The 112,829-nt window shown below is 65.2% G+C and carries 119 protein-coding genes and 2 pseudogenes (2 of these 121 only partly in view); 76 read left to right on the top strand and 45 right to left on the bottom strand.

The annotated features are described in order from the left end of the window. From rplS to FHR82_RS33685, 10 genes and pseudogenes are all read left to right on the top strand, one after another. Positions 1 to 149: the 3' portion of a 50S ribosomal protein L19 gene (gene rplS / locus FHR82_RS33730; protein ID WP_184814634.1), read on the top strand. The gene continues 211 nt to the left of window position 1, outside the view; only the last 149 of its 360 coding nucleotides appear in the window; the start codon falls outside the window, past its left edge; the stop codon is at positions 147 to 149. 36 nt (positions 150 to 185) lie between these two features. Further along, entirely contained in the window at positions 186 to 1,130 is a 945-nt protein-coding gene (lepB, locus tag FHR82_RS33725; RefSeq protein WP_376706461.1) for a signal peptidase I, read from the top strand. Positions 1,131 to 1,327: 197 nt separating this feature from the next. Beyond that, positions 1,328 to 2,239, top strand: a complete 912-nt coding sequence (lepB, locus tag FHR82_RS33720) for a signal peptidase I (protein WP_184814633.1) — start codon at positions 1,328 to 1,330, stop codon at positions 2,237 to 2,239. 29 nt (positions 2,240 to 2,268) lie between these two features. Beyond that, positions 2,269 to 3,051 (top strand): ribonuclease HII, encoded by a 783-nt coding sequence (locus FHR82_RS33715; RefSeq protein WP_221464640.1) that lies wholly within the window; start codon positions 2,269 to 2,271, stop codon positions 3,049 to 3,051. After that, on the top strand, positions 3,048 to 3,371 hold the full coding sequence (locus FHR82_RS33710) for a DUF2469 domain-containing protein (protein ID WP_133908662.1): 324 nt from the start codon (positions 3,048 to 3,050) through the stop codon (positions 3,369 to 3,371). The genes FHR82_RS33715 and FHR82_RS33710 overlap by 4 nt, the downstream gene beginning before the upstream one ends. 128 nt (positions 3,372 to 3,499) lie before the next feature. Further along, positions 3,500 to 3,880, top strand: coding sequence for a YraN family protein (locus FHR82_RS33705; protein ID WP_184814632.1), 381 nt, complete (start codon positions 3,500 to 3,502; stop codon positions 3,878 to 3,880). Further along, positions 3,880 to 4,806: pseudogene (locus FHR82_RS33700) on the top strand (ATP-binding protein); the annotation flags it as partial. The gene FHR82_RS33705 and the pseudogene FHR82_RS33700, both read left to right, overlap by 1 nt. Positions 4,807 to 5,100: 294 nt before the next feature. Next, positions 5,101 to 6,489, top strand: a complete 1,389-nt coding sequence (locus tag FHR82_RS33695; RefSeq protein WP_311771394.1) for a 3'-5' exonuclease — start codon at positions 5,101 to 5,103, stop codon at positions 6,487 to 6,489. After that, the gene (locus tag FHR82_RS33690) at positions 6,486 to 7,181 is read left to right on the top strand and encodes a DarT ssDNA thymidine ADP-ribosyltransferase family protein (protein WP_184814629.1); all 696 of its coding nucleotides are present in this window, start codon (positions 6,486 to 6,488) and stop codon (positions 7,179 to 7,181) included. Before FHR82_RS33695 ends, FHR82_RS33690 begins: the two co-directional genes overlap by 4 nt. Beyond that, on the top strand, positions 7,178 to 8,902 hold the full coding sequence (locus FHR82_RS33685) for an ADP-ribosylglycohydrolase family protein (protein ID WP_184814628.1): 1,725 nt from the start codon (positions 7,178 to 7,180) through the stop codon (positions 8,900 to 8,902). Before FHR82_RS33690 ends, FHR82_RS33685 begins: the two co-directional genes overlap by 4 nt. 555 nt (positions 8,903 to 9,457) lie before the next feature. Here FHR82_RS33685 and FHR82_RS33680 read toward each other — a convergent pair. Then, positions 9,458 to 10,771: a TetR/AcrR family transcriptional regulator gene (locus FHR82_RS33680; protein ID WP_184814627.1), complete on the bottom strand. Its 1,314-nt coding sequence runs from the start codon at positions 10,769 to 10,771 to the stop codon at positions 9,458 to 9,460. 274 nt (positions 10,772 to 11,045) lie between these two features. Between FHR82_RS33680 and FHR82_RS33675 the strand changes: the two genes are divergently transcribed. The 11 genes from FHR82_RS33675 to FHR82_RS33625 all read left to right on the top strand — a co-directional run bounded on the left by FHR82_RS33675 (position 11,046) and on the right by FHR82_RS33625 (position 18,363). Further along, on the top strand, positions 11,046 to 11,303 hold the full coding sequence (locus tag FHR82_RS33675; RefSeq protein ID WP_184814626.1) for a hypothetical protein: 258 nt from the start codon (positions 11,046 to 11,048) through the stop codon (positions 11,301 to 11,303). 14 nt (positions 11,304 to 11,317) lie between these two features. After that, on the top strand, positions 11,318 to 11,836 hold the full coding sequence (locus FHR82_RS33670) for a hypothetical protein (RefSeq protein ID WP_184814625.1): 519 nt from the start codon (positions 11,318 to 11,320) through the stop codon (positions 11,834 to 11,836). Further along, entirely contained in the window at positions 11,826 to 12,122 is a 297-nt protein-coding gene (locus FHR82_RS33665) for a hypothetical protein (protein WP_184814624.1), read from the top strand. The genes FHR82_RS33670 and FHR82_RS33665 overlap by 11 nt, the downstream gene beginning before the upstream one ends. A 129-nt stretch (positions 12,123 to 12,251) precedes the next feature. Next, positions 12,252 to 12,602, top strand: a complete 351-nt coding sequence (locus FHR82_RS33660) for a hypothetical protein (protein ID WP_184814623.1) — start codon at positions 12,252 to 12,254, stop codon at positions 12,600 to 12,602. Further along, positions 12,602 to 14,788 (top strand): type IV secretory system conjugative DNA transfer family protein, encoded by a 2,187-nt coding sequence (locus FHR82_RS33655; protein ID WP_184814622.1) that lies wholly within the window; start codon positions 12,602 to 12,604, stop codon positions 14,786 to 14,788. The genes FHR82_RS33660 and FHR82_RS33655 overlap by 1 nt, the downstream gene beginning before the upstream one ends. Position 14,789: 1 nt before the next feature. Beyond that, positions 14,790 to 15,053: a hypothetical protein gene (locus tag FHR82_RS33650; protein WP_184814621.1), complete on the top strand. Its 264-nt coding sequence runs from the start codon at positions 14,790 to 14,792 to the stop codon at positions 15,051 to 15,053. A 51-nt stretch (positions 15,054 to 15,104) separates the two neighbouring features. After that, the gene (locus tag FHR82_RS33645; protein WP_184814620.1) at positions 15,105 to 15,833 is read left to right on the top strand and encodes a replication-relaxation family protein; all 729 of its coding nucleotides are present in this window, start codon (positions 15,105 to 15,107) and stop codon (positions 15,831 to 15,833) included. Positions 15,834 to 15,880: 47 nt separating this feature from the next. Next, positions 15,881 to 16,549, top strand: coding sequence for a matrixin family metalloprotease (locus tag FHR82_RS33640; protein ID WP_184814619.1), 669 nt, complete (start codon positions 15,881 to 15,883; stop codon positions 16,547 to 16,549). Further along, complete coding sequence (locus tag FHR82_RS33635; protein ID WP_184814618.1) at positions 16,546 to 17,130, top strand: hypothetical protein; 585 nt, start codon at positions 16,546 to 16,548, stop codon at positions 17,128 to 17,130. The genes FHR82_RS33640 and FHR82_RS33635 overlap by 4 nt, the downstream gene beginning before the upstream one ends. Before the next feature lie 283 nt (positions 17,131 to 17,413). Next, positions 17,414 to 17,581, top strand: a complete 168-nt coding sequence (locus tag FHR82_RS33630; RefSeq protein WP_184814617.1) for a hypothetical protein — start codon at positions 17,414 to 17,416, stop codon at positions 17,579 to 17,581. Positions 17,582 to 17,583: 2 nt separating this feature from the next. Continuing rightward, positions 17,584 to 18,363: a DUF6338 family protein gene (locus FHR82_RS33625; RefSeq protein WP_184814616.1), complete on the top strand. Its 780-nt coding sequence runs from the start codon at positions 17,584 to 17,586 to the stop codon at positions 18,361 to 18,363. On the opposite strand, the gene FHR82_RS33620 is transcribed toward FHR82_RS33625, so the two are convergent. Continuing rightward, complete coding sequence (locus FHR82_RS33620) at positions 18,337 to 19,083, bottom strand: HAD family hydrolase (protein WP_184814615.1); 747 nt, start codon at positions 19,081 to 19,083, stop codon at positions 18,337 to 18,339. The two genes, FHR82_RS33625 and FHR82_RS33620, sit on opposite strands and share 27 nt — an antisense overlap. An 83-nt stretch (positions 19,084 to 19,166) precedes the next feature. Here FHR82_RS33620 and FHR82_RS33615 point away from each other — a divergent pair, with 83 nt between their 5' ends. From FHR82_RS33615 to FHR82_RS33570, 10 genes are all read left to right on the top strand, one after another. Continuing rightward, entirely contained in the window at positions 19,167 to 20,372 is a 1,206-nt protein-coding gene (locus FHR82_RS33615; protein WP_184814614.1) for a helix-turn-helix domain-containing protein, read from the top strand. Between the two features lie 115 nt (positions 20,373 to 20,487). Beyond that, positions 20,488 to 21,489 (top strand): IS481 family transposase, encoded by a 1,002-nt coding sequence (locus FHR82_RS33610; RefSeq protein ID WP_184814613.1) that lies wholly within the window; start codon positions 20,488 to 20,490, stop codon positions 21,487 to 21,489. Positions 21,490 to 22,629: 1,140 nt separating this feature from the next. Continuing rightward, the gene (locus tag FHR82_RS33605) at positions 22,630 to 22,839 is read left to right on the top strand and encodes a hypothetical protein (RefSeq protein WP_184814612.1); all 210 of its coding nucleotides are present in this window, start codon (positions 22,630 to 22,632) and stop codon (positions 22,837 to 22,839) included. A 1-nt stretch (position 22,840) separates the two neighbouring features. Then, on the top strand, positions 22,841 to 23,236 hold the full coding sequence (locus FHR82_RS33600) for a serine integrase family protein (protein WP_184814611.1): 396 nt from the start codon (positions 22,841 to 22,843) through the stop codon (positions 23,234 to 23,236). Next, positions 23,233 to 23,526 (top strand): hypothetical protein, encoded by a 294-nt coding sequence (locus tag FHR82_RS33595; RefSeq protein ID WP_184814610.1) that lies wholly within the window; start codon positions 23,233 to 23,235, stop codon positions 23,524 to 23,526. Before FHR82_RS33600 ends, FHR82_RS33595 begins: the two co-directional genes overlap by 4 nt. Before the next feature lie 95 nt (positions 23,527 to 23,621). Next, the gene (locus FHR82_RS33590) at positions 23,622 to 23,795 is read left to right on the top strand and encodes a hypothetical protein (protein ID WP_184814609.1); all 174 of its coding nucleotides are present in this window, start codon (positions 23,622 to 23,624) and stop codon (positions 23,793 to 23,795) included. Positions 23,796 to 23,812: 17 nt separating this feature from the next. Then, positions 23,813 to 25,024 (top strand): JmjC domain-containing protein, encoded by a 1,212-nt coding sequence (locus FHR82_RS33585; protein ID WP_184814608.1) that lies wholly within the window; start codon positions 23,813 to 23,815, stop codon positions 25,022 to 25,024. Continuing rightward, positions 24,958 to 25,821 carry an aldo/keto reductase gene (locus tag FHR82_RS33580; RefSeq protein WP_184814607.1) on the top strand — a complete coding sequence of 288 codons (864 nt, stop codon included), beginning with the start codon at positions 24,958 to 24,960 and terminating at the stop codon, positions 25,819 to 25,821. Before FHR82_RS33585 ends, FHR82_RS33580 begins: the two co-directional genes overlap by 67 nt. 109 nt (positions 25,822 to 25,930) lie before the next feature. Next, complete coding sequence (locus tag FHR82_RS33575) at positions 25,931 to 26,740, top strand: hypothetical protein (protein WP_221464557.1); 810 nt, start codon at positions 25,931 to 25,933, stop codon at positions 26,738 to 26,740. A gap of 512 nt (positions 26,741 to 27,252) precedes the next feature. Further along, entirely contained in the window at positions 27,253 to 27,882 is a 630-nt protein-coding gene (locus FHR82_RS33570; protein ID WP_184814606.1) for a hypothetical protein, read from the top strand. Between the two features lie 24 nt (positions 27,883 to 27,906). On the opposite strand, the gene FHR82_RS33565 is transcribed toward FHR82_RS33570, so the two are convergent. Beyond that, on the bottom strand, positions 27,907 to 28,122 hold the full coding sequence (locus tag FHR82_RS33565) for a helix-turn-helix domain-containing protein (protein ID WP_184814695.1): 216 nt from the start codon (positions 28,120 to 28,122) through the stop codon (positions 27,907 to 27,909). A gap of 271 nt (positions 28,123 to 28,393) precedes the next feature. On the opposite strand from FHR82_RS33565, the gene FHR82_RS33560 reads away from it, so the two are divergent. Then, positions 28,394 to 29,500: a hypothetical protein gene (locus FHR82_RS33560; protein ID WP_184814605.1), complete on the top strand. Its 1,107-nt coding sequence runs from the start codon at positions 28,394 to 28,396 to the stop codon at positions 29,498 to 29,500. A 1,111-nt stretch (positions 29,501 to 30,611) separates the two neighbouring features. On the opposite strand, the gene FHR82_RS33550 is transcribed toward FHR82_RS33560, so the two are convergent. Further along, positions 30,612 to 31,226, bottom strand: coding sequence for a M23 family metallopeptidase (locus FHR82_RS33550; protein WP_184814603.1), 615 nt, complete (start codon positions 31,224 to 31,226; stop codon positions 30,612 to 30,614). Between the two features lie 244 nt (positions 31,227 to 31,470). Between FHR82_RS33550 and FHR82_RS33545 the strand changes: the two genes are divergently transcribed. Beyond that, positions 31,471 to 32,259 carry a hypothetical protein gene (locus FHR82_RS33545; protein WP_184814602.1) on the top strand — a complete coding sequence of 263 codons (789 nt, stop codon included), beginning with the start codon at positions 31,471 to 31,473 and terminating at the stop codon, positions 32,257 to 32,259. Positions 32,260 to 32,378: 119 nt separating this feature from the next. On the opposite strand, the gene FHR82_RS33540 is transcribed toward FHR82_RS33545, so the two are convergent. Next, entirely contained in the window at positions 32,379 to 32,546 is a 168-nt protein-coding gene (locus tag FHR82_RS33540; protein WP_184814601.1) for a hypothetical protein, read from the bottom strand. An 866-nt stretch (positions 32,547 to 33,412) separates the two neighbouring features. On the opposite strand from FHR82_RS33540, the gene FHR82_RS33535 reads away from it, so the two are divergent. The 3 genes from FHR82_RS33535 (at position 33,413) to FHR82_RS33525 (ending at position 35,618) form a co-directional block, all read left to right on the top strand. Next, positions 33,413 to 33,622, top strand: coding sequence for a DUF397 domain-containing protein (locus FHR82_RS33535; RefSeq protein ID WP_311771393.1), 210 nt, complete (start codon positions 33,413 to 33,415; stop codon positions 33,620 to 33,622). Positions 33,623 to 33,766: 144 nt separating this feature from the next. Next, complete coding sequence (locus FHR82_RS33530; RefSeq protein WP_184814600.1) at positions 33,767 to 34,615, top strand: helix-turn-helix domain-containing protein; 849 nt, start codon at positions 33,767 to 33,769, stop codon at positions 34,613 to 34,615. A gap of 160 nt (positions 34,616 to 34,775) precedes the next feature. Further along, positions 34,776 to 35,618 carry an SAM-dependent methyltransferase gene (locus FHR82_RS33525; RefSeq protein ID WP_221464556.1) on the top strand — a complete coding sequence of 281 codons (843 nt, stop codon included), beginning with the start codon at positions 34,776 to 34,778 and terminating at the stop codon, positions 35,616 to 35,618. A gap of 382 nt (positions 35,619 to 36,000) precedes the next feature. Here FHR82_RS33525 and FHR82_RS33520 read toward each other — a convergent pair whose 3' ends face one another. The 5 genes from FHR82_RS33520 to FHR82_RS46670 form a co-directional block, all read right to left on the bottom strand. Next, positions 36,001 to 36,474 (bottom strand): hypothetical protein, encoded by a 474-nt coding sequence (locus FHR82_RS33520; protein ID WP_184814598.1) that lies wholly within the window; start codon positions 36,472 to 36,474, stop codon positions 36,001 to 36,003. Positions 36,475 to 36,497: 23 nt separating this feature from the next. Continuing rightward, positions 36,498 to 37,850 (bottom strand): hypothetical protein, encoded by a 1,353-nt coding sequence (locus tag FHR82_RS33515; protein ID WP_184814597.1) that lies wholly within the window; start codon positions 37,848 to 37,850, stop codon positions 36,498 to 36,500. 97 nt (positions 37,851 to 37,947) lie between these two features. Beyond that, positions 37,948 to 38,979: a VCBS repeat-containing protein gene (locus tag FHR82_RS33510; RefSeq protein ID WP_184814596.1), complete on the bottom strand. Its 1,032-nt coding sequence runs from the start codon at positions 38,977 to 38,979 to the stop codon at positions 37,948 to 37,950. 324 nt (positions 38,980 to 39,303) lie between these two features. Next, positions 39,304 to 39,552, bottom strand: coding sequence for a hypothetical protein (locus FHR82_RS33505; RefSeq protein ID WP_184814595.1), 249 nt, complete (start codon positions 39,550 to 39,552; stop codon positions 39,304 to 39,306). Continuing rightward, positions 39,543 to 39,677, bottom strand: a complete 135-nt coding sequence (locus FHR82_RS46670; RefSeq protein WP_260418137.1) for a hypothetical protein — start codon at positions 39,675 to 39,677, stop codon at positions 39,543 to 39,545. The genes FHR82_RS33505 and FHR82_RS46670 overlap by 10 nt, the downstream gene beginning before the upstream one ends. 226 nt (positions 39,678 to 39,903) lie before the next feature. Here FHR82_RS46670 and FHR82_RS33500 point away from each other — a divergent pair, with 226 nt between their 5' ends. Next, entirely contained in the window at positions 39,904 to 40,158 is a 255-nt protein-coding gene (locus FHR82_RS33500; RefSeq protein WP_184814594.1) for a hypothetical protein, read from the top strand. 143 nt (positions 40,159 to 40,301) lie between these two features. Then, a complete protein-coding gene (locus tag FHR82_RS33495) occupies positions 40,302 to 40,691 on the top strand; it encodes a histone-like nucleoid-structuring protein Lsr2 (protein ID WP_184814593.1) in 390 nt (129 codons plus the stop codon). Here FHR82_RS33495 and FHR82_RS33490 read toward each other — a convergent pair. The 4 genes from FHR82_RS33490 to FHR82_RS33475 all read right to left on the bottom strand — a co-directional run bounded on the left by FHR82_RS33490 (position 40,688) and on the right by FHR82_RS33475 (position 43,737). After that, positions 40,688 to 41,164, bottom strand: coding sequence for a pyridoxamine 5'-phosphate oxidase family protein (locus FHR82_RS33490; protein WP_184814592.1), 477 nt, complete (start codon positions 41,162 to 41,164; stop codon positions 40,688 to 40,690). The genes FHR82_RS33495 and FHR82_RS33490 overlap by 4 nt on opposite strands. Before the next feature lie 74 nt (positions 41,165 to 41,238). Beyond that, positions 41,239 to 41,730, bottom strand: a complete 492-nt coding sequence (locus tag FHR82_RS33485) for a hypothetical protein (protein ID WP_184814591.1) — start codon at positions 41,728 to 41,730, stop codon at positions 41,239 to 41,241. A 187-nt stretch (positions 41,731 to 41,917) separates the two neighbouring features. Continuing rightward, positions 41,918 to 42,433 (bottom strand): hypothetical protein, encoded by a 516-nt coding sequence (locus tag FHR82_RS33480; RefSeq protein ID WP_184814590.1) that lies wholly within the window; start codon positions 42,431 to 42,433, stop codon positions 41,918 to 41,920. A gap of 35 nt (positions 42,434 to 42,468) precedes the next feature. Next, positions 42,469 to 43,737, bottom strand: coding sequence for a NucA/NucB deoxyribonuclease domain-containing protein (locus tag FHR82_RS33475; protein ID WP_184814589.1), 1,269 nt, complete (start codon positions 43,735 to 43,737; stop codon positions 42,469 to 42,471). Positions 43,738 to 43,925: 188 nt separating this feature from the next. Between FHR82_RS33475 and FHR82_RS45350 the strand changes: the two genes are divergently transcribed. Then, the gene (locus tag FHR82_RS45350; protein ID WP_311771392.1) at positions 43,926 to 44,462 is read left to right on the top strand and encodes a DUF1883 domain-containing protein; all 537 of its coding nucleotides are present in this window, start codon (positions 43,926 to 43,928) and stop codon (positions 44,460 to 44,462) included. Between the two features lie 423 nt (positions 44,463 to 44,885). On the opposite strand, the gene FHR82_RS33465 is transcribed toward FHR82_RS45350, so the two are convergent. Beyond that, positions 44,886 to 45,860 carry a lamin tail domain-containing protein gene (locus tag FHR82_RS33465; RefSeq protein WP_184814588.1) on the bottom strand — a complete coding sequence of 325 codons (975 nt, stop codon included), beginning with the start codon at positions 45,858 to 45,860 and terminating at the stop codon, positions 44,886 to 44,888. Positions 45,861 to 46,339: 479 nt separating this feature from the next. Between FHR82_RS33465 and FHR82_RS33460 the strand changes: the two genes are divergently transcribed. Beyond that, positions 46,340 to 46,843 (top strand): hypothetical protein, encoded by a 504-nt coding sequence (locus FHR82_RS33460; RefSeq protein WP_184814587.1) that lies wholly within the window; start codon positions 46,340 to 46,342, stop codon positions 46,841 to 46,843. Positions 46,844 to 48,071: 1,228 nt separating this feature from the next. Then, positions 48,072 to 49,103, top strand: coding sequence for a hypothetical protein (locus tag FHR82_RS33455; protein ID WP_184814586.1), 1,032 nt, complete (start codon positions 48,072 to 48,074; stop codon positions 49,101 to 49,103). A gap of 6 nt (positions 49,104 to 49,109) precedes the next feature. On the opposite strand, the gene FHR82_RS33450 is transcribed toward FHR82_RS33455, so the two are convergent. From FHR82_RS33450 to FHR82_RS33425, 6 genes are all read right to left on the bottom strand, one after another. Then, the gene (locus FHR82_RS33450) at positions 49,110 to 49,661 is read right to left on the bottom strand and encodes a hypothetical protein (protein WP_184814585.1); all 552 of its coding nucleotides are present in this window, start codon (positions 49,659 to 49,661) and stop codon (positions 49,110 to 49,112) included. Next, positions 49,648 to 50,319, bottom strand: a complete 672-nt coding sequence (locus FHR82_RS33445) for an AbiV family abortive infection protein (protein WP_184814584.1) — start codon at positions 50,317 to 50,319, stop codon at positions 49,648 to 49,650. The genes FHR82_RS33450 and FHR82_RS33445 overlap by 14 nt, the downstream gene beginning before the upstream one ends. 43 nt (positions 50,320 to 50,362) lie before the next feature. Then, a complete protein-coding gene (locus FHR82_RS33440) occupies positions 50,363 to 51,109 on the bottom strand; it encodes a DUF1889 family protein (RefSeq protein ID WP_184814583.1) in 747 nt (248 codons plus the stop codon). Between the two features lie 445 nt (positions 51,110 to 51,554). Beyond that, positions 51,555 to 51,974 (bottom strand): effector-associated constant component EACC1, encoded by a 420-nt coding sequence (locus tag FHR82_RS33435; protein ID WP_184814582.1) that lies wholly within the window; start codon positions 51,972 to 51,974, stop codon positions 51,555 to 51,557. Positions 51,975 to 52,040: 66 nt separating this feature from the next. Next, positions 52,041 to 52,955 carry an FRG domain-containing protein gene (locus tag FHR82_RS33430; protein WP_184814581.1) on the bottom strand — a complete coding sequence of 305 codons (915 nt, stop codon included), beginning with the start codon at positions 52,953 to 52,955 and terminating at the stop codon, positions 52,041 to 52,043. Between the two features lie 108 nt (positions 52,956 to 53,063). Next, positions 53,064 to 55,013 carry an ATP-binding protein gene (locus FHR82_RS33425; protein WP_184814580.1) on the bottom strand — a complete coding sequence of 650 codons (1,950 nt, stop codon included), beginning with the start codon at positions 55,011 to 55,013 and terminating at the stop codon, positions 53,064 to 53,066. 360 nt (positions 55,014 to 55,373) lie between these two features. On the opposite strand from FHR82_RS33425, the gene FHR82_RS33420 reads away from it, so the two are divergent. After that, complete coding sequence (locus FHR82_RS33420) at positions 55,374 to 56,003, top strand: hypothetical protein (protein ID WP_184814579.1); 630 nt, start codon at positions 55,374 to 55,376, stop codon at positions 56,001 to 56,003. Between the two features lie 384 nt (positions 56,004 to 56,387). Here FHR82_RS33420 and FHR82_RS33415 read toward each other — a convergent pair whose 3' ends face one another. Then, positions 56,388 to 57,725: a hypothetical protein gene (locus tag FHR82_RS33415; RefSeq protein ID WP_184814578.1), complete on the bottom strand. Its 1,338-nt coding sequence runs from the start codon at positions 57,723 to 57,725 to the stop codon at positions 56,388 to 56,390. Between the two features lie 271 nt (positions 57,726 to 57,996). Between FHR82_RS33415 and FHR82_RS33410 the strand changes: the two genes are divergently transcribed. The 3 genes from FHR82_RS33410 (at position 57,997) to FHR82_RS33400 (ending at position 59,974) form a co-directional block, all read left to right on the top strand. Then, the gene (locus tag FHR82_RS33410) at positions 57,997 to 59,262 is read left to right on the top strand and encodes an AlbA family DNA-binding domain-containing protein (protein WP_184814577.1); all 1,266 of its coding nucleotides are present in this window, start codon (positions 57,997 to 57,999) and stop codon (positions 59,260 to 59,262) included. A 42-nt stretch (positions 59,263 to 59,304) separates the two neighbouring features. Continuing rightward, entirely contained in the window at positions 59,305 to 59,511 is a 207-nt protein-coding gene (locus tag FHR82_RS33405) for a M48 metallopeptidase family protein (protein ID WP_184814576.1), read from the top strand. A gap of 73 nt (positions 59,512 to 59,584) precedes the next feature. Continuing rightward, positions 59,585 to 59,974 carry a hypothetical protein gene (locus FHR82_RS33400; protein ID WP_184814575.1) on the top strand — a complete coding sequence of 130 codons (390 nt, stop codon included), beginning with the start codon at positions 59,585 to 59,587 and terminating at the stop codon, positions 59,972 to 59,974. On the opposite strand, the gene FHR82_RS33395 is transcribed toward FHR82_RS33400, so the two are convergent. Together FHR82_RS33395 and FHR82_RS47710 are read right to left on the bottom strand one after the other, a co-directional pair. Continuing rightward, positions 59,948 to 61,189 (bottom strand): McrC family protein, encoded by a 1,242-nt coding sequence (locus FHR82_RS33395; protein WP_184814574.1) that lies wholly within the window; start codon positions 61,187 to 61,189, stop codon positions 59,948 to 59,950. The two genes, FHR82_RS33400 and FHR82_RS33395, sit on opposite strands and share 27 nt — an antisense overlap. Beyond that, positions 61,173 to 63,524, bottom strand: coding sequence for an McrB family protein (locus tag FHR82_RS47710; protein ID WP_184814573.1), 2,352 nt, complete (start codon positions 63,522 to 63,524; stop codon positions 61,173 to 61,175). Before FHR82_RS47710 ends, FHR82_RS33395 begins: the two co-directional genes overlap by 17 nt. A gap of 291 nt (positions 63,525 to 63,815) precedes the next feature. On the opposite strand from FHR82_RS47710, the gene FHR82_RS33385 reads away from it, so the two are divergent. Continuing rightward, positions 63,816 to 64,070, top strand: a complete 255-nt coding sequence (locus tag FHR82_RS33385) for a hypothetical protein (RefSeq protein ID WP_184814572.1) — start codon at positions 63,816 to 63,818, stop codon at positions 64,068 to 64,070. A 478-nt stretch (positions 64,071 to 64,548) separates the two neighbouring features. Beyond that, entirely contained in the window at positions 64,549 to 65,538 is a 990-nt protein-coding gene (locus tag FHR82_RS33380) for a hypothetical protein (RefSeq protein WP_184814571.1), read from the top strand. Between the two features lie 657 nt (positions 65,539 to 66,195). Here the strand turns inward: FHR82_RS33380 and FHR82_RS33375 are convergent. Next, on the bottom strand, positions 66,196 to 67,056 hold the full coding sequence (locus FHR82_RS33375; protein ID WP_184814570.1) for a DUF3846 domain-containing protein: 861 nt from the start codon (positions 67,054 to 67,056) through the stop codon (positions 66,196 to 66,198). A gap of 227 nt (positions 67,057 to 67,283) precedes the next feature. On the opposite strand from FHR82_RS33375, the gene FHR82_RS33370 reads away from it, so the two are divergent. Then, the gene (locus FHR82_RS33370; protein WP_184814569.1) at positions 67,284 to 68,048 is read left to right on the top strand and encodes a hypothetical protein; all 765 of its coding nucleotides are present in this window, start codon (positions 67,284 to 67,286) and stop codon (positions 68,046 to 68,048) included. A 94-nt stretch (positions 68,049 to 68,142) separates the two neighbouring features. On the opposite strand, the gene FHR82_RS33365 is transcribed toward FHR82_RS33370, so the two are convergent. From FHR82_RS33365 to FHR82_RS33330, 8 genes are all read right to left on the bottom strand, one after another. Further along, positions 68,143 to 69,570, bottom strand: coding sequence for a tyrosine-type recombinase/integrase (locus FHR82_RS33365; protein ID WP_184814568.1), 1,428 nt, complete (start codon positions 69,568 to 69,570; stop codon positions 68,143 to 68,145). After that, positions 69,571 to 69,801, bottom strand: coding sequence for a helix-turn-helix domain-containing protein (locus FHR82_RS48085; RefSeq protein ID WP_184814567.1), 231 nt, complete (start codon positions 69,799 to 69,801; stop codon positions 69,571 to 69,573). Between the two features lie 118 nt (positions 69,802 to 69,919). Beyond that, entirely contained in the window at positions 69,920 to 70,237 is a 318-nt protein-coding gene (locus tag FHR82_RS33355) for a hypothetical protein (protein ID WP_184814566.1), read from the bottom strand. A 106-nt stretch (positions 70,238 to 70,343) separates the two neighbouring features. Then, positions 70,344 to 71,414, bottom strand: coding sequence for an antirestriction protein ArdA (locus FHR82_RS33350; protein ID WP_184814565.1), 1,071 nt, complete (start codon positions 71,412 to 71,414; stop codon positions 70,344 to 70,346). Between the two features lie 20 nt (positions 71,415 to 71,434). Further along, positions 71,435 to 72,481 (bottom strand): DNA-methyltransferase, encoded by a 1,047-nt coding sequence (locus FHR82_RS33345; RefSeq protein ID WP_184814564.1) that lies wholly within the window; start codon positions 72,479 to 72,481, stop codon positions 71,435 to 71,437. Then, entirely contained in the window at positions 72,478 to 73,299 is an 822-nt protein-coding gene (locus FHR82_RS33340) for a replication-relaxation family protein (RefSeq protein WP_225944107.1), read from the bottom strand. The genes FHR82_RS33345 and FHR82_RS33340 overlap by 4 nt, the downstream gene beginning before the upstream one ends. Before the next feature lie 130 nt (positions 73,300 to 73,429). Further along, complete coding sequence (locus FHR82_RS33335) at positions 73,430 to 75,430, bottom strand: type IV secretory system conjugative DNA transfer family protein (RefSeq protein ID WP_184814563.1); 2,001 nt, start codon at positions 75,428 to 75,430, stop codon at positions 73,430 to 73,432. Positions 75,431 to 76,329: 899 nt separating this feature from the next. Next, a complete protein-coding gene (locus FHR82_RS33330; RefSeq protein ID WP_225944108.1) occupies positions 76,330 to 77,865 on the bottom strand; it encodes a recombinase family protein in 1,536 nt (511 codons plus the stop codon). Positions 77,866 to 77,902: 37 nt separating this feature from the next. Here FHR82_RS33330 and FHR82_RS33325 point away from each other — a divergent pair. From FHR82_RS33325 to FHR82_RS33315, 3 genes and pseudogenes are all read left to right on the top strand, one after another. Then, positions 77,903 to 78,526, top strand: a pseudogene (locus FHR82_RS33325) (ATP-binding protein); the annotation flags it as partial. Positions 78,527 to 78,735: 209 nt separating this feature from the next. Then, the gene (dprA, locus tag FHR82_RS33320; protein ID WP_311771391.1) at positions 78,736 to 79,893 is read left to right on the top strand and encodes a DNA-processing protein DprA; all 1,158 of its coding nucleotides are present in this window, start codon (positions 78,736 to 78,738) and stop codon (positions 79,891 to 79,893) included. Between the two features lie 51 nt (positions 79,894 to 79,944). Further along, complete coding sequence (locus FHR82_RS33315; RefSeq protein ID WP_311771390.1) at positions 79,945 to 80,943, top strand: tyrosine recombinase XerC; 999 nt, start codon at positions 79,945 to 79,947, stop codon at positions 80,941 to 80,943. 246 nt (positions 80,944 to 81,189) lie between these two features. Here the strand turns inward: FHR82_RS33315 and FHR82_RS33310 are convergent, their stop codons facing one another. Continuing rightward, the gene (locus FHR82_RS33310) at positions 81,190 to 81,357 is read right to left on the bottom strand and encodes a hypothetical protein (RefSeq protein WP_184814561.1); all 168 of its coding nucleotides are present in this window, start codon (positions 81,355 to 81,357) and stop codon (positions 81,190 to 81,192) included. A gap of 265 nt (positions 81,358 to 81,622) precedes the next feature. Between FHR82_RS33310 and FHR82_RS33305 the strand changes: the two genes are divergently transcribed. Next, positions 81,623 to 82,459, top strand: a complete 837-nt coding sequence (locus FHR82_RS33305; RefSeq protein WP_376706463.1) for a FliA/WhiG family RNA polymerase sigma factor — start codon at positions 81,623 to 81,625, stop codon at positions 82,457 to 82,459. A gap of 122 nt (positions 82,460 to 82,581) precedes the next feature. Here the strand turns inward: FHR82_RS33305 and FHR82_RS33300 are convergent, their stop codons facing one another. Next, positions 82,582 to 83,145 (bottom strand): murein hydrolase activator EnvC family protein, encoded by a 564-nt coding sequence (locus FHR82_RS33300; protein ID WP_221464555.1) that lies wholly within the window; start codon positions 83,143 to 83,145, stop codon positions 82,582 to 82,584. Between the two features lie 352 nt (positions 83,146 to 83,497). Here FHR82_RS33300 and rpsB point away from each other — a divergent pair, with 352 nt between their 5' ends. From rpsB to FHR82_RS33270, 6 genes are all read left to right on the top strand, one after another. Continuing rightward, positions 83,498 to 84,358: a 30S ribosomal protein S2 gene (rpsB, locus tag FHR82_RS33295; protein ID WP_184814558.1), complete on the top strand. Its 861-nt coding sequence runs from the start codon at positions 83,498 to 83,500 to the stop codon at positions 84,356 to 84,358. Between the two features lie 35 nt (positions 84,359 to 84,393). Beyond that, positions 84,394 to 85,209 (top strand): translation elongation factor Ts, encoded by an 816-nt coding sequence (gene tsf, locus FHR82_RS33290; protein WP_184814557.1) that lies wholly within the window; start codon positions 84,394 to 84,396, stop codon positions 85,207 to 85,209. Between the two features lie 96 nt (positions 85,210 to 85,305). Then, the gene (gene pyrH, locus FHR82_RS33285) at positions 85,306 to 86,028 is read left to right on the top strand and encodes a UMP kinase (protein WP_221464554.1); all 723 of its coding nucleotides are present in this window, start codon (positions 85,306 to 85,308) and stop codon (positions 86,026 to 86,028) included. A 39-nt stretch (positions 86,029 to 86,067) separates the two neighbouring features. Beyond that, positions 86,068 to 86,625 (top strand): ribosome recycling factor, encoded by a 558-nt coding sequence (frr, locus tag FHR82_RS33280; RefSeq protein WP_184814556.1) that lies wholly within the window; start codon positions 86,068 to 86,070, stop codon positions 86,623 to 86,625. A 14-nt stretch (positions 86,626 to 86,639) separates the two neighbouring features. Then, positions 86,640 to 87,533, top strand: a complete 894-nt coding sequence (locus FHR82_RS33275) for a phosphatidate cytidylyltransferase (protein WP_184814555.1) — start codon at positions 86,640 to 86,642, stop codon at positions 87,531 to 87,533. A 21-nt stretch (positions 87,534 to 87,554) separates the two neighbouring features. Continuing rightward, positions 87,555 to 88,307, top strand: a complete 753-nt coding sequence (locus FHR82_RS33270; RefSeq protein WP_184814688.1) for a class I SAM-dependent methyltransferase — start codon at positions 87,555 to 87,557, stop codon at positions 88,305 to 88,307. On the opposite strand, the gene FHR82_RS33265 is transcribed toward FHR82_RS33270, so the two are convergent. Continuing rightward, entirely contained in the window at positions 88,304 to 89,017 is a 714-nt protein-coding gene (locus tag FHR82_RS33265) for a PadR family transcriptional regulator (protein WP_221464553.1), read from the bottom strand. The two genes, FHR82_RS33270 and FHR82_RS33265, sit on opposite strands and share 4 nt — an antisense overlap. 142 nt (positions 89,018 to 89,159) lie before the next feature. On the opposite strand from FHR82_RS33265, the gene rlmN reads away from it, so the two are divergent. From rlmN to FHR82_RS33225, 8 genes are all read left to right on the top strand, one after another. After that, positions 89,160 to 90,263 (top strand): dual-specificity RNA methyltransferase RlmN, encoded by a 1,104-nt coding sequence (gene rlmN / locus FHR82_RS33260; protein WP_184814554.1) that lies wholly within the window; start codon positions 89,160 to 89,162, stop codon positions 90,261 to 90,263. 265 nt (positions 90,264 to 90,528) lie between these two features. Beyond that, entirely contained in the window at positions 90,529 to 91,569 is a 1,041-nt protein-coding gene (locus FHR82_RS33255) for an extracellular solute-binding protein (protein ID WP_184814553.1), read from the top strand. Next, complete coding sequence (locus FHR82_RS33250) at positions 91,566 to 92,393, top strand: ABC transporter permease (RefSeq protein ID WP_184814552.1); 828 nt, start codon at positions 91,566 to 91,568, stop codon at positions 92,391 to 92,393. The genes FHR82_RS33255 and FHR82_RS33250 overlap by 4 nt, the downstream gene beginning before the upstream one ends. A 222-nt stretch (positions 92,394 to 92,615) precedes the next feature. Then, a complete protein-coding gene (locus tag FHR82_RS33245; protein WP_311771387.1) occupies positions 92,616 to 93,194 on the top strand; it encodes an ABC transporter permease in 579 nt (192 codons plus the stop codon). After that, positions 93,191 to 94,258 carry an ABC transporter ATP-binding protein gene (locus tag FHR82_RS33240; protein WP_184814550.1) on the top strand — a complete coding sequence of 356 codons (1,068 nt, stop codon included), beginning with the start codon at positions 93,191 to 93,193 and terminating at the stop codon, positions 94,256 to 94,258. Before FHR82_RS33245 ends, FHR82_RS33240 begins: the two co-directional genes overlap by 4 nt. After that, positions 94,251 to 95,297: an NAD(P)/FAD-dependent oxidoreductase gene (locus tag FHR82_RS33235; protein WP_184814549.1), complete on the top strand. Its 1,047-nt coding sequence runs from the start codon at positions 94,251 to 94,253 to the stop codon at positions 95,295 to 95,297. The genes FHR82_RS33240 and FHR82_RS33235 overlap by 8 nt, the downstream gene beginning before the upstream one ends. Further along, positions 95,297 to 96,640: an amidohydrolase family protein gene (locus tag FHR82_RS33230; protein ID WP_184814548.1), complete on the top strand. Its 1,344-nt coding sequence runs from the start codon at positions 95,297 to 95,299 to the stop codon at positions 96,638 to 96,640. Before FHR82_RS33235 ends, FHR82_RS33230 begins: the two co-directional genes overlap by 1 nt. Before the next feature lie 9 nt (positions 96,641 to 96,649). Beyond that, entirely contained in the window at positions 96,650 to 97,615 is a 966-nt protein-coding gene (locus FHR82_RS33225) for a LacI family DNA-binding transcriptional regulator (protein ID WP_184814547.1), read from the top strand. On the opposite strand, the gene lepB (FHR82_RS33220) is transcribed toward FHR82_RS33225, so the two are convergent. The 5 genes from lepB (FHR82_RS33220) to FHR82_RS33200 form a co-directional block, all read right to left on the bottom strand. Then, positions 97,612 to 98,232, bottom strand: coding sequence for a signal peptidase I (gene lepB / locus FHR82_RS33220; RefSeq protein WP_184814546.1), 621 nt, complete (start codon positions 98,230 to 98,232; stop codon positions 97,612 to 97,614). The genes FHR82_RS33225 and lepB (FHR82_RS33220) overlap by 4 nt on opposite strands. A gap of 88 nt (positions 98,233 to 98,320) precedes the next feature. Then, a complete protein-coding gene (locus tag FHR82_RS33215) occupies positions 98,321 to 98,854 on the bottom strand; it encodes a GNAT family N-acetyltransferase (protein WP_221464552.1) in 534 nt (177 codons plus the stop codon). Positions 98,855 to 98,864: 10 nt separating this feature from the next. Further along, entirely contained in the window at positions 98,865 to 99,143 is a 279-nt protein-coding gene (locus FHR82_RS33210; protein ID WP_184814544.1) for a DUF6510 family protein, read from the bottom strand. Between the two features lies 1 nt (position 99,144). Further along, a complete protein-coding gene (locus FHR82_RS33205; RefSeq protein ID WP_184814543.1) occupies positions 99,145 to 99,861 on the bottom strand; it encodes a ferredoxin reductase in 717 nt (238 codons plus the stop codon). Then, on the bottom strand, positions 99,854 to 100,453 hold the full coding sequence (locus FHR82_RS33200; RefSeq protein ID WP_184814542.1) for a sulfite oxidase-like oxidoreductase: 600 nt from the start codon (positions 100,451 to 100,453) through the stop codon (positions 99,854 to 99,856). Before FHR82_RS33200 ends, FHR82_RS33205 begins: the two co-directional genes overlap by 8 nt. Before the next feature lie 157 nt (positions 100,454 to 100,610). Between FHR82_RS33200 and FHR82_RS33195 the strand changes: the two genes are divergently transcribed. The 4 genes from FHR82_RS33195 to FHR82_RS33180 are packed head-to-tail and all read left to right on the top strand — an operon-like array spanning position 100,611 to position 103,082. Continuing rightward, on the top strand, positions 100,611 to 100,967 hold the full coding sequence (locus FHR82_RS33195) for an arsenate reductase family protein (protein WP_184814541.1): 357 nt from the start codon (positions 100,611 to 100,613) through the stop codon (positions 100,965 to 100,967). Positions 100,968 to 100,983: 16 nt separating this feature from the next. Continuing rightward, a complete protein-coding gene (locus tag FHR82_RS33190; RefSeq protein WP_184814540.1) occupies positions 100,984 to 101,583 on the top strand; it encodes a TetR/AcrR family transcriptional regulator in 600 nt (199 codons plus the stop codon). A gap of 30 nt (positions 101,584 to 101,613) precedes the next feature. Beyond that, positions 101,614 to 102,315 carry a serine/threonine-protein kinase gene (locus FHR82_RS33185; RefSeq protein WP_184814539.1) on the top strand — a complete coding sequence of 234 codons (702 nt, stop codon included), beginning with the start codon at positions 101,614 to 101,616 and terminating at the stop codon, positions 102,313 to 102,315. Then, positions 102,276 to 103,082 carry a serine/threonine kinase C-terminal domain-containing protein gene (locus FHR82_RS33180; protein ID WP_184814538.1) on the top strand — a complete coding sequence of 269 codons (807 nt, stop codon included), beginning with the start codon at positions 102,276 to 102,278 and terminating at the stop codon, positions 103,080 to 103,082. The genes FHR82_RS33185 and FHR82_RS33180 overlap by 40 nt, the downstream gene beginning before the upstream one ends. A gap of 7 nt (positions 103,083 to 103,089) precedes the next feature. Here the strand turns inward: FHR82_RS33180 and FHR82_RS33175 are convergent, their stop codons facing one another. From FHR82_RS33175 to FHR82_RS33165, 3 genes are all read right to left on the bottom strand, one after another. Further along, entirely contained in the window at positions 103,090 to 104,199 is a 1,110-nt protein-coding gene (locus FHR82_RS33175; RefSeq protein WP_184814537.1) for a Gfo/Idh/MocA family protein, read from the bottom strand. After that, a complete protein-coding gene (locus FHR82_RS33170; RefSeq protein ID WP_184814536.1) occupies positions 104,196 to 104,930 on the bottom strand; it encodes a sugar phosphate isomerase/epimerase family protein in 735 nt (244 codons plus the stop codon). Before FHR82_RS33170 ends, FHR82_RS33175 begins: the two co-directional genes overlap by 4 nt. A 149-nt stretch (positions 104,931 to 105,079) precedes the next feature. Further along, entirely contained in the window at positions 105,080 to 105,343 is a 264-nt protein-coding gene (locus FHR82_RS33165; RefSeq protein ID WP_184814535.1) for a DUF2631 domain-containing protein, read from the bottom strand. 90 nt (positions 105,344 to 105,433) lie between these two features. Here FHR82_RS33165 and dxr point away from each other — a divergent pair, with 90 nt between their 5' ends. From dxr to ispG, 3 genes are read left to right on the top strand one after another with little or no spacing between them, the layout of a single operon-like run. Continuing rightward, positions 105,434 to 106,648, top strand: a complete 1,215-nt coding sequence (gene dxr, locus FHR82_RS33160) for a 1-deoxy-D-xylulose-5-phosphate reductoisomerase (RefSeq protein WP_184814534.1) — start codon at positions 105,434 to 105,436, stop codon at positions 106,646 to 106,648. A 6-nt stretch (positions 106,649 to 106,654) separates the two neighbouring features. Next, positions 106,655 to 107,881, top strand: a complete 1,227-nt coding sequence (locus FHR82_RS33155) for a M50 family metallopeptidase (protein ID WP_184814533.1) — start codon at positions 106,655 to 106,657, stop codon at positions 107,879 to 107,881. Positions 107,882 to 107,890: 9 nt separating this feature from the next. Beyond that, entirely contained in the window at positions 107,891 to 109,048 is a 1,158-nt protein-coding gene (gene ispG, locus FHR82_RS33150; protein ID WP_184814532.1) for a flavodoxin-dependent (E)-4-hydroxy-3-methylbut-2-enyl-diphosphate synthase, read from the top strand. A 3-nt stretch (positions 109,049 to 109,051) separates the two neighbouring features. On the opposite strand, the gene FHR82_RS33145 is transcribed toward ispG, so the two are convergent. Beyond that, positions 109,052 to 109,615 carry a dihydrofolate reductase family protein gene (locus FHR82_RS33145; protein ID WP_184814531.1) on the bottom strand — a complete coding sequence of 188 codons (564 nt, stop codon included), beginning with the start codon at positions 109,613 to 109,615 and terminating at the stop codon, positions 109,052 to 109,054. Positions 109,616 to 109,707: 92 nt separating this feature from the next. On the opposite strand from FHR82_RS33145, the gene FHR82_RS33140 reads away from it, so the two are divergent. The 3 genes in view from FHR82_RS33140 to map are tightly spaced (at most 21 nt apart) and all read left to right on the top strand, a layout consistent with a single transcriptional unit that may run on beyond the window. Next, on the top strand, positions 109,708 to 110,562 hold the full coding sequence (locus FHR82_RS33140) for a GNAT family N-acetyltransferase (RefSeq protein WP_184814530.1): 855 nt from the start codon (positions 109,708 to 109,710) through the stop codon (positions 110,560 to 110,562). Positions 110,563 to 110,583: 21 nt separating this feature from the next. Then, on the top strand, positions 110,584 to 112,368 hold the full coding sequence (locus tag FHR82_RS33135; RefSeq protein WP_311771386.1) for a penicillin-binding transpeptidase domain-containing protein: 1,785 nt from the start codon (positions 110,584 to 110,586) through the stop codon (positions 112,366 to 112,368). Between the two features lie 9 nt (positions 112,369 to 112,377). After that, on the top strand, positions 112,378 to 112,829 hold the 5' portion of the coding sequence (gene map, locus FHR82_RS33130; protein WP_184814529.1) for a type I methionyl aminopeptidase. 406 nt of this gene lie beyond the right edge of the window; 452 of the gene's 858 nt are visible here — the first part of the coding sequence; its start codon is at positions 112,378 to 112,380; the stop codon falls past the right edge of the window.

Below are 112,829 nucleotides of genomic sequence, written 5' to 3'. Positions count from 1 at the left end.
GCACCTTCCCGGTGCACTCCCCGAACATCGCCAAGGTCGAGGTCGACCGCCGAGGTGACGTGCGCCGCGCCAAGCTGTACTACCTCCGTGAGCTGCGCGGCAAGGCCGCCAAGATCAAGGAGAAGCGCGAGCCGGCCCCCACGGCCTGACCTGCGTTTTCCGCGCGGCCCGGTAGCCTGGGTTGTGTGGCCAACCCCGTGCATGCTCCGACTCCAGAGGATGATCCGGAGCACACAGATCTGATCCCCAAGGTCCGCGACACCGGGTCGATCCCGGTGTCGCGGCCTGGGGGCGGCACGGAGGACAGGCACTCCGACAAGCAGGGCAAGCACCGCAGGCCACCCAAGAAGCAGCCGCTGTGGCGTGAGCTGCTCACGTTGATGGCCGTCGCGCTCCTGCTCACGTTCCTGATCCAGCAGTTCCTGGGTCGCGTGTACTCGATCCCGTCCGGCTCGATGGAGCAGACCCTGCACGGCTGCCCCGGCTGCACGGGCGACCGCGTGCTGGTCGACAAGCTCGTCTACGACTTCTCCGACCCGGAACCCGGCGACGTGATCGTCTTCCAGGGCCCGGACACGTGGACCGAGAACGACATCCAGACGCCCAAGTCCGGCAACTTCCTCGTCCGCGGCGTCCAGTACGTGGGTTCGTTGATCGGCCTCGCCCCACCCGACGAACGCGACTTCGTGAAGCGCGTCATCGCCGTGGGCGGCCAGACCGTCCAGTGCTGCGACGAGGACTGGCACGTCCTGGTGGACGGCAAGCCACTCGACGAGCCCTACATCTACTGGCAGAACGGCACCCCGGACGCCCGCCAGCGCTTCGACCCGGTGACCGTCCCCGAAGGCACGCTGTGGGTGATGGGCGACAACCGCAGCGACTCGTCCGACTCCCGCTTCCAGGGCGGCGGCGGCCTGCGCGGCGTGGTCCCGGTCGACAAGGTGATCGGCAAGGCCCGCTACATCGTCCTGCCCCCGTCCCGCTGGCGCGGCATCGGGGACCACGACCCCCAGGCGCCCGAAGCGGTCGCGCTGGGCGCCCCCGCGTGGCAGCAGAGCGCCCCACTGGGCCTCGGCCTGCTGGCCGCGTGGCCCGCGTTGTGGCTGGGCCGCAAGATCCGCCGCAGGTAACGCCCCTGCCGCTCCGTCCTCGGTGCCACAGCCTCGGCGTGCCGTCGCCCGGCCGCGGCTCCCCGCGCTGATCGTCGCCCGGCCCACCAGCACCTTGTCCCGTCGCGGCCGGGCCAGCGGCACGGCCACAAGATCCGCAACCCCGACATCCCCATGCGCTCCGCAGCCTTCCCCCTGGACACCGGTACTCTGCTCTAGTGGTCGACGTCGCACACTCCGGTAACAGCAGGGACAACGAGGACGAGGGGGACGGCCCGGCTGACCAGGACAAACCCGGCGACCCCACCACGTCGGGCCGGAAAGCCAGGGGCAAGAAGAAACCGCGCTCGTTCTGGAAGGAACTCCCGATCCTGATCGGGGTCGCGCTGGTGCTCACCCTGATCATCCAGACCTTCCTCGCGCGGGTGTTCGTCATCCCGTCCGAGTCGATGGAGGCGACCCTCCACGGCTGCCCCGGCTGCTACGGCGACCGCGTGCTGGTCGACAAGCTCGTCTACCGCTTCGGTGACCCGGAACCGGGCGAGGTCGTGGTCTTCGAGCGGCCCAACACCTGGAACCAGTCGGAGTTCTCCGCCAACCGCTCCAGCAACGGCTTCGTGTCGTGGCTGCAGGACGTCGGCGCCGCGTTCGGCCTCGCGTCCCCCAACGAGGACGACGTCGTGAAGCGGATCGTCGCCGTGGGCGGCCAGACCGTCGAGTGCTGCGACGAGAAGAACCGGGTCATGGTCGACGGCGAGCCGCTCGACGAGCCGTACATCCACTGGCTCCCCGGCACCAACACGCAGGAGACGTTCCCGCCCATCAAGGTGCCCGACGGCATGCTGTGGGTGCTCGGCGACAACCGCAACAACTCGTGTGACTCGCGCTGCCAGGGCGGTGGCGGCAAGAACGGCCTCGTCCCGGTGGACAATGTCATCGGCAAGGTGCGCTACATCGTGCTGCCGCCGTCGCGGTGGCGCGGTGTTGGCGACCACAACCCGCAGAGCGCGGCGACGAACAACGCCATGCCGTTCGTGCCGGTCGGCCTGGGCTTCGCGGCCGCGTTCCCGACCGTGTGGCTGGGCAAGCGGGTGCGCAGGACGATCCGAGCCAGTGGAGTTCGCAAGTGACTGTGGCCCGGCGGCGCCGTGTTGGCTGGCTGGAGTCCGGCCCGCCACGACCCGTGCTGCGACGCGAGTCGGGCAACTGGGCGCTGCAGTCCGCGCTGGACCGCCGGGGCCTCGGCCCGGTAGCCGGCGTCGACGAGGCAGGCAGGGGAGCGTGCGCCGGCCCGCTGGTCGTGGCCTCGTGTGTACTCCGACCGGGTGATTCTGCCCGCTTCGAAGGCCTGACCGACTCGAAGCTCCTCACGGCCACGGCCCGCGAGAAGATGTACGACCGGGTGATCCACCGGGCCCTCGACTACGCGGTCGTGGTCATCCCGGTGGAGGAGGTCGACCTCAAGGGCGTGCACGTCAGCAACATCGAGGGCATGCGCAGGGCGATCGCCCGGCTGCACAACCACCCCGGCTACGTGCTGATCGACGGTTTCCGCGTCCCCGGCCTGACCGCGCCGTCGACACCGGTCATCAAGGGTGACCAGGCCGTGGCCTGTGTGGCGGCGGCATCGGTCCTCGCGAAGGTCACCAGGGACCGCATGATGGCGGACCTCCACAAGGAGTTCCCGCAGTACGGCTTCGACGAGCACAAGGGTTACTGCACGGGTTCGCACAGCGCCGCGCTGACCGTCCACGGGCCGAGCAGGGCCCACCGGTGGTCGTTCGTGAACGTGGCGTCCGCGGGCCTCGCGCACGGCTTGCGCGCACCGCACCCGGTGGCCTTGAGTGTGGCTGCGGCCGCCGTGGTCCAGAATGGTCAGGTTGGGAGGCTGACGAGCCAGACGCCGACGCCCGTCGAGCATGAGGAGCGCGAAACCGCATGAGTGCGGAGGATCTCGAGAAGTACGAGACCGAGATGGAGCTTCAGCTCTATCGCGAGTATCGCGACATCGTCGGCCAGTTCTCGTACGTGGTGGAGACCGAGCGTCGTTTCTACCTGGCCAATGGCGTTGACGTGCAGGTGAGGGACTCGGACGGCGAGGTGTACTTCGAAGTCCGGATGTCCGACGCCTGGGTCTGGGACATGTACCGGCCCGCCCGGTTCGTGAAGAACGTCCGGGTCATCACCTTCAAGGACGTCAACGTCGAGGAACTGGACAAGCCGGACCTGCGGCTCCCCGAGGAGGGCCCCTTCGGCTCCTAACACGGAGCACCGACAAAACCGGTCCCCACCGGCCCGTGCGCGGGCGAGTTGTCCACAGCCCGCGCAGTTGTCCACAGTTGATCATCGGCTCGTGGCCGTGACCCTGTCCGCGGGGCAAGGTCGTGGGCATGACAACCGAGGCGACACACACCAGGCCGGCCCACCTGCGCACAGGCGAGCGCGGTGAGGCTCTGGCAGCCCGCTACCTGGAGGCGCAGGGCCTGACGGTCCTGTCGAAGAACTGGCGCTGCCCAGAGGGCGAGCTGGACCTGGTCCTGACCGACGGCAAGACCCTGGTGGTCTGCGAGGTCAAGACCAGGACCACGGACAACTACGGCCCGCCCGCGGAGGCCGTCGACGAGCCGAAAGCCGCCCGAATACGCAGACTGACCCGCCGCTGGCGCGCCGACCACGGCGTGCCACACGTCCCCACTCGCTACGACATCGTCGCCATCCTCTGGCCCCCGGACGAGACCCCGAAGGTCAGCCACCTCAGGGGCGTCCTCTGATGCCCCTGGCAAGAGCCTGGTCGGTGGCCCTCTTCGGGGTGGACGGCGTGGCAGTGGAGATCGAGGCCGACATTGGTGGCGGCCGCCCGAGAACCCAGATAGTCGGGCTCCCGGACGCGTCACTGAACGAGGCGAAAGAACGGGTCCGAGCCGCGGTCCGCAACAGCCAACGCAAGTGGCCGGACGAACTCGTCACGCTGGCGCTGTCCCCGGCAGCGCTGCCCAAAGGCGGCTCCAGCTACGACGTGGCCCTGGCCTGCGCGGTACTGGTGGCCGCGGGCCTCGAACCGGCGCAACGGCTTGACCAGACCGCGCTGCTCGGTGAGCTCGCGCTGGACGGACGGATCAGGCCGGTGCGTGGCGTCCTCCCCGCGTTGATCGCGGCCCGGCGCGCCGGCATCAGGCGCGCGATCGTGCCGGCTCCGACGCTTCCGGAGGCGGCGCTCGTCACCGAACTCGACGTCCTCGGCGCTGAGCACCTGACGGAGGTCCTGGACTGGCTTCGCGGGGAACCCGACACCCTCAAGAGCACGTTTCCGCGCCCGCCCGCGCCACCGGCGGACGTACCGGACCTGGCGGACGTGCTCGGCCAACCAGAAGCCCGATGGGCACTGGAGGTAGCGGCGGCCGGCGGCCACCACCTCCTGCTGACCGGCCCACCGGGCACCGGGAAGACGATGCTCGCGCGGCGACTCCCCGGACTGCTGCCGGTGCTGGCGCACGACCAGGCACTGGAAGTCACCACAGTCCATTCGATCGGGGGTTTGCTGTCACCGGAGTCACCACTGGTCACCACCCCTCCGTTCATCGCGCCCCACCATTCGTGCTCTGTGCCCGCGCTCGTCGGCGGCGGTGTCGGGCTGGCGAAGCCCGGTGCCATCAGCACCGCACATCACGGGGTGCTCCTGCTCGACGATACGAGCGATGGCGTATGTGACCCTACCAATGGCCATTTTACCAGGACAAACGTCGCCGTTCATGATCATTTGACATCTGGAACGGCGGCGGTCGATGAAGGCGATCTTGCCGCAGATGGTGTGTGCGTCGGTGTGTGTCTCGTCCCACGCCGCATCCCCCTGTGACCTGCGCAAAGCGCTCTGTGACGGAGCGGAATATCGCTGTGAGGAAGCTCTCAGCGCGAGTAAGCTGGCTGACATGTGAGCCCGGCACACCGGGCCCCGACCTCTTCGGAGGATGTAGTGAGGCTTCTTCAGTCTGTCGTGCCGACTGCCGAGCAGTTGACGATCATGGGGGCGTCCAAGCCCGGGCCGTCACTGATCAAGGGAGCAGCCGGTAGCGGCAAGACCACCACCGCCCTACTTCGTCTCAAGCAGCTGTGCGGCCAGCGACTGGCGCGGCGTAACCGCTTGGAGCTGGATGATCCAGTCCGTGTGCTGGTCCTGACCTACAACCGCACACTCGCGGGCTATGTCCGGCAGCTCGCCGCCCACCAGGTTGCTGGCAACGACGGCCTGGAGCTGCAAGTGCAGACCTTCGGCAAGTGGGCCAGGAGCCTGGTCGAGATCGACCCAGATGACGTCGTCGATCGTGACCGAATGGAGACGATGCTCAAGCCGCTGATCAGGGCCTTGCCAGCCGACAACGGCTTCCTCGTCGACGAGGTCGAGTACCTGCTCGGGCGCTTTCCATCCGGCCATTTGGACACGTACTTGGCCAAGAAGCGGGAGGGCCGTGGTCTCAGCCCGCGTTTCGAGCGACCCATGAAGGAGAGGCTGCTGGCGGAGGTCGTCGCGCCCTACGAGGCGTACAAGGCTAAGTGGGGCCTGATGGACTGGAACGACATCGCGCTGGCTGCGGGCAACCGAGCCGACGTCGTCCCCTTCGACGTCGTGATCATCGACGAGAGCCAGGACTTCGCGGCCAACCAGGTTCGGACGATCCTGCAGCACACAACCGAACTCTCGTCGGTGACGTTCGTGATGGACGCCGCCCAGCGGATCTACCCGCGCTTCTTCACCTGGCGCGAGGTCGGCATCACCAACTTCACGGGCGGCAACCACACGCTGAAGCAGAACTACCGCAACACCCGCGAGATCGCCGCCTTCGCCCGTCCGCTCGTCGAGGGGCTGCAGCTCGACGGTGACGGGCAGATTCCCGACTTCAACAGTTGCACTCGCCGTGGCCCCCTGCCGGAGGTGGTTGCGGGCAAGTACAGCAGCCAGGTCGAGTACATCCTGCAGCGCCTGATTCAGACCGTCGATTTCGAGCGGGAGTCGGTCGGGTTCCTGCAGCCGAAGGGCGGCGGCTGGTTCAAGGAGCTGCGCTGGAGGCTGCAGGGCGCCGGGCTGCCGTTCGTCGAGCTGACTCGAGCCAGCACCTGGCCACAAGGCCCTGAGGCGATTGCGCTGTGCACCCTGCACTCAGCCAAGGGCCTGGAGTTCGACCACGTTGTGTTGCCCGGCCTCAACCAACAGGTCACCCCGCACGGCGCCGAGGAGGGCGACGTGCAGCTCGACGCGCTGCGCCGGCTCATCGCCATGGGTGTCGGCCGGGCTCGCACCTCCGTGTACGTCGGGTTCAAGCCAGACGACCCGTCGACTGTGCTGAGCCTGTTCAAGCCCGACACGTACAAGCTGGTGACCCGATGAGCGGCGTGCTGGGGAGTGAGCCAGCGCCGGTTGGCGACGAACCGTTCGGTGTTGACCATGCGGTACTTGCCTACGCCCAGGACCGCGGTATCACCGAGGTCCTGCACTTCACGACCGGGGCTGGCTTGCTTGGCACCGTAGCGACTGGTTCGGTGTTGTCTCGTGACCGTCTCCGCGAGGAACAGTATCTGGCTTACATCGCGCTGGAGAACTGTCCAGATCGTTCAAGAGACGCTGCCTGGACAGGATACGTCTCCATGTCGGTGACGCAGATCAACCGGTCTCTCCTGGAGAGTTCGCGGCGGTGGCATCCGGAAGAGGACATCTCCTGGTGCGTCCTAGCGTTCGATGTCGCGATCCTTGGGCATCCCGACGTAGTCTTCGCGAACAGTAACAACGCCTATCCGATCACGAAGCGTGACTCGGGTGTTACGGGCTTGGCAGGCATGTTCGCCGATGCCGTCAAGTGGGGTTATTACAACACCGTCGAACGTCGCAAGAGCTGGACACCGAACAATATGCCCACGCACGCTCAAGCCGAGGTCCTCTATCCAGATCGAGTACCGCTACGGTGGCTTCGTTCCATCTATGTGCTTGATCATGAGACCGCTGACCATGTCGAGGGCTTGTACGCAGCGCTCGACACCAAGCCCCGTGTGCCAGTCGTGTGCAAGCCAGAGGTGTTCGCGTGACCCAGCCACGTCGCGTTCAACAGGTGACGTTGTCGATGCTGTGGGCCGCCTGGGCAGACGCCCTAGGCTTCATCAGCGAGTTGACGGATGCTTCGGGCTTGCGGCGGCGCTTAGGAGGCGACGGTGAGCTCAAGGAGCCGGTCGCCTGGAAGCGGCGGGTCGGCGGCAGATACGGCGTGAATATGTCGCTTCCCGCCGGCACCTACTCCGACGACACCCAGCTGCGGCTAGCGACAGCAAGAGCGCTTTCAAGTAAGGGCTTCGACGTAGAGGCCTTCACAGCCGTCGAGTTGACGCTGTGGCCGGCATATGCCTTGGGAGGCGGGCGAGCTAGTAAGGCTGCGGCAGCAGGATTCACAAAGGCAAACACGCCTTGGTTCGCGAACTTCTTCGATGGCTGGGTCAACGCGGGCGGCAACGGGGCAGCGATGCGAATTCAGCCGCACGTCTGGGCCGCGCGGCGGCCAGGTGACCTCAGCTACCTCCAAGATGTACTGCTGAATGCGATCACGACGCACGGTCACCCGCGGGCTCTCGTCGGGGCGGTACTGCACGCGGTCGCGCTTGGGCAGACGATGGCCGGGGGCGGAATCGTCCCGCCACGCTACTGGTCAGATCTTCTTGAGGGGCCACGGGCGGCGTTGAGCATGCTCGAAGGGCACGAGATGGCTGCCTCGGCGTGGATTCCGACCTGGGAGAAAACCACGGGCTCATCGTTCCGTGATGCCTGGGACGAAACGATCTATGAGACGCGTGAGTTGCTGGACAAGGCTGAGGCTCACGTCGCTGCGCTCGCCGACGATCAGACGCCTCACGGCGAGGCGTACGCGGCGATGTGCGGGCAACTCGGACTCTTTGACGACGCCACGCGTGGTAGTGGGACAGCAACCGTGGTTGCCTCGCTCGCGCTGGCCGCTGCTCACCCGCGGGATCCGCGGCAATGTGCACTCGTGGCGAGCCGGGCCTTGAACACCGACACCGACACCATCGCCAGCATGGCCTGCGCGCTGGTCGGGGCGGTGGCATCAGAAGCACCACCCACGCCAGTACAAGACCACGACTATCTGTGTGAGCAGGCCGAGCGGCTTACGCGGCTCTCGGGCCGCGGGCCGGTCGCTCCAACCAGGTATCCCGACCTCTTGACTTGGCAGCCGCCGCGCAGTCAGCTTGATGCAGTTGGGCTGGTTGATGGGCAGCCAGCGCTGGCAGGGCTGGCCCTTCTCTCGCCGATGCTAGACGAGGACACGGCGTACAGCCGTGATGCGCACTGGGGATGGTTCCGCAGCGACCTAGGGCCGACGTTCCTACTGAAGCATCGACACCCATCGCAGCTGCGTGAGCTTCCGTCGGGTAACCGGCCGCCCCGGCACAAGCCCGAGGAAAAACCCCGCCACGCGGAGCAGCCAGTCGACGCCCAGAACGAACAGCTTCCGCTGATCGACACTGATCCCGTGCAGACACGGCCTTCGAGATATGAGCAGTTGCGTCGGCGGCCTAGCAAGCCGGAACGTCATCCCGCTCTCATTGAGCGAAGCGCATCCACTCGGGTCGATGTGGATCAGATGCTTGCCTGGGTGAAGCGTGAAAATTACAGCGAGCAGAGTATCGGTTATGCGATACGGCGGTTGTCTCGACTTGGCACCATAGAACAGTTGATCGCTTTCACTGCAGCGCTGCGGGTTGCTCTCGGTACTTCGTCGCAACTTGACGAGCAGCCATAAATAAGTTTGGGGGAAGCTTCGCCACGATTGCATTGCTAGTGGATCTCGTGTTAAATGTGAGGTGGATGGACGATGATCGTTCGTCTAGTCAGGCATGCAGTGTGCGTGTGTGGTGGGTTCGTCGCAGTCAGGAATTTCGGTGAACACAACTCCCGACCAACGGCGCGAGCCAATTCGCGAGCTTCTGGAATCTACAGTAAACCGCCTCGTCAAAGCGCATCGCGAAGCAGTTCAGATGGTTGCTGCAACGCTACCCGAGGCGGCGGCGGAGGTCTACTCCTACCATCATCGCTACGTCAAGCAATTGGACGATATGCTCGTAGTTGCTCGGTTGTCACCGGGGGGTGCTGGTGAACCGCTATGGAGCCTTCTAATGCTCCTGCAAGCGCGACCCTCCGACACGGGCGATTTTGCTGGCGACATAACTGTTTACAACAAGGTTCAACAGCGGTTAGGACTACCAGCAGACGAAGACTAATAGAGATAAGCCTGCCTGACTATACAATATAGGGCCCGCCCAGCGCAGCAAGAATGCTCGCCGTGCGGGCATTCTTCTCATTGACGATCGGTGCACATGCCGTAAAGCAACGTATTGGAGACCTTCTGGGCGATAGCGCCAGTATCGAGGTTTGCCATGTTGCTGAAGCAGTGCAGCATCAGAGTGTGCGTCAAGATTGATGCCAGCTCGTGCGCACTATTAGATGAACTTATCACGCCGAGTCGCTGGCCATTATCGATGACGGGGGCGATCAGCGCAGGCAAATTGATGGCGATTTGGTTCGTTTCATGCCTGCCAGCAGATTGGTCAGAGCTGCAGGCCGCTGCGGCCACGAAGGCCTCCTTCAATTCGCTGTTCGACAGGAATAGGCTCGCGAGACGTGCTAGATGGCGTTCGATAATCGTTAGTTCGTCACGGCCAATGGTCTTATCGACTGCGATAGAATCCGCGAGTTGGGCGACGTCCGATTTTAGAGCTTCCACGACTATGGAATCCTTGCTTGGAAATAGTTGCTTGAGTGTTTGCAGTGGAACTTGAGAACGGGTGGCAATCTCACTCAGTGTCGCCGAAAAGTAGCCGCGGCGTTCAAACGCGCTACGCGCTGCGTCTAGGACCGCTCGCCGTGGATCGTCCGGAAGAGTGTCGTTGACCTCGGAGTTGTAGGTTAGCCTGACTGCTTCAGATATCGGCGCGACTACGTCGTCAACGTGCTGATTTAGGTGCTCAACGTCGACGATACCAGCGATGAGTGCGACAACGGCATCGCCAAATAGGCTTTCGGGTACGAGGTTCGGATCAATGCGGGCGCGTAGCGCGAGTCCCTCGACGAGAGCGGTTAGAACGATGGCCAATAGAAGTGGCGTGAATGGTGCTCGAAGCGTGGCCCCCCATTTCGCAAGGATAGCGACGTATGCGTCTATGCCGTTTTGGGTTGCTCGGCCGTAGTCTTCGCTCAAAGCCTTCAAGACATGCGGGCTCTTTCGGCCCAGAATTAGTGCTGCCATCCGCTGTAGTTCACCAGGGTCGTCGCGGGCGAGTATAAAATTCCAAGTGGCTAGTTGACGCACGACCTGAACGGGCTCGCCCTTGCTCGACACGAGCGCTTCTTTGACTTCTGACCCGAGGTGGTCCGACGCGCGCGTTGATCCTGATACAAGGTAGGTGAGTACCTCCTTCAAGTATTTGGCCTTTCCGCCGACGTCTCCCGGGTATTCCTGATTGAAGCTATTCGATCCCGCATAGCCAGCTTGTTTCGCAACAAGTTCACCAGTCAGGCCACTAAAAAGAATTTTTTCTCCATCGCCACAAATTATCAGTTCGATTCCCCCGTTGAGTAGCTTGCCTTTTCTGGTGGAGTTGTCCTGCGACACGTTCACATCCTTTGCGCATCTGCGTTGTAGTGATGGCTACATGGACTGTTGTAGTCATCAGTGCATCAATGGGGTCAGTTCGGCTTTGACGTCTCTGCATGCCTCCGGGAAGGTAGAAGTCGGCAGCAGTTGCCGTCTATTCGCTGACAGTATGCCAGCGAAACTCGGATCGAGCAGCTAAAAGTGGTATGCACGAAAGGGTGAACTGATGACGCCGAGTAATAGTCTGACGTCTACGTCCGTTGGCAGGGTTAACAGGGCTGTTGCTCGCGGGATGCGCGACGTCGACATTCAACATCAGGTCGAGGCGCACAGGGCGACGGCAGCGGTGCGCTTGGCCGCCTACCAGGCGGACGGCCTTGCAGCCTTCACTGGTCACGCGATGGAGCGAGTGGTCGAGGTCGATATGACGCGACGGGCCTTGGCAGGCGAGGATCCGGCGCTGAACGCGCTACTTGGGCGGCTGGAGTACAACTTCGTCCGCCGAGTCGAAGGCATTCAAAACGGGCTCTTTAACGGATCCTCCTTCTAGCGGGTGCCGGAGGGATGATCAACAGGGATCGGGGTTCGGGTGAACCCGCTCAGTCATGGCACGAGTTGATCGCGGACATTCGCGCCGCTGCACGTGCTCATGTTGAGAGAAGAGCCGAGCAAGCCCTGGACGAGATTCGCGAGTTACGAGTCCAGCTATCGAATGGTGAAGGTCGGCTGGAGGACGGCTTGTGGCGCATCCAACAGGCCTACGAACGCAAAGTCACTTGCATTACGGCTACCAACCTCGGATCGCAGGGAGTCTCCATGTATGAACACATTGACCATGCCAGAGGTTCGCGGGCCATCGGCGAACCTTCCGAGCGCTACCACCTCAAGGTCGATGACGGTAGGGCGGCGGAACTTGACGAGGCGCTCAAACAACTTCGCGAGATCAAGGAGAGCTTGTCAGCTATCGATCGTGCCGTCGAGGCAGCCTTCGCGGTGATTGATCAGCAGTTCAAGCGGCTTCAGCAGCGCGTGATTACCGCCATGCATCAGCGGTCTAAAGGTGGAGCGTCTGATGCTGGATGAGACTGTCGGCTGCGTGCTCACCTTCCTGGGCATCATGTTCGCCACGGTGGCGCTGCTGAGCGGCCTCTGGTGGTTGCTGGTGCACGGTTGGCCCTACCTGTTGCTGACTGGACTGGTCGTTCTGGCCGTGCTCACGGTCCGCATGTGTCGCCGACAATCGCTCGCCTACCAGCGACGCCAGGTCGACGTGAAGGTCGGCTTGGCAAAACGAGAGCTCGATGACGCCTACCAACAGGTCACGGTCGAGATGGACCAGGCGGCTCGAGAGTGGAACCAGCTGTCGTGAGCAAGGACATTCGAGCGGTGCGGGGAATCGGCGGCCCGGCGACTACCTCGTTCATGTACTGGTGATCGTCCGTCTGGGGACGCCAGACAGAGTCCGGACGACGGTGTCGTCGTCGTGAGGAGCAGGGCGGTGTTGAAGAGCGTCGCCAGCGTTTCGCTCGTCGTCGTCGAGTTCGTGTCCTTCAACCTCGCCGACGAGTTCTCGTCCTTCAACGAGAACACCTTCAAGGAGACGCCAGACATGATGAGCACGACGAAGTTCCTCCGCATCGTGGGGAAGTTGCTGTCGTTCTGCATGACGATCGGCATGGCCGTGGTGCACGCGGTGAAGGTGCGGCGGGCGCGGCGCGGCAGCTCGTGGTTGCAGCGGTCGCGCTACGGCGGCACGCTCGAGCGCATCCATGCGATCGCCAGACGGGTCCTTGCCGCCGCGGTCATCCTGCTGATCCTGCTGATCGTCGTCACGACCGAGTGGTGGTGATGACGATCAGCAGACCGGCCACCCACCAGACATACGTCATCAGCTTCCCTGACGTATCTGACAAGCAGTTGATGACGACCTTCCAGGCGCTGAGCGGTGCGCTTCATCGCCCGGGCCGCAGCTCCGCCTACCTCGTGCTTGAGGTCTGGGCGAACAGCAGCAGCATTACCCATCGGCTTCGGGTTCCGAAGGCACAGGCTGACTACATCGTTGGTCAGCTTCGAGTTCACCTGCCTGGTGTGCGTGTCGCTCCCGAACCGCCGCCGTCAGCGCCGGCCTGGATGGCCGGAGTTGAGCTCGGTCTGACCAAGCTGCCCCATCGCCTGCGTCTCGGCGAGCCAGCGCACCTGGCCGCCGCACTGCTGGCCAGTCTGTCTGGACTAGCCAACGGGCAGACGGTGCTCTACCAAGTGGTGTTGGCGCCGGCTCCTCCCGGCAAGCCGGTGCGCATGCCCAGCTCGTTCACCTCGCGGCACCGGGAACCGAGCTGGTACCGCCAACTCGTCGTGCCGGAAACGGACAGCGACGATGTCAACGACCGCAGGGCGAAGGCCAGCGAGACGAACTTCCTTGCAGTTGTGCGCGTGGTGGCCGGGGCAAGCACGCCGGCGCAGGCCGACCAGTTGATCAAGCGGGTCGAAGCGGCCTTGAACAGCACCTCCAGCTCGTTCACCCGCTTCAAGGCCGGTTTCGTCATGTCGAAGTCCGGCCTCTTCAAACGGGCCACCGAGGGCGTACCGCCGCTGGTATACCCAGCGCAGCTCGCGGTGTCCGAGGTAGCTGGTGTCTCGGCGTGTCCAATCGATCGACCGCACATCAGCGGCCTGCCTCGGCGGCAAGCCCGGCAGCTGCCAGCGACCAGCACCATCCCAGCGAGCGGCATCGTTGTCGGCGTCTCGAACTTCCCTGGAGCTGAGCGCACGGTCGCGGTCACCCCTCGACACCTCTGCCAGAACATGCAGGTGCTTGGCCCGACCGGAACCGGAAAATCAACGGCTATGGCAAATATGGCCGGACAACTTATGGCGCAAGGCCATGGCGTGATCGTGCTGGAAAGCAAAGTTGATCTCTATCGGATGGTGCTCGAACGGGTACCGCGTCGCCGCATCAAGGACGTCATTGTGCTCGATGTCGATGACACGGCGTACCCACTGGGCTTCAACGTGCTGAACGCCGGCACCTCCAACTGGGCCGTCGACGAGCTGAGCGCGCTCATCATCGGCATCTACGGTGACCACGGCGGCGTCTACGCGCCGATGCTGCTGTACTACGGCTTGCACGCCCTGGCTGCGACGCCTGGCCACACGTTCATCGACCTCCCCGCCTTACTGACGCCGCAAGGCCCGGAGGAGGTGGCCTGGCGCGACCAGTTGGTGGCGCGGCTCAAGAACCGCAGTATCCGGCAATTTTGGCTGCGGTACCTCGATGACAAGAACAAGGAGCGCGATCGTATGGCCGCGCCCGTTCACAATCGGATCTGGCAGCTGGACGTCCGTCCGGAGACCAGAAACATCATCGGGCAGAGCCGGAGCAGCTTCACGTTCGAGGAGGTGCTCACCAGCCGGAAGATCGTCTTGATCAACTTGAACGGCACGCGCGTGGGTGAGGCCACCGCGGCCCTGGTCGGCACCTTGCTGATGAACGCTTTGTGGTCTGCCGTGCGCACCGTCAAGCTGCCCAAGCCGGCGTTCCTCTTCCTGGACGAGTTTCAGGACTATGTCAACCTGCCGGTGAACGCCGCCGACATGCTTGCCAAGTGCCGTAGCTACGGGTTGGGCATGGTGCTCGGCCACCAAGGTCTTGAACAACTAAGCAAGGTGCGTGGCCTCGCTCAGGCGGTTCTCGCCAATGCGAAGTCGAAGCTGGTGTTCCAGACCAGTGCCCACGACGCCAGGGTGATGCAGCGCGAGTTCGGCCGGCTGGTCGACGAGGACGACTTTATCAACCTGAGCGCCTACGAAGCGTTGGCTCGCCTCGTCACTGGCGACGGTGTGAGCCCGCCGATCTCCCTCACGACCGAACCACCGTCGAGGACGACTGGCGTGGCGAACGCCGTACTTGCCGCCAGCCGCGCCAGGTACGGACGGCCCGTCGCCGAGGTGGAGGCTGAGATCGAAAGCCGTCGGCGACCGACCGGGGAGCAACAGAGAGCGACGCCCAAAGTCGGACGACAGAAGTGGAGCTGACATGTCACACCTTGCACGTGAACTAGACCGGCATCTGGAGTGGATCGAGAGCCAAGCGGAGGCGTTGCAGGAAGCGATCGAGCAGCTCTACCGCCAGACCAACGCCTTGATGAACCAACATGCTGGTTGGAACGACGAGCAAGCCCATATCATCCGCCGGGCCATTGCTGACTGGGGTGACAACTGCGGCCGGTCGATCCTTCATGCCTGTGACGAGGTCAGACAGTTCCGCGAGCATTTGCTGCGGGCGAGTACCAAGGGGTAGGCGATGGTACGTCTCAGCAACATCTCGCAGTTGTCCATACGCGACAGAGCCGTGATCGACCTCGTCGCCCAGTTCAAGCAACTCAACACCCGCCACATCAGGGCTAGCTTGTTCAACGAGCTCGCGTCGGCGACACCGCCCGACCGCACGCTGCGGCGACTGGTTGAACAGCATTACCTCGCGCGACTCCAGCGCCGTTTGGTTGGTGGCAGCCACGGGGGTTCCAGCCAGCATGTCTATCAGCTCGGGAGAGCTGGTTGGACGCTGCTGGATAAGCCAGGGGCGTTCTGGGCACCGCGGGCGATCAACCTTCACAGCCTCGGCATCGCCGATTGCTTCGTGGCGTTCAAACAGGCCGAGCAGCGCGACGAACTCGTGCTCCTTGAGTTCATCACCGAGCCTGAATGCCACGCATCAGTTGGGCCGGTGCAGCTGACGCCTGATGCTCGCTTCGAGGTCGGTGACCGTGCCAGGGGAGTGAGGATCGCCTACTGGCTTGAGCTGGACCGCGGGACCGAGCATCGGTCGGTCATCGCGGAGAAGTGTTCGCGTTACTGGAAGGCGTTGCATAACTGGCAGCAGGAGGTCTTTCCTACCGTGCTGTTCGTTACACCCGACCTGCAACGAGCGCAGCAACTGGCGCAGACGGCTCACGGCGGGCCAGTCGGTTCGCAGGCGCTATTTAAAGTCGCGATCTTGGGTGATCTTGTCGCGACCTGCATCGGAACCGATGGAAGCGAGGAGGGGGTGCGGGAAGTTGTTGATGTAGTTGATAGGTAGCTCATTCTGAAATAAGTGCCGTTGGTCGAGGCAATAGTCTGTTTCGGGTGCAGTATGCGTTTTTGATTTATTCCATGCCTGCGCTCTGTGAGAGCGACTTGACATACGGAGTTCAAATGTCATTAACTAACGGATTGTCGCGCTCGGTGGCGGTCTTGTCTACCTGCTTGTTGCTAAGCGTGGGCCACACGCCGTTCGCTCACGGAGACGTCGAAGGAGGTGAGTGGCCGCGCACGTCCGGTCAGTTCGTCATTCTTGGCTACACGCATGATGTACTCGGTGTGATTGGCGATCAGCCGCTCCCGCAGTACGGCACAATTCTGCAAGACGCCGCAAATAGCTGGAATGCGACACCCACGAATGTGGCGTTTTACAAGTGGACACCGTCGCCTACGGCGAGCTCGCCACGGGTGCATGTATATGAAGACACTGTGACGCAGGACGAAGACTGGTATGCATGGGTGTACAACCAGCCGAATCCATGTGGAGCGGGTTGTGCCTATGACCAGTCAACAATGCTGATCAATGTGTCGCTGATGAGTGAGCTAAGTAATTTCGCACGGACGAAGATCATCGTTCATGAGTTCGGGCATGTGCTCGGTCTTGAGCACACAATCTACTCGCCGAGCGTGATGCGCGAGCATCCAACTGAAAATTTGACATACAACACACCGCAAAGTTACGATACGAACGAGATAAACGGGTTGTATCCATGAAAAAGCGTATGACATCAAAGGGGCGTAAGGTAGCGATCGGTGGAGGAATCTTGGCGGTCGTGGTTGTCACCGCCGGTCTGTTTACGCTCCAGCTTCTCGACCCGAACGTGACCGATGAAATGCTCAATGTCCCCAGGGGTGGCACAATGTCGGTCAGTCATCCGGTGTACGAGGACGAGCAAGAGTTGCGAGCTAAGGCTGAAGTTGTGGTGCGGGGAGTTATCCGCGATAGCGGTTCGCCGGCATCGGGGGGCTCAAGCCCGCAAACCGCATACAAACTGAAGGTGTTGGGTGTCGATAAGGGAAATGTTGCTGTCGGTAGCACTCTGATCGTACAGATGCTGGGCAATACGACAGATGAGCCGAAAGTTTACGCCGAGGGCGTTCCAATCCTTCAAGCGGGCAAGGAATATCTGATCTTTGGCAACCTGTCAGACAACGGCGCCGACATCTATCCCTTGGCTGGCAGTACAGCTGTCGGCCTGAAGACAGGTGAAGGCACCTTCACCTTCCCGTCGGGAACAACGGGTGGCAGTAACCTGCAGGTAAAGAAAAGCCAAGAAGGTGCTGAAGATCTCTAGATAATGCTAATCAAGCCGATGAAGGTACAAGCTCCACGTTAACTCGACCATGAGGAGGCGTGGAGCTTGGCCACGTCGGCAGTGACCGCGCTGAGTTCGAAGGCTATCCCCGTGATCGCCATGCTTGCAAGGCGACGACTTGCTGCTCAGGCGACACGCCGAACGTATGTACGAGAGAACTGCCGTCGGTCATCTAGGGTAACTCCACCTCCGGGGCGGCCAGTGCTCCGGTAGTACATGCACAGGAGTCAGCGTGACAACGAGAGATAGCGACCGTCACCAGATGGTCCAGACCGACAACAGCGGCCAGTTCACGGAGAACAAGGGTGTGACGATGGAGTCAGGCTTCCCGATCAAGCCGGTCTCTGCACCGCCGACCGAGCCTGCTGGACAGCCGACGTCAGCAGCGCCGAGTTCGGACATGGGCGGAGCCCAGACCTCTGAGGACTGATCTTGATCCCCGCCGGCGCCTTCGGCATCGTCGTCTTCTTCCTGTTCGTCGCGCCGGGTATCTGCTACGAGCTGCTGCGGGATAGGACACGCCTTCCTCGCGAGGAGAGCACGTTCGTCCACATCAGTCGAGTGCTCCTGTTCGGCACCTTCATCACCGTGATCTCGGTGTTCTTGATGGCGCTGGTGCGATGGATCTCGCCGACGTCGCTGCTCAATCTGCCGGATCTTCTGTTGGCGCCGACGACCTACGTTGCGGATCATGCGGTGCTGGTCGGCTGGACGCTCTTCGTGCAGCTGGCCTTGTCCGCATCTTTCGCCGTTGTGTTCAGCGACGTGGTGACTTCGCGGGCCGCGAAGGGCAGGCCGATCCATCAAGCTGACGCCTGGCATGCCATATGCGAGGAGGCAGCGGAGCCGTACGAGTACGTCAAGTTGAGCGTTCACCTGAAGAGTGGCCGAGACATCCTCGGTGTCTACGTCGGTGCGTCGACTGACCTTGACCCGACGAAACGCGAGCTGATCCTTGGTGCTCCACTCGAAGATCGAATGGCCGGGAGCGACCGGGCAGTCAGTATGAACGAGGCCTGGCAGCGCATCGTGGTCCCCGGCTCAGAAATCGAGTACTTTGCCGCCTCGTACGTCGGTGTGGCCAAGTCACCAGGCTCGACGACCTCGGGTGTCCCGCACCGTGCCCGCACCTGGGTGAGCAGCCATTGGCGCAGTTGGAAGGTGGCGGCGCCAACCGCGCTCGTACTACTCCTCGTCTGCGTGCTGTTGTGAACTTGGATTCGCTGTCGAGAGCCTTGCGAGCAACAGGCGGGTGACCGCTTTGATCTCGTCAATCGCCCACGTAGCCCCCGCTGCACGCAGCTCCTCGAGGTCCGTCTTGCCCGTTGCCACCCCAACCACCCGCACACCTGCGGCGAGCCCAGCCGCCACGTCGTTCGGTGTGTCGCCGATCAGCACCGTCGCTTCGTTGCCGAACTCGGCACCGGTTCGCTCACTGGCTCGCTGCTGCGCAATCGCCACCAGCTCGGCCCGCTCCTGGTGGTCGTTGCCGTAGGAACCTGCCTCGAGGTCGAGGAACCGATCGAGGCCGAATACCTCCAGCTTGATCCGCGCCACTTCGCGCAGGTTGCCAGTCAGCACGGTCTGGAACACCGCTTGGCTGGTTGCCAGCTCGGCGAGCGTGTCGTAGGCGCCGGGCAAGGCGCGGCCGCGGGTGCCCAGCTCGTCCCTCGCATCCTCGTACCCTTGGACTAGCGCCGCAGCCAATCGGCCGACCGCCTCGTCCGTCGGCTCCACCCCGTTGATCCGCAGCGTCTCGGACATGATGTCCAGCTCGGTCCGTCCTGACACCTTGGCCAGCTCGACGAGCGGACGCCCGGTTGCCGCCGGGAAGGCGCGTTGGTAGATGGCGAAGCCAACCCCGCGCGTCTCGATCAGGGTGTGGTCGATGTCCCAGAGAAGCAGGAGACGCGCGGGCGCGGTGGACGGCACCCCAAAAGTGTGCCACTCTTCCCACTTCGGTAACCGGGTGCGTACGATCAGTGCTGGTCAGAACCGGTCTGGGGAGATCGCGTATGGACGACGAACTGGCACGGACGTTTGGCCAACGAGTGCGCTTCGCCCGCCAGGGCAACCGTCAAACGCAGTCGGTTGTCGCTGGTCTCAGCGGCATCACAACCGACTACCTCTACCAGATCGAGCGGGGTAAGAAGCTCCCTGCGTTGCCGGTAGCCGTCGAGTTGGCCCGCGTCCTGCGGGTACCGCTGTCGACGCTGCTCGGCGAAACACCGACCGGTGGCCCGGCAGTTCCACCACTTGAGGCAGGTGCGGCGATCCACCAGGCAATGACCTGGGCATCACCAGCCCAAACATCGCTCGACGTCACCAACCTGCACCGGCAGGTCGAGTCGGCTTGGGGCACCTGGCAGAGCTCGGAACGGCGCTACAGCCAGCTTGGCCGTGAGCTGCCGACGCTGGTCACCGCCACCGAACAGTTGCGTCGGACGACCGACGAGACAGATGCCGTACTCACTCGCCAGGTGCAGCGTTGTGCTGCTGATCTCTATGGCCTGGTCCGCACGGTGGCCAAGCGAGTTGGCCGCGTCGACCTGGCCCTGCTCGCTGCTGACCGCGGCATTGCGGCGGCTGAGGTGGCCGGCGATCCGGTGCGTCGAGCAGCTGCGCACTGGAACCTGGCGCACGTCTTGCTGGCGCAAGATCAGCCTGAGGGTGCGGAGGCTGTCGCACTGCATGCCGCCGAGAACATCGCGCCCCACACTGCCGATGACCTCGATGCGCTGGCCGTGCGCGGTTCGTTGCAGCTGATAGCGGCGATGGCCAGCGTGCGACTCGGCAAGCCCTGGCGGGCACGCGATCGTGTTCGGGCGGTTGTCCCTCTCGCCGAGCGCACCGGCGAACGCAACGTCTGCTGGACAGCGTTCGGTCCAACCAACGTCGCGATCTTTGCGGTGTCAGTCGAGGTCGAGGCTGGCGACACCGGTGAAGGTTTGCGGCTGGCCGAGCGCATCGTGCCTGAACCGAGTATGTCCATCGAACGTCGGGTCGCCTTCCACCTCGAGCAGGCGAAGGGCTACAACCAGCGCCAGAACTACGCGGGCGCGCTGGTCATGCTCCAGGCCGCGAGCGTCGAGGCGCCCGAAGACCTGACGTACCGACCGGCAGCTCGTCGAGCGCTGCACACGGTCGTGCAGCGAGGCCGGGGAGCGGTTGGTCGGCAGGCAGCTCAACTTGCGTCGCGGATGGGTACGACCATCAGCTAGTTGTTGCGGGTCATGAGGTTGGTGACGGCGGGTAGGGCCTGAGACGAGGGGACGGGTCTTTCGGCGGCAGGATGGATGTGCGACCAACTATCCGCCGAGCAGAAAGACCCGTCCGATGCTCCACCGTAATGCCCCGTTGTCCGTGGAAGGCCGTCGCCGTCTGATCGAGCGTTGCCGGACCCGTCCAATCGCGCATGTCGCCGCTGAGATGGGGATCTCTAGGCAGTGCGCGTCGAAGTGGGTCAACCGTCACGACAAGTACGGCGACGCTGGCCTGCTGGACCGGCCCAGCGTCCCGCACCACCAACCCACCGCCACGCCTGCGCAGGTCGTCGTACGGATCGAGAAGATGCGCCGGGACCACAAGTGGTCGGCCCGCCGGATCGCCCGTGAGCTGGCCGGCGAGAGCGTCACGGTTGCGGTCAGAACCGTCAGTCGCCACCTGGCCTACCTCGGCCTGAATCGACGCCGGTTTATCGACCCCACCGGCGAGAACAACCGCGAGCCGCGCCGCATTCATGCTCGCTGGCCTGGGCACATGGTCCACCTCGACGTGAAGAAAGTCGGTGTCATCTCCGATGGTGGTGGCTGGCGCGTCCACGGCCGCGGCAGCGAACAAGCCAAACAGTCGATGCGAGGACGCCGACGTGGCGGCCGGGCCCGCTACACCTACCTGCACACCGCGATCGACGGATTCTCCCGCCTGGCCTACACCGAAGCCCTGCCCGACGAACAAGCCCGCACTGCCATCGGGTTCACCCACCGCGCCCGCGCGTTCTTCACCGCGCATGGCATCGCCCATGTCCATCGGATCGTCACCGACAACGGCTCCTGCTACCGAGCCCGCGACTTCGCCACCGTCCTCCGCGGGGCACGTCACCAGCGGATCACGCCCTACACGCCCCGCCACAACGGCAAAGTCGAGCGCTATCACCGGATCCTGGCCGAGGAATTCCTCTACGCCCACACCTGGACCAGCGAACAACACCGCTCAGAAGCACTGAAGGTCTGGAACATCCACTACAACTACCATCGACCCCACACCACCGCCGGAAACCAGCCACCCGTCACCCGACTCCACACCGGCGTCACCAACGTCGTGACCTCATACAGCTAGTGGTGCGATAAAACTACGGCATGAATCCCTGGCGCCACGTGTACGACTTGAATGACCGATACAGTCCAGAGATCACAATGCCTCGTCGGCCGAGGCTCGACGAAGGGGCCCGTCGCACCTTCAATACAGTGACCTTATCGTTAGACGTGGTTCATGGCCTGACTCTTTTTGCTCCAGAGGTGGCCCATGCATTTCTTATTCTCTCGCTGTGGTCTCATAAAGGTGAGGAAGTCAGCGAAGGGCGATACCTACGCGAAGTAGCTCAGAGTGACGACCCAGCGGATTTGTGGCCTCTCGAGGAGTTGGTCGACTGCGGCTTGATTATAACGCCGGAAGAATCCAAGGTCCGTTGCGAAGACTGGGAAAGATCTATATATGGGGATGATGATTGGGTTCAATCTCTGAATCAACGTAAAGAAAAACGAGTCCTTGTGGTACCGGACCCGTTTCCTGTCTTCCTTAGCGGCCGGTGGTTCGGGAGTCGCAAAACGCTCGCTAAGACCGCGCCGCGTCCGGAGATCGCGGTCGTCTACCGACTCTTCGGCGAGGAGAGGGATCTAATTTACATTGGCAGCAGCGGCAATCTCTACGCTCGCCTCAGGCACCACCCGATCAAGGAATGGGTCCATTACGAGGCGAGTGAGTGCGCTAGTCGTGATGCCGCGTATTGGCTCGAGGCCGCGCAGACCATTCAACACCAACCGCCGAAGAACGGGCGCGACTCCGTTGGAGGACGGATAACTGTCCTCCGCAACCTCACAGGCCCGCTCGAGTCCGCCGGTTCTTGGCCATTGCAGTGCCCCGAGCTAGATGCCGTATAGGCGGATACTGGCGGCGGGAACACATCCCTGCGGTACGGGCGACATCACCCTGTCGGATACCGCATCACCAGTCAACCCGGACTGGCAGTCAGGGTTGACCCCGCAATCCCTTCGTACGTTGATGACAGGCACCCGGTGCCGGGAGCACTGACCACGAGGCTCACCGCCCAGCAGGATCCCTCGAATCTCGTGGTTCTCCCCACTTCCGGCACCGGGGCGCCGTTCCACGCTAGGACCGTTCGAACGTCCTGGCGGCCCTGTCCAGCCGTACGAAGAGGTGTCGATCGTCATGGGCCTCCGGCTCGTTAGCCCTCCGCAGTTGACCAACGTGGTTCAGTTGCAGCCGTCAGCGCCCACTGGCGAAGTTCAGCTCAAGGAGTACACGCCGGAGCCGCACCAGCTCTATCACCTGATCCTCCTGGCCCTGTTTCTGCATCAGCCGGCGACTGACTGGTCGTGCCAGACCTGCGAGCAGTCCTGGCCCTGCGACCAGGTGCGCCTGGCCTTCCGCCTGCGCGAAGGCTTCTGACATGCAGCAGGACTGGCGATCAGAGCAGCCGTCGCTCGTCTACGGCTATTTCTGTCTCGAGGAACAAGACGAAGCGCAGGTTGCTACCTGGAGTCGCGACATCACGGACTTCTGCTTGGCTTCGGGCTACCGACTGGGCTCGATCTTCATCGACCGCGGCGTCTCGCCCGGCAACTTCGCCCGCGGCGGCTTCGTCGAGTTGCTGGCGGCGCTTCGCCTGCCCGAGGCGTTCGGCGTCGTGGTGCCGACGCTGGCGCAGTTGTCGACCGACACGCTCATCCAGCAGGTGCTCGTCCAGATGGTGCAGCTGACAGACAAGCAGTTGTTCGTCAGCCAGCAGGTCAATGGCAGCGACCCTGACGTCTTCGCATCGGACGGACGGGACCCAGCGCCGTGAACTCCATCGACCTGATCCGCCAAGCGGCGTCGTCGCTGGAAGCTGTCACCGGTGCGCCACCCGAGCCCGACTGGCACGACAACGCGGTGCTTCTCAGCGAACTGGCCACGCTGAACAAGCTCATCTCGCGCTACATCACGTCGGCGCTCGACGCCGACGCTGAACGCGGCAAGCCCGTCACTTCGGCACAAGACGCAGCGCTTGGTCAACAGCTCGTCGAGCTCGGCCAACGCTTGCTCGCTCGTGCCCACGTCGTCAGCCACGAACCGCCGCACCGCGGTTCCGGCTGATCCAGGGGAGCAGGCTGGCTGAACCCCATGTGTGCAGTCAGCCTGCTCCCCCAATGAATGCAACAACGGTGAACAACAGATATGGGAGGCGCGACATGAAGAACAACGATGGCCTGGTGGTGGCGGTCGAGCAGCTGACGGTCGTTCGGGCCCGGATGGACGCCATCCACTCCGACGCTGGCTCGGGCGACGACGCCGACGGTCACGGTGACGCCGGCGGCGACGGCCTCAACATCGCCGAGACGTCGCTCAGCACCCGTCAGTCCTAGGTCAACGGAGGAGCCTGATGGATCACCATCTGATCCGATCGCTCGAAAAGGCTCTGGGCTGGAACGGTGCCGACGGCTTGGGCGGCTTGTTCGCCCGCGGCAATCTGCCCGACCTCGAGCTGTGTTCGCGACTGCTGACACCCGAGCGGCTGCTCGACACCATCATGCGACGCAGCTTGGCCCCGCCGCAGTTCCGCTGTTTCCACGGCGGTGAAGAGTTGCACCCGGATGCCTACCTCACCCAGGTGACCACTCGGCGCGGCCAGACGTTGCCGGTCGCCAACATGGATCGGCTCGGGCAGTACCTGCGTACGGGCTGCACCGTCGTGCTGGATGCCATGGACTCGTTCGATCCGACCATGGAGATCGCCTGTCGGGCCCTGCAGTGGTGGTCGCACGAGCTGGTGCAGGTCAACACCTACCTGACCACCAGCAACGCCGAGGGCTTCAGCCTCCACTGGGACGACCACGACGTCGTGATCGTGCAGATCGCCGGTGAGAAGTCCTGGGAAGTCCGGGGGCAGTCGCGCGTGGCACCGATGTACGTCGACGCCGCGCGCAACAGCAAACCGCCCAAGGAGATCGTCTGGTCGGGCACCATGCGGTCGGGCGACGTCATGCACATCCCGCGGGGCTTCTGGCATCAGGCCACACGCAGTGACCGCGGCGACGGGTTCAGCCTGCACGTCACCTTCGGCTTCCAGAAACGCACCGGGGTGGACTGGTTCAGCTGGCTGGCCGATCACAGCCGCGAGAGCGAGCTGTTCCGGCATGACCTCGACCGCTGGGGCACCCCTGAGAGGCAGGTTGATCAGGAGTCGAAGCTGCTGGCCCTGGCCTCGCAGATGGTGATCGACTATCCGGTCGACGCCTACCTGCAGGCACGGGAAGAGACGCGCTCGCCGACCCGCTACGTCGCCACCGGCGGCGTGTTCGGCCCGCCCACTCGGGTCGTGTGCGTGACGGACTTTCCGCCGCGCATTGAGCGGCAGCAGTCGACGGTGGAGGTCTACGCGGTCGGCAAGAAGACCAGCTTCGCGGCACGAGCCGAGCTGGCGCTGCGGCACCTGCTGTCCGGCCATCCGGTCGAGCTGGCCGACCTCAGCGACGGCACCGGCGTCGACGCGGTGGCGCTGGCTGGCGTGCTCATCAAGGAGGGGTTGTGCGCCGAGGTGACCGAGGCATTGTCCTTGGGCTACACCGGGCTGATCCCGACCGCAGCCTGCTAGAACACGCGCTGAGCCTCGGCGTTCGTGGCATCGACACCGCCTACAACTACCGAGGCTTCAGCTCGCACCGGCAGCTGGCCCGCGTCGCCGATCTCCTCGGGGAATTCATCGTGTCGACCAAGGTCGGCTACTTCCCGAGCGACGGCGCGGGCCAGCCGCCCCAGCACTCGCTGGAGCCAGCACGGCTGCGGCAGGCGATCGAACAGTCCGTCGACGAGTTGGGGCGCTGCCCCGACGTGGTGTTCCTGCACAACCCGGAGCACACCCTGCGCGACCTGCCTGCCGAACAAGCCCGCGACCGCCTCGACACGGCCTCCGTCACCGTCGTCGAGGCGGTCGCGGCCGGCTGGTGTGGTGCCTGGGGCATCGCCTCGTGGGATCCGCGGCCGGTGGCAGCAGCCATCCGATCCGACCTGCCGCCATCGGTGTTGCTGCTCCGTAGCGGGTTGGCCGTGGCGGCGCCGATTCTCAGCGCGGCCGACGAGCTGTACCGGCGACTCGACATCCCACATGAGGGCCGCTGGGGGATGAGTCCGTTTGGCGGCAGCACCACCGATCCGGCCTGGCAAGCCATCGGCCAGGCCGGGTTTCTGACCGATGGGCAGCAGGCCACGACGGCGCAGGTCGCCTTCCGGCTGGCCTACGAGCTGCCAGCGGTGACGCGTGTTGCGGTTGGCACCACGCACCGGAAGCACCTGGAGGAGCTGGTGGCTGGCACCGAGCTCGATGTCTCCGAAGCCGCGGTGGCTCGCTACCGCCAACTGTTGAGTCAGCAGGTCGCGTCGACGACGGCATGATGGGTTCGCATCTGATTGTTAGCTTCGAAAAGGGGAGTGCTGCGTGGTTGTGCCGTCAGGTGTTGGTTCATCGAGCTCACGAGATCTGCGGAAGGAGCCCGTCGAGGACGTGCTGCGGCGGGTCGAATGCGGCCTCGACGTGCAGTTCGACCGGGAAGCGGTGGTAACCAAGCGCCGGTCGATCGGTGCCCCAACCGACCGCGGCACCTGGGTACGGATCGAACGACGGCTCCTCGCCAAGATCGCGGCGCAGGGGCAGCCCGCCAACGGCATGGAGGCCGCCGAGCTGCTGACCGGCATCGCTAAGCCCGCCTGGTACGGCGCCCTGTCGTGGCGCGACCAAGCCGATGCGGCGATCTGGCGGGCTGATGAGGTCGGGTTCGTGTCGGCAGCGCCCGTCAGGTCGCGCGGTTCACTTCGCGAGGCCCCGGCCTTGTCGGAGGCATGGTGGGCAACCTTCAACGCCTCGCTTGACAACCTGGCCCAGCAGCGAACCAATCGGCTGGCGACACCGGACACCCAGCTGATGACGCAGGCGCTGGTGACGGACCTTATCGAACGCGTCTTTGCTGGTCAGGTCGACACCACCCTGCCGAGCACCGAGCAGTGGGTACCCGCGCACGCCGATCTGAACTGGGCCAACCTGACCGCGCCGGACTGCTGGCTGCTGGATTGGGAAGACCTCGGCCAAGCGCCCCGCGGCCTCGACGCCGCCTGCCTGTGGGTCAGCTCGTTGGCCATTCCTTCGTTGGCCAAGCGCCTGTGCCACGAACGCCAAGCTGAACTCGACACCCGATCTGGCAAGCTCATGACGCTGTTCTACTGCGCAAAGGTCGTTGGCGACGCCCATGCGCAGGACAGTCCAAGCTTTGAACCAACAGCACGTTTGGCTGCGCACCTGCTGGCCGACTTGGTGTGAGTAGTCGGCCGCATGCCATAGCTGACAGATCAGCGGTTCCTGTGTATTGACAAATTATCTATACTAGATGGTACGGCCCCCAGTTTGCTCCAGCGCGATAAAGTGTCGGACGCGACTATTTCTAAACACGCCGTTCGTCTGCAACCAGACGAACCCGCGGTCTGCGGTTCAGGCTTTACCTTCACTCATGGAGGCGAACGTCGTGTTCAAGAAATCTGGCACTCGGGTCTTCCAAGCTCTCATCGGCTTGACGATGGCATTGGCGGGTTTCGACGCTGGTCGACACCTCTTCTATGTGCGGGTATGGGACGCGTTTCCGTCGCTTGCCTTGATCTGCCTCGCTGCGGCGGTCAGTGTCGCCACATACATGCTGACGCGAGATTGTGCAACCTGAGGTTCTCGTATTCACCTGGACGGGGTGTTGTACCCCGTCCAGGTGGCTCTACCCAGAAGACGTGACTACGCTCCTGCCGTTCATTCCTCGGGCACTTGCATGATCCTCGGGAGGAAGCATGAGCACGGGTGACGGTAAGAACGCGCTGAAGATAACTATATGGACCGTTGTTGGCACGGTCGTCGTGGCACTCATCAGCGGCTTCGTGAGCGTAGGTGTGCAGCTCATCACTGTTAACGGCTCCGACCAGGGCACTCGGCCGTCTGACCTTCCCTCAAGCAGCTCCAACTCCCCGACCTCGCCTCCAATTACTCCATCAACGCCCCCAAGCCGCGCGCCCGCGGCTCGGCCCGACGATGACCTCGCCCGCACGCACTTCGAAATAACGCTCGACGAATTTAATCTTGTTGGCGAAGTCGTCGTAAAGGGCGACGGTCAAATAGCTGCCTCGGGCCATGTCAACCCGACGGCTGCTGCGAAGGCCGAGAAGTGTCGCTTGGTGGTCAAGTTCGAGCCGATGAATAAAGCGGGAGATCCTGTCGGGGAGGCGCAGTTCCGCAGGTGTGAAACCGACGGGCCCGAACAAGATCACCCGGCGTTTGGGCCGGTGACTTTCGAAAACGATCAAAACATTGCCTACGTCAAGGTCACCGGCTCTTTGGATGGTCGAGAAGCGCCTGCTGAATATTGCCGGATCCTAGAAGACGTCTGTCGAGAAGCGCGTAAGTTCTGGTGGCCTTACAACTAGTGAGCCGTTACTCTCGATTTGCTGTTAATCGTCCACCAGTAGCTTGAGTGGATCGACCCCGATCCGCTCCGCTACGCGCTCAAGGCCGCGAAGAGTAATGTTGCGTTCCCCGCGCTCCAAGCCGCCCATGTAGGTGCGATGCACCCCCGCGGCGTCGGCGAAGTCTTCCTGACTGAGGCCGCGCGCAACGCGGATGGCGCGCAGCCTGCTGCCCACCCTGCGTTGCAGATCGCCCTCCATCAAGATCGGAGCGTCGCGATCTGCTACTTGTCAGTCTACAGACCTATGAGTAGCATCGAAGCTGTTCCAGGGGCTGACCTGGAGCTTTGCTGGGCGGTCGGATCCCTCAAGGGGGTGAACCGATGCGCAACGCGATGAGCGGCGGAAGTGGCGGCACCTGATCAGCAGCGAGCTGTCGATCAAGCGAGTACCCCTGGGTCGGTTATTCCAACCCGGGGGTGCTCGCGGCATATTCAATGAACGTTGAATTGCTGCTATACTCGATCATGAAATGTCCCACCTGCTTCACCAGCTGTACAAGACCAAACTCCGTCTCGCCGGGCTGGTGACTGCTGTCGTTGGTGTTGGTCTGCTCTTTGTCGCCAAGTACGTCGCGACCGATCCTGCCTGGAGCTGGTTGCTCAGCTGGCCGATCAGCGAACTCGGCACAACCCTGCTGAGCGCAGGCGTCATCGCTGTCATCTTCGAGTACTACGCGCGCAAGGAGTCCGAGGCAATCGCGGCCGAGCGGTTCCGTACCGTCATCCGTGAGGAAGCCCCGTCCATCCGCGACGCTGTCCTCGACAGCCTCGCCTTTAACCCCAGCACGTTGAAAGACGTCGCCTCGCCCGAGAACCTCGACCGGATCGCGACCAACGCGCTCGGTCTGCGTCTTGGTGATGAGCTGCTGGCGCGCGATGCTTACGCCGACCTCCGTGACCAGGTGATCGGAGCACCCGAGCGCTGGCGCGACGTCGACGCCTCGGTCTCGCTTGCGCCTTGGGAGCAGGGGCCGGCCGTTGGCCGCGGCTCCATGTTCGTGGCCACCATCCGCTGGGAGTACCGCGTCGTACCGGCAAGCAGCACCATGCGGTTCGCGTGCGTGTCCGAGTCGGCCGAGTACCGCGAGATGCTGCGCGACCCGACCATCACATCGGTCTGGCACTTCGACCGATCCAGCGGGATCGATCCCGGCAGCAAGGACGTCTTCGAGCTGCTCCAGCTCACTGTGGATGGCAAGCCGCGGCGGATCCGTCGTGACACTCGCAAGAGCGGGCAGGTCTACTCGGTCAGCCTCGGCAGCGTCAATGACGCTCGAGAAGTGGCGGTCAGGTACACCTACCGTGTCCTGGCGCAGCGTCACAGCCATCTGCTGTACCTCGACCTGCCACGTCCGACCAAGGGTCTTCGTGTTCGGCTCGACTACGCGGGTGCAGGCATCCGGCGCATCAACACGCTCGACTACTTCGCCGGCACGGAACAAGCCCGTGTTGAGCAGGCACCCGCTGCCACCTCTGCCAAGACGGTGGACATCGCGTTCGACGGCTGGATCTTCCCGCGGTCAGGGGTGGCGTTCGTGTGGGTGCTCGACAACGAGTTAGAGGCCTTAACCAGCTAGTCCGCAGCGGAGTCAGCCCAAGCGGTTGTGCCGCTCTGTCTCAACTGGTGTCGACTCGATGCGACGAGAGCGTCGCTGACCTGTCAAAGTCGGCTTGAGAATTGACCATGAACGCCTCGGCGGATGACTCCAGCCGTTGCACCTCCCGGGCATGATCGCGGCCCGATCGGGTGATGTTCGCTGCCGCTGTTGATGACGAGTGCTCGCATCAGCCTCGGGAGGAGGAGCTTTCACATGTTCGTGGTCAAGGTGCACTGGTAGCCGTTGTGCACGGTGCATCGTATCTCTGCGCAGTAGGACTACGTGTGGAACCGCTGTGGTCACAACTCGGCTGATCCTGCGGCGAATGGCGCGATCTGCGTGCGAGTTGCGTTGCAGTCTGCATGAAGATGGCGCCTGCTTTTCGACACAACCCGGGCTTTTCGAGCGACTTGCATCTAAATCTGCAAAGACTATTGAGTGACACACGAATGGGTGAGTGTGCAGGTCAGCATAGCCGCCAGGCGGCAGAAAGTGATCTTGTAAACCGCGGTTGCCCTGCTCAGCGGACGATGAGTCGGTGCAACGTGCCGTTTGCGACGTGTCGTAGGCTGGAGCGGCTAGCCGATCAGGAGTGTCGCCACACATCGACGCCGCCGTCAGCTGGCAGCCAGAAGCACGGGTAATACCCCGGGCATAGAAAGGCGCGACCTCCCGTTGGGGCGAGAGGCCGCGCAGTTGTTGTACCCATCTGACACGTGAATGACAGGAAAGGATGCAACCCGTTGACCTTACAACGTCGATGGCATGCGTTGCCATCGAGACAGGCCTACCGAGGCTGGCGTAGCCACGCGGAGCGACTGCTTGGCCGCTGCTGGGTGGTCAGCCTGTTGGTGGTGCTGCCCGTCGCAACGATCTGTATTGCTGTGGTGGCCGCGGTGGCAGTGGCGACCATGCTGACGTTCGTCGTCCTGACTCGAGTGGTACCGCAGCAGCTCAACCCGTTGATCCGTCGAAACCTTGATGGGTTGAGCGCTGGCTGAGCGCATCCACCGGGGGCGCTAGGCGTGTACAGCCCGTGCCTCCGGTGGATGTCCGCGACTTCTAACTTCTGCACGTTCCCACGGCTACATCACGGACAAGCCGCCCGCTGTCCCGAGGCGAACGCACCACCGGTGAACCCGATGAAGTTCGTCGGCGACATAGCCTGCCCCGGTGCCCAGCCGCGGTTGTAGCAGGCGTAGTTGTGCTGGGAGTACAGCTCGACGTGCACGTGCGGGCCGGTCCAGCACGAGCTCGATCGGTAGTTGCCGACCACGCCCAGCTGGGTGTTCCAGCGCGGGATGGTCGCGCCCTGGCTCACCGACGGGTTGATGTGGGCGTAGGTGGCGGAACCGATCTTGGTGCCACCGGTGAACAGCCCGACGGTGACGCGGTAGCCGCCATCGGCGATGACGCCGGAGGCGCAGGCCGGGCGCACGATCTCGACCCGGGCGCTAACCGACGTCGAGCCGTTCTGCGGTGCGGCGTACAGCACAACCGGGGCACCAACGCGGACGGACTGCAGGTCGGCTGACCAGTCGCCGTTGTAGGGAATGTGGTGCTGGCTCGGCAACGACGAGCCCGTGGGCCAGGTCGCCGCCAGTGGCGAGCCAACCCACACTGCCGGCTCGGCAGCCGCTGCGGTCGAGGTGAAGCCGAGCATCGCCAGCAGGAACGTAATGGCGAGCAATCCAGTGCCGCGCAAGCCGACCCATTCGCGTCGTCGGTGTGCAGTTCGCTGAGACATAGCGGAACCCTTCAGATTGACCAGTTTCTGTCATCAACAGCTCGCCGTTGGTGGAGCGCGGCGATGACCTTCAATCTGCAGGGTTTGGCCTGCTCATGGGGTGTCCGGCCGTCCCGGACATGTCCCGGACAACTCGGACCCAGGCCGTGACGACTCGTCACATCTGCTTGGCGCTGTTCGGCCCTGGCGTCATGCTGTGGCCGTGACCACGACCTCACGAGGCGATGACGCCAGCGAGGAATCGCTCGACAGGTTCTGCCGGGAGTTCGACGCCGTGTTCAAGGCCCGGGGTATGTCACTCCGTCGGGCCGCGGAGCTGTCCGGCTGGGGTAAGACGACCATCGACAGTGCTCGCAAAGGCCACGGCCTTCCCAACAGAGATCTCGTGCGTGATGTCCTGCAGGCGATGGACCTCGGTGCCCAGGAGGTTGATGCGTGGGTAGAACGCCGTGACCGGATCGCCTCGAAGGAGTCTGCTGCCGCGGGGGAACCTGAACCGACCTCGTCGAAGCGGCACTGGCTGATCGGGGCAATCGTTGCCGTCGGCGTTGTGGCAGGGGTGGTCATCGGCCTGCTCGTCGCACAGAACTCAGATGTGCCAGAGGGCGTAGATGGTAGAGCTGCCAACCCACCAGTTGGGAGCAGGGACATCGTCGTGCAGAACAAGGTCGCTATCGGGCCGACGGCACTCGACGAAGACGACAGTCCGTCGTACCTGTCGAGCCGCACCGTCTCCCGCTGCGCCAACACTGGCTGCAAGCTCGGCGGCACTGATGTCTACTCCGGTGCGAAGCTCACCGCCTACTGCCAGACCGAGGGGGAGTGGCTGACCAACGCCGACCTCGAGTCGGATGGCATCAAGCAGAACCCAGGCCTTGTTGCCTCAGACATCTGGTACGGCATCGAGTGGCGCGATGGACGCCGCGGCTACATCTCCGAGGTGTACATCGAGGAGAGCTACCGCGGCGGACTTGCCCTTCCTCAGTGTTAGAGACGTTCTTCGTTCTGAGCACGTGGTGATCAGCTTCGCACGCTGTCGCACGTCGATCGGCATGCGTTGCAGCTCCAGCGCCGCTAGGGGAGGCTGGAGCTGCAACGCATGCTCGTCGGCTACCTGTTGGCTTCCGCTGTTGTCGTCAAGTCGCGCAGCGCAGCCAACCGACGACGGTGGTCCCCGCGGGCGCGAAGGCTGAGTGCGGCCAGCAGCAGTTGGCCGCCAAGGCCGAGGGTCGCCGCGACTGCGGCGGTGCCCGTCAGTACGACGGCCACCAGCAGCACCAGGCGCAATGTGATCGGCCACGAGTGCAACAGACGCTCAAGCCGACCGAACCAGGTCGGGTCGACAAGTTCGTGTCGACCGCCGTGCCGCTGACATCCAGACCGACCAGCTTCCGCAGTGGGTGCGGGAACTGGTGAGGGCCGCGCCGGGGAGGTCCCTGGCGGACGCTGTCCGACAGGCGAACCGTGGATAACGAGGGTGATTCGGGGCACCCGTTGGGGTGACCCGCCTGGCACTTCGGCTGGATTAGTCGGCGAGGTGCCATCTATAGTCGACACGCTGGGCTCCAAATTTGGACGTTTGAGTGGTTCAGCTGAGCCGGCTCCCTGCTGATGACAGGGAGCCGCGCCATATGGGGTGTTGGGATTCCCTGCGTGGCGTGCAGAGGCGACGAATGGCGCGACGTGCTGGCTCGATCACTAGTTTGCACATGGCGACCCGTCGTGGCCAAACCCGCTGGTTGTCTGCGCCGAACGGCGGCTGTTTTACGACGAACGGTCGGTTGTGATCGGCGGGGCCAATTGCACGTGCATCGAACTCGATTAGTCTGCACTTTCGAGCAGAGTCGTCCCGGCGTGACCACTCTTTCCGGGAATCCTCGGTCGGAGGTCTGCGACTGACTGTATGCGTTCCCTGTGGTCGCTAGGCCATTCCGGTGGCGCGAGGCCACCGAGCGGCCCAACCGCCGATTAGTCGTCGGCGATGGGCCGAGTTGACCTTGGGTATCGATTCGATTCAGGCGTGGCCACAAGGCGGCCTCTACCTGCGCGGATGCTTCCAGAGTGATCTACGTTGGGAGCGGTGGAGGAATAATCGGCACACGCGATTAATCGGGGCCGTGCATCCTGGGGAGGTTGATTCGATCATGAAGCACATGATCATTATCAAGAGGAGGGCCGCCGCGAAAGGCGACCGCTGGGTGCGTGCGAGCCGCAGCACGCCGAACAACAACTGTGTGGAGCTGTGGCTGGGTCGCACCGCAGTTGGGGTGCGAGACTCAAAAAATTTGACGGGCGGAATCCTGACGTTCGATCGTCGCCAGTGGAACGAGTTCTTGGTCCGTGCTGTGCGCTAAACTCTGACACTGTCGCCGTCGGCCGTCCGCACCCGGATGGAGGACGGTGCAGCACGATCGGCTGATTGGCTAGCGAAAGCGGTCATATATCGATGACTCTCGAGGGGCACGAGAGTTCCTGCGAGTGATGGGGTGGTACAGCGGGTGGCACATGACGCCACTAAGCGCCGACTGCAGCTGGGGATCGAGTTGGAGAAGGCGCGCGAGGGGGCGAACATGACTCAGCAACGCGTCGCAGCGGCGCTGGGTTGTACGCAATCAAAGATCAACAAGATCGAAATCGACACGGTCGTGGTCAGTGTCCAGGACCTGAACGACCTGCTCCGCCTCTACGCTCCGTCGAAGGCGCAGGAGGAGCGGATACGGCTGCTAGCGGCGCAGTCGATGGCTGGGCCATCGGCCGGCGCTGCGGCCAACCGCGAGTACCTCAAGCTTCTCGCGTTGGAACGTGAAGCGGTCGAAGTGTTGGCCTTCTACTCAGAGCGCATCCCCAACTTGCTGCAGTCCGAGATGTACATGCTGGAGCAGTACCAACTCACTGACCAGCTCTACGACGTCAACTCGATCACCGAAAGTAGGCTTGAGCGCGAGGAGCTGTTCACGATCCCGCGGCCGCCGCGGTATCGGGTCGTCTTTAGCGTGTCATCGTTCTACCGCATGCCTGGTGGACGGACGGCTCGGCTGGCAGTTGATCAGATCGAGCACCTGCTCAGGATGATGGACACCTACCGCAAGCGCTTGTTCGTGCACGTGTTGCCCTGGGAAGCCAACCTCCCGTACATCCCGCACGATTTGACCGTTCTGCGCTTCGACGACCCGACGAACGACCAGCTGTACCACGAGTACGGGGAGGGCGAAGGCCGGATCTACACCGGCCGCAAGCAGGTGAGTGCTCACATCAAGTATTGGGAGAAGGCCTACGCCCAGGCGCTCAGCGTCGACGACACACGGAAGTTTCTACGCGACCTCATCGAAGAGGCTCGTAGCTGGTAACCGGACGGCCGGTCACAACTTCTCAACGGCATCCCCGCCCGCGCTGCTTGTTGCAGACTCTGTTCGCTAGCATCGATGATTAATCCGAGGACGCGATAGCGGGGAGGCTCAGTCTGTGCCCGAGAGAACGTCAGATCCGGTTCCGCCTGAAGGGGTTGACTTGAAGCGACCGAGCGTCGCACGGGTCTACGACTATTATCTCGGAGGTACCGCCAACTGGGCGATAGATCGAGAATTTGGGGATCGCGTCCTGTCAAAATTTCCCCTGCTGAGGGATATCGCGCTGGCTAACCGGCAGCTGCTCAATCGGGTGGTGCGATATCTGACCAAGCGGGGTGTGCGGCAGTTTCTCGATATCGGCGCCGGTGTGCCAACCGCGGGCAACACCCATCAAGTGGCTGACGAAGCCAGGCAAGAAGCTGGCGGGGTGCCGGATGTGCGGGTCGTGTACGTCGACAACGATCCGGTCGCTGTCGCCCATGCCAACATGCTGCTCACCCGCGAGGGCGATGCCGCTCGTCACGTCGTGATCGAGTCCGACCTCCGGCGTCCAGACGAGCTGTGGCAGAAGGCGATGGATACTCAGCTGCTCGACCCCAACGAACCGATCGCGCTGTTGCTGATCGCGGTGCTCCATGTCCACCAGCCGAACGCTGACGGCACCGACGTCGGCCCGGAGGCGGTTGCACGGTTCCGTGAGCTGCTGCCCAAGGGCTCATACTTGGCGATTTCGCACATCACCGATGAGGGCGTGCCGGCCGAGCTGGGCGACAGACTGGTCGAACTGAAGCGCATGTATGACGAGTCAAGCAGCAGCGTCGTCATCTGGCGTACACGTAGCGAGATCGCCGCACTGCTTGCTGACTTCCAGCTCGTCGAACCTGGCTGGACCTGGACGCCTGAGTGGCACCCCGAGGAGACCGGCCCAACGGCTCGACCTGTCTCCTTCGGTTCTCCGAACGAAGCGGTGGTCTGGGCTGGTGTGGGGGAGAAGGTCACCTGACCAGCTGCCACACGGCCTGGTTACACCTCGTCCGTGGCCTCTCCCTCTAGCGTCTTGCATACTGTTCCCATGGCTCCCAGATGGGCAGCAGGCATCCGCTTGAGTACGACGCTGGTCGCGCCTGCGCTAGCGCTGCTTGTCGTCGCGGCTTGTTTCCTGCTTGCCGGCGAGCTCAGCGAGCGACCAGAGGCAAAAGTCGAGGCAGTGTCCGTCTCGAGCGATGGTGGCATCTATGTATGTGAGATGACCGCCGCGCCTTCCAAGTGCGGCCCGGTGGCCGATCCAACCTGGCCTCAGATCGGGGCCTCGGCCTGTGTCGCCGTCGCGGCGGTACTGCTGTTGGCAGCAGCCGGGCTGTCGTTACGGGCGCGGCGTTCGCCGGTTAGCGGTTTGCGGTAGAGCTCGACTCACGAGGCCACAGCTGCACCAGCCAGCGTTCGGCTGTCTCCGCGAATGACCCTTCCTCAAGCTCGTCGACTCGAGGATCATCACGGACGTACACGATCACGCCGTACTCGCCTGACTGCGGCAGGGAGATTGCGTTGTCGGACATCGACGCGGCGATCGACTTCAGCCGCACTTCCCCAGCGAGGTTGGTTGTGGCTTCCTCGGTCGTGTCCCAGGTACCGCCGGCTGGCTCCGGTCTCGCAGTCCAAAGTTCGATGCGTACCGACGGGTAGTGGTCAGACGCGCGGCTTCGAAACACGACCCCGCCCGGACCAGGTGCGGACCGTCGACCTTCGGTCGATTGCCCGCTGTCGGCGACGCGGAGCATGGGCACCTCTTGGAGCGTGAAGTGGCTGAACTCGACGAGGATGGTGTCGTCGAGTTCAGCCAGCAGTTCAGGTCTCGCCACTCGGACAGGTTACCGTCGCCGTGCTAGGGCACTATCTTCACCCAGAACGGGTCGTAGTCAAGTATGTGGTCGGCTGACAGCCACGACCCGTACACTCTTCCCGCCTTCTCGTTGTGATCTTTGTCGATTGCTTTCACTGCGTAGTCATAGACCGTCCGTGTGTCGACGCGGACTGAATTTTCGTAGGTAGTAGCTAACGGATATTCGTCGCATTGTTTCGTCCCGCCCTTGGTGTAACCGGGCCCGTGGTAGCGTCGGCAGGTCTTGGGTACCTTTCTGCGCGATGCTTGAATTGTGTTGTCGGTATCGTATGCCTTATACAGCCGATGAAGAGGGATGTCTCCCGGGGCTCCAGGAACCTTCTTCCCGGGAATGCCTGGGGAAGTTCGGGTGATGTCAGTCTGGGCGTCATTGATGAACTCCGCCGACTGGGACAGCGTTGAATCTGACAGGCTGAACTCGAGGACCGAGCCGACATTGTTGAAGTTGCAGCGGCTACCGCTGATGTAATTGGCGATGTCACAACGGAAAATCTCGTCCGGTGTGACATCCGACTGGGGTCCCTGCGGCGTGAAAAGAGTCAATTGCAATCCGAAAGCAAAAAACCCGCGTAGCTCGGCTCGATACTTGTCGCCTGCGGGGACGGCCGTCGTGGTGCCAGCCTTAGCGATGCCAAACTCTTCGCCCGCTCGGCGTTGCCACTCGCTGACAGGCATTTCGTAGAAAGAGGGCGTGCCAGTGGGTGTTGTGCAGTCGCTTGTGCGAGCGGGATCAGCGTTAAGGCATGGAAGTTGTATGTGAAAAAGCCAGGTCGGATCGGTCCAGCCGGTCGTTTGGAAGTTCAACATCCGGAACCTGAAATCAATGACGTTCTCTGTACTCCGCATGGTGCCTATGAACTCAAGTTGGAACTCGACAGTTCCACTGTCGACCACTGTGCCGTGATCGTCACGTCGTACGAACAAAAGAGTGACAGGCGATCGCCTGCAGATGTTGTACTTGTTCTTGAACCAGTATGGTGCCACATCGATATTGAAATGGCTCGCACATTCCTGCCAGGTAACAGGATCGATGGCATTAACGCCAACAGTGCCAGGCAGGTTGAGCCGAGGTGACCTGGCGTCAGTTGTTACCAGATACTCGCCGTCTTCGGCCATCCGGTAGAGCTCGTCGCCCTTCGGTTGGTCGCGCAGTCGTGCTTCGATCTCGGTGTTCTGCTCAGGAAAGCTCTTACCTGATGTTTCATCGCCAATCACCAGACCGTCCGATGGTGCATTCTGAGTCGAAGGCGATGGGGCCGTGCTGGCGGTCGCCGCTGGGTCTGTGCCGGTGTAGCTCGTGAGGCTCCATGCCATGACGGCAGCGAGGGCCGCCATGGTCAAGCGTCTCGGCCAAGTTCTGTTCATGACGCTCCAGGTGAGAGGTGCCCACTGACGAGTTGCGTTGTACGGCCACGTGGCCGCCGGGCGCGGCTCACGTGACCAGGTCCATGATCTGCCAACCGGTCCCCAGCGTGGCTGGCTCACCGAACGAGTTCAGGCCGTTGACGCCCATGAACGGGTAAGCGATCAGCGTGCCGCTCTTCGATCGGACGATGACGTCGTCGGTGCCGTTGCCGTTCAGGTCTGACAGCGACAGCAGGTTGATGAAGGAGCCGGTGAACAGGCCGGCAGCAACGTCGGTGCTGGTCCCCGCCCAGGTGTTGGTGCCGTCGAAGTCACGAAGGTGGCGGGCGACGGTCATAGTGCCCGTGGCGAAGGAGTTGCTGATCAGATCGGGTGTGTCGCGGTGCCATTCGGTGGCCAGCAGCCAGCCGATGCTGCCGCTGCGGACGTGCACCCGCGGCAGGAATGTGTTCACGCCGTTGAACGTCCGGCTGTGTGGATAGGCCCATAGATTGCTGCCGTCGTAGGCCAGGATGTCGTCGAACCCGTCGGCCGTGACGTCGGCCAGGATTAGCTCGCTGAAACCGTTCCAGCCTTGACCGATGAGAACTGGTGATCGCCACGTGCTGGTTCCATTGAAGGTCCCGCTGTGCGGGTAGACCAAGAGCGCGCCATCTGATGCGCGGCGAGCCAGCAGGTCGGCCGGTGCCTCCGGCGTCAGCTCGGGGTCCTGCGTGTCGCCGGTCACCTCGGCCACGCCAATCCAGTTGTGGCCATTCCAGCCCGTCCCAACGAGCACCCGTCCTGCAAACGTTGACGTGCCGCTGAAGCTGCCGGTGTGCCGATAGACCCACAGCGTGCCGCTGTTGATGCCCGGTTCCCGGGCAACGATGTCCGGCCAGGCATCGCCGGTTACGTCCCGCGACCGTGAGGTTGACCGCTGGATGTTGTCATTGGGCGCGAGTTTCGTAACGGACGCCGGCGTCGACGCTGGCTTGCTCGTTGCCGCGGGTGCGGCCTGGTGCGTGCCGACCAACACCGCGAATGTTAGGCCTATGGTCAAACTGACGTTGACAAATCGATGAAGCTGGGTGAGCGGTCTTCGTTGTTGACTGTTCACAGTGCCCCTAGTCTGCAATGAGCACTGGGGCGCAAGGTCTTCGAGATGCGCGAATACCCCGATACATGGAGCCGCGCACGACAAATGAACATCCTGCACGACCCTGCCCCCAGCGTCGATTTTCGGACCAGGTGACGCTATCCCTGTGGCGCGGTATCACACAATGTAGTGATCGTTTGTTCACTCAAACAGCCCTTACCTGGACTAAGCCTGCCAACAGGCTGTTACTGACGGGCTGCATAGCGTCCTATGCAATAGGGCGTCCGGGTGATGCTAAGTTGACAGAAACTGGACAGGCAGGAGGGCTGGTAGCCGTGACCTGGCTTATTCGCTCCCGGCATGCTGCGTAGCTCGTCGATCAGGCTGGCGATCGTTCGTCCGCGCGCCGCAGCTCAGCGGCTCGAGGTTCCCGCGGTGGTCAATCCCACCGGTGAACATCGACACGCCGACGAACAGCTCGAAGGCGCGCCCGAGCCCGGTCGAGATATACGACGCCAGCTGGTTGACGCGCCACTCGGGCTGCATGGCCCCGTCTTCGTCGACCCACATGGAGATCTCGGGCGTCAGCCGCACACGGCGATGGCCTGGCCGTCGATCCCCTCATGGAGCACATCAAGGTCCGTCCTGGTCGTGACGCGCCCGTCGCCGTCCGGCAGGACCTGGTAGTCCCAGACCTCGCTGCTTGGTGTTACCGCCAACGCGGCGAAAGATGATGCATTCCATCGGTCACTTTATCCTGCTGGTCCAATGCGCTCATACCCCGTTTCGCCCTGCATGCGGGCCGTTTTCGATAAACCGTTGGGCCTTGCCGAAACGCCATTAGGGAACCCGGTCGGAATAAGTGGAGGAGGAATGTCGTGGAATTCACGAAGCCAGGTTGTGCATCTTGCAAATCGTTGGAAGATTCGCCATAATGATCGGCATATGACCAACGAACAACTATTTGACGATCTCAAGCATTTCATCGAAGCTACGGTGTCGCAGCACGTCGCCGAGTTGCGAGACGAGCTACGTGGCGAAATACGGCAGTTGAACACTCGTATCGATACTCTCGACCAAAAGCTTGACCAGGTCCAGGACGCCATCGGCGAGACCTTCAGTCAAACCGCCGAAGACACCAACCGCACCCTACGAGACCATGACCGGCGTCTTGCCAGGTTGGAACGGCGATCCGCCTGATCCCGCTGGACGCCACTGCCGACTGCGACACCAGCAGCCAATCCTGATCATTAAATTCAGTATGCGGTAGCCTGGCGACAACGAATCCGTTGTGGACCTATCTTCCGCACGGCCCTTCTCGTTTGCCACAAGGAGTAAGTACCATGGCTCAGCAGGTGACCATCCAGCTCGTTGACGACTTGGACGGCACACAGTCCGACGACATCAGCACAGTGTCCATTGGCCTTGACGGTGTCAGCTACGAGATCGACCTGACTGAGGCCAACGCCGACAACCTGCGCAAGTCGCTCGAGGAGTTCGTGGCCCACGCTCGGCGAACCGGCGGCCGCATCAAGCGTGGCACTGCCGCCAAGTCGAGCAACGGCTCGACGACCGCCAACCACGAGCAGGCGCAGGCCATTCGCGACTGGGCACGGCGCAACGGCCACGAGGTGTCCAACCGCGGACGCATCTCGGCCGGCATCATCGAGGCGTTTGAGGCGGCGCAGGCCGAGGCGAACAGCAAGAGTCGGAAGCGCAAGGCCAAGGTCTAAGTGTCCAACGAGCTGTCGACTACCTGGCCTGGAAAGGTGGGTACACCGGTCCGTTGCTGCGGCGGATGGAATGTCGCCGAAGTCAGACAGGTACCTGCCAGTGACGCCGTCTCTAACCGAACATAGAGCGCTGGCTCGCCATCGATCCATGCGTGCAGGCCGAGGTCACGGACCTGGACGACCTCGTCTGTCGGCAGCACCTGGGCCTTGCCGGTGAAGTGCACTGACCAGCCTGTTTGGGTGTCTGGTGACCACTCGCCAGCCTCGAAGGCCACGATCGCCACTCGGCTGAATGCGGCGGGTCGTGAAGCCGAGTGCTGGAGCGCGACGATGACGCGGGTCGCGTCGATCACGAACGGCACGGCTCGGATAACCGGTAGCGCGTGCTCGGTGTAGGACAGCCGCCCAATCGCAGCAGTACGAAGTCGCTCCCAGCATTGCTGCTGGTCGAGCTGCATGCGGCGGCTGTCCATTCCGTCCTTCCTCGTCCTCTCGGTGTTGAGCCGGGCTGATTGCCTGCCGAGCGACGTGGCAGCTCGGAAAGTGTTCAGAAGTCCACTGGCAGCGATTGGCGTTTCGGCGTGTCAGCCCGATCCTGACGCTGATGCCACCTCACGACTATCGAAGTCGTCGTTGAGGCGATCCCTCTCGAAAGCATGTACTGCTCGGCATGATCAGCGGGAAACTCATCGAACGACTCGACGCCAGCACCGATGCCGCCCAGGTCCGCCAAGTCGACTCGGACGTCGTATGCGGCGTGCGTCCCACGGTTGTACAGCGTGTACGTGCTGTTGCCTGTGCGCAGCAACTCCCAGGTGACCCCGGTTCGTTCTGCGGCTTCCTCGGCCCGACGCTCGGCAACTCGCTGGAGTTCGAGCCCGGACTCAGCGGTGTCGGCCGATCGCTCGGAGGCATCGGCTGATCTTGCCGCCTCCTCGACAGCCCGGTCAGCTGCCAACTTCTGGCCGCGGGTGTACCAGGCCGCTCCACCCGCGACGAGGACAGCGAGGAGTGACACGATGAGTGCGGCGGTCTCCATGGGGAGAGTGTCGCTGGATCGGTACCGTTCGCTACAGGTCGAGAGGGCAGTCGCCAGCTGATCATCGTCAGCGGTACATCATCGAGGTAGAGCTCGGACAAGGTTCCTGCCGAGGGGCAGCGGCAGGGGAGTACCTGGCCGGGCGGTACTAGCGGCCGCGCCTGGGACAAGCCTCAGCACGCTTCCGCTATGCCTCGCCGTCCTCCCCGCGAAGAGCTCGACCATATGCATCTGTCTGCTTATAGATGCGTTCCGGGGTCGGTTGCTTGACGGGCCAGGAGATGATCCGGTACTCCTCGGCCGGGGCGTATGAGTCATACGAGCTTCCAGAGTCTCGGCCGCGAACGTAGAACCGGATGCGGTACAGGCCCGCGCCAGAGCCTGCAAGATTAGGCAGTTCCTTTGGCATATGAGCGAAGAAGCTGGTGACCAGCAGATTGCCGCGTTGGCTCTGCACGTTGGTCTCGACCACGTCATCCCACTCGGCGACGTCGTCCGCGGGTGGTGCGCTGTCGCGTACCTCCACCGCGACGGGCACGCTACCGGTATGAGTGCCAGCCCAGATCTCGACCGCACCCGGCTGTGGCGACACCAATCCATTTGACGGTCGTGCGCCTGGCGTCGGCATCGGATCTTCCCGTTCGCTGAGCCAGAACGTGTGGTAGTCGACATGGACTGAGCCGTGACCAACTTCTTCGCTCATATGGTCTATCCAAACACGGTGATCGGCGTGATCAGCTAGTACGCCCAGACCCGGAACGGGTCATTGTCGATCACCCGGTTCTCCCCATAGAAGATGCCGAGGTAGCGGCCCGCGTCGGTGTTCTGAGTATTGATCACCATGCAGACGCTGTATCCAGCTGGCCCGCTGCCACCCGGCACCTGAGGGATGGAGCACCAGTTGAACGACCGGGGGTTTCCGCCGCCTGTTCGCGCTCCCTGCCAGCTGCTGCGGAACGGGTACTCATCGCAGCTCTTGCCCGTGGGGCGGACGTAGCTGTCCTTGCACGCCACCCGGCCGTTTGAGTCGATCAGCGACTGGTCGGTCAAACGGGTCAGCGGTGTCCCGCTCGGATACGCGCCGGGCAGGCCGGACTGCTGGGCTTGCAGGATGTGCCGGGCGACCTCCGGGCAGCAGTACTGCGGGTCATCGGTGTAGACCATCGTGGGCGTGTAGTCCGGGAAGACACAGCCGATACCGCGCCCCGGTGTCGCGTTGTCACAGCGCACTCGGGGCGGCGAGGACGTGGCGGGCGATGACAGCGGGCAACACGGGCTCTTGAACCGCATCCTGAACTCGGTGTTTGCGTGTCCAACAGCGCTCGGGTTAGTCGCAGTCGTTTCGAACTGCGCGTCACCTCCCACGATCACGTTCTCCACTGCAGGCTGGGGCGGAAAGTTGTGAAAGAGGGTCGTGCAGAACCCCGTGCAGTCGGCCGCTCCTTCCATGGTCGAGCCAATCGCCAGACCCCACGTCGTTCCCGTCACCGGCATGAACTCGATCTGCGACTGCCAGTTGCGCTGCAACTCGGAGGTAAAACTGAAAAACCAGTACGAAAAACGCATCCCACCGACCGGCGTCCCCGACGGCTGGTTCCGGATTATGTACTCGGCAGTGTCGATCAGGCACGCTTGTTTACGAAGGAAGTACCACGAACCGCTGTAGTTGTAGCACCAATCAGGGAGGTCGATCACGTCCTGCGTGCCGGCCGCGGACGCGTGAAGCGCGCGGAGCTCATCTGCGGACAGCTTGGTTTCCGTCGGCGTGATGCACGCCTGGAAACCTTCCTTGCTGACCTCACCGCACGACTCTTCAAACGCGGCTTGCGGGCTTGAGTACTGGATCGGCGGAAGCGAGTCGCTTGGCACGCCCGCTGCTTTGATCGGCGAACTGGATGATGGTGGTCGATTGTCGGTCCGGACGTCTGCCGCCTCTTCGGCAGACACAGAGGTAGTCGAGAGGATGAACATCGTGCCGAAAATGAGCGCGAAGATTCTTCGTCTCACGTTTAGACCTGCTCCCCAGTGCTAGATGTGGCAAGCAAAGGAGGAGAAGCGTGAACACGGTTTACTGGCGGACGATGCCGCTACCCATACGTCACTTCACCCCAGTTTGCTGGCGAACCCCCGCGAGCACGACCCAGGCTACTGGCGAATCTCACGCATAGTGAGCAGGTGGCGATAGCTCCACTGCAATGGACGATCGCTGGCTACGAGCGGTCATCTCAGGAAGCCGAGCAGCAGAGTTGATGCCGCTATGTGAGGGGCGCCGAGGCCGAACTCAGGCCGAGCTGCGCTACGTACTGTTACGGGGGTTCGCGGACCGTCCGAGCGGCGGTATCGGAGTCCTGGTTCCTCCGGCTGCGTTGCCTGGTTTACGCATCGCTTCGCCAGCTCGTGGTTGGGCCGATCGGTCCCTATGCGGTCTGCCGACTTTCCGAACCAGCGGTCATCCGCTACTTGTAGTCGGGTGGAACACGTCTTCCGGGAGCTGGGATCTGTCGCAGGCGGTGCGCGCTTCGAGGTGGCTGCGCGGTTCGACGGCAAGGGTCTGTCTCATGGACAGCGACCACTATCAGGCTTACGTCGACGGCGACGAATACGAGTATCACGGCGGCTTCACCGATGTCAGCCCGGTTATCCTGGAGGTGCCCTACGACGACTACTGGTATCTCGTCGTCGACAGCAACTCCCGGCGGATTAGGGCCGAGGTCTCCCAGGTCTTCGACTGAGTGATTTGGCAGGGATCCCACTCAACCGGCTACATCCAGCCCACGAGCATTGCCGCACTTCCGGGAGCTTTGCTGGGCTGTGTTCGTGAGCCGGAAAGGCAGCTCAACGACCGTCGCCGAGCGCCTGCGTGCTGCGCGCGCGTTGAGACGAGCTCGACCTTGGACCTTGATCATGTGTTCCTTCCGGAAAGCGGCACCGGAGAGTGTTTGTTCGTCCGGTGAGAGGGCACTGGCGCTGTACCAGTGCGAACGAGTAGCCCAGGGGAGCGGGCGGCTCAGTCGCACCACGTCAGGCACCTGGCGTTCTCTGTTTTGGACCCGAATAGGCATGCCCGGCCGGCCTCCGTGGACGGCACGCGCCGTACCACCGGATGGGACCAAGCTTGTCGAGATGCTCGACCCCATCCGGCGATGAAACGCGGCCTACGGGAACTGGATGAACGCCTTCGGCGTGTACTGCTGCGCCGCCCGCACGTCCCCCTGCGGGTCGAACAGGTAGGCGCCATCGGCCATGTTGGTTGGCGCCTTGGTCACGTTGTCGAACACCGGGTTCGGCAGGCCCCAGTTGTGCTGGCCGGGGCCGTTGGCACCCTTCGTCGAGTAGACGACGATGCTGCCGCCAGCCGGAACGACGGTGCCCGCCTTGAACGTGTAGCCGTGGGCGAGGTTGCCGTGCTTGGAGCTGTCACGAAGCCACCAGTTCGTCAGATTGACCGGCGCCGCGCTGTGGTTGGTGATGGTGACCGTCTCCTTGCCCTGCCACTTCACCTTCACCTCCAGGCGGGCGCCCTGGTCGGGGCCCATCCCGCAGGCTTGGCTGTTCCACAACCCCTTGCGAGCGCGGGCAGCATCCGCTGCCAGCTTGGCGTAGTGCTTGTTGGGCCGGTGCTCGGTCTTGTTGGGCAACCACAGGGCCAGGCCCTGCCGGAGCAGCTTCGCGGCCGGGTCGGTCTTCTTCCCGTCCAGCAGTTGGATCCTGCGCCGTAGCCGGTCACCGCTCGTGCTGTTCTTGTCCTGCGCGATGAAGCGGACCTCCTTCCCCAGGACGAGGTCCTTCATGACGCGGGTGGCCTTGACGGCATGGCAGTCGCCCTTGAGCTCGCCCTCGTCGTAGTCGGTCAGTTCCATGGCATTGATGCCGGTGACGCGGATGCGGTGCTGCTGTCCGCCGATGTCGGTGATGATCGTGTCGCCGTCGACAACGCGCACGACGGTACCGAGCTGGCGGACCGGTTCGGGCTTCGCTGTCTGCGCTCCGGCTGGCGGGACCAGCAGCAGCGTTGTGGCGAGCGCCGCGGTCAATACCGAGCTGATCGTGCGGCTCAATACTCCTTGAGTCGCCAAGTGTCGAGTCGTCACTGAGAACGTCTCCTGTCGATGGTTGTGGACGCAACCCACGCGCCCTTCTGTCGTGCAACCACCTTCGAGGCTCTGACCTGCGCGGGTCGAGCGAGTCGCGCGCGACTCGCGGTGTTCTGCTCCCGTGGGGTGAAAATGTAGACATCAGTTGAAACCAAATTGAGACGCTCGCGATAATCCAGTCGTGACCAAGCAAGATGAGCCAGCTGCCGTGAGAGCCTTCTGGGAAGCGTTCGATCAGGCCTGGCAAGCAGGCGGTGCACGATCGCCCGAAGAGGCGTGTAACCGCTTGCAGAGGAAGGCGAACTACAGCCTGGCGCCGGCCACGGTCCGCGACTGGCCGCAACCACAAGCGGCTCCCACGCCGAGACGAAGACGTCCAGGCGCTGTTTCTGCTGCTCGTCGCCAAGGGTCGAACCGATGACATCCCGGAGAAGCTTCGTGCCGCGCGCGCAAGCCGCGTCGAGGAACCATCGCCACCGCCGAAGGGCTTCTGGAGACGCAAGGTTTGGCGAGGGGTGCTGGTCTGGCACACCGCGATAGTGGCCAGCGTCCTGATCATTGGGCTAGTCGTCGGTGGCATCCTCGTCTTGCGCGACCGACCTCCAGCGAGCGACGCCACGTCGACCAGCGCGCCTAGCGACGTCGCGGCGGAAGCCGAGATCGCGCCCTGCCCGTCGGACATCATTTCCGCTGAGTCGAGAAAGAAGCGTGCCCACGCAGACTTCTGCCCAGACCACAAACAGTTCCTGCTCTATGACGACGAGGGGGACCGCAAGTCTGCCATCCTTGCCGTCCGCCGGAACGGTGAGGAGCTTCCGGCGTACTTCAACAGCGATGGCTTCGAACGACGGAAACCGGACGGGACGATCTACCGGGTTCCCCCCAAACCCATCTCCGTCTCACTCAGTCCCGATGACACTGCGGAGTTCCGTGTGTGCTTCGGCGACCGCAACAAGGCGCGAACGTACCTACCTGAGACGTGCAGCAGCGGGTGGACACCGTTCTGGCCCCGCGGCTAGCCAGCTACAAAGCTCGCGTTGCCATCGGTTGACTGGCCGGGGTTGGCGCCTGCCGACCGAAAGCCATGACTCCACCCCGACGGTGCGAGCTGACCGCAGAAGCACGATGTAGGTGTAGCGGTCGCGGCGTCTGCTACTTCCCGAGTTCGAGCAGTGCGGCTAGCTGGTCCCACGGGATCGGGCCAACCAACATGCGCACCGTCGCTCCCACTGCGACGACGAGGAAGACGAGACGCAGCGTGCTGCCCCAGCTCCTTGTCACCTGCGTCAAGGCATGCACGAACTGAAGCGCCTGATCGTGTGACGGCTCCGGCGTTGGAGCGTCAGGTTGCGGCGTGGTGCTGTCACCCAAACTGCCGAAAGTTCGACGCTCCGTCGATGATGATGCGCTCGGTCGTTCTAGACTCACTGCGACGCCTTTCTTGGCATGTCCCTTGGAACGGTCATGGTGTGAGGGTGTCGAGCGGCCTTCCTGGTGCAACAGGGAGGCCGCTTCCATCTCTCGGCCTCACGGCGTTCGATCACCCCGGGTAGAGGTTATTGGCGCAGAACGCATCCGTGTCCGTCTGCGAATTACGAACCCCCGTTCGGTGGAGAGATTGCTCAGAGCGTCATCACTCAGTGGCGGAACGTGAGGGGGCGCGTCTTGCTGGAGAACTCTTCTACCAGCACAAACAGTGGTGAGCCGTCCCAGATACCCGTCCAGACGCCGCCAGGCGGGGCGGGTTCTTCGACCTCGACAAGACAGCTGTCGCCAAGTCCAGTGCGATTCCAGGATCACCTGACCGGGTGCACCTGCTCGACGAGTCTTGCCGCAGTTCGAGTGGATGACTGTGCTGGTGCGGTGCCTCGACGAGGACAGCTCACCGACCGCCAGCTGGCGATACTCCAGCGTGTCGCTAGTGGTGATGACCTGTCCGACGCGTCGAATGGCGACAAGCGGTCGGCGACTGCGCTTCACGACCGAGGCCTCGTCGTCGTCCGTCGATCGCCGTGGCGCGCGGCCATCACGGGTGCTGGCCGGTACTACCTCGAGCACGGCGCGTTCCCGGCCAGGACACCGACGCGATCCCAGCAGCCACCTACGGCCTCAGCAGCTCGTCCTCAGCCAGCAGCGAGCACCCCACCGGTCCGTCCGAAACGGAAGCGCCAGCCGCCGCACACCACTGCCAGGATCTCGGTCGAGCGTCGAGCCGCCGCCGAGCAACTCGTTGAGGAGCTGACTGAGGTGGGGGAGAAGGTGATCAGGCAGGCCGACGACGCCGTGCAGACCCACTGGCGCCAGATCATCGACTACGCCAAGCGCAACCAGCTCATCCCGTACGGCAAACGCATCGAGAAGACCCGGAACGGCTGGGGCGAGTTGCGCATCCGGCTGCTCAGTGGCCGGCACCCGAACAGTCGACACGACGCCGCTGAAGCGCGCGTGCCGATGCCGACCGAGCTGCGCGACCTTCATCCTGTTGTCAAAGCCATCCAGCACGACTCAGGTCGGCTGCGCATGGGCGGCAGCCTACGTCAGCGCAGCCTGCTCTACCTGCACGGCCTGACGCAGGAGGCTGTCCGTCGCGGCTACGCCGTGCAGGAGCAACCCATCGCTGATCAGCACCGCGGTCGCATCACCACCTACGGCCGACCCGGCGCGAAGGACTACTCGCGTCGCGAGGGCGAACTGAACATCGTGGTCGACGGGTTCTCGTATCGGATCACGATCGACCAGCAGCATCCCGAAGCCGACGACGATGATCGGTACGGCCGACTCTACGTCTGGGCACGTGGCCCTGGCCATCCCTACTACGGCTGCCGCATCCACTGGCGGGATGGCAAGCGAGCCAGCATCGACGACTCGATCGGCTCCGTTTTGCAGGAGATTGAGATGTGGGCTGCAGCGGCCAGGCGCGAGAAGGCTGACCAGCAGGCGCGCTGGCAGGCGGCCATGGACGAGGCCGAGCGGCTGGCCACGCACGACCGCCTGGTCGCCGAGCTGGAGCAGCAGGTCAAGAACTGGCGGTTGATCCAAGACCTGCGGCAGTACTGCGACGCATTGGAAGCCAGGATCGAGGACGCCGACGATGAGGAGCCGGTTGACGAGGCGCGCGGCTGGTTGGCTTGGGCGCGAGAGCACGCGGAGATCATGGACCCGCTGTTCCAGCTGCCGGTGACGCCAACGCCGAAGCTCCGGCCGGAGGAGTTGGAGCCGTATCTCGATGGGTGGAGCCCACGAGGGCCGGAGGTGTTCGTACCGCGGTGGCGTTCGTAGCTCTCACTACGACTCGTGCTCGTTGTTACTGATCGCATGCCACCACGGGTCTGCCTGGAGTTTCCCCAGTGCCGTACGCGATTCCCTGAGGAGTGCATCGCGATCGGCGACCTCCTCGCGCTCGGGAACTCGACCTCCGACAGATCGGGCCCACGCATCGCCCTGTGCGGTCCGGTCAGCAGAGTGTTCTTTGAAGCATCCATACTCAAACAAGAACTTGCCGAACTGGACAGCAGGGCGCTCCATCAGCCTGTTCAAGGTCTTGAAATGCTCATCTCTGTATACATTGTGGACGGTCAATCTTTGTGCCCTGACCCAACTGGGCAGGTCTTCAGAGGGTGGGGCAACGACACCGCGATGGTCGTAGACGGTCACGACCATCGCGACAGGGTGCCCGAGATACGCGTCGTTGGGTTGTTTGATGACGGCGGCGTATGCCCGCTCCCACGGAACGTCACTGGCGCCCAAGTAAGGGTTTTCGACCTGACAGACCGCCACATCTCCGACGGATGTCGAACAGGTCCCGATGGCCTTCCCTAACACGTCAACACCCTTCATCGGCGACAGGCGGCAGGTTTCCAACCAGCAGACGGCGACCCATCCCAACCGCCGCCTCAGTGTCCACGAGCACCAGTTCGCGCGCTTGCTCGGCCAGACGCCTGAGGTCGTCGCTGTGACAAGTAATGACCTCGTCGAGTCTCGCCTCGATACCCTCGGTCAACCACGCTGGCCCTAGCAAGTTGAGCATGGCTTCGACCCGTTCGATGGTTCGGGACGCGGCAGCTTCATCGATCGCCTCGGGCCGCAAGATTGCTCCTGACTGACGATCAAGGTCGACGTAGAAACCCCGCAGCTTCTGCGCATGCTCGGACGTCGCCTCGGTCTGGGCGGCGGCGACCAGGGCGACTAGCGCCTCAGCTTGGCCTTCGCTGCCGAATAGCACCTGTAGTGCTGCGCCGGCAAAGTGCAGCTTGGCCTTGTGGTCACGGAACTCGAGCCAGAAGTCTTGGGCCTGATCTTCCTGGTAGCCCAGGGCGCCGAGGCAGATGCCTGCTTTGCCAACTTCCTCTAGGGCCAGGACCGCCAGCGCGTGAGCACGCGGCCATCGGTGGTGGCTCAAGAGCAGTTCGGCGTCCTGCAGGAGGGCGGCAGCGTTGGCGATGGCGTGCCTCGCAGTGTGCAACAGCTCAGCGAACGATGGAAGCGGTCTGGCCATGCCACAAGGATTACACCTCCAGCAAGCCAAAATAGACGGTCAGCTAGGCATCGCCGCCCTGCGCGGCATCCCGCTTCCAGATCTCGATGATGTCCGGCCGCAGCACGCGACCAGCCCGCAGCTGGAACCGCTTCCCTTGCTGAACTCCCTCGGCGTACTCACGGAGCCTCTCAACCTCTCGGCCGCTGAACCCGTTCGCCAGAGCCCAGGTGCACAGAGTCTCCACATCGAACCGGTAGCCAGCGCGGTGCAGCACCTGTAGTGTCTCGACGGCGTCGCGCTTGTCATGGATGCCAACCAACCCATTACCGTGGTTCACGCGGGCGCTGAGATCGCGCATCGCCACTTCAACCACCGGATCCAGCTGCATCGCACTTCCTCCATGGATCGATCCATCGACCACACTCCGAGCGCGCCGCGCCGTGAGCCACCCGCACTGCCATGCGGGTTCGCCCCACTCCAGAACGCAGAGCGCAGTCACGCTCGTAGCCAACTCGTCGGTCAGCATCTGAAGCATGCGTTTGGTCGGCCAAGCTGCCAGTACAGGCCCGCGCTGCCAGCCTGAGCCCCAGATATTCCGCTCTGTTCCCCGAGGGATGTCCGCGGTCAGTCGGTTGAGCAGCTGGTTAGCGTCATAATTCTGCTTAGTTGGAAAGAACACCAGCGGTGTCCCAGGCTCCTGGCGTATCCAGGCAGCAGCTCGACGGGCCATCTCCTCTGGGGTGAGGCCCCATGGCACGTAGAACACGGGGTAGGGCGAAGCCTCATCGCGCAAGTCATCTGACGTCATGGTCAGACGGTAGTTACCAGGATCGTCACTGTCCGCCGTTGTGGCCGAGCTATTACGCCAAGTTAGAGTCTGCCTACGCACTGCGGTCAGCATGGTCGTTGATGCTTCAACCGTGTACAGTTCTCTCAAACTACAGAGTGATCATCCTGCGTGGTCTGGGTCTAGCGCCTGGTTCGATTCCAGTGGCGGCCACATCTCTAACCTGCTGCGCCTCGCTGCGCTTCTCGCGTTCGGCATCAGCTTCTCGGACTCCACCTTCAGTAAGTGCAAAAAGTCCGTGAAGAAACTGAGGAAGGCGGTTAAACGCATGGTGGGAAACATGCAAGTCAGGCTGGGAATGCTCGTGGTGTCAAGTTGGTACTTGACCTGGGCCAGGCAGGATGATCTCCTGATCAGGAGGCGATGACCGGCATCTTCCTGGCTCGGTGTAAGTTTCGAGAAACCATCAAGTCGGATCTGTCTTGTCAGGCTTGGTGTTCTCCTGGATCGCAGCCCACTGCGCGTCCCGCTTCTGCCGCAGTCGGTCGGCCTCGGCCAGCACCCTTTGGACATCCTTCATCGGGTAGCCGGTCATGGTTTCCACGTTCCCCTCGGCGCCGAAGGTCACGCTCTTGTCCTTGTGGCGCTCGAGGAACTTCTCGAGCGCGACCACTAGCGCGGTGCCTGCTCCGCCCGCCCCGAGAGCGACCGTCAGGATCTCCAGTACGGAGCCGGCGGAGTGTTCGATCTCGGTGCCGACATGCAGTCCTTCGGCTTCCAGACAGCTACGGAGGACGTCAGCCTGGTCCGGCGACACTCGCAGCAGCCAGTCTGTGTGTCCGGAATATCCGGGACTCACCACTAGCCTGATCTCGGTGGTTGTCATCAGACGATTCTCCTGTGCTGCTGGTTAAGCCTGCGTCGTCTCGTTACGTGAGATCTTTGGCCTTGATCAATCAAGTTGACCGCGTGTCAACGCTTCACGAAAGCCATCGACGTCAGGAAAGAGCACGCGTCGACGACGATTGTAGGTACGTTTAAGAGGGCCTCGGATCTTTTCCTTAACTCTGGCGGGTATCACTATCGCACAGAATGGAACGTTTGCTGGGCGTCCTGGTCCGTTCTCGTTGTTAAGTAGTTTATTCAACTTGTCGATTCCCGGAGCTTCGCCTATTGGGTTAAGTCCGAGGACGCCGGGCGCACGGTGTACCTCGGGTATGGAGCTGCCGAGAAAGTAACCCTCCTGAGCCTTCATGCGCTCATCTGGCAGTGCTGGGAATGCGCGAAACATTCTCCGTTGATCTGCGGATTTCTCCAGAGCCTGCTCATATAGGGCGCTGAGTGGATTCGAGATGCTACCCCAAGTAGTCGGTTTGCCATGCTGAAACGTCTCGTACCATTCAGTTTTCGTTACATCTATAGCAAATAGTATTCCGCCGCTCGCGCGTACCGTGCCGTTGCGATCAGGCTTGTGCTCCTCTGTTGCGAACCAGAGTGCCGTCATTGGATTCGATGTGACGTCGATCAAACGGGTCGGAACCCCATGGTGCTGCAGTACCGCGAGCATGTGCATGTCGGTTGCCGATGGACCTAAATCGCGACCAAGGCCCCAACGCCGGGCTTCGTTCAGAATCTCAGTTTCACGCTTGTGAATTGCCCCTTCGGTCACGTCCCCATCTCTGGTTCGCACTTCGCGAAAGAGCGATGCACTGAAGTCCCACGTATCGTCGTTCTGGCCTCGCCAGGCGTATGTTCGCTCTGGCGCAAGTAGGGCAATGCTGCTGATAATCGTGAAAAGCTGGTGTTCCGTGCTGACTTCGATACCCCACCCGTGGTCGAGCCAGCCATCGAACTTTGGTGGCCTCACTGCCTCACCTCTGGTCTCATCATTTGCCGGAATGAAAGCTTGTGGTCGACCAATTCTGGTCGTGAGCAATGTGTGCTATTTGGGCTGACGTAATTAGCGATGTAAGTTCTAGCCTGTACCTTCGTCCACGTCTTCAAAGCTCAACTGCTCAACCTCGGCCGGTCCATGCGGATCGACCAAGTCACGGATGAAACCTTGCTCCCGCGTGAAGCGGTGTAGCTTGATCCGCTTGGCAATGTCCTGATGGATGTCGTTGTCCACGATGATCAGTTGGTAGCGCCGTGCGAACCGGCCACCAGAACCCCACTCTTGCCGTTCTTCCATCAGGTCAAGGAAGCGGTCGTAGACCCGGTGAGCAAGCTGCTTGTCGTTCTTATTACTACCGAAGTTCTTCTGCGGCGAGTCGATGATCAGCAGACTGGGCAAGCTGACGGTCGCCATTTCCAGCGTGTACGTCAGGAGCGCAAGGCTGTAGGCGATGCTGACGGCCGAGCGTGCGCCACCGCCGCGCTGGGTGAAGGTTTGGTCGTCGACCAGCGGCAACAGGGTCTGAGGATCGATGCGCGCCCGGCCAGTTGCGTGCGGCAGCGCGATGCTCTTGACGATTTGGCGGAAGATCCTCGTGATGTCATCAGCTACCTCTGCGACGTCTTTGACATCCCCACGGAGAAGTTCGAGCTGCTCACGGCGTTGTTCCTGGCGCGCCTTCAGCGTGTCAATCTGCTCATATTGCTCGGTGAGGCGGTCGTGAGCGTGTTGAAGGCGGCCAAGTGCCTCGAGTCGGGCATGAAGGCCAGCCACCTCGGCACTGCTGGTAGCGATGGCATCGACGTACGGCGTGACGCTGTCGTATGTTTGGCCGTCGAGCTGTTCAGCAAGTCGCTTCAGCTCACCACGTTTGCGATTCGCTTCGGCTTCGGCTTCCTTGAACGCTTGGGTAGCGCTATCCAGCTCAGCTATTGCTTGCTGGCGAGTCTGGTTTAGGTGCTTCCGCTGGATGATCTGTTCATGGCCGGCGAGAGGTGATCCGCATTGGTAACAGGTACCCGGAGCGACGCTTCGCTCGGACAGGTCGGCATGACATGCCGTACAGGCTGAATGCGCAAGCGCTAGATCGGGCCTATCATCCGGCGATCTAGCTTCGAGCTGATTGAGTGCAGCGAGCCCTTGTTCTGCCTCTTCTATCCGGTCCAGCAGGCGTTCCTGCTTCCGTCGCGCCTTGTCTAGCGTGCTCTCTGCCTGTCCCACTATCCGCCTGGCGGCATTGACGCGTTCGCGAGAAGTTTCGGCAAACTCGCTGGCGCCGCGGGCACTGGCTGTGGCAGCCGCGTGAGCAGCTTCGGCAGCCACCAGTGCTCCCTTAAGTTGCGCGATCTCGTCGGCGACGGCCGCGCGATCGGTGGCCTGCGATTCGCCGAGGAAATCGGTGATGGTGTCCGCTCGCTTCAGCAACCGTTTGATCTCAAGGTCATTCTCATGGATCTCGCCGGTTAGGCGCTCGTACTCGCCGGTCGTGAGATTGAGCAGTAACTTGAGGACGGTGAGACGCTCGTTGTCATCCTTCGGTTCGCGGACGACGTGCCGGTCGATGTCTGGCTGGGTCAAGTAGCAGTAGGGCAGTAGTGACTCGGCGAAGTCCAGTGGCCGGGCACGCTTGAGTCGCACCGATGTAAAGGATTCGACGAGATCGAGTTCGGTGAGAATCCACTCGGAGATGGTTGGCTGGGCATCTTTGGATCTGATCGGGTAGCGCCCTTGGGGGGTGCCGGCTTCGTCGAGTACCTCGACGTGTCCGCCAGTGCTTCGAGCGCGCCGCAGCACGTACGTGCCCTGCGGAAAGCGCACCCCGACCTCGACCTCACGCAGATGGTGATCAACTGCCCCGCGGAACTCGGGTATGTCTCTCCCCAGCGTGTAGGCGATGCACTCGAGGAGCGAGCTCTTGCCTGTGTCGACCTCGCCGACGATGGCGACAACCGGTGCATCGAGGTCGTACGGTGCTTGCCAACCATCGCCAGTCCGGATCCGGATCCAACGGATCTGCAGATCGAGCGCCACCGTCTGGTCCCTCCCACCGTATTGGCTTCTTCGTCACGTCGTTGGTGACGACCTGACCGTTAACCGAGCTGGTCGATTTGTCATGAAGTTGAGGGCCAGCTACCCGGTTGCCGCTGTGATTCGCTCAGGCAGACCATTCGTCGGCACGGACGGTAGTCACGTGAACCAGAGTAGCGTTTCCGTGACTTCGACACTGACTTAAAGTCAGTACCCCATTGACGCTGCGTGTTCGTACCGCCACTGCGCTGCGAACTTGTCGCACAACATGCGGTTCGACGTGTCGCTGCCGACCTATCCGTTTCACGTGTTGTAGAGTCCGTGTCACGGCAGCAAGACATGTCTCGGTGGGAGGTGGGCGCCATGAGCCACAAGCCGCAGGCGACCGCAGGAGCCGCATCAGAAGTCGAGGAGTTGGTTCGTCGATTGGACGAGGTTCGCAGTGCTATCACCCGCGCCCGCGATCTCGGCGTTCCTGCTGCGGTGCCTGAGCCGCTGTACCGAGCCTGCCTGGCCCTGGTCGAGACGCACGGTGGCCCCCGCGGCGGCGGGATGCCCCTGAGCGGCAGCTATGCCCAGGCGACGCGGGTCAGGCATGCAGGCGAGGTCGACATAGCCGACTCGCTCGGCTTGCCTTCGCCTGCTGACGACCTCATCGGCAAGGTGCCACTCCGCCAGGTGCTCTGGGAGGTAATCACGCCTGGCGAGAGGTTCACTGTTGCGGACGTGACCGAGCGCCTTGAACAACGAGGCGTCTCTTGGCCATCCAACAAGATCAGCAACGCCCTTGGGTACTGGGTCAGCCGCCGTCGACTCGACCGCTGCAAGAAGGGCGTCTACCTCTATCCCGAAAACCCTGTCGCTGATGATCACCTCAGCGATGTGGCCCAGCAGGAGAGTCCCGCTGGGCTGGCAAGCCGAGCCGCTAAGTCGGTCGGCGGAGAGGAGAACAACTCCCATGTCCCCTCGGTGGAGACGAGACAAGCGATGTAGGCGGGGAGGGAGACGTCTCGCGTCTCAAAAACGAAGGAGCCCCGTAGGGCCAGGCGGCCACCTGGCTGGGGCTCCTCGTCAAAACCAGTCCCTCCATGCAGGTAGGACCGTACCCGACGGTAGCAAACCCGACGTCAAACGTCTACATAAGATCGTGCGCTGGTGCTCACGGGCGGCGGTGCTCGGTCTCCGTATCTGGAGCCTTGTGCCGGACGACGTGCGTTACGCGATCATGACTATGACGTTCTTGCAGTAACACTCAGCGACGTGGCAGTGAGCAGCTTGTTGCTTGCTGCCACGTCCGCGGGGGAGTCTGGTTCCTTGTTTCAGGAGCATCGCTGGCGCTCCCGCAGTAGTGCTGCGGCTAGGGTTACGGCTCTAGAGCTATCGCCATACCTTCTGCTCGTCTCTGAACAGCGGCCAGGGGTGTGGACCGATGTCGGTGCGGTCCGACAGTTCTGCGACGCTCGCAGCCCAGGTGGGCAAGTCGGCAAGTTCCAGCAGGAGGCGGCGCTGCACCTCGGACCATCGCAACTCAAGAGTGCGAGCGGGACCGTGAATGCGAACCACGACCTCATCCTGCTCAACAACATCCTGACTGCGAGGCAGGATCCACTCAGCGGATAGTCCGGCGTCCTCCAAGGCCTCGAGCAAGGGTTCGGAAGCCATCGTCACGAGGAAGAGCGCGTAGTCGGTGATCAGCCGTGCGCACACCGCCGGTGGCAGGGGATAGATGGCCCAGGGTGGTGAGGTCGGCGAGCGTGCCACGAAGTCATCGCTGCGCATGTAGACCAGGTGCCCGCGGTGCAGGATGCCAGCACGTTTGGTCGCCTGGAGGTGCTCCTGTGCGGTGTGGTGAAGGAACCCCTGTTCGGACCAGAGGTTGTAGCCGCGGACGATGTCGCTGGCCAGCAGTGACCGGCCGCCGGGCACCTTCATACCCTGGACACCACGCTTGTGAGCGAGGTCGAAGGCGGCGTTCAGTAGCTCGAGGTGGGTCTTGTATGGGATGTCCAACTGGATGAGCCGTCCCGCCAGCTTGCCCGGGAGCGGCCCGCCTGAGCGAATCGCCTCTTCAGCCATCCGCTTGCGCCGCTGTTGCCGGGACACCTTGCGGCCGCTATCTGACTTGATCTCGTGAAGATACGCCTCGTACTCGGTGCCGATCTGCTTGAACAAGGTGGCATCCCCGATGCTCAGGCATGAAGTGAGGTCGTGCAGCAGGACAAAGTGGTGGTTCTCGTGCCACTGTTCGATGACGAAGGCGCGTTCGGCGGCCAGCCCCTCCTTGTTGACCATCGGGCCCGGATGCTGATTACGCGACAGGCCGACGATGACGGCTCGGTTATGGCTAAAGGCCCGCCAGGCCAGCGCATCGGCGATCGATCGCAACTGCCGGTCGACGCGCTCACAGACGTCGGCCTCCAGCGCCCAGCTGTCGGGGTCAGTCGCTGGCTCGGCTGAGCGAAGCTCGGGTGCATCGGCCGGGACTTTCTTGTCCTGCCGGAGCAGCGCCGCGACCCGCCGGCATTCGCCGCGATGTCCCTGCACAGCGAGCACCCGTTCCAGCAGGTCCTGCTGGAACTCGAAGAAGTCCGCGTGGCTGCGGCACTGGCGCAAGCTGGTGATCAAGGCCGTTAGGGTGCCGACAGTCTCCTGATGCAACGGGTGCAGGTAGATCCGACTGGCGCGCTCGGGCGGCAGGCTGAGCATCAGGGGCATGGCGCAGTGTCCCACCTCGACTCCCTCAACCCAGACGGCGATGTGCGCTGTAACGCGGCCCGGTGGCTGATCAACTGGTGGACGTCAAGGTGTGAACAGCGGAGATAGCCATCTGAGCAGGCAGTGAGAAGACACGCGTAACAGGTTTCCGTCGCCTGACGACTGGTGCAGTGATGTTCCTTCTAGGGGGAGCATGTGTTGGCTCGTTGGCTCGTTGGCTCGTTGGCTCGTTGGCTCGTTGGCTCGTTGGGGAGTAGGGGCGTGGCGACTCGTGGTGGCTGTTTACCTATCTCCGGATGTGCCCAGGTGGGTACCAGAGACTGAGGATGACCTGAAGGCCGCGATCGACGGTAGGCTCCTCGAGGAGAACCATTGGCTTGATCTGAAGCGCGAGATTGAGACTGGCCGGTCTGCCAATCGGGAGCTGGCACGTGATCTCAGCTCGTTCGCCGTCGATGGCGGCGTGCTACTCGTCGGTATCGAGGAAGTCGATGGGAAGCTGGCTTTGGCACCCCAGCCGCTGTCGGGCCTGCCCGAACGTGTTGAGCAAGTCGCGCGCTCGATCCCCGATCCACCGTTAGCAGTTGTCTCTCAGGCAATCCCATGTGCTGATGAGCCGACGACTGGGTACCTTGTCGTCACCGTCCCGCCCAGCGGGCAGTCGCCTCATATGGTTGACCATCGCTACCTGGGCCGCGGCGACAAGACCAAGATGAACCTCTCCGATGCGGAGGTTCGACGGCTGCACGAACGACGTCGGACGACCGAGGCAGACGTCCTTGAGTTGCTCGACGTCGAGATTGCACGGGATCCCATTCCGGCAGCGACGAGGAAGAATGCACACCTGTTCCTAGTGGCTGAGCCATTACCGGGAAGAGACGAGATGCTCCTTGACTTCGTCAGCGGGGATAATTGGCAGCAGCGCTTAATCGCGCTCCGCGACGAGGGTGTGAAGGCTGCGCGGACGTTAGGTGGGAAATACGGGTTCTCGCCAGATTTGGACTCTGCGTCCAGTCAGCAGCGACGTTCACACGGAGCGGCCCTAGCTACCTACGGGTTGCGCAGCGGTGCGGCAGTCGATGAGAAAGAGTTGCGCGAGCAACGAGCGATTGAACTGGAAGTTAGTGAAGATGGTCAGATCCGGATATTTTGTGGCCGGTTTTCTGATAGATACTACAGTGGTGGCGACGAGATCCACAGTCTGTTTGATTCCGCTGCGATTGTGTTACTCAGGCAACTGCTCGGTGTGGTGGCGTCCGTGGCGGATCGCGCCGGTTACCTGGGTGCATGGGGTTTGGGTATCGGCGCGACTGGGATAAAAGGACTGCAGTCATATGAGAGCAGGAAAGGGTTCTGGGACGGGCCGACTTATCAAGAGGACGTGTACAAGCGTGTGACTGTGGCAAACTTCGCAGATCTGATACAGGCGCCTGGGCGGATCACAAATGCGCTGCTCGGACGGCTACTGCGGGCGCTAGCAACTGATAGACGCTTTGGTGATGCTCTTCATGATCCGGAGCCAGCGCCTGCTCCGTGAACCGACGCAGCCGACGAGCGCCTCGATTGGACGACTTCGGCCATGCAGGTCGACCAGGTCGTTCTGGGCAGAGGTGTCATCGCCGCAGTGGTCGTCAGGTCCAACGTCGTCCACGAGTTGGTGCACTTCCACGAGCGGGGCTACGGCCCTCGTTTCGTCGAGTTGATGGATCACTACCTGCCTGACTGGCGCTCCCGTCGCGATGAGCTGAACGATGCACCGCGCGCCGCAGAGGAGTGGTCTGACTGAAGCGGACGGTACTGTCACCGTGAGTGCCAGGCAATTGAAGACATCAAGGCCATAGAGCACATGGGAGCGAGCCGTGCCAGTGTGGACTGCAGATACTGAGAACGCGGTCCGCCGAGCTCTCGGAGAGGTCACCTACGCCGAGCCGGGGCGTGAGCACCTTGGTCTTCCCTACATCACGGCATATCAGTTAGCGATCAAGGTCCGTCGAATCGACCCGTCGGTGGCGCCCGAACTCGAGGTGGGCGGGGAAGGGATTGGCCAGCGCCAGAGCCTCGCACAGTTCCTCGCTCGTGAGCTGTCGCAGCGGATCAAGCGAGACGAGACGTACTTCGTGGAGGGTGCGCAGCTCTCGAGCGCTGCCATGACGGTCATGACCTTCCGCCATCCCGACGGGCGCGTCATCTCTAACAGCCTGATCAGTGCTGGTTACGACACGTCAATGTTCCGGCTTCGCGAGAAGTAGAGACGCCGCTCGCTGATCGCCGAGACTCGCCAGATACCGAGCTTCGGCTGCCACAGCCGCGATGCTGCCCTGGATGTCGTCGGGACCAACGCCGAGGTTGACCGAGCTGACTGAGATGGTCGTATCGCTTCCTGGGATCTGGTGACGGCGCGGCGCGGTTTCGCCCTCGCCATAGATGAGTAAGCCGCCGCGCACCTTGCTGGCAGTGCAGTAGGCGTGCATCTGATACAGGTCGGCGTGGCGGTGTCCCGCGGAAGTGAGTCGCTTGTACTTGGCGTCGGCGACCAGCTGCAAGGCGCCACGACTGCGCCACAGGATGTCAGGCTCTAGTACGACTCGACGAGCGGCGTCGAGTCGCAGGCCGTCCCGAGGAGTGCACTTCGTAATCCCGCTTCCGGGACCAGCCAGTGCCCGACGAAGGTTTTGCCGCACGAACTGCTCGAACACGTCGTTGATGTTGATGACCAGCCCGCTCGTGCTCACGGAGCCGGCCTGGTGGCTGGTCGCGGCGTGGGTCAGGACGATGCGGGCCAGCTCGACGGCCATGCGGTAGTGACGGTTCAGCGGTGTCCAGTCGATGGTCGGCTGCTCAGACCACTGCCACCGCGGCAACGGCTCGATCTGCTCCGCGAAGGGTGCCAGCGCCTGCTGCACCACACGGCGGACATGCAGGGAGCTGGTGGTCCGCCGGAGTAGCTGACTGGCGGTGACGATGAGCTGGTTCTCTGGGATGTTCTCGGTGTACTCGCTATAAGCAACCTCAACGGGCACCAGTTGATGGAAGTGCCGCCGGAGCTGCTGGTTGACCAGCCACTGCCCACGCACCACTCGAAGGGCCGCTTCTCGTCGCCGGTACCCCTGGAGGACGCCGGAGCGGATGGCCTGCCGGACTGCGCGAGCAAAAAGCTGGGCAAAGGCGTCAACCAGCCGCGGCTGCGTGGCGGCTTCCACCGGGTCAGCGCGCCATGGCAGGTCGGCACTGTCGAGCAACAGGTAGAGCAGGTTCCAGATGCTGATCTTCGGCTCGACGTGTACTTGCAGGTCGCCAGCTCGCAGGTAGCCGACGTGATGTCCGGCCCTGAGCGTCCAGCGATCGGAGCCACCGTAGTCGGCCTGAAGCGACGGCAGGGCCGCCCGCAGCAGCTGGATCTGCTCGACGCTCAGGTCATCGACGATGACTGGTTCATATTCGCGGAGCTCAATCACCCGCGGCATCGGACGGCTCCGTCAAGTCGTCGTCTGGGTTATCTTCCGCCTCAGTTCCGGTCGTAGCTGTGCGCCCGGGCTGGAGGGATGACAGCTCAAACTGAGCCAGCTCGGTTGGCTCCATCACTTCGCTGAGGTATGGCAGCACGCTGTGCTTCCAAATGCGCGCGAGCCATGCCTCATCGAGGTCCTCGCGGAGGAAGTAGCTGGGGCCGATCAGGCGACCAAACGGCGCGAGCTGTCGGTTGGCCTCTGCGACCAGCTCGGCCACCCAGCTCATCTGCGGACACCGGGCCTTCAACCAGCGGGACAGCAGCTGGTCGACGGGGGCGCGGTCGGGTGAGAGTTCGACGAAGTAGAAGCGCCTGCGGAGTGCGGCGTCGATCAGGGCGACGGAGCGGTCGGCAGTGTTCATGGTGCCGATGACCCACAGATTGTCGGGCAGCTGGAACGGCTCGTCGGCGTACTGCAACCGCATCCGCTTGTTCCGGTACTCGAGGAGGAAGTACAGCTCGCCGAACAGGGTGGCGATGTTGCCGCGATTGATCTCGTCGATCACCAGGACGTGGGTGGCGTCGGGGTTCTGCCTGGCAGTCTCGGCAATGTCGAGCAACGGGCCGCTGCGTAGGACGAAGCCGCTGCCGTCCTTGTTCGGCCGGTGTCCCTGCACAAAGTCTTCGTAGGCATAGGACGGATGGAACTGCACCAGTTCTACGGTGCCGTCCTGGCCGGCGATGTGCTGAGCCAGCTTCTGGGCCAGGTAAGTCTTGCCGGTGCCGGGCGGGCCGTGGAGGATCAGTTGCTTCTTGTCAGCCCACAGAGCCTCTAGCTCCTGGACGAAGTCGGTGGGCAGGTGCAGTTCGTCGGCCAAGGTCGGCACCGGAGCGTCATTTTCGGTCAGTTTGTCGCCTCGCCAGCGCAGGAATTCTGCCCGCCTCGCCGGTGACCACGAGGCTGGCGGTTCGCCTTTGACCATCCGCCACAGCAGCGATTGGGCATCCAGCCGGTCACGTAGCTCGAGATTGCGGGCGGCCGCTTCCTCGACGAACGTGTCCAACCAGTCGAGCACCTGCGTGTAGACACGTGATGGTTCACTCGTGCCGTCCGGGAACACCGTGTCGGTCAGGTCGAATGCCTTCTGGTAAGCCGTCGCAGCGTAGGGTGGATAGGTCATCGGGTCCGTCGCCATCAGCAGCACGCTGACCAGGCTGAGGCCGGTGCCGGCCCGGTTCAGCACGGTCGGTGGAACCTGCTCGAAGAACCGGTCGATGCGAGTGGTCAGCTCGCTGTTCTCGTCCCACAGCTCCGCAAGCGCGTTGCGAGAATGGGCTGGCTGTTCTGCTGCCCAACGCATGAACGACTGCTGAGTTCGCCAGGCCACCAGGTTGTCAGTCTGGCCCAAGGCTTGCTGCAACTGCCTGAGCCACGTCTGAGCATCGAACTGGTTAGAGTTCGCGAGATAGTGCATCTGCTTGGCCGCGTCCAGCTTGTACTGACGCTCGTCTTCGTCGAGGTCTGGCACAGCCTGGGCGATGCGCTGAGCCCAGGTCGTCCACGTGCTCCAGACCTTGCCCCGGCCGCGCCAGGTGCCGACGATCTGCTCGTCGTAGAAGTCGAACTCCGGCCAGTACCGCTGGGTGAGCGCCTCGCGGATCTGTGACAGCTGCTCATCGACATCGTCGGTCGGCTCCAGAACCAGGTCTTGCCAAGTCTTCGTGATCAGCGCCTTGTGATCCCGTGACACGATGGCTTCGAATGTATCGGGGTGAAACATGTGCAACAGGGCGTTGCGTTGGGTGTAGGCCGACGTGGGCTCGACAGATCTCACCAGGCGTTTGAAGGCATCTGGCTCACCGAGCACATGTTGGCGGTCGTGGTCTCGTAGCCGTGTCAGCACCGCGCCGAAGTTGATCAAGCACCAAAGCTGAAGGTCACGCCGCATGAGGTAATGAGGACCTGGTCGCACGAAGCCGTGCTCGAAAGCCGTCTCAATCACGCCCGGCACGAAGATGTCTCGACTACCCAACGACAGGACCGTTTGCACAAGCTCGCGCTTCTTGCCCGTCGTGATGTTGAGCGGCACCAGGAGATGCAGCGCCATCAGCTCCGCCATCAGCTGCACCGCATCATCGCTCGCGTCGCGCAGTTGGTCTTCGAGCTTCTGCATGAAGGACCGCGTGCCCTGGTCGGGCTGCTGAACGAAACGTTCATCCAGCTCGGTGAAGACGGCAGGTACCCACACCGACTTGCTGTCATCGAACACTGACGAGCCGACTGTGATGGCACGGCGGTACAGGTCGACAGCCTCGTAGATCGCAGGATCGGCCTGTTGACGCCTCGTCACGACCACTGCGATGCCTCACATTCGTTGGTAACAATTCTTGTCGATCTGGCTACTGATAGTTACGTGAACCGTGCTGGGTCCAGGTGATCTATCGAATGCACGCGCCACACGTTTCACCTGGTGCCCTCGACCGATGGTGTCGAACTGGCGGTGTGCTGCACCACGAGTGGGGAGGCAGCCCAGATCTCGTCGTATGTCTGAAGCCGTGGGCGGACGTCGTGTTGTCCAGATCATGGTGGCCGTGCCGCGACGGGCTGTCACGCATCACCTCTGGTTGGCGACTGTCGGGGCATGACGATGGCTCCGAAGTGGCACACCGCCATGCAGATGACTGATGAGGAGCTGGTGCTTCTGTACGACCAGGTCGCCGAGCATGTGGCTGTTGGCTTGTCGTTCTATCGGGACGAGATCCTACGGCGAGCGATGGAGAGATCAGCTGCTGAGGTGCACGCCTTGGCGAAGTCGTCGAACCGGCTGGCGCTGTGGAACATGGTCGTCGCGACGATTGCCGTCGTCGTGTCACTGGTGGCTATTATCGCTGTTTGATCAAGCGCTCGACGCAGCGCAAGCCGCCGGACGTCTTGAGATCGATGTATGCGTCGTTCGTGGTCGAGGACGGCAGACCGGTCCGCACGTGACCATTTGTTCGCTGCCCGGCGTAGCGTTGTCGTTGCTGGCCACGATGAGTAGGGGCGTGGCTGGTGATCGTCGTTGGGTCCGTCTACTGTGCGGCTTGCTGCTCCTGGGAGCCGCCGCGGCGTCAAGGTTGTTGAGAGCCGATCAACGACCTACGCCCTCGCCGCCACCTATCGCCCCTGACCCTCTCGAACCGGCTGAGTCACCGAAGTCACCGACGCGCTCTGCATGGATCACGACCGTTCTCCTGCTCGCAGGTGTCTTGGCGCTGGGCGCGTCCATGCTGACCTCGAGCGACCTGATGGCATCGGGATGCTTCGGCCTGCTAGCGGTCGGTCTTTCCGCGGTCGGTTTGCGGGGCCCGTCCAGACGTAGCGGGTTGCTGGCAATGACGCTGTTCGTCCTTGTCGGAGGTGCCGCGTTGTTACTTCTCACGGACGCGTGGATGGGCGGACTCGGTGCTGTCGGATACCTGTTCGACTTGTTCGACATCGTCTCCTGGCTTCTGCGCATCACGATCGGCATCTCGGTGATAGCAGTCGGCGGTTGGCTCACCGCGACATGGTCGAGCAACCGCTGCATCGAGCCGGTTGCGTTGACGTTGGCTGCCGCCGTCCTCTGCGCCTCCTCGTTGACCGGGCTGAACCTAATCACCGCCTCCATGGTCTCGCCGCCGATCACGGGCAAAGCGGCTCTGTACGTTTCGGATCCCACCGTGCCGTTGCGCTGGCAGTCGGGGACCGACGCCAGATATGCCACCCTTGAGCGACAGGGAGCAGCGGGAACGACCTTCCTCTCGCACATCACTCCTTTGGAGGGCGCACCCTCTATTCGGTGGGCCATCGTGTTGACCGGCTCAGCTCGTTTGGACCCTTCGTTGTCCGATGTGCATCTCATAGACACGCCGAAACATCAGATTGTGACGGGAGCTTCAGGGGCGGAAGACGACGCAGTGAGTGGATTCTTCGGGAGAACCCAGAAGCCGTGGGTCGCTGCTTCCGCATCTCGAATCGTTGTCTCCTTGCCTCGCTTCTCCACACCGGAGCCCTCACGACTGGACGTCAAGCTCCATGCCGCCCTGACCGAAGTCCTCAAGAGTCCACCGCGACAACCCGCACATGTAGAGATCGAGTTCGATGGCGGTGGACTAGGTCCGATGCTCACGTTGACCAGCGCATCCCCACCGTCGGCAATCCTCGGGCGGCCACACTGGACAGCGACGAACGAGTTGAGGCCAGTCACCTATGCGATCTTCGACCAGTCGGCCGAAGACGCCTCCCGGAACGGCCTGTTCGTCGTGGCAATCCTGCTGGGGACCGCTGCGGCTAGCCTGGTCGGGGCCATGCAGACGATCATCCAACGTGGCCGAGAGAGCTAGGTCTGTCGGTGTAGAGGATGTAATCGGTGGGTCAGGGTTGGTTGGTTTCGTACTCGATGTTGATCGCCGGGAGGTTGGCAGCCAGGGGCGTGTTAGCCCTGAAGGCCTTCTGGCGGAACTGAGCCAGGGGAAGCGCAACGCCTGGTCTGCGCGTCGCGGACGTGGCAGGGTTGCTCGTGCGCACTCCTGCGCTTCGTGGAAACGTATCGATCAATCCCCTTACCCGTGTTAACTGCGATTGCATGTCGGCTGCAAATTATTTTGTCGTCCCAGTACAGGTCGGCGCGAGAGTCGGTGCTCACGCCATGCTGTTCGACAAAACGTCTTCCAAGGCCAATTCTTCCCGTCTTCGACAGTGAAACCATCCCGTCGTTCAAGACTTGCTTTGTGTTACTATTGTGTTCAATCTTAGTGAATGTGTAAGTGCTCATATATCTATATATAACGCGGCGCGCGCTTAATTGCAAGCATGTTCAGGGCGACAAGGATGGCCGTAGGTGCGCGCATTTGTCATTACCCAGGGGTCCCAGGTAGCTCGATAACTTACGCGGCCGTGCACGCAGCAAAGCGACGAGCCTGAAAGATCAGGACCTTGCTGTGTCACTTGTACCCGCCGCCCGAGCAATGCTCAATGACGGCGGGTACGTGAGCGAGCGGTCAGTACGTCAACCGCCGGCAGTCTTCCTTACTGGCCTTCAAGAGCCGTTCGATCAGGTCCTTGAGCCTGCCTTCCTCGATGTATCGGGCGAACGTGATGCTCTCGAAGGCGAGGCTGTTCGGCCTGCCGTCATCCCAGAACGTCTTGATCGCCAGCCACTCATCGCCACCATCAACCTGGTTGATGAAGCACAGGTTGCGGTAGTAGAACGCTGTGCCCAGTGACCAGTTGGTGTAGCCGAGGCGCTCCTCCAGCTCGTCGATGGACTGGCAGCCGGAGAAGCTGGCCATGGTGAACGGCGGATCGTCGGCGTGCCTGATCCACAAGTTCCCGCGGCCGATCTCGTACCACTGGTCGAGCATTGCATCATCCGGCTTCGGGATGATTCGAACCTCCTGAACCAAGGTCCAGCGGTCGGCCAGGTCGAGTACGTACTGGTAGGCCGCGAGCCAGTCGGTGAAGACCAGCTCGTTGCCGTACCAGTTGCTGGAGTCGCCAGTCTGCACCTGGGCGCGGTAGCGCTCGGTGCTGAACAGCAGTTCGACCAGGTCGGTCGGGGCGGAGGTGTCATCGCCACGGCGGTCGGCAGGCCCGACAACGAAGGCTGGTCCCACGATGACGTCACGGTTCCGGAAGGCGCTGTTGTGCGCCCACAGGAGTGCCGTGGCGCGATGGTTGAGGGGCAGCCCGTCGAGCTTGCCCTCGTCGTTGATGTACATGCCGGCTGGCGGTCGGACGAAGTGCACCAGTTCGAGGTGGCCACCGACGAGCTGCCGGTAGGCGTCGAGGTCGTGCTGGTTGAGTTGCTGCTGTCGGATCGGCTGATCCAGTTCAACTGGGATGACGATGGCAGTGATCACGTGCCGCTCGCTTCCAAGGGCCTTCTAGCTGATGCCTGGTTGGCGGCCCTGTATCCGAACCAGGCCGGTGGCCCCTGCAGAGGCGTGCGGTCTGGTTCAGATGGAGAGGTCACTTATTGTTTTGTGGCAAGCCAGCTAGTAACGAATCGCGCGCAAGCGACGACTTTAAGGCGGCGGCACGTTGAACACATGGACTAGGGCTAGGGTCTCTGGAAGGCGATAACTGTATGAGGCGCATACCCGCAATTATCGCGGCCGCAATGATCCTTCTAGTTGGCCTAATCGGTATCGCCATATCTATTATGGATCTATTCGGTGTCAACTATCGAGCGGTCTTCAACAAGTCTCCGGACGATGTTGCGCTGCTTATCCTCGCGCTGATCGCCACGAGCCTCGGTGTGGAGTATCTGGCAGTTAGGTGGCGACAAACTGAATCGTTGCGGCAAGTGGCACATAATCTGGAAAGTATCGAGCAGCGCCTTTCTCAATCATCGCCGGTAAGACGACTCGATGGCGCGTCGGCGATATACGCTGATGGCACGAGGCTTGTGAATTCGACCACGCGGCGGATACGTTCTGTTATTGTTGGTGAGCCCAATAAGGCTCCGATGTCGTTTAGTCAAACTGTTGCGCGACGACTCCGGGAACTGAATGAGGCGGGCGCTCCTGCACGGTTTGATGCCGTAATCGTCTTCAATAAAGACAACTTTGACATTGCGTCGCTGAAGCGAAACACGGCTGAAAAGCTAGATGCTTACGCGACTGCCGGCCTGAGCGAGTTGGTAACCCTCAAAGCTATCGGCCAAGAGACGCCACTCGGTTTTGACATCTTGATTATCGACCAGAAGCACGTGCACATCGCGTTTCCATCGATGCGAGGTGCTCATGGGCTCATGGCCGGCCTCGTATTCGAGGATCAGCCGGAGGTGGCTCAGGAGTTTGCCAACTGGTTTGATGAGCGGGTGTGGCCGAATGGAACCCTTGTTGTATAACAAGAATGAGTCGATATCAACTGCGGACTCTGTCGGGTACAAATATTGACTATCTCGTGCAACCATGGATAATGGGGGTAGTCGGCGGAAATCCTCACGTACTCGGAAGCCGTTGGTCATGTTCCGATTTGACGGCTAAACTGACGGCAGCGACACCCAATAGCCACAAGGACATACGTGCCTTAGCGTACAGTCGAACAGATTGAGCGCGCGTTGCAAACGAGCGCCTTCCATCTTCCAGGGCGCTTTGTAAACCGTGGGTCGTGGGTTCGAATCCCTCTGTCGGCTCCATACTTATCAGAGGTAATCTCAATTTAGACCATAGACTTGACGCTCGAATTTGACGGCTAAGTACGCGATCTTGACGGCAACGCTCCCCAGCGTCGCCGTCATTTTCGTTTGGCTGCAAGGCGCGGGCGAAGACTGACTCCACACGACGCAGTGACCGGCGTTGACCAGCAACATCGGCGTGCTGGTAGACCTCCTGAGTGGTCGAGACGTTGGAGTGGCCAAGGATGAGCTGGGCATCGCGAACTGGCACACCGAAGTTTTTCAGCATTGTCGCCGTGGCGTGACGGATGTCGTGCACGCGAGTGACGCGCACCTGGTGCTGCTGGCAGAGCCGCTTGAAGGACCGGGTCAGGTTCCGCGGTTCGATCGGTCGGCCGGTGCTGGTGGTGAACACGAGGTCATCCGGGCTGCAGTGACCGGCTGCGGTTGTCCGGTGGCGCGCCAGGACGCGTTGCACCACGTCGAGCAGGGGCAGGTCGCGTTGGCCAGACTCGGTCTTGACGGGCGCTTGACGAAGATTGCCGAGCACGCGTTGTAGCTGCTGGCGGACACGGATGACGCCAGCAGCCTCATCGACATCACCCCAGCGCAGGCCGAGGGCTTCGCCGACTCGCAGGCCATAGATGACCATGACCAGGAAAGCGGGGAACAGTGGGTCGGTGCGGGCGCCGGTCAAGAAGCGAGCCGCCTCGTCCGGAGTCCAAGGCTGAATCTTCGGCCGGTAGTAAGTGGGCAGCCTGACGAGCCGGGCGACGTTCCGGGTTAGCAGTTCTTCGCGCATGGCGCAGGTCAGGGCCGAGCTGAGGGTCTCGCGGATGATGTAGAGGTTGCGGACCGAGCTGCCAGCCTGGTGCTGAGCGTTCAGGTAGGTCTGCACGATCGGGACCGTCAGCTGTGTCAGCATCCGTGTGCCGAGGCCGGGCTTGAGATAGAGCCGGACGGTCACGGCATAGCGGGCGTAGGTGGCTGGTCGCAGGTTGGGGCGGACGACATGCTCAAGCCAGTAGTCGAGGTAGTCATCGAGTCGCCAGTTGCGCTCAGGAAACGGAACGCCTTGATCTGCCTGATGTTGGGCGTCCCGCAGCTTGCGCTGTACCTCGTTGCGAGTGCGTCCGTAGTAGCTGACCCGCTTCTTGATGCCGCCCGTCGTCAGGACATAAACTGCCCCTTCCCACCGCCCGTCCTTGCGACGGTAGATCGAGCCCTCGCCGTTGCTGCGACGGCGAGCCATTTAGGCAGTGGCCTCCAGGCGTCGCTCAATGAACGCCGTTATGGCAGCTTTGGGGACAAGTCGGCGTCGGCCAACCTGAATGGTCACCAGCTCGCGTCGGTTCACTAACTGGTAGAACGACCATCGGCTGATGCGCAGCTTCTGGCAAGCTTCGTCGACTGTCAACAGCTCGGAGTCATCCGGCTTGTTTGTCGACTCGACTGGTGGGATATTTGCTTGCTTCAAATGCATTCCTTCCTTTCTGTTATACCTCGATGAGGCATTTTTGTTAATAGTGGTTTGTGGTGGGCGGGAGCAGCGACTGCTGCTGCCCGCCCACCCTTCGAGGTGGATGGGGTGTTGCCCGACGTCAGCTCTCGCCGCTCGGCTTGCGGCTGCGCGCCGGTGCCGGCTTGCTCGGCGTTGGCACGTCCTCGCCACCGAACAGGCCCTGGATGGCGCCGCGGCGAGCGGCGGCTTCCTTCTCGATCTCATCGAGTGCCCGCTTCGCCCGTTCGGCGAAGTCGCTCTCGGCCCGCTTGGTTTGGACGTAAAGGTCGACAGCCCGCACGACGGCCTCGCCGAGCGAGTCGTCGTCGAGCTGTGCGACCAGTGAGAACTGGGCGTGCAAGGCATCCGGCAGCTTGACGCCGAGCGTCTTGACGCCGCCGTTTCGTGGCTCGGTCATAGGTGACCAGCTCCTTCCTCGGTGTGGTGTGACCGCCCATGTCCGCGCGGCGCGGACGGGAGATGAGCAGCCACAGGCCACCGAGGCGGTGGCGGGGGAGCGGAGATCAGCGGAGGAAGACGTAGAGCCGACCGTCGGCGCCGGTGATGAGGTCCCAGGAGCCGCTGGTGTCACGGACGACCTGGTCGTAGTCGATGCGCACGTACGGTCGCAGCGTCGGCTCGACGACGCGATCGAGGTGTTCCAGCCACTCCAGGTCGGCGGCGATCGACTCGGCCCAGTCGCGTTTGCTCTGGTAGCTGCCGATGTAGAAGTCGTTGAAGCGGCCGAGCAAGTCGGCGTCACCAATGCCGTGCAGCTCGACCCAGGCGGCGAAGGCATCTCCGTGTTCGGCGACGCCTTGACCGATCGTCGCGACGAGTTGGCTGTCGCTGCTGCCGAAGAGATCGATCCCGGCGAAGCCTTGGGCGTGAGTGACCGACCAGTCGATCGCACCGTCCTCGGGTTGGCGGCCAAACGCCTCGGCGATGGCCGCCTCGAGCTCGTCAGCGGCTTGGTTAACGTCAACCCACTGGCCAGTCGGCTCCTGGCTGTTGTCCGTCCGGTGGTCGATGACGTAGACGCGCGGTGCGGGCTTCGGCGGCCGTTCGGCGCGTTCGATCCCCAGGCTGGCAGCCGGATCCCCGGCGCTCGCCAGCTTGTAGCGCAGGTAGTACTCGAAGTCGGCCACCGTCAGGGCGTCGCGCCGGTTGAGGCCGGCGGCCTGGTAGCTGGCGATCGACGACGGCACCGCATTCACGAGTCGGCCGTTGCCGATGTCCTTGCGCAGGTCAGCGGCGAAGTCGGCCAGGGCGACGTCGCCACGCGGGTGGCTGCGCAGCGCCAGCAGCTCCGCCAGGTCGCGGCGGGTGTCGTCCAGGCTGGTGGCGCGGAAGTGCTCGCCCTCAGTTCTCGCCTCGTTCATGGCGTGGTCGAACTCGATAAGCACCTCGGCGTCGTCGGGGTTCAGGCCGAGTTCGACCAGCCGTTCGAGCGTCAACCGGTCGCGCTTCCGTTCTCGAGCCGCCTCGACCCGGGCGTGCTCGATGTGCGCCTGGGCCTCGGGGTCGTCGGTGCCGTAGCTGTTGACGGCTGGGGTATGTGTCCCTCCTTCTGGTTGATGTGTCTGTCGTTCCATAGCGCTATTTCCTCCTTTCGCTATGTCGTTACTGATGGTTGGTGTTGCGGCGTAGTGGTCGACCGCCAGTCGGCCAGCCGTTGGCGAGCCAGCTCGGCGTAGACGGGGTTCAGTTCGCAGCCGAGCCAGTCGCGGCCGTGTTGCTCGGCTGCCAGCGCAACCGTGCCCGCGCCCATGAACGGGTCGAGCACGATGCCGCGCCGGGCCAGAGCCCGGCAGCGGCAGTCGGCCTGCAGCGGTGCCCGCGGCAGGTGCCGCTCGTGAGCTGGCTGGGTTGGTCGTGTCCAGGGTCGACTGCAGTTGGCGCAGACCAGCTCAGGACAGGTAGCCAGCAGTGGTCGTCGTACCAGCTCCAACGGGAAGGTGGCGAAGTGGGCCCCGGTGTAGCGGCCGGTGCCGATGGCCCAGACGTCGCCGGGATTCTTGCCGAGTGGATGGCTGCTTAGGCCCGCTGCCTTCATCCCCGCCAGTCCGCGGTTGAGATTGACTCGTGGTGCCCGGCCCCTGCCGAGACTCGGTACGGCCGAGCGCGGTGGGTAGCTGGCCGGGCGTCGATCAAATGGCCGCGCCTGCGATCTGCTCGGACGTCGGATGGCGTCGAGGTCGAAGAAGTAGTGAGGCTGGCGAGTCAGGAAGTAGACGACCTCGTAGGTGGTGGTCAGGCGATCGCTGACTGACGAGGGCATGGCGTTCGGCTTGTGCCAGATGACCTGGTTGCGCAGTAGCCAGCCGCGGTTCAGCAACTGCAGCGCCACCCGCGACGGTCCGAGCAGCAGGCTCTTCTTCGGTGCGCCGTCCTGAGCTCGTCGAGCGAAGCTGTCGCCGAGGTTGAGCCACAGGCTGCCGGTCGGCGTCAGCACCCGCGCCAGCTGGTCGCACAGCTCGACGAGGGCACTGACCCAGTCGTCGACCGAGGCTTCGGCACCGAGCTGTTCGGCGTGGCCGTAGTCCCGGAGCGCCCAGTACGGGGGGCTGGTGATGATGCAGTCGACCGACGCATCCGGCAGCTCGGCCAGCCGCTCGCGGGCGTCGCCGACCAGGATCTGGCCGAGGGGCAAGCCACTCACGCCGTGTCTCCTGGTGCGGGCAACTGCACCAGTTGGTCAGCGGCTTCCTCGGTCAGGGCGATGGCGAAGAGCGGCTGGGCGTCGCTGGGAAGTCGCCCAACCACCCGGACGATGGCCTTCAGCCGGGCCAGATCATGCACCAGCCACCAGACCCGCGGGAAGACGCCGTGGTCGCGCTGCTCCTGGCCCGAGCGCCAGTAGCGCAGATACACCTGGCACTTCCGGTGGATGGTGGGCAGAGACTCCGTGCCGAGGTCGACCTCGATGAAGCTGGCTAGCTCGAAGTCGCCAGTGCCGACGCGCACCACCGCATCAGGCTTGAGGATCAACGTCTCACCACCAGGGCCACTAAACCGACGCCAGCAGGTTGGTTCGGCTTCGAAAGCGAGCAGTTCGGCATTCTTGTCCCGACACGCTTCGACAAGGCCGACGTAGAGTTCGGCGACTGCCAGCATGTGATCTTGGAAGTAGGGCTTGGTCTGCCAGAGCATGCGACGGCGAGGTGGCACCTCGGGCGCGGTCAGCACGGCTTGGCCGAGCCTGGTAAGGCAGAAGGTGCTCGTGGCTGATCCTGCGCGGTGTCCGCCTATGTCGCGAGGCAGTCGCACCACCAGACCTCGATCTGTCAGGCGGCGGAGTAGGGCACGGGTGCGGCGGCTGCGTGTTGCGGGTGAGCCGGTCGCGAGATGCAGGCGCTGGACATGATTCGTGGTGAGAAGTCGGAGCCGGTCGAGGGAGTTGAGCGCCGTTAAGTCGAGTTCGCTCATGGATCGCCTCAGGCGAGCGATGCGCGCGGCGGCGCCGATTGGGGCCGTCATGACGCCCTCCATGAGGGCGTAAGAGTCGGTTGTACCGAACCGCTGAATACAGATGGTGACGCGGCAATGAGCGTCAAACCATCGGTAGGACGAGAGGCTGGCCTATCGCTTGTAGGCCACGCGAGCCGCCTCATCGTCGGGTCCTCCGGCTGATGCCGATCGGCTCGTCGATTCTCGGGGCACCCCCTTGCCAGCGCATGGTCAGCTCGGCGTCCACCTCAGCACCGTCCAGGCCGTGGCGATGTGTGCTGTCGTGTCGGAGTTGTTCGGCGTCGCCACCTGCGCTGGTGAGTGGCAGGGTCTGCACGGCGAACGGTTGGCTGGGTACGCCATCAGTCAGCACCCGGACAGCGGCTTGGTATGTGCTGAGACGGTCCAGATCATCGGGCGCAAGGCCGCCACCTAGTGCTGCCGCGATAGCGGATGTATCCCGCGGCGCCGGACGAAACGCGAGACGTGAGCGGGCGTTGGCCAACACGGCAGCGCGCAGACTGGGGCTGAGCTGGCCGAGGTGCTGGTGAGCCAGCGTGAAGCCGACGCCGAGGCCCCGTGCCTGCGCGAGGACTTCACCGAAGTCGAGTGCACCGGTGTAGTCCTGCCACTCATCGACGACGACCATTGCCGGACGTCGCTGCCGTACCGGTACCGTGCCGCGTCGCTGGATGGCCTGCCAGAGCTGCGTGAGCAGGAGGCTGCCGAGCAGCTTGACCGCTTGCGGTCCAACGACCCCGCGGTTGAGATTGACCAGGACGATGCGCTGCTTCGTCAGTAGATCATCGGGATTGAAGCCAGGCTCGGCTTGGCCGAGGAACCGCCTGATGGCGCTGCGCGTGGTGAAGACCCGCAGCTTATTCATGACGGGTGCGATGACCTGACCACGTTCCGCTTCGCTGAGGCTGTCGAACCACGCCCAGAATGGGGCGAGCACCAGTGGGTCGCTGACCTCGGCCAACACCTTCCGCCGGTAGGCCGGATTCGTCAGTAACGTCGGGACGTCGGTCAAGGTGCCGCGAGGGAGCCGGGCAGCCGTGATCAAGGCGTGTAGCAGTACGTCACTGCTCCGTGGTCCGATGGCGGTACCGAACAACTCCTTGAACAGGTCCAAGAGCTCGTCAGCCCGGCGCTCGGCATCCTTACGAGCCCCCGCCAGCGGATTGAGCCCGACCACCGGTCCGTCGCCACCGGGCTCGATGAGCACAACATCCTCATGACGCGACTTCGGCAGTCGGGCGAGGATGTCGTCGACCAGGTCGCCTTTGGGCTCCACAACCAACACACTGCGGCCTGCTGCCGCGTCAGCCAGTACCAACTGCGCAAGTTTGGTGCTCTTCCCTGAACCGGTCGGGCCGACGATGTGGAGGTGATGGAGGCTGCTCTTGGTCGGGATGACGACCGCTTGACCGGCATCAGCCGGATGAAGGCTTGTTCCGAGAAGTCGGGCGCCAGCGGGCGGAGCATCACCATGGGCAAGCAGGGCCTTCGGAGCTCTCGCCATTGAGGGACCGACCTGCCCAGGAACAGCGACGCCGTCGATCGGCCAGCTGATGAGCGTGGCCAGTTCGGCGGCGTTAACGATGCCGGACCAGCGACGGCGCGTGCCGTTGACCGCAACAAGCTGATGGGCGCTCGCGGCCGATGGCCGACTGGCGCGGAGGTTTGCATGGGCACTCCCGGCTAGGCTGAGAGCTTGCTGCAGCTGGCGGACAATGCTGTTTGCAGCGCGCATCGACTTTGCAGTCGCGCCGAGCCCACCGTGGACGCCGAAGAGTGGTTCCTGGCTCTTACTGCCCCAAGCGCGACGAGCCGCAAGGTCTGGTTGATCGTGAGGTTTGAGTCCGAGCGCCTCGACGAGGCTGAACTCGTTCGGCTGAACTCGCCGCGGTGCACTCGGGCCGACGACCCATTGGACGACCGCTGACTGCCCAGCACACAAACCCTCTGCCACCTGCATCAAAGCGAGGACAACGCTGCTGGCCATATCGATGCGCATCGGCCAGGCGAGCCCGTGAACCGACAGCTTTGCAGCCGTGGTCAGGAGTGGTCGTACAGGCTGCCGTCTCGCGATCAGGTTGAGGCTGTTCATCTGGGCGGTCATCTGGTGAGGCAGGGTGAAGGCCAGCGTGGGATCCATCCCAACGACCCAGCGTGGAGTGCCAGCCGTCATCCATAGTTCAAACACGACGATGGGTGTGAGTCGCGCTAAGCCTTGACGAGGCCGGTGCTCGAGCGGACGCAAAACCGCCGTAACGTCGGGCAAGTGGCAGCCCTTCGGCGGGTAGATCTCGAACCAACTGAGACGCTCACCCATGACCGAACTTCCGACTACCGGCGGTCGCTGACGGCCCACCGACGTTGGATTCGTTTAACTCGATCTCGTGCTTGATCTCGTGATTGGTGCCACGATGTCCTGTGAGTGAGCAAGCGTCTACCTGACCAGGCAGGACAGGATCCGGCCCAGTCGTTTCTGAGTCTGTACCACTTAGATGGTTAATCGTATTTGTCACAGGTCCCCTCCTTTCATTGCGTTTGGTGTTATTTCCACCACGCACTTCAACGGAGAGATCGCACGACAAATACACAACGCGATGCAGTTGATGCTTGACACTTGGTCTGTGACGCGTTGTAATGGCATGTACCCCAGCGTTGAAACGCGGGTGTTTGATGTAGGTAGGCCAGCTGCTATTCGGAAGCTCATTGCTGGTCTGCCTGCTCTTTTTGTATATCGTCGCGCACTTTGGATTGCAAGCAATGGCGCTATAACTACAACGCGACCAGTACGACTTGACCCCTAGATGGGTGATACTCGCTGATCAGTGATTTCCTCCGATAGGTTGGTGGTTCACCTAACGGCGATAGCGTAGTGGAAAGTGAGCGTGTTGTGGTATATTGAAGATAGTAAATAGGAAATATTTTGAATGGCCCGGAAGGTTGCGATCAACTTATCGGATCGAGTGAAGAAGTCGCGAGCAAGTCAAGGGTTGCCACGCAAGATTACAGACAAGGCGACCATCGCGAAGCTCGCCAACAAAGTTATACTCTCCAGACGATCTCAACGTGATCAGGGTTGTATCGGTGTTCACGCCACATCGCGTTGCGGGGATGGCCAGGTTTCACGATAACGTGGTCGACAGCCAATTGGATGACTTGGCGTCGTAGCTCGATGCTCGCCGTTGCCATGAACTCTCGCAACGTCTGGCCTGCGGGTATTGTAGATACGGTGCGCGTCGCCTGTATTTTCGCCAATTCGTTGTCAGTCTCGTTGAGAACTTGTTGAGCTGCCTGCTTCGCGATGACTAGGTCGTCTCGGCTGAGAACGCCAGTGCCATAGTCCGTCAGCAGTTGCTGAATATGCAACTGTTGCTTAGCACGTCGTTCAATCAGCTCTTTGATGCGCTGCTTGTTTTCCGGAGGTGCCAGCGTGCTGGCTACCTCTGGTGTATCAAATGCCTCCAAGACTGCTTCGGTGACCCACTCATCAAGCGGTTCAGCTTTCCGAGCTAGCTTGGGCCCGGCGATCTTCTCGCCATATCCGTTCTGTGGAACGGTGATGTAGCGGCGTTCAAATGTGCCGTCGAGTAGTTTTCGGCGCCGACCATACATGGGTGCACCACTGTGGCCACTGCGCAGGATGCCACTGAGAAGATATTGACGACCCTGGATAGAGTCGCGCTTCCGGCGGTCACTGCTACGGATCTTGAAGGCGGTGGCCATCAGTTCGTAGTCTTCTTTGGAGATGATCGCTGGCCATATGGCCGGATACTCTTTACCTTTATGAACACGGGTGCCGGGGCCGGGAAATTTATCGAAGGCGACATCTCGCTTGCGCATCAGCCATGCTTTTAGGCCACCCATGCGCCATTTGCCACCGCTGCAATTAGTGATACCACGACTATTGAAGTCGCGCACTAGGTCAACTTCGCGCTCACCAGCGATGATACGGTTGGTGGCCTCACGTCGAACTGCTGCTTCTTCTTCGACAATGACTGTGCCAACGCGGCCGGGGTTCAGAAGTCGACCCTTATATGTATTGTCATCGGCGTCAACAAGCTGTTCGTACTTGGCGCCCTCGTATCCATACGGACGCTGGCCGCCATGAAAGGCGCCGGCCTCGGCCAACTTGTTCTTCTTGCGATGCTGGCGCGTGGAGGTCTGGTCGGACTCAAATTCGGCGTCACTAACTGCTTCGCGAAACCCTTTGCGACCTCGTGGTGTGTGTAGATCGTACTTCATGCCGTCTGTAGTAATAATATAGCGCAAAGGTGTCGTCTTAGATAGACGGATCAATTCCAACGCTTCTTCACTCTTGCGGCAGAGGCGCGGTATTTCGGTGACAATAATCTCGTCCTCTTTGTCGACGCTACGCATGATCGTAGCTATGAGATCGATGTAGCCGTCACGTGGCTTGCTGCCATACTCTGAAGCACTCTTATTATTGTCAGAGAAGTGCTGTTTGATGGACGTTCCGCTGTCAAGTGCGCAGTCGTCAATCTCATCCCGTTGGATCGTGACGTTAATTCTGCGCAAGCTTCGATCTTGAGAAAGACGTTCGTACCCATATCGGGCCATTTGTAAATCTCCGTTACAAGATCATTATATCTTGTTACGGTCACATAGACAATTCCGCGTTGAGGCCTGTGAGTTCGCGCCCGACCGACTGGAGGCCTTGCGTACGGCGATGGAGGAAGGCGAGATCCGCCTCGCCCGGCGCGATGGCGTGGTGCGTTACCCGGCGCGTTTTCAGCTCGTGCTGGCGACGAACCCGTGCCCGTGTGCGCCCGCCAGGGACATCGACTGCATCTGCTCGCCACATGCCAGACGCAGGTACCTCTCCCGGCTTTCCGGTCCGCTGCTCGATCGGGTCGACCTGCGCGTTCGCATGCGCCCGATCACGGCCCTGTCCCGATCGGACCTCACACGACCGGAGCCGACCTCGGTCGTCCGTGCTCGTGTCGAGGAGGCTCGGGCGCGCGCGGCGCAACGGTGGAAGAAGTACGGCTGGCTGACGAACGCCGAGGCCCCCGGACCGATCCTCCGGCGCGAGTTCGGACTGCCGAGGAAGGCCACGGCTCTGCTCGACCACGGCCTCAACGTCGGCGCGGTGACGGCACGTGGCGCCGATCGGTGCCTCCGGGTCTCGTGGACACTCGCCGATCTCGCCGGGGTGGACGGCCCCACTTCCGACCATGTTTCGGCGGCTCTGGAATTTCGCGATCGCAGAGCCGCCTAGCTCCACCTCGAAAGGAACAACCCGATGCGCATTCCGAACAACTGGCAGCCTCCGCGGCCCATCATCGCCACCACGACCACCGGCCTCTGCCCGCGCAGGTATTGGCGCTCCATGCACCCGTCCCTGCCCCCACCAGGCTCCCTCACCTGCCTCGTCCGAGGCCCCGACTGCTGCGCGACCTCCGCCACGGCAGACGTGCGGAGGGTGGCGTGACCGCCCCCGTGGGCGAGGAGATCGTCCTCGCGCGGGCCTACCTCATACGAGTCGCGGAGCCGCCCGCGTTCGCACTCCACGCGTTCGTCGACGTGGTCGGGCCGGTCGAAGCGGCGGACCTGGTCCGCCGCGGCGACGTCCCGGACGCCGTCCGGAGCGAGACCGAGGCTCGCCGGGACCTCGACCTCGCCTCCGACGACCTCCGCAACGCCGAGAAGGTCGGTGCGAGGCTCGTCGTGCCCGAGGATCCCGACTGGCCGGCCTGGCAACTCCTCTGCCTCGCACCGTCCACCGGCCGCGGCCCGCGCGGCACGGGCAGGCCGCTCGGCCTCTGGACACGTGGCTCGGTGCCGGTCGCGAACCTCTTCGACCGCGCGGTCTCGGTCGTGGGGGCGCGGTCGGCCACCGGGTACGGCGAGCACGTCGCCGCCGAGTTGGGCTTCGAGCTAGTCCAGGCCGGCATGACCGTCGTGTCCGGGGCCGCTTACGGGATCGACGGCGCCGCACACCGCGGCGCGCTCAGCGCGGGTGGCCCGACCGTCGCCGTGCTCGGGTGCGGGATCGATCTCGCGTACCCGGCGGGGCACAGCGGCCTCATCGAGGGGATCGCCGCGGCGGGGCTCGTCGTCAGCGAGTACCCACCCGGTACCACCCCGGCCCGTCACCGCTTCCTCGTCCGCAACCGGCTGATCGCGGCCCTGTCGTCCGCGACGGTGGTCGTCGAGGCCGGTGTCCGCAGCGGCGCGCGCAACACCGCGGCCACCGCGGCGTCGCTCGGCAAGGTCGTCATGGCAGTACCGGGACCGATCACGTCGGTGATGTCCGTCGGCTGTCACGACCTGCTGCGGACGGGTGGTGCCGTGGTCGCCGGGTCGATACCCGAGATAGTCGAGGCGGTGGGGCCGGTAGGCGCGAACCTCGACCCCTCACGCAAGGACCTCCGGCGCAGTACCGACGGGCTCGGCGAGGAGGCGCTCCGCGTCCACGACGCGCTCCGCCGGGAGGAGAGCATGGACGCCGAACAGGTCGCGGTGGAGGCCGGGCTGCCGCTCGACCGGGTCCGCACACTGCTGCCGGAACTGGAGATCACCGGCCACGTCACGCGCCTCGACGACGGCTGGCGGCAGCAGGAGGGAGGGGACCGGCATGGCTGACGTGCGTGGCGGTACTTGACCGGGCCGACGTGATGCCGCAGCGTCAAACGGGTGTCCGAGTCACGCGCGAGGGTCGACCTGCACCGAATCCGGGACGAACTGCCCGAGGACGTCGGTGCGGTCGTCGCCGCCTACGAGCGGCACCTCGGCCTCGAACGCGGGCTGTCCGCGCACACGGTCCGCGCCTACGTCGCGGACGTGGTCTCGCTGCTCGGGTACCTGCACGGCCTGCCGACGGTCGGCGGCAACCGCAGCATCGACCGGAGCCAGGGAAAGGGCGTCGCGGCGCTGAACCTGACGGCACTGCGCGCGTGGCTCGCCGCCCAGCGGAGTGCGGACGTGAGCCGGACGACGATGGCGCGGCGGGCGGCTGGCGCGCGGGCGTTCACCGCGTGGGCGCACCGGCGCGGACACCTGGCGAGCGACCCGGGCGCCCGGCTCGCGTCACCGCGGCCGCACCGCAAGCTGCCGTCGGTGCTGCGACAGGACCAGGCGGACGAGGTTCTCGCGGCGTCGAAGAAGGGCGCGGCCGAACTGGACGCGGTAGCTCTCCGTGATCACGCCTTGCTCGAGCTGCTGTACGCGACGGGCATCCGCGTGTCCGAGCTGTGCGGCCTGGACGTCGACCACATCGATCTTGAAAAGCGACTGGTCGTGGTGCTCGGCAAGGGCGGCAAGGAGCGCAGCGTGCCGTTCGGCGAGCCCGCGCTCCGGGCCGTCATCGACTGGCTTCGGCGCGGTCGGCCCGCCCTCACACGGCCGTCCTCGCCGCCCGCGTTGTTACTGGGAGCACGCGGCGGCCGGTTCCAACCGGCCAGTGTTCGACGTATCGTGCACAAGGCGTTGAGCGCAATTCCGGGTGTTCCCGTCATGGGACCGCATGGTCTGCGTCACTCTGCTGCGACACATTTGCTCGAAGGTGGTGCTGATCTTCGTAGCGTCCAGGAGCTACTTGGTCACGCTACGCTCGCAACAACGCAGCTTTACACCCACGTGACCGTCGAACGGCTGAAGGCAATCCATGACCGAACGCACCCCCGTTCCCGATGAGCCAGGGGAAGGTTCGCGAACGTCGGCTGCGCCCGGAGACCGGGCGCAGGCCGGTGACGCCCGCGGCAACGGCGCCCGCACCGCCGTCGCACTCGGCCGGCGCACCCCGGCCCCCCGTGCACAGCTCGACGGTCAACCAACATCGAACACGGAGCGTGACACCTCACTCCGCAACGGCCGAACCAACGGCACCCACCACAGCGACACCCACCCCAACGGCACGCAGGTCCCCACACCGGCGAACGGTCACCGGAACGGCACCCGCGCGAACGGCCACGACGCGTCAAGGACCGCCGAGCGTGGCGGCGCGTCCGCGAACGGGCATACCCCGATGGCGAGCGCCGAGGTGCGCGGCGGCACGTTCGCGAACGGGCGGAACCACTCGGGGACGAGTGGTGAGGAACGTGGCGCCAAGCCCGCGAACAGCAGGCACTCCCCGAAGGCGAGCGCTGGCGAGCAAGGTGTCGCGCCGACGAACGGCGGCCTCCTCGCCAAGCCTCGTCGGGTGGCCGGAGGTGACGGGACGGGCGCGACTGCCTCCCGTGGCACTACCGTCGGGAACGGGCGGCCTGTCGCCGGGGGCGGGGCCGGGAGTGACAGTGCGTCCGGAGAAGGCACTGGTGCTGGGCACGTGGGGGACGAGGGGGGTGCCGTGGTGAACGGCGTCTCTCATCAAGCTGTGGTCGGTGGCCCCGCGACGTTCGGTTTCGGCGACACGGCCGGTGTGCTGCCCGGCGACCAGCGGACCTTCGACGACGTCGAAGCGGGCATCGTCGCCTTGTGGCGGCGGTTCGGGGAGCAGCGGGAGCAGCGGCTGCGGGACCGGCTCGTGCTGCACTACGCGCCGCTCGTGAAGTACGTCGCCGGGCGGGTCGGCACCGGGTTGCCCGCGCACGTCGAGGTGGCCGACCTGATCCAGTCCGGGATCTTCGGGCTGGTCGACGCCATCGAGAAGTTCGAGCCCGAGCGCGGGCTGAAGTTCGAGACGTACGCGATGCAGCGCATTCGCGGCGCGATCCTCGACGACCTCCGCGCGCAGGACTGGGTGCCCCGCTCCGTGCGTGGCCGCGCCCGCGAGGTCGAGCGCGCCCTCGAGCGGCTCGGCGCCCAGCTGCGCCGCACACCCACCGACGCCGAGCTGGCCGACGAACTGGGCCTCTCACTGCACGAGCTGCGGGACGTCTACGCCCAGCTGCAGCTGACCAGCGTCGTCGCACTCGACGAGCTCGCCGCCGCCGGGCGCGGGTCCACCCCGCTCGCGGACATCCTCGAGGACCAGGAGGCCCTGGACCCGGTCGCGTTGCTCGTCGACCAGGACAACCGGCGGCAGCTCGCGCAGGCCATCGCGCACCTCGCGGAGCGGGACCGGGTCGTCGTCACCCTGTACTACTTCGAGAACCTCACCCTCGCGGAGATCGGCCGGGTCCTCGGTGTCACCGAGTCCCGGGTGTGCCAGCTCCACACGCGTGCCGTGCTGCGCCTGCGCGCGAAGCTGCTGGAGAAGACCGAGGCTTAGCTGTACTGAGCTGTGCTTGTGCTGGTCGGGGTTCGTCTTCTGGTGTGTTCTGCACGGGATGGCAGGCAGCCTCGGGTGTGGTGTGGGGCTCGTGCCCTCGCGCGTCTTTCGGGCCTTCAGGGCTACCCAGCCCCAGCCGGATCACCGAAGGACCCGGCAAACGTTGGTGACACAGCACTGCCGTCCCACGGCAGTAGCCGCACCCGGCCCGTCGTCAGGAGGCCGAGTGGGTCCAGGTACTCCTCGCCGCGGCGGGCGCCCCAGTGCAGGCATGCCGCCGTGCAGCCCAGGTGGCCGGGCGCCAGGTGGCCGATGACCGTGCCGAGGGTGACGTGCCGACCGACGGTCACCGCCGGCGTCACCGGTTCGTACGTGGTGCGCAGGCCGTCGCCGTGGTCGATGGACACCACGCCTCGCAGGGCCAGGTCCGCCGCGTACACGACCACGCCGTCGCCCGCCGCCGTTACTGGCGCGCCTGCCGGTCCGCCCAGGTCGACGCCGCGGTGGCCGGGGCCGTACGGGGTCGTCGGCGCCTGGTAAGGCCGGACCACCGGATGCGGCGCCGCCAGTGGCCAGCCGAACCGGGGGCGCGGGTCCGCGGACGGCGCGCGGGCCGGGGCCGATGCGGCCGCCGGGACCACGAGGGTGCTGGTGAGGAGGGTGAGGAGGAGCAGGAAGGCAGGCATGGGTCCACGATGCATGGGGAGACCGACGGGGAGGGAGCGCGAGGCGCGGGCTGTGGACAACTGGTCGGGCTGTGGACAACCGGCAGGTAACCGCCGACCGGTGTCGGGCCCGGTCGGGTGCACCGCGTACACTGTTTTCGCGCCCCGTGGCAACGCGGGTCGACTTCGCGTGCCAGTGCGTTTGCCTCGCGGCAAGCGGCATTCGGCGGTCCCGAGACTACGCGGCACCACAGTCGAGGGTTCGGCTGCCGGCACCGGCACCAGGGCGGATGGCACCGCCATCCCGACAAACCGACACCGCGCCGGCACCGCAACCCGGCGCGCAAGAGAAGAAGAAGGTGCGAACCAGGCCATGGCCGTCGTCACCATGAAGCAGCTGCTCGATTCCGGCGTGCACTTCGGGCATCAGACCCGCCGCTGGAACCCGAAGATGAAGCGCTACATCTTCACCGAGCGCAACGGCATCTACATCATCGACCTGCAGCAGACGCTGTCCTACATCGACCGCGCCTACGAGTTCATCAAGGAGACCGTCGCGCACGGCGGGACGATCCTGTTCGTCGGCACGAAGAAGCAGGCGCAGGAAGCGATCGCGAACGAGGCGCTCCGCGTGGGCATGCCCTTCGTGAACCAGCGCTGGCTCGGCGGCATGCTCACCAACTTCCAGACCGTGCACAAGCGCCTCCAGCGCCTCAAGGAGCTGGAGACGATGGAGCAGACCGGTGGCTTCCAGGGTCGCACCAAGAAAGAGATCCTGATGCTGACCCGCGAGAAGGACAAGCTGGAGCGGACCCTCGGCGGTATCCGCGACATGGCCAAGGTGCCCAGCGCGGTGTGGATCGTCGACACCAAGAAGGAGCACATCGCGGTCGGTGAGGCGCGCAAGCTGCACATCCCGGTCGTCGCGATCCTCGACACCAACTGCGACCCCGACGAGGTCGACTACCCGATCCCGGGCAACGACGACGCGATCCGCTCCGCCGCGCTGCTGACCAAGGTCGTCGCCGAGGCCGCGGCCGCGGGTCTCATGGCGCGCTCGGGTGTCCGCAACGGCGTGCCGGACGGCGAGGAGAAGCCGCAGCCGGGCGTCTCGGACGAGCCGCTGCCGGAGTGGGAGCAGGAGCTCCTCGTCGGCCAGACCGCCCCGGCGGCGGGTGGCAGTGACGCTGCTGCCGCCGCCGCGCCGGCGGAGAAGCCTGCCGACTCCGAGTAAGCGACCCACCCGAAAGAAGGACGGACAGAGCCACAATGGCTAACTACACCACGGCTGACCTCAAGCGGCTCCGTGAGCTCACCGGCGCGGGCATGATGGCCTGCAAGAAGGCCCTCGACGAGTCCGACGGCGACTTCGACAAGGCTGTCGAGTTCCTCCGCATCAAGGGTGCGAAGGACGTCGGCAAGCGGGCCGAGCGCACCACCACCAACGGCCTGGTCGCGGCCGACGGCGGCGTGATGATCGAGCTGAACTGCGAGACGGACTTCGTCGCGAAGAACGCCGACTTCACCGCGCTCGGCGACAAGATCGTCGCCGCCGCGAAGGCCACCAAGCCGGCCGACGTCGACACGCTGCTCAAGGCCGACCTGGACGGCAAGTCCGTCACCGACGCCCTGCAGGAGCTGTCGGCAAAGATCGGCGAGAAGCTGGAGCTGCGCAGGGTCGCGGTGTTCGAGGGCGCCGTCACCACCTACCTGCACCGTCGCGACCCCGACCTGCCGCCGACCGTCGGCGTCGTGGTCGAGTACACCGGTGACGACGCGGAGGCCGCTCGCGGTGCCGCCATGCAGGTCGCCGCGATGAAGCCGCGCTACGTCACCCGCGACGAGGTCCCCGAGGACGTCGTCGCCGCGGAGCGCCGCATCGCCGAGGAGACCTCGCGCGAGGAGGGCAAGCCGGAGGCGGCGCTGCCCAAGATCGTCGAAGGTCGCGTCAACGGGTTCTACAAGGACGTCGTGCTCAACGAGCAGGCCTCCGTGCAGGACTCCAAGAAGTCCGTGAAGGCGCTCCTCGACGCGGCCGGTATCACGGTCACCCGGTTCGCCCGCTTCGAGATCGGCCAGTCCTGATCTCCAAGCCTGGACCCCAGGCGGTGCCCCGCCCTCGATGCATCACTGAGGGCGGGGCATTCGCCTGTAGAAAGACCACCCACTGAGGGGATACCCATGGAACTGTCGCGACACGGTTTCCGCAGAGTGCTGCTCAAGCTGGGCGGCGAGATGTTCGGCGGCGGCGAGGTCGGCGTCGACCCCGACGTGGTGGCGACGGTGGCGAGGCAGATCGCCGAGGTCGTGCGCGACGGCGTCCAGGTCTCCGTGGTGATCGGCGGCGGTAACTTCTTCCGCGGCGCCGAGCTGTCACAGCGCGGGATGGACCGCGACCGCGCCGACTACATGGCGATGCTGGGCACCGTCATGAACTGCCTCGCCCTGCAGGACTTCCTGGAGAAGCTGGGCATCGACACGCGGGTGCAGACCGCCATCACGATGGGCCAGGTCGCCGAGCCGTACATCCCGCGCCGCGCCGAGCGGCACCTGGAGAAGGGTCGCGTGGTGATCTTCGCGGGCGGGGTCGGCATGCCGTACTTCTCCACCGACACCGCGGCCGCGCAGCGTGCGCTGGAGATCGGCTGCGAGGTCGTGCTGATGGCCAAGTCGGTCGACGGCGTCTACACCGCCGACCCGAAGACCGACCCGGACGCCAAGATGTACGAGCACATCACCCACCGCGAGGTACTCGAACAAGGGCTCGCGGTCGCGGACGCCACAGCGTTCAGCCTGTGCATGGACAACAACATGCCGATCATCGTGTTCAATCTGCTCACCGAGGGGAACATCGCCCGCGCGGTGCGTGGTGAGAGGATCGGCACTGTGGTCAGCACTCCCTGACACCGGTGACACAGGGACTCTGAGAAACAGGAGCAGGCTTTGATCGACGAAACACTCTTCGACGCCGAGGAGAAGATGGATAGGGCGGTGACGCACGCCAAGGAGGAGCTCGCCTCCGTGCGGACCGGCCGCGCCAGCTCCGGGATGTTCTCCCGGATCGTCGTCGACTACTACGGTTCGCCGACGCCGCTGAACCAGCTCGCGGGCGTGAGCGTGCCCGAGGCGCGGATGGCGGTGATCAAGCCCTACGACGTCAGCCAGCTGGGCGCCATCGAAAAGGCGATCCGCGACTCGGACATGGGGGTCAACCCCAGCAACGACGGCGCGCTCATCCGCGTCGTCATCCCCCAGCTGACCGAGGAGCGCCGCCGGGAGATGGTGAAGGTGGCCAAGTCCAAGGGCGAGGACGCCAAGGTCGCCATCCGCAACGTCCGCCGCAAGGCGAACGAGGAGCTGCACCGCATCCAGAAGGACGGCGAGGCCGGTGAGGACGAGGTGACGCGCGCCGAGAAGGAGCTGCAGAACCTCACCGACAAGTACGTCTCCCAGGTCGAGGAGCTCGTGAAGCACAAGGAAACAGAACTGCTCGAGGTCTGAGCTCCGGTATGGACATGATCAGCGCACCCACCGGGTCAGGACCCGTCGAGGAGAACCGTGTGACGACCGGCGACGCGGCCGAGCCTGCCCCCGCGCAGAAGAAGGCGGGCCGCAACCTGCCGGCCGCGATCGCCGTCGGGGTCCTGCTCGGCGCCACCGTGCTGGTGTCGCTGCTGACCGTGCGCCAGATCTTCGTCGGTGTCGTCGCGGTCGCGGTCGCCATGGGTACCTACGAGCTGGCGGGTGCGCTGAAGCGTGGCGCGGACATCCGCGTCACGCTGTGGCCGGTGCTCATCGGTGGCCAGGCGATGGTCTGGCTGTCGTGGCCGTTCGGCCGCAACGGGTTGCTCGCGGCGTTCGTCGTGACGATCCTCGCCTGCCTGGTGTGGCGGTTCCGCGGCGGCGCGGAGAACTACCTGCGGGACGTCAGCTCGTCGATCCTGGCCGCCGCCTACGTGCCGCTGTTCGCGTCGTTCGCGGCGATGCTGGTGGTCGCCGAGGACGGCGTGGCGCGGGTGCTGTGCTTCCTCGTCGTGGTGGTGTGCAACGACGTCGGCGGCTACACGACCGGCGCGAAGCTCGGCAGGCACCCGATGGCGCCGACGATCAGCCCGAAGAAGTCCTGGGAGGGCTTCGTCGGCTCGATGCTCTTCGGCGTCGTCGCGGGAACGCTCGCCGTCACCTTCATGCTGGACGGGCAGTGGTGGCAGGGCGCACTGTTCGGCGCCGCGATCGTGTGCACGGCGACCGTCGGCGACCTGGTGGAGTCGCTGATCAAGCGGGACCTGGGGATCAAGGACATGGGCACGCTGCTGCCCGGCCACGGCGGGCTGATGGACCGGCTCGACTCGCTGCTGCCGTCCGCGGTGGTGTCCTGGTTGCTGCTGCGCCTGTTCATCACCGGCTGACCGGTGGTATTGCTGGACGGTGTGGGACTGGTGTCGCGCGCTCGTGAGCGCCTTGCCGCGGTGCGCCGCGGCGCCGAGACGTTGCCGAGCCCGAACATCTGGCACTGGCCCGACGTCTACGAGGTCGAGAACCGGGCGCAGGACGTGCACGACGACATCTGGCGCGTCCTGGCCGAGGTGGCCGACTGGACGGGCCGCGATGTGCTGGACATCGGTTGCGGCTCCGGTTTCCACCTGCCGAGGTTCGCGTCGACCGCGCGGCACGTCACCGGGGTGGAGCCGTACGAACCGCTGGTCCGGCTCGCGAAGGACCGGGTGACCCTGCTGCCCGCGGTCGACGTGCTGACCGGGTCGGCGCAACGGCTCCCGCTGCCGGACGCGAGCGTGGACGTGGCCCACGCGCGGACCGCGTACTTCTTCGGCCCCGGCTGTGAACAGGGCCTTGCCGAGGCGGAGCGAGTGCTCCGCCCCGGCGGTGTGCTGGTGATCGTCGACCTCGACGCGCGGCACCGGCCCTACGGCGACTGGATGCGTGCCGACCTGCCGGAGTACGACCCGGTGGAGGTCGACCGGTTCTTCGAGCGGATGGGGTTCGACCGCCGGGCCGTCGAGACGCGGTGGCGTTTCGGGGACCGGGAGAGCCTGGAGTCCGTGCTGCGGATCGAGTTCTCGTCACGCGTGGCGGACCGGGCCGCCCGGGACGTGCCCGGGCTCGACTTCCCGGTCGGCTACCGGGTGTTGACCAGAAGAAAGCCGACCGGCTTGATCTTCTAGTTCTGGTCCTCGTCGGCGTCCTCGTCGGCGGGCGGGGCCTCGCCCAGGATGGAGTACAGCTCGCGCCGGGCGTTGTCGAGCACATCGATGGAGCGCTTCTTCTGCTCGTCGCTCGCGGCCTGGACGACCTGCATCGTCGCGCCCATGAGCTGGCCGATCGCGTCCCGCAGGTTGACGTCCCTGGGGTCGGCGTCGCGTGCGATCTCCTCCCACGGCGGGGTCTCGATCGCCTCGGCGGCCGTGCGGCCCTCGTCGGTGAGCGCGTACAGGCGACGGGAGCCCTGGCCCTCGTCGTTGATCAGGCCTTCGTCGGCGAGGAGCTGGAGCGTCGGGTAGACCGAGCCCGGGCTGGGCCGCCACAGGTCGCCGCTGCGCTCCTTGATCTCCTGGATCATCTCGTAGCCGTGCATCGGCCGCTCGAGGAGCAGCGCCAGGATCGCGGCGCGGACGTCGCCGCGACGGGAGCGCCTGCCCCTGCCGTGGCGGTCGTAACCGCGGCCGCGCCCACGGGCGCCCCGCAGCCGTTCGGCGCCGGGGAAGCCGGGGAAACCCGGGAAGCCGCCCTGGAAACCCGGGCCGAAGCCGCCGCCGGGTGGCGGAGGCGGGAACGGCGGGAAGGGCACACCCCCGCGTGCCTCGGCCGGGTGGAAGTGGATGCGCGGGTCGCCGAAGACGCCCGGGTCACCTCTGAAGTGGTGTTCGTGTCGCATGATCAGGTTCCTCCCCTGTGGATACATCGCGTGGTATCGCGATACGTTCACGATATATCGGAAACTATCGCGATGCAACGTTCGGGGCCTGAGCTGGCCTCTGACCAGGGCAGTTCAGCGGACGTGGGACACTGGTAGGGATATGACCGCATTGCCTCTGGTCTTCGACGCTCCCAAGCGCGGCCTTCCTCCCCGTCATCTCGCCGACCTCTCCACCGAGGAGCGGCGTGCCGCCGTGACCGAGCTGGGGGAGAAGCCGTTCCGCGCGAACCAGCTGTCGAACCACTACTTCGGCCGCCTGACCGCCGACCCCGCCGCGATGACCGACATCCCCGCGGCCTCCCGCACCCAGCTGGCCGACGCGCTGCTGCCGCCACTCCTGACGGTGGTCCGGCACGTCAGCTGCGACGACGACGCCACGCGCAAGACGCTGTGGCGCGCACACGACGGCACGCTGGTGGAGAGCGTGCTCATGCGCTACCCGGACCGCACCACGCTCTGCGTGTCGAGCCAGGCGGGCTGCGGCATGGCGTGCCCGTTCTGCGCCACCGGACAGGGCGGCCTGATGCGCAACCTGTCCACAGCGGAGATCGTCGACCAGGTCCGCACGGCAGCGGCCGCCATGCGCGACGGCGAACTGGGTGAGCCAGGACGTCTCTCGAACATCGTGTTCATGGGCATGGGTGAGCCGCTCGCCAACTACAAGCGCGTCGTCGCCGCCGTCCGGCGCATCACCGAGCCCGCGCCGTCGGGCCTCGGCATCTCGCAGCGGTCCGTGACCGTGTCGACGGTCGGCCTCGCGCCCGCGATCCGCAAGCTCGCGGACGAGAAGATGCAGGTCCGCCTGGCGGTGTCACTCCACACCCCGGACGACGAGCTGCGGGACACCCTCGTGCCGGTGAACACGCGCTGGTCGGTCGACGAGGTCCTGGAGGCGGCGCGGTACTACGCCGACACCTCCGGACGGCGCGTGTCGATCGAGTACGCGCTGATCCGCGACGTGAACGACCAGCCGTGGCGAGCGGACCTGCTGGCGAAGCGGCTGCGCAAGCACCTCTCGCAGCTGGTGCACGTGAACGTGATCCCGCTGAACCCGACGCCGGGCTCGAAGTGGGACGCGTCACCGAAGCCGGTGGAGCGGGAGTTCGTGCGCCGCGTCAACGAGGGCGGCGTCGCCTGCACCGTGCGGGACACGCGCGGGCAGGAGATCGCGGCCGCGTGCGGCCAGTTGGCCGCGGAGGGCTAGCCCCACCTGTGTTGTTCGTTCGACGTGGGGTTCTCCCACGGGACGCGTGCCGGCCGGGACCACATCCACGCTCACCACAGACAACTGCCGCAGGCCGAACATGCCTTGAACCGAACCTTGCGCGACGGCTGGCAGCGTTACTTACATCGAGGTGTAAGGAACGCTGCGCCTGACGTAGTTGTCTGCTGTTCATATTGACCATGCCGGGACTCGTGTGCTTGGGTGTGAAACTAGTTACTGAAACTAGTTACATTGGATGGCCGTCATGACGCGATCGAGTTGTCCGGGGGTGGTGGTCGGGGTGCTCGTCCTGCTTGCGGGGTGCACGTCGACCAGTGCGGATGGTGGGGGCGTCCTCGTTGTCGAGGGGTACGGGGCCGAGTACCAGCAGTTGTTCGAGGACACCATCGCCGAGCCGTTCACCGCGGCTACCGGGATCGAGATCCGGTACGCGGCCGGCGGGTCGGCCTCGGAGCAGTACGCCGCCGTTCGGGCGTCCGCCGGGGACCCCGGGTTCGACGTCGCGGTGATGACCAGCCTCGAGCTGTACCAGGGGAGCCGGGACGGGTTGCTCGCCGAGGTCACCGAGGAGCAGGTGCCCAACCTCCGCAACGTCCCGGGGAAGCTGCGTGACAACACGTACGGCGTCGGGGCGATCCAGGACGTGCAGCAGGTCGTCCTGATGTACCGCAAGGATCTCTTCCCGCAGCCGCCCACCAGCTGGGACGTGATGTGGGAGCCGCGGTACCGCGGCGGCACGCTCATCTTCAACCCCGGCAACATCATGGGCGTCTACGCGATGCTCAGTGCCGCCGAGCTGGACGGGGGCGGCATCGACAACACCGCACCAGGCTTCGCGCGGATCGCCGATCTCGCCAGGTACGCGCTCGCCACGCCGCAGGCGTCCGCAGAGGCCGTGCCCTTCATGACCAAGAAGACCGCCACCGTCTTTCCCTACCTCGACGGCCGGGCCGCCATCTACGCGCGGACCACCGACTACGACTACGCCGTCCCGAAGGAGGGGACCTACGCTTCCCTCGGCTCGCTGGGGATTCCGGTTGGCGCCGCCAACAAGGACGCGGCCTACCGGTTCATCGACTACTGGCTTTCCCCCGAGGTGCAGCGGAAGTGGGCGCTGGCCTACCACGTCGGCCCCGCCGTCACCGGGCTCGAGTTCCCTCCCGACTTCTCGTCACGGCACATCACCACTGCCGAGCAGCTCGAGAAGACCAAGATCGCGGACGCGGCGACCGTCGTCGAGAACCGGACCTCCTGGGGCGAGCAGTGGGCGGAGGCCGTGCGGTGAGACTCGCCCTTCCCGCCACTGTGTGGGTGCTCGCGGTCTTCGCGATACCGACCGCGCTCCTGCTCGCGAGCAGCGTCCTGACCTACGACGGCGCCGACGTCACCGGGCCGCTCACCACCGCCAACTACCGCGACCTGTTCGGCAACGGCTACTTCCGCACGGTCCTCTGGGACACCGTGTGGATGTCGGTGACCGTGGGCGCGGTGTGCACGGCGGCCGGGTTGCTCGTCGCGCACTTCGTGGTGCGGTCCGGGTCCCGGTGGCGCACGGCCGTGCTGCTCGTCGTCGTGTCGCCGCTCGTGTCCAGCGTCGTCGTCCGCACCTACGGCTGGCTGGTGCTGTTGCAGGACGACGGTCTGGTCAACACGATCCTCGTCGAGACCGGGCTCACCGGCTCGGCCGTCCCGCTCATCGGGTCCGAGTTCGCGGTCGTCCTCGGGCTGGTGCACGTCCTGCTGCCGTTTGCCGTGTTCACCGCCATGTCCAGCCTCCAGGGCGTGGATCCCGTGCTGGAGCGGGCTTCCCGGGACCTCGGCGCCGGGCCGGTCACCACCTTCCGGCGGATCACCCTGCCGCTGATCCTGCCCGGCCTGATCGCGGGCTTCATGCTCACCTTCGCGATCAGCCTCGGTGCCTACGCCGCGGCGGCCGTGCTCGGCGGTGGCCGGGTGCAGACGCTGGCCACGCTCGTGCGGGACCGGATGGTCGTCAGCCTCGAATGGGGGCAGGCCGCGGCGATCTCCGTGGTGATCCTCGCGGTCGGCACGGTCACCGTCTCCTTGCTGCTGTTCGCCGGGCGGCGGGCGCGGAAGGGGGCGTCGTGAGCGCCAGGGCCTGGGTGGCCGTGAGAGCCGCGCTTCTGGTGGTGGTGCTGGGTTTCGTCGCGGTGCCGATGCTCGTCGTGGTGTGGACGTCGATCCAGCCCGACACCTACCCCGCGTTTCCGCCCAGCGGGCTTTCCCTGCGGTGGTGGGGTTCCGCGCTGACCGAAGAGTGGCTGCTGCCGATGGCGCTGTCGGCCGAGGTGGCGCTCGGGTCCGCCGTGTGTGCCCTGGTCCTGGGTTCCGCCGCGGCGTACGCCCTCCCGGGGCACCGGGCGGGGACGGGCGGCACTCGAAGGTTTCCTCGGGACTCCCTTGCTGCTGCCCGAGATCGTGATCAGCCTGTCGGTGGTGCAGCTCGTGTCGATGCTCGGTGCGCGCGGGCTCATCGGGCCGCCGCTGCTGGTGGTGGCGCACGCGCTGGTCGGCATCCCGTTCGTGCTGCGGACCGTCGGTGTGAGCCTGCTCGCGGTCAACCCCGTCTGGGAGCGCGCGGCCCGCGATCTCGGGGCGTCCGGGTGGCGGGCGTTCACCACGGTCACGTTGCCGCTCATGCGGTCCGGCATGTTCGCGGGCGCGCTGTTCGCCTTCATCGTGTCGTTCAACAACGTCGAGCTGTCGCTGTTCCTGACCTCGCGCGACGCGAACACGCTGCCGATCCGGCTGCTCCAGTACATGGAGTACCAGTACTCGCCCGCGCTCGCCTGTGTCGCGGTGACGAGCGTCGCCGGCATCTGCCTGGTCGCCGGCGTGGCGTCGCGGTTCGTCCGCCTGACCGAGTTCATCCACGGAGGAGCCAAGTGATCACACTGCGGGGAGTCCGCAAGGAGTTCGGGCAGCTGGTGGCCGTCGAGGACCTCGACCTCGACGTGCGGCCGGGGGAGTTCCTGACGCTGCTGGGCCCGTCGGGCTGCGGCAAGACGACGACGCTCAACATGATCGCCGGGTTCCTCGCCCCCGACCGGGGGTCGATCGTGCTCGATGGGCAGGACGTGAGCGGGCTGCCGCCGGACCGGCGCGACACCGCCATGGTCTTCCAGCAGTACGCGCTGTTCCCGCACCTGACGGTCGGGCAGAACGTGGCCTACGGGCTGCGGATGCGCAAGCGCCCCAAGGCGGAGGTCCGCACCAGGGTGGCCGACGCGCTCGAGCGGGTCGGGCTGGCGGGCCGCGAGGAACGCATGCCGTCGCAGCTCTCCGGCGGGCAGCAGCAGCGGGTCGCGCTGGCGCGGGCGATCGTGGTGCGGCCGAAGGTGCTGCTGTTCGACGAGCCACTGTCCAACCTGGACCTGAAGCTGCGCGAACAGCTGCGGCTGGAGATCAAGCACCTGCAGCGCGAACTCGGCGTCACCTCCGTGTTCGTCACGCACGACCAGACCGAGGCGCTCGTGATGAGCGACCGGATCGCGGTCATGCGCGACGGGCACGTCGAACAGCTCGACACCCCGGAGCGGATCTACCGGGCACCGGCGAACGCGTTCGTGGCCGGGTTCGTGGGGCAGTCGAACCTGGTCGACGGCGTGTGCGTGGCCGCGACTCCGGACGAGTGCACGGTCCGGCTGTCCACGTCGGACGTCGTGACGGCACGCCACAACGGGGTCGTGGAGGGCGCTGCCGTGCAGGTCCTGCTCCGGCCGGAAGCGCTGCGGCTGGGCCCGTCCGAACTGGCGGGGCTGGTCACCGAGGTCGTCAACGAGGGCAGCCTCGCGACGGTCGTGCTGGACGTCGCGGGCGGGTTGCGGGTCGCCGTGCCCGATCCCGGCGCGCACGACCTGCCCGCGCCCGGTGACAAGGCCTCCGTCGTCATCCCACCCGGCGCCGCGCTCGCGTTGCCGGCCGAACCGAGTGAACAGGAGAACCATGGCTGAGCACGTAGTCGTCATCGGAGCCGGTGTCTACGGCGCGGCGGTGAGTGCCGCGCTGCTGCGGCGGGGTGCGCGGGTCACGGTCGTCGACGCGGGCGCGCCGGGCGGGGGCACGTCCGGTGCGACGTTCTCGTGGCTCAACTCCTGCGGCAAACAGCCGCGCGCCTACCACGACCTGAACGTCGCGGGCATGGCCGCGCACCGGAAGCTGGCCGCCGAGACCCCGCACAGCGACTGGTACCACGAGGGCGGCAACCTGGAGTGGACCGACGACGAGGCCGACCTCGCGCAGCTGCGCGAGAAGGTCACGCGCGTCCTCGGCTACGGCTACGAGGCGCGCTGGCTCACCAGGTCCGAACTGCTGCGGCTCGAACCAGACCTCGACCCGGCGGGGCTGCCCGCCGACGACATCGCGTACTTCCCGCGGGAAGGCTGGCTCGAACCCACCCGCATGATCGCGTACCTGCTCGCGGGCGCGGACGTGGTCCGGGGCGACGCCGTCACCGGGCTCGACGTGACCGGTGAGCGGGTCCGTGCGGTGGCGCTCGCGTCCGGGCAGCGGCTCGCGGCCGACGCGGTCGTGAACTGCGCGGGCCCGCGTGCCGCCGACATCGCCGCACTGGCCGGGCTGACGTTCCCCATGCGCAACACGTCGGGCACGCTCGTCTACACGTCACCGGTCGCGGTGGCCGTGTCGCGGGTGGTGCACGCGCCGCGCGTGCACCTGCGGCCCGACGGTGCCGGACGGCTGCTGCTCCACGGCCACGACGAGGCCGCCGCCGAGAAGGTGTTCGCCGACGCCTGTGCGCTCTACCCGGGGATCGGCGCCGCGACCGTGGAGAGCGTGCGGGTGGGGGAGCGGCCCATCCCCGGCGACGGGCTGCCGGTGCTCGGCCGCGCGGAGGCGCTGCCGAACTTCCACTTCGCGGTGTCGCACAGCGGCGCGACGCTGAGCGTGCACGCCGGTGACCTGGTCGCGGCCGAGGTCATGGGCGCGGACGTGACCGACGCGCTCGCACCGTTCCGGTTCGAGAGGTTCTGATGACCACCACTGTGCTGCACGGCGGTGACCTCGTCGACCGGCACGGCGTCGAGGTCGGTGTCGGTGTCGATGTCGTTGTCTCCGGCGGCACGATCCGCGAGATCGTGCCGACCCGGCCGGCCGGGGACTACGGCACCGCCGAACTCGTCGACGCCACCGGCAAGCTCGTCATCCCCGGGCTGATCAACAACCACACGCACGGCACGGCGTTCGGGCCGCTCTTCCCCAGCGGGCACGAAGGCCTGCCGCACGAGCAGGTGCTCGCCAACCTCGACCGGCACCTCCTCGAAGGCACGACGACCGTCCTCTGCGTGGACGGCTTCGTCACCGCGGAAGCGCTTGCGCGGACCGATGACGCGCACCCGGTCACCGTGAAACTGGCCTCCTGCAACACACCCGCGTGCCTGGAGGCGGCGACGATCGCCGACGGGGGCGGCCTCGCCGACGAGAACCGGGCGTTCACCGCGCAGCGGGCGGTCCGCGACGGCGCGGTCGCGCTGGGGGAGATCGGCGCGGGCCACACCCTCGGCGGCGGTGGTGCCAGCTACATGTACATCCCCGCCGAGGTGGCGCGGCGGACCGGGGTGACGATCACGCCCCGGCAGTCCAACGCGCTGAAGGTCGCCGTGCTGGGCAGGCACATCTCGGCGTCGGCGTTCGACCGGGACGCCGTCGAGGAGGCACTGGAGGCAGCGGGGCTGGCGGGGAAGCTGTCGGTCGAGGACACCCGCGAGATCGTCTCCGGGATCATCCTGCCCGCGTTCGACATCGCGCTGGCCGGGCTCACGGAGGCGGCCGAGGAGGCGCGGGTGGCGGGTGTGCCGGTGCTGGTGCACAACGCGGCCGCGTCGATGACGCAGGTCGCCGGTATCGCCAGGACCGACGTGCGCCTGATCGCCGGGCACTCCAACCACTCCAGCTTCGAGCTGCGGGAGGCCTTGGCGCACGCCGAGCGGCTCAAGGAACTCGGCGCCGTCGTTGACGTGTCTACTTTGGACACATTCGGTGCGCGGCGGCTGACCACCGGGCCGGAGCTGCTGTACGCGATGTTCGAGGCCGGGCTGGTCGACACGATCTCCACCGACTACGCGGGCGGGCACCACGACGCGATCCTGCTGGCGATCGACCACGCGACGAAGGCCGGCGTGGTGACGCTCCCCGACGCGATCGCGATGGCGACGGAGAACGTCGCGGCCGCCATCCCGGGCATCGCGCCGGGGCGGGGCCGTATCGTGCCGGGCGCGGTCGCGGACATCGTGGTGACCGATCCGGCGCGGCTGGACCGGGTCGGGGTCGTCATGATCGGCGGCGCGGTCGTGGTCCGCGACGGCAGGCGTGTCTGAGGGGAGAGCATGGGCAAGCGAACGACGATCGGCGACGTCGCCACGGCCGCTGGGGTGTCCGTGGCGACGGTGTCGCGGGTGCTCAACGGCGGTGCGGTCAAGGAGGACACCGCGGCGCGGGTGTGGGAAGCGGTCACCACGCTCGAGTACACGCCGAACGCGCTGACGAAGAGCATCTTCTCGGGGCGCTCCAACACGATCGGCGTGGTGATCCGGGACCTGAACAGCCCGTTCTACCTCGACCTCATGCGTGGCATCGACGAGGTGGCCGGCGCGAACGACAGCCTCGTCATGTTCGCCAACACCTACCGCCACCCCGACCGCGAGGTCGCGCACGTGCGCACGATGGACGAGCAGCGGGTGCGCGGCCTGATCGTCACCACCGGCGAGACGACCGACGCCCGCTCCCGCAGCATGACCGCGAACGGCACGCCGTGTGTGGTCGTGGCCCGCGCGGTGGCGGGCCTGCACTCGGTGATCCTCGACAACGTCGCCGCCGGCCGGATGATGGCCGAGCACCTCGTCGCGTGCGGGCGGTCGTCAGTGGGCGTGGTGGCCTCCGGGCAGCGTCCATCGCAGGTCGAACGCACCGCGGGGCTGCGCGACGCCCTCGCCGGCGCGGGGCTGCCGGCACCCGTCGTGGTCGACGCCGGGACGGAGGACGAGGTGGCCGCGGCCGTCTCGACGCTGCTGCGTGGCCGCCCGGACGCCGTCGTGTGCCTGACCGGCAGGCTCACGGTCGCGACGTACACCGCGCTGACGGCGGCGGGCCTGACGATCCCCGGCGACGTCGCGTTGCTGACGATGGACGAGTTCGCGTGGGCGGCCGCGCTCGGGATCACCGTCGTGGCGCAGCCGTCCTACGAGATGGGCAGGCAGGCGGCGTCGCTGGTGGTCGAGGCGCCCGCCGACCCGGTGCACCGGGTGTTCGCGCCGACGCTCGTGGCGCGCGGTTCGTGCGGCGAGGCGCGTTAGTCCACGGGTGCGGTCGTCCGCCGGTGCAGGCCGGCGATGAGCCACCCGAGTCCACCGAGCGCCACGACCGCGCCACCCGCCACCCACAGCGGCCACGCCTGGGTGCCGCTGTCGAGGAGCGTGCCGTTGACACCGACGACCCGGCCCTCGATGGCGGCCACGGGCACAGCGCCGTGCCCTTCGTGGTCGACGAACATGCGCGAGTCGACGGCATTGTCCCGCGCGTCACCCGCGAGGAAGACGGTGCCGTCGGGCACGGTCACGGTGAAGTCGTTCAGCGGGGTGCCGCTCGCGTAGGGCTCGCTGACGGGCTTGCCGTTGCGGGTCAGCCTGCCGCCGGTGTACTCGAGTTCGTCGCCGCCGACACCCATGACCCGCAGCACGCGGAGCCCCGCCGACTGGCCGGCGAACGCCTCCCCGTCCAGGACGACCATGTCACCACGGCGCGGCTCGGCCTCGCTGTCGACGGTCAGCAGGTCGCCCTCCTCGAGCGTCGGCGCCATGGCCGCCCCGCCCACCTCGACCTCGACGAAACTGGGCCGCCCCAGCACGACCGCCCCCAGCACGACACCCAGCCCCGCCAGCATGAACACCACCGCGAGCACGATCCTCGTCACGCCACGGACGCTAGTGGCGGATCCTTACAGATCACTAACAAGGTGCTCATAGGGGCATGAAGCTGCCAACTGCCGAGGGGTGCGTGACCTACGGGACGAGGTCGGCCGGGATCGCGCTGTAGGACGCGAGGTCGCCTCGGCCGGATCGGGTCAGAGCGGCGTTGCGCAGGACACCCTCGAAGCGGAAGCCCGCGGCCTCCGCCGTCCGGACGGACGCGGTGTTGTCGACGACCGCCATGAGGGCGATGCGAGCGATGCCCTGCGTGGTCAGCGCCCACCGGGCAACGGTGCGCACCGCCTCGGCGGCGTAGCCGTGGCCCCGGCCCCACGGCGCCGTCCAGTAGTGGATCTCGGTGACCATCCTGGCCCAGTCGGTGCCGAACAGGGCGACGTGGCCGACCAGCCGTCCGTCCGCGGCGCGTTCGACGGCGAAGAGCGGCCCGCTCGAACACCACTCGACAGCCCGTCGCAGGTCAGCCGCGGCGGTGGGCATCCCGGCTGGCGCGAAGCGGAGGTAGGCGTCGTCGTTCCACACCGCGTGCACGTCGGCGGCGTCCTCCGCGCGGAACGGGCGCAACACCAGTCGGCCGGCGGCCAGGTTCACCCTGGGAAACTCGGTCACGGTGAGCACACTAGGACGACGCGTCGGCTCCTTCGGCGGGCAGTGGGATGCGGACCGAACGGGCGCCGCGCAGGTCGAGCCACGCGTCGGTCGGGGTGCGGACGATGCGGGCGAGGACCGACTCGCAGGTCGCGCAGCGGGCGACGACGCCAGGGCCGTGGTCGTACACGTGGCTCTCCGCGAACCGGCCGCCCGCGCCGCAGCCCGCGCAGGTGATCACCGCCGTCGTGATGTCCACGCCAAGCGCTTCGGCGAACACGCCCGCCGCACCGTTGCCGTCGATGAACATGTCATCCTCCGCTCGGGCCGAACCGCTCCGTCCGGATGTTCGCCGCGTCGTGGCCGTGTGCGAGCAGCAGGTCCGACACCGTCTCGACGAAGCCGGTCGGGCCGCACACGTACACGCGGGCGCCCGCCGCGTCCGGCAGGTCCGCCGCCGTGATCCTGCCCGCCGGGCGGGTGTCCGTGGCAGTACGTGTGTACACCATCGTCGTCGCGATGTCCGCCGCCGCCAGTTCGTCCGCGTAGAAGGCATCCGCCGGGCCGCGGGTCGAGTACACGAGCGCGAACGGGGCCGTGCTCCCGGCGCGAGCCCGTTCGCGGACCATCGCCATCAGCGGCACGATCCCCGAACCGCCCGCGACCAGCAGCACCGGTCCGGGTTCCGTCGCGTGCCACGTGAACCAGCCGCCGATCGGGCCGCGTACCTCGAGCTGGTCGGTCGGCAGCAGCTCGTCCACCAGGTACGGCGACACCTCGCCGTCCTCGACGAGCTGCACCGTCAGCTCGATCCGCTCACCGTCGGCAGGCGCGGCGAGGGAGTAGCTGCGCTGGGCGCTGTACCCGTCGGGGGCGGTGAGCTTCACGTCGGCGTGCTGGCCCGCGACGTGCCCCGGCCAGCCCGGCACGTCGAGCACGATCGTGCGGGCCACCGCGGTCTCGGACCGCACGGAGTGGACGGTCGCGGCGAGCCACGGCGTGCGGCGCCGCACGACCGTCTCAGTCATCGGTGTACCGCTGCTCGCGCCACGGGTCGCCGTAGTTGTGGTAGCCCAGCTGCTCCCAGAACCCCGGCTCGTCGTCATTCAGCAGGTCGATGCGGGTGACCCACTTCGCCGACTTCCAGAAGTACAGGTGGGGCACCAGCAGCCGGGCGGGGCCGCCGTGGTCGGGGGTCAGGTCCTCGCCCTCGAAGCGGTAGGCGATCCACGCCTTGCCGTCGAGCAGGTCCTCGAGCGGCAGGTTCGTGGTGTACCCGCCGTACGAGTGGACCAGCGCGTGGTCGGCCGCGGTCTCGACGTCGGCGAAGAGGGTGTCGAGGGACACGCCCTGCCACGTCGTTCCCAGCTTCGACCACCTGGTCACGCAGTGGATGTCGGTAGTGGTCTTCTCACTCGGCAGGGCGAGCAGTTCTCGCCACGACCAGGTGTACTTCGCGCCAGCCTCGTTGCTGATCGTGAACTGCCACGTGTCGAGGTCGACCCGTGGCGTCGGCCCGGCCTGCAGGACGGGGAAGTCCCGCGTGAGGTACTGGCCGGGCGGGAGATCGGCCGCCGCAGGCTCGCGGCGACCGTGGAAACCCCTGCTCACAATGCTCATCGCGGCTGACGCTACCCGTCGCGCCCGCGCGTCACCACAGCCGGCCCGGACCCCTGGAGACCGCCCGGGAAAAGCTTGCGCCGCAAGCCTCCCGCGTACCCGTGAGCTTCCTGTATACGGTCAGGCTCCGCAGTAGCACCGACGGCCGGAGACGTACATGGAGATCTGGGTCAACCCCGCCTGTTCGAAGTGCCGGTCGGCGCTGTCGATGCTGGACGCGGCGGGCGCCGAGTACACCGTGCGCCGCTACCTGGAGGACCCGCCGACGGCGGCCGAGCTGACGGCGGTCCTTGCGCGCCTCTCGCTGGAGCCGTGGGACGTCACGCGCACGACCGAGCCGGTCGCCAAGGAGCTGGGCCTCAGGACCTGGACGCGCACCCCGGCCGACCGCGCCAGGTGGATCGAGGCACTCGCGGCGCACCCGAAGCTGATCCAGCGCCCGATCATCACCGCGGACGACGGCACCACGGTCGTCGGCCGCACCGAAGAGGCCGTGCGGTCGGTACTGCCCTGACCGGCATGATGGGTTGATGCGCGCCGCCGAGGGCGGGGGTTACCCCAAGGGCCGGATCCGCCGGGAGGACATCCTCTCGGCGGCGGTGGCCGTGTACGGGGAGGCCGGGTACCACGGGTCGTCGCTGCGGGAGGTGGCCAAGCGGGCCGGGATCACGCACGCCGGGCTCCTGTACTACTTCCCGACCAAGGAGGCGCTGCTCGCCGCGGTCCTGGAGCGCCGCGACGCCGAGGACTCCGAACGGGAGCAGCTCGACGCCCCGCCCGGCCGGGACGTGCTGGCGCACTTCATCGCGCTCGCCGAGCACAACGTGACCCACCCCGGGATCGTCGACCTGTACTCGCGGCTCGCGGCGGAGGCCGTCGTGCCCGACCACCCGGCGCACGACTACTTCGTGCGGCACTACCGGCTCGCCCGCGAGTCCACGTTCGAGTCGTTCCGGGTGCTCGCCGAACAGGGCGAGCTCCGCGACGGCGTCGACCCCGCCGCCGCGGCGCTCACGTTCGTCGCACTGATGGACGGGCTGCAGGTGCAGTGGCTGACCGACCCGGACGAGGTGGACCTCGTCGCGACGTTGCGCCACTTCCTCGACAGCGTGCTGACGAAACCGCTCTGACACGGTCGATGCTGTCGATATCGTTCGGCGGTGACCGAGGAACACCCCACTCTCATCGCGGGCCGCTACCGGATCGGCACGATGCTCGGACGCGGTGGCATGGGCGTGGTGTGGCGGGCCACCGACGAGTTCCTCGAACGCGAGGTCGCGATCAAGGAGATGCGGCTGCCGGTCGCGTCCGGCCAGGAGACCGCCACCGCGCACGGCCGGACGATGCGCGAGGCGCGTTCGGCGGCCAAGCTGAGCCACACGGCGATCATCACCGTGCACGACGTGATCACCCACGACGACCGGCCGTGGATCGTCATGGAGCTGATCGACGGCCCGTCCCTGGCCGAGGTCGTCCGGCTGAACGGCCCATTGCCCAGGAACAGGGTCGCCGACATCGCGATCAGCCTGCTGACCGCGCTCGACGCCGCGCACCGGAAGGGCATCCTGCACCGCGACGTCAAACCGGCGAACGTGCTCGTCGACGGCGACCGGGTGGTCCTCACCGACTTCGGCATCGCCGCCGTCGACGGCTCCACCGCGCTGACGGCGACGAACCAGATCATCGGATCGCCGCAGTACCTGGCGCCGGAACGGATCACCGACGGCCGCACCGGGCCACCCGGCGATCTGTGGTCGCTCGGCGTGACGCTCTACGTCGCGCTCACCGGCCGACCCCGTTCGAACGGCCGGACACCCAGGCGGTGCTCGCCGCCGTGCTCACCCAGGCCCCGGCGCCGCTGACCGCGGGCGGGCCGGTCGACGCCGTGATCGAGGGGTTGCTGCGCAAGGAACCGGAGAAGCGGCTCACCGCGGCCGACGCGCTCGACCTGCTCCGTCCGGAGCGCCAGGCGGACACCACGGTGCCGGTTTCCGCGCCGCCGGACCCGACGCTGTCACTCGCCCGGCCGCGCAGGCGCCGAGGGCCGGTCGTGATCCTCACGAGCGCGGCGGTCGTCGTCGTGGCACTGGTCGGTTTCCTGGTGTGGCAGACACTGCCGGACGGCGACCGGGGAGCCGCGTCGCCGACCACGACCACCACTCCGATCCCGACTCCGGACGGGTACACCGAGTACGACGAGCCCGGCTTCACCGTCGCCGTCCCGACCGGGTGGGAACGGCTGGAGAACCCCGTGCAGTGGCTGGGCGGTGGAGAGCACCTCAAGCTGCACGTGACCGTGTACGGGCTCGACGAGGCCCCGGCGGACCTCCTCGGTTTCCTCGAGGACTTCGAGGAAACCGAGGTGGGGGACCAGCCGTACCACGACCGCGTCCGGCTGGCCGAGCTGGACGGGCAGGTCAGTGGTGGTCGTGCGGCCGAACTGGAGTACGTCTACCAGTCAGGTTCGGCCTTCTACCACGAGCTGGTGCGGCTGGTCGTCACCGACGGCGGGCACGTCTACTACCTGCGGTGGTGGGCGCAGGGCGACAGCGCGGACGGGGCGCGGGACGAGATGAGCACGCACCGGGGCGTGCTCACCGCGATCCTCGGGACTTTCCACGTCGACTGAGCGGCGGTCAGAGCGTACGGGCCCGCGGGTCCCAGTCCGCCGGGAGCGCGGGTGGTACGTCGACCGTGCTCTCCACCGCCACCGGCTCGCCCGAGGTGATCGACTCCTCGATGGCCAGCATCGCGTCGAGCACGTGGTAGGCCACCTCACCCGACGCCCGTTCCGGCTCCCCGGCGCGGATCGCGCGCGCCAGCTCCAGCGCGCCCGTGCCGCGGGAGGCGCTGTGGCCGACCGCGGGCAGCTCGGTCAGGTCGGTGCTGCCGAGCGTGTGGACGAGCGTCGGGCCGTCGAACCGGTTCGGGTCCGGGACCACCACCGCGCCGAGCGTGCCGGTGACCTCGAACAGGGTGCGGTGCAGTGCGGAGTCGAAGCTCAGCACCACCTGCGCGGCCCCGCCGCGTTCGAAGTCGACCAGTGCGGTGACCGTCGTCGGCACCGTGACCGCGAACTCCGTGCCCGCGCGCGGACCGGAGCCGATGACCCTGGTCTCGCGGTTGCGGCCACCCGCGCCGGTGACGCGGCGGATCGGGCCGAGCAGCTGCACCAGCTCGGTCAGGTAGTACGGGCCCATGTCGAGCAGCGGTCCGCCGCCGGTCTGGAACAGGAACTCCGGCGCCGGGTGCCAGCTCTCCGGTCCCGGCGTCTGGAAGATCGCGAGCGCGGTCCTCGGCTCGCCGACCAGGCCCTCGTCGATCGCGCGGCGCGCGGTCTGCAGGCCCGCGCCGAGCACGGTGTCCGGCGCGCTCGCCACCCGCAGGCCCTTCTCCCGGGCGCGGTCGAGCAGCTTGCGGCCGGACGCGCGGTCCAGCGCGAGGGGCTTCTCGGCCCACACGTGCTTGCCCGCGTCGAGCGCGGCGAGGCCGATCTCCACGTGCGCGACCGGGATCGTGAGGTTCACGACCAGCTCGACGTCGGGGTCGGCCAGCAGCTCGGCGGTGGTGCCGGAGCGCGGGACGCCGTGCTTCTCCGCCTGCGCGGCCGCGCGTGCGGTGTCGAGGTCGGCGATCCGCAGGACCCGGACGTCCGGGAACGACGTGAGGTTCTCGAGGTAGGTGTCGCTGATGACGCCGGCACCGATGAGGCCGATCCCCACCGTGCCGCCCACGGGCCCGGTCATCGCGCGAGACCGGTGACGTAGGCGTGGCTGGCGGCGAGGCCGTCGAAGATGTCGCCGGCGTAGGCGTCGAACTCGATGACCCGCAGGGCCTGTGGCGCGGCGGCGAGGATGTCGGCGACCGGGGCCCTGCCCTGCCCGGCGGGCACCTGGCCGGACGCGTCGGTGGCGAGGTCGCCGTCCTTGACGTGCAGTGCCGTGACCCGGTCGCCCAGTGCGGCCAGGAGCGCGGGCACGTCGGCGCCACCCGCGGCGGCCCAGTAGGTGTCGACCTCGAGCACCAGCTCGGGGGCCAGCAGCTCGGCGAACACCTCGAACGCGGTGCGGTCACCGATCTTGTTCTCGAGCTCCCACCAGTGGTTGTGGTAGCCGACGGCCAGACCGTGGTCGGCGGCCCGCTTGGCGGCGGCGTTGAGGGCGTCGGCCGTGGCCGCGACGTCGGCCTCGGTGCGCCACTGCTCGTCGGGCACGAACGGGTCGATGACCGTGCGCACGCCGCAGGCCTGCGCGGCGGCGAACACCACGTCCTGGTCGACGCCGATCAGCTTCGCGTGCGCGGTCGGCGCGGTCAGCCCGTGCTCGGGCAGCGCGGTGCGCAACACGGTCGCGGCCTCGGCCAACCCGAACGGCTCGACCTGGGTGAACCCGATGCCCGCCAGCCTGGCGAGCGTGTCACCCGGATCGGCGGCGAACGACTCGCGGACGGAGTACAGCTGTACTGAAAGCTTGCTCATGACCACTCTCCCCTGGACTGTGCCCGCGGCTATGGAAGCGCTCCCAGAATTTCTACCAGGTGGTAGAAATTGGCGCTAGAGCCTTTTCCGCGCATACGCCAAGGAGCACGCCCGGCAAGCGGACGTGCTCCTTGGGAAGTGTGTTCTGGCTACCGGCGCCAGGCCGTGCGCTGCCGCACGCGGGCCCAGATCAGGTAGATCACGAGGCCCGCGCCGATGCCCAGCAGCCACAGGCGCTCGGTCTCGGCGATGTGGTTGCCGACGAAGGCCATCGCGAACATGGCGATCGCGGTGATCCAGCCGCCGATCTCGCGGCCACGCGGGAACCTGCCGTGCCAGCCCCACGCCGCGGAGGGCTCCTCGTGCGGGTCGACCGCGTTGTTGGCCCGCTTCTCCAGCTGTGAGCCTGCCACGTCCCCTCCTCAGCGTTCGTCAGTGCGCGCTCATGCTCCCACAACGCCCCGGACCGGCGCGTTCGAGGGCATCGGGAAGAATGTGCCGCGATGAACCAACGCACCGTGCTCGTACTGGGCTCCACGGGCTCGGTCGGCGCTCAGGCCCTCGACGTGATCGCGGCCAACCCCGGTCGCTTCGACGTCGTCGGCGTCGCCGCCGGGGGAGCCGACCCGGCCGCACTGGCCGCCCAGGCGCTCACCCACCGGGTCCGTGCTGTCGCCGTGTCCAGGGCGACCGCCGCGGAGGACCTCCAGCTCGCCATCTACGCCGAAGCCCAGAAGCGGGGCTACGACCGCGGCGGCTTCGAGATGCCGCGCATCCTCGCCGGGCCGGACGCCGTCACCGAGCTGATCGCCGGCACACCGGCCGACGTCGTCCTCAACGCCATCACCGGGTCCCGCGGTCTCGCGCCGACGCTCCGCGCCCTCGACACCGGTGCCACCCTCGCGCTCGCGAACAAGGAGTCGCTGATCGCGGGTGGCCCGCTGGTGCTCAGGGCCGCCAAGCCCGGCCAGCTCGTGCCGGTCGACTCGGAGCACTCGGCCATCGCCCAGTGCCTGCGGGGCGGGGAGGCGCACGAGGTGGCGCGGCTCGTGCTGACCGCGTCGGGCGGGCCGTTCCGCGGCCGCCGCCGCGCGGACCTCGCCGGCGTCGCGGTCGAGGACGCGATGGCGCACCCGACCTGGGACATGGGGCCGGTCATCACGATCAACTCGGCCACGCTCGTCAACAAGGGCCTCGAGCTGATCGAGGCGCACCTGCTGTTCGGCGTCCCCTACGACCGCATCGACGTGGTCGTCCACCCCCAGTCGATGATCCACTCGATGGTGACGTTCACCGACGGCTCCACGCTCGCGCAGGCCAGCCCGCCGGACATGAAGCTGCCGATCTCGCTGGCGCTGGGCTGGCCGGAGCGGGTGCCGGACGCGGCGACGCCGGCGACGTTCGCCGAGCCGACCTCGTGGACCTTCGAACCGCTGGACGACGAGACGTTCCCGGCCGTGCGGCTCGCCCGCCAGGCGGGCACGGCGGGCGGCTGCCTGCCCGCGGTGTACAACGCCGCGAACGAGGAAGCCGTCCCGAGCTTCGTAGAAGGACACACGGCCTTCACCGCGATTGTGGACACTGTCGAGCACGTCCTCGACGACGCGCACGACTGGCACCGTGAGCCGGGCAGCGTCGACGAGGTGCTCGCGGCTGAGGACTGGGCCCGCGCCCGCGCCCGTGAGCTGCTGGCTCGCGGCGGGGTAGGAAAGGACTGACGGAACTTGCTCACATGGCTCTTTGGGGTCGTGCTGTTCGCACTCGGGATCTGCGTGTCGGTGGCACTGCACGAGGCCGGGCACATGTGGGCCGCCAAGGCCTTCGGCATGAAGGTGCGGCGGTACTTCATCGGCTTCGGCCCGAAGATCTGGTCCTTCCGGCGCGGTGAGACCGAGTACGGCCTGAAGGCGATCCCCGCGGGTGGCTTCTGCGACATCGCGGGCATGACCGCGCTCGACGAGGTCACCCCGGAGGAGGCGCCGCGCGCGATGTGGCGCTACCCGACGTGGAAGCGCTTCGTGGTGATGGTCATGGGCTCCGTGACGCATTTCATCCTCGGGTTCATCATCCTGTACCTGATGGCCGCCACCATGGGCCTGCCGAACGTGGAGGGCACCCCGGTCATCAGCGGCACCGACTGCGCCGCGTCGACCCAGGACGTGAAGACCTACGAGTACGCCGAGTGCGGTCCCGGTGACCCGGCGCCGGCCCGCGACGCGGGGCTGCGCGAGGGCGACGAGATCGTCAGCATCGACGGCAAGGCCACCCCGACCTGGTCGGACGTCGTGGCCACGGTGCAGAAGCTGTCCGGCGAGCACGAGTTCGTGGTCCTCCGCGACGGCGCAGAGCGCAGGATCACCATCGACATCCCGACCGTGCAGCGCGTGGCGCCGGACGACACCCCCGACAACACCGACGACAACAAGCTCGTCGACGTCGGTGCGATCGGCGTCACCAGCACCCCGATCTACCACTACTCGGCGGCGTCGGCGGTCGGCGGCTCCCTCGAGTTCACCGGCACCATGTTCGTCCGGGTCTGGGAGGGCCTGCTGGCGTTCCCGGAGAAGATCCCGAAGGTCATCGAGGCCATCGGCGGCGGTGAGCGCGACCCCGACACCCCGGTCAGCGTCGTCGGCGCGTCGATCATCGGCGGTGACGCGGTCGAGCAGGGCGTGTGGGAGCTGTTCCTGCTGCTCCTGGCCACGCTGAACTTCTTCGTGGGCGTGTTCAACCTGCTCCCGCTGCTGCCGCTGGACGGCGGCCACATCGCGGTGCTGTTCTACGAGAAGGTCCGCGACTGGCTGCGCAAACTCCGCGGCAAGCCCGCCGGTGGCCCGGTCGACTACACGAAGTTGTCGGCGGTGACGATGGTGTTCATCTTCATCGGTGGCGCCGTCATGTTGCTGACCATCACAGCGGACATCGTCAACCCCATCCGGATAGGCCAGTAGGCTGGAAACATGACCGAAGGCATCATGCTGGGCATGCCGGGCACGCCGCCGCCCGTTCTCTCGGAGCGGCGCAAGACCCGGCAGTTGATGGTCGGCAAAGTCGGCGTCGGCAGCGACTACCCCATCTCCGTGCAGTCGATGACCACGACGCTGACCGCGGACGTCAACGCGACGCTGCAGCAGATCGCCGAGCTGACCGCGGCGGGCTGCGACATCGTCCGGGTGGCGTGCCCGTCGCAGGACGACGCGGACGCGCTGCCCGCGATCGCCGCGAAGTCGCAGATCCCGGTGATCGCCGACATCCACTTCCAGCCCCGGTACGTGTTCGCCGCGATCGAGGCCGGGTGCGCCGCCGTGCGCGTGAACCCGGGCAACATCAAGAAGTTCGACGACAAGGTCAAGGAGATCGCGGCCGCCGCGCGCGACCACGGCACCCCGATCCGGATCGGCGTCAACGCGGGGTCGCTGGATCCCCGGCTGCTGAAGAAGTACGGCAAGGCCACCCCGGAGGCGCTCGCCGAGTCGGCGCTGTGGGAGGCGTCGCTGTTCGCCGAGCACGACTTCCACGACATCAAGATCTCCGTGAAGCACAACGACCCGGTGGTCATGGTCCGGGCCTACGAGATCCTGGCCGAGCAGTGCGACTACCCGCTGCACCTCGGCGTCACCGAGGCCGGGCCGGCGTTCCAGGGCACGATCAAGTCGGCGGTGGCCTTCGGCGCGCTGCTGCGGCAGGGCATCGGCGACACGATCCGCGTCTCGCTGTCCGCGCCGCCCGTCGAGGAGGTCAAGGTCGGCTCGCAGATCCTGCAGTCGCTGAACCTGCGGCCCAGGAAGCTGGAGATCGTGTCGTGCCCGTCCTGTGGGCGGGCGCAGGTGGACGTGTACAAGCTGGCCGACGAGGTCACCGCGGGGCTCGAGGGCATGGAGGTCCCGCTGCGGGTGGCCGTCATGGGGTGCGTGGTGAACGGGCCGGGCGAGGCCAGGGAGGCTGACCTCGGGGTCGCTTCCGGCAACGGCAAGGGCCAGATCTTCGTGAAGGGGCAGGTCATCAAGACCGTGCCAGAGCACCAGATCGTGGAGACCCTGATCGAGGAGGCCATGCGGATCGCGGAGGAGGCCGGGGAGACCGCCGAAGCGGGCACCCCGACCGTCACCGTCGGCTAGGCATCAGCGTTTCACCTCGTAGCGCAGCAGGACCGCGCCGCAGGAGAAGGTGCGGCTGTCCACCAGGCGCAGCGACAGCCACGACGGCAGGGACGGGAAGAACGGCGTGCCGCCGCCCACGACGACGGGGTGGACGACGATCCGGAACCCGTCCACCAGGCCGGCCCGCACGAACGTGCTCGCCAGCGTCGCGCCGCCGACCTCCAGCAGTCCGTCCGTCTCCGCCTTCAGGCGGGTCGCGACCTCGACGGGGTCGCCGCGCTCCAGGCGCGAGTTCCAGTCGACCGACTCGAGGGTCTGTGAGAAGACCACCTTCGGCATGCCCAGCCAGGCGCGGGCGTAGTCGAGGGTGACCGGGTTGGCCTCCGGGTCCTGGTCGGCCGTCGGCCAGTACGCGGACATCAGGTCGTAGAGCCGCCTGCCGTAGAACGACAGCGCGACCTCGCGTGTCACGTCGTTCCAGTACTGGTGCAGTTCCTCGTTCGGCTCGGACCAGTCGAAGTCGCCCTTCGCGTCGGCGACGTAGCCGTCGGCCGAGACGTTCATGCCGTAGATCAGTGTGCCCATGGTGGTCAGACTGCCCCCGCCCGCGAAACTCATCGCGGCACCACGCCACCCTCGACTGTCTTGCCGGCGACAAATCTGGCACGCTGGAAGATGTGTTGCGGCTTGCAGGTGCACGGCAGCTCGACGAGCGGGATCGGCTGGCCGTGCGCGCGATGCTCACGGCGGATCCCGTCGCCTCCTGCATGGTCGCGTCCCGGATCGAGAACCTCGGCATGGACCCGTGGCGGCTGGGCGGTGAGCTGTGGGGCTGCGAGCCGCGCGGATTCCGCGGCGGGCGCCTCGACTCGCTGTGCTTCGCCGGCTCGAACCTCATCCCGTTGCAGGGCAACCGGGGCGCGCTGCGTGCCTTCGCGGACCGGGCGTTGCGGCGGCGGCGCATGTGCTCGTCGGTCGTCGGGCCTGCCGAGCAGGTCATGGGGCTGTGGTCGGAGCTGGAGCTGGACTGGGGCCCGGCCCGCGAGGTGCGGGCGGACCAGCCGCTGATGTCGACCGGCAAGGTGTCGGCCATCGCGCCGGACCCGCTGGTGCGGCCCGTCCGGTCCGACGAGCTGGAGCGCTACCTGCCCGCCGCGATCGCCATGTTCATCGAGGAGGTCGGCGTCGACCCCCGCGCGGGTGACGGCGGCGCCAGCTACCGGGCCCGGGTCGCCGAACTGATCGCGGCCGGTCGCGCGTTCGCCCGGTTCGAGGGCGGCGAGGTCGTGTTCAAGGCCGAGATCGGCGCGCTGTCGTCGTCCGTCGGGCAGATCCAGGGCGTGTGGGTACACCCGGACCGGCGCGGCCACGGCCTCGGCTCGACCGGCACCGCCGCTGTCGTGGACCGGCTCGTGCGCGGGCTCGGCCGCACCGCGAGCCTTTACGTGAACGCCTACAACGTGGTCGCCCAGTCGGCGTACAAGCGAATCGGGTTCAGCCAGGTGGGCCAGTACGCCACCGTCCTGTTCTGATCTTCCGGCATACTCGCCCGGGTGCGCGTCACCCGGCTAGCGGCTGCTCTCGTCCTCGTCACCCCACTCGTCGGCTGCAGCATGTCCGGCCCGCAACCGGGCGACACCGCGAACGCCTTCCTGACCGCGTTCGCCAAGGGCGACCTCGCCGCCGCGGCCAAGGAGACCGACTCGCCGGACTCGGCGCAGGACCAGATGGCCGCGGTGCGCGAGGCCCTGGAGCCCAAGTCGGTGAAGACGAAGGTCGAGGAGGTCAACCAGGCCGACGGCGCGTCGACCGCGAACGTCGCCTACTCCGTCACCTGGGACCTCGGCCCCGGCAGGAAGTGGACCTACGACAGCCACATCGAACTGCGTGAGTCGAACGAGAAGTGGCAGGTCCACTGGACCCCGACGGTCATCCACCCCAAGCTCGCGCAGCAGCAGGCGATCGCCGTGCAGGGCCAGCAGCCCGAGCTGGCGCCCGTCCTCGACCGCGACGGCAGCCTCGTGCTCGCGCCCAGCCGGGTGGTCTCCGTGCTGCTGGAGAAGGAGAAGGCCGGGAACACCCAGGCCGTCGCGGGTGCGCTCGCGACCGCCCTGGCCGGCATCGACCGGACGATCACGCAGGCGTCGATCCTCGCCGGCGCGAACAAGACCCCGGCCGGGCAGGCCTACCAGGTGGTCGCGCTGCGGCAGTCCGACTACGACCGGGTGAAGCCCGCCATCTACGACCTGCCCGGCGTGCGGTTCACGTCCGCGCCGCGGCTGCTCGCGAACGACAAGGCGTTCGCGCCGACGCTGCTGCCCGGCATCCGCAAGGTCGTCGAGGCCGACCTGACCGGCAAGGCGGGCTGGCGGGTCATCACGACCGATCCGACGGGCGCGGAGGTCGAGGAGCTGTACGCGAAGGCCGCCGAGCCGGCGGAGGCGGCGACCACCACGCTGAGCGTCGGGACGCAGAACGCCGCGCAGGCGGCGGTCAACGCGGAGCCGACCCCGTCGATGATCGTCGCGATGCAGCCGTCGACGGGGGAACTGCTGGCGGTCGCGCAGAACCCGGTCGCCGACAAGCAGGGCCCGATCGCGCTGATGGGCCGCTACCCGCCCGGTTCGACGTTCAAGATCGCCACCGCGACCGCGGCACTGGCCGCGGGCAAGGTCACCGGTGCGACGCCGGTCGGCTGCCCGGCCACGATCACCGTCGAGGGCCGCGAGATCCCGAACTCCGGCAAGTTCGACAAGGGCACCATCCCGCTGTCGAGCGCGTTCGCGTTCTCGTGCAACACGACGTTCGCGCAGCTGGCGACACAGATGGGCCCGTCGGAGCTGACGGAGACGGCGAAGCAGCTGGGCCTGGGCGTTGACTTCGTCATGCCCGGCGCGACGACCGTGACCGGCTCGGTGCCGCCCGCGTCGAACGTGGTGGAGCGGGCCGAGGACGGGTTCGGGCAGGGCAAGGTGGTGGCGAGCCCGTTCGGCATGGCACTGCTGGTGTCGACGGTCGCGACGGGGAAGATGCCGACGCCGACGCTGCTGCGCGGCGCCACGACCGAGGCGGACTCGACGGTCGACCCGGTGTCGCCGCAGGTGCTGGACGGCGTGCGGGCGATGATGCAGGAGATGGTGCGGATCACGCCCGCGCTGGCGGCGTTCCCCGACCTGCGCGGCAAGACCGGCACTGCCCAGTTCGGCGACGGCACGCACTCGCACGGCTGGTTCGTAGGGTACCGCGGTGACCTGGCGTTCGCGGTGCTGCTCACGGGTGCCGACGTGTCGAGCAAGGCGGTGGCAGCCGCGGCCAGGTTCCTGTCGGGCCTGTCTTAGGCTGGACACATGCCCGTTCGCACGCCTCTGAAGCCCGGTGTCCAGTCACCGCGTCGTCCTGTTCCGTCGTCCATCGCGCGGCCGGAGTACGTCGACAAGCCCGCGCCCGTGCGGAACACGGAACCGTGGGTGCAGACCGACGAGACGATCGAGGCCATGCGGGTGGCCGGCCGGATCGCGGCGCAGGCGCTGCAGGAGGGCGGCAAGGCGGTCAAGCCGGGCGCGACCACGGACGACATCGACGCGGTGGTGCACGAGTTCCTGCTCGACCACCACGCGTACCCGTCGACGCTGGGCTACCGGCACTTCCCGAAGTCGTGCTGCACCTCCCTCAACGAGGTGATCTGCCACGGCATCCCGGACACGACCCGCATCGAGGACGGCGACATCGTCAACATCGACGTGACGGCGTTCATCGGCGGCGTCCACGGCGACACCAACGCGACGTTCCTCGCCGGTGA

Source organism: Actinophytocola algeriensis (assembly GCF_014203735.1).
In the GTDB taxonomy this organism is placed as follows: Bacteria; Actinomycetota; Actinomycetes; order Mycobacteriales; family Pseudonocardiaceae; genus Actinophytocola; species Actinophytocola algeriensis.
The sequence above is the reverse complement of the archived record's forward strand: the minus strand, read 5'-3'. Positions and strand labels throughout refer to the sequence as shown.

What these genes read in the sequence shown, in the direction of transcription:
- FHR82_RS33710 (WP_133908662.1), top strand. Translation starts at nt 3,048, where the DNA reads ATGAGTGCGGAGGATCTCGAGAAGTACGAGACCGAGATGGAGCTTCAG.
- FHR82_RS33705 (WP_184814632.1), top strand. Translation starts at nt 3,500, where the DNA reads ATGACAACCGAGGCGACACACACCAGGCCGGCCCACCTGCGCACAGGC.
- FHR82_RS33690 (WP_184814629.1), top strand. Translation starts at nt 6,486, where the DNA reads ATGAGCGGCGTGCTGGGGAGTGAGCCAGCGCCGGTTGGCGACGAACCG.
- FHR82_RS33675 (WP_184814626.1), top strand. Translation starts at nt 11,046, where the DNA reads ATGCGCGACGTCGACATTCAACATCAGGTCGAGGCGCACAGGGCGACG.
- FHR82_RS33670 (WP_184814625.1), top strand. Translation starts at nt 11,318, where the DNA reads ATGATCAACAGGGATCGGGGTTCGGGTGAACCCGCTCAGTCATGGCAC.
- FHR82_RS33665 (WP_184814624.1), top strand. Translation starts at nt 11,826, where the DNA reads ATGCTGGATGAGACTGTCGGCTGCGTGCTCACCTTCCTGGGCATCATG.
- FHR82_RS33655 (WP_184814622.1), top strand. Translation starts at nt 12,602, where the DNA reads ATGACGATCAGCAGACCGGCCACCCACCAGACATACGTCATCAGCTTC.
- FHR82_RS33650 (WP_184814621.1), top strand. Translation starts at nt 14,790, where the DNA reads ATGTCACACCTTGCACGTGAACTAGACCGGCATCTGGAGTGGATCGAG.
- FHR82_RS33635 (WP_184814618.1), top strand. Translation starts at nt 16,546, where the DNA reads ATGAAAAAGCGTATGACATCAAAGGGGCGTAAGGTAGCGATCGGTGGA.
- FHR82_RS33630 (WP_184814617.1), top strand. Translation starts at nt 17,414, where the DNA reads ATGGTCCAGACCGACAACAGCGGCCAGTTCACGGAGAACAAGGGTGTG.
- FHR82_RS33615 (WP_184814614.1), top strand. Translation starts at nt 19,167, where the DNA reads ATGGACGACGAACTGGCACGGACGTTTGGCCAACGAGTGCGCTTCGCC.
- FHR82_RS33610 (WP_184814613.1), top strand. Translation starts at nt 20,488, where the DNA reads ATGCTCCACCGTAATGCCCCGTTGTCCGTGGAAGGCCGTCGCCGTCTG.
- FHR82_RS33600 (WP_184814611.1), top strand. Translation starts at nt 22,841, where the DNA reads ATGCAGCAGGACTGGCGATCAGAGCAGCCGTCGCTCGTCTACGGCTAT.
- FHR82_RS33590 (WP_184814609.1), top strand. Translation starts at nt 23,622, where the DNA reads ATGAAGAACAACGATGGCCTGGTGGTGGCGGTCGAGCAGCTGACGGTC.
- FHR82_RS33585 (WP_184814608.1), top strand. Translation starts at nt 23,813, where the DNA reads ATGGATCACCATCTGATCCGATCGCTCGAAAAGGCTCTGGGCTGGAAC.
- FHR82_RS33570 (WP_184814606.1), top strand. Translation starts at nt 27,253, where the DNA reads ATGAGCACGGGTGACGGTAAGAACGCGCTGAAGATAACTATATGGACC.
- FHR82_RS33565 (WP_184814695.1), bottom strand. Translation starts at nt 28,122, where the DNA reads ATGGAGGGCGATCTGCAACGCAGGGTGGGCAGCAGGCTGCGCGCCATC.
- FHR82_RS33560 (WP_184814605.1), top strand. Translation starts at nt 28,394, where the DNA reads ATGTCCCACCTGCTTCACCAGCTGTACAAGACCAAACTCCGTCTCGCC.
- FHR82_RS33535 (WP_311771393.1), top strand. Translation starts at nt 33,413, where the DNA reads ATGAAGCACATGATCATTATCAAGAGGAGGGCCGCCGCGAAAGGCGAC.
- FHR82_RS33515 (WP_184814597.1), bottom strand. Translation starts at nt 37,850, where the DNA reads ATGGCGGCCCTCGCTGCCGTCATGGCATGGAGCCTCACGAGCTACACC.
- FHR82_RS33500 (WP_184814594.1), top strand. Translation starts at nt 39,904, where the DNA reads ATGACCAACGAACAACTATTTGACGATCTCAAGCATTTCATCGAAGCT.
- FHR82_RS33495 (WP_184814593.1), top strand. Translation starts at nt 40,302, where the DNA reads ATGGCTCAGCAGGTGACCATCCAGCTCGTTGACGACTTGGACGGCACA.
- FHR82_RS33490 (WP_184814592.1), bottom strand. Translation starts at nt 41,164, where the DNA reads ATGGACAGCCGCCGCATGCAGCTCGACCAGCAGCAATGCTGGGAGCGA.
- FHR82_RS33485 (WP_184814591.1), bottom strand. Translation starts at nt 41,730, where the DNA reads ATGGAGACCGCCGCACTCATCGTGTCACTCCTCGCTGTCCTCGTCGCG.
- FHR82_RS33480 (WP_184814590.1), bottom strand. Translation starts at nt 42,433, where the DNA reads ATGAGCGAAGAAGTTGGTCACGGCTCAGTCCATGTCGACTACCACACG.
- FHR82_RS45350 (WP_311771392.1), top strand. Translation starts at nt 43,926, where the DNA reads ATGGACGATCGCTGGCTACGAGCGGTCATCTCAGGAAGCCGAGCAGCA.
- FHR82_RS33450 (WP_184814585.1), bottom strand. Translation starts at nt 49,661, where the DNA reads ATGAAGGGTGTTGACGTGTTAGGGAAGGCCATCGGGACCTGTTCGACA.
- FHR82_RS33445 (WP_184814584.1), bottom strand. Translation starts at nt 50,319, where the DNA reads ATGGCCAGACCGCTTCCATCGTTCGCTGAGCTGTTGCACACTGCGAGG.
- FHR82_RS33440 (WP_184814583.1), bottom strand. Translation starts at nt 51,109, where the DNA reads ATGACGTCAGATGACTTGCGCGATGAGGCTTCGCCCTACCCCGTGTTC.
- FHR82_RS33435 (WP_184814582.1), bottom strand. Translation starts at nt 51,974, where the DNA reads ATGACAACCACCGAGATCAGGCTAGTGGTGAGTCCCGGATATTCCGGA.
- FHR82_RS33420 (WP_184814579.1), top strand. Translation starts at nt 55,374, where the DNA reads ATGAGCCACAAGCCGCAGGCGACCGCAGGAGCCGCATCAGAAGTCGAG.
- FHR82_RS33415 (WP_184814578.1), bottom strand. Translation starts at nt 57,725, where the DNA reads ATGCCCCTGATGCTCAGCCTGCCGCCCGAGCGCGCCAGTCGGATCTAC.
- FHR82_RS33405 (WP_184814576.1), top strand. Translation starts at nt 59,305, where the DNA reads ATGCAGGTCGACCAGGTCGTTCTGGGCAGAGGTGTCATCGCCGCAGTG.
- FHR82_RS33395 (WP_184814574.1), bottom strand. Translation starts at nt 61,189, where the DNA reads ATGCCGCGGGTGATTGAGCTCCGCGAATATGAACCAGTCATCGTCGAT.
- FHR82_RS33385 (WP_184814572.1), top strand. Translation starts at nt 63,816, where the DNA reads ATGACGATGGCTCCGAAGTGGCACACCGCCATGCAGATGACTGATGAG.
- FHR82_RS33380 (WP_184814571.1), top strand. Translation starts at nt 64,549, where the DNA reads ATGACGCTGTTCGTCCTTGTCGGAGGTGCCGCGTTGTTACTTCTCACG.
- FHR82_RS33370 (WP_184814569.1), top strand. Translation starts at nt 67,284, where the DNA reads ATGAGGCGCATACCCGCAATTATCGCGGCCGCAATGATCCTTCTAGTT.
- FHR82_RS33365 (WP_184814568.1), bottom strand. Translation starts at nt 69,570, where the DNA reads ATGGCTCGCCGTCGCAGCAACGGCGAGGGCTCGATCTACCGTCGCAAG.
- FHR82_RS48085 (WP_184814567.1), bottom strand. Translation starts at nt 69,801, where the DNA reads ATGCATTTGAAGCAAGCAAATATCCCACCAGTCGAGTCGACAAACAAG.
- FHR82_RS33355 (WP_184814566.1), bottom strand. Translation starts at nt 70,237, where the DNA reads ATGACCGAGCCACGAAACGGCGGCGTCAAGACGCTCGGCGTCAAGCTG.
- FHR82_RS33350 (WP_184814565.1), bottom strand. Translation starts at nt 71,414, where the DNA reads ATGGAACGACAGACACATCAACCAGAAGGAGGGACACATACCCCAGCC.
- FHR82_RS33340 (WP_225944107.1), bottom strand. Translation starts at nt 73,299, where the DNA reads ATGACGGCCCCAATCGGCGCCGCCGCGCGCATCGCTCGCCTGAGGCGA.
- FHR82_RS33335 (WP_184814563.1), bottom strand. Translation starts at nt 75,430, where the DNA reads ATGGATCCCACGCTGGCCTTCACCCTGCCTCACCAGATGACCGCCCAG.
- FHR82_RS33330 (WP_225944108.1), bottom strand. Translation starts at nt 77,865, where the DNA reads ATGGCCCGATATGGGTACGAACGTCTTTCTCAAGATCGAAGCTTGCGC.
- FHR82_RS33300 (WP_221464555.1), bottom strand. Translation starts at nt 83,145, where the DNA reads ATGCCTGCCTTCCTGCTCCTCCTCACCCTCCTCACCAGCACCCTCGTG.
- rpsB (WP_184814558.1), top strand. Translation starts at nt 83,498, where the DNA reads ATGGCCGTCGTCACCATGAAGCAGCTGCTCGATTCCGGCGTGCACTTC.
- tsf (WP_184814557.1), top strand. Translation starts at nt 84,394, where the DNA reads ATGGCTAACTACACCACGGCTGACCTCAAGCGGCTCCGTGAGCTCACC.
- pyrH (WP_221464554.1), top strand. Translation starts at nt 85,306, where the DNA reads ATGGAACTGTCGCGACACGGTTTCCGCAGAGTGCTGCTCAAGCTGGGC.
- FHR82_RS33275 (WP_184814555.1), top strand. Translation starts at nt 86,640, where the DNA reads ATGATCAGCGCACCCACCGGGTCAGGACCCGTCGAGGAGAACCGTGTG.
- FHR82_RS33265 (WP_221464553.1), bottom strand. Translation starts at nt 89,017, where the DNA reads ATGCGACACGAACACCACTTCAGAGGTGACCCGGGCGTCTTCGGCGAC.
- rlmN (WP_184814554.1), top strand. Translation starts at nt 89,160, where the DNA reads ATGACCGCATTGCCTCTGGTCTTCGACGCTCCCAAGCGCGGCCTTCCT.
- FHR82_RS33255 (WP_184814553.1), top strand. Translation starts at nt 90,529, where the DNA reads ATGACGCGATCGAGTTGTCCGGGGGTGGTGGTCGGGGTGCTCGTCCTG.
- FHR82_RS33235 (WP_184814549.1), top strand. Translation starts at nt 94,251, where the DNA reads ATGGCTGAGCACGTAGTCGTCATCGGAGCCGGTGTCTACGGCGCGGCG.
- FHR82_RS33230 (WP_184814548.1), top strand. Translation starts at nt 95,297, where the DNA reads ATGACCACCACTGTGCTGCACGGCGGTGACCTCGTCGACCGGCACGGC.
- FHR82_RS33225 (WP_184814547.1), top strand. Translation starts at nt 96,650, where the DNA reads ATGGGCAAGCGAACGACGATCGGCGACGTCGCCACGGCCGCTGGGGTG.
- FHR82_RS33210 (WP_184814544.1), bottom strand. Translation starts at nt 99,143, where the DNA reads ATGTTCATCGACGGCAACGGTGCGGCGGGCGTGTTCGCCGAAGCGCTT.
- FHR82_RS33205 (WP_184814543.1), bottom strand. Translation starts at nt 99,861, where the DNA reads ATGACTGAGACGGTCGTGCGGCGCCGCACGCCGTGGCTCGCCGCGACC.
- FHR82_RS33200 (WP_184814542.1), bottom strand. Translation starts at nt 100,453, where the DNA reads ATGAGCATTGTGAGCAGGGGTTTCCACGGTCGCCGCGAGCCTGCGGCG.
- FHR82_RS33195 (WP_184814541.1), top strand. Translation starts at nt 100,611, where the DNA reads ATGGAGATCTGGGTCAACCCCGCCTGTTCGAAGTGCCGGTCGGCGCTG.
- FHR82_RS33190 (WP_184814540.1), top strand. Translation starts at nt 100,984, where the DNA reads ATGCGCGCCGCCGAGGGCGGGGGTTACCCCAAGGGCCGGATCCGCCGG.
- FHR82_RS33175 (WP_184814537.1), bottom strand. Translation starts at nt 104,199, where the DNA reads ATGACCGGGCCCGTGGGCGGCACGGTGGGGATCGGCCTCATCGGTGCC.
- FHR82_RS33170 (WP_184814536.1), bottom strand. Translation starts at nt 104,930, where the DNA reads ATGAGCAAGCTTTCAGTACAGCTGTACTCCGTCCGCGAGTCGTTCGCC.
- dxr (WP_184814534.1), top strand. Translation starts at nt 105,434, where the DNA reads ATGAACCAACGCACCGTGCTCGTACTGGGCTCCACGGGCTCGGTCGGC.
- ispG (WP_184814532.1), top strand. Translation starts at nt 107,891, where the DNA reads ATGACCGAAGGCATCATGCTGGGCATGCCGGGCACGCCGCCGCCCGTT.
- FHR82_RS33145 (WP_184814531.1), bottom strand. Translation starts at nt 109,615, where the DNA reads ATGGGCACACTGATCTACGGCATGAACGTCTCGGCCGACGGCTACGTC.